Source organism: Acinetobacter sp. Leaf130 (assembly GCF_001423205.1).
GTDB lineage: Bacteria > Pseudomonadota > Gammaproteobacteria > Pseudomonadales > Moraxellaceae > Acinetobacter > Acinetobacter calcoaceticus.
In genome coordinates, this window is sequence record NZ_LMOE01000005.1 from 230,687 (window position 1) to 346,029 (window position 115,343).

The 115,343-nt window shown below is 37.8% G+C and carries 106 protein-coding genes, 7 tRNA genes and 1 pseudogene (2 of these 114 running past the window's edge); 65 read left to right on the plus strand and 49 right to left on the minus strand.

Annotation, left to right across the window (positions count from 1 at the left end; genetic code table 11):
- A protein-coding gene (locus ASF86_RS11630; protein ID WP_056482278.1) for an aldo/keto reductase crosses the window boundary here: on the minus strand, window positions 1-850 show its 5' portion. The gene continues 152 nt to the left of window position 1, outside the view; the window shows 850 of its 1,002 coding nt (coding positions 1-850); its start codon is at window positions 848-850; the stop codon falls past the left edge of the window.
- A gap of 112 nt (window positions 851-962) precedes the next feature.
- Window positions 963-1,865, minus strand: coding sequence for a helix-turn-helix domain-containing protein (locus ASF86_RS11635; protein WP_004639845.1), 903 nt, complete (start codon window positions 1,863-1,865; stop codon window positions 963-965).
- A gap of 1,046 nt (window positions 1,866-2,911) precedes the next feature.
- Here ASF86_RS11635 and ASF86_RS11640 point away from each other — a divergent pair.
- The gene (locus tag ASF86_RS11640; protein WP_056482281.1) at window positions 2,912-3,460 is read left to right on the plus strand and encodes a TetR/AcrR family transcriptional regulator; all 549 of its coding nucleotides are present in this window, start codon (window positions 2,912-2,914) and stop codon (window positions 3,458-3,460) included.
- 46 nt (window positions 3,461-3,506) lie between these two features.
- Here ASF86_RS11640 and ASF86_RS11645 read toward each other — a convergent pair whose 3' ends face one another.
- Complete coding sequence (locus ASF86_RS11645; RefSeq protein WP_056482283.1) at window positions 3,507-4,256, minus strand: SH3 domain-containing protein; 750 nt, start codon at window positions 4,254-4,256, stop codon at window positions 3,507-3,509.
- A 372-nt stretch (window positions 4,257-4,628) separates the two neighbouring features.
- On the opposite strand from ASF86_RS11645, the gene ASF86_RS11650 reads away from it, so the two are divergent.
- Complete coding sequence (locus ASF86_RS11650) at window positions 4,629-5,510, plus strand: hypothetical protein (RefSeq protein WP_056482286.1); 882 nt, start codon at window positions 4,629-4,631, stop codon at window positions 5,508-5,510.
- A 68-nt stretch (window positions 5,511-5,578) separates the two neighbouring features.
- Here ASF86_RS11650 and ASF86_RS11655 read toward each other — a convergent pair whose 3' ends face one another.
- Window positions 5,579-5,797: a DUF6500 family protein gene (locus tag ASF86_RS11655; protein ID WP_056482289.1), complete on the minus strand. Its 219-nt coding sequence runs from the start codon at window positions 5,795-5,797 to the stop codon at window positions 5,579-5,581.
- A 27-nt stretch (window positions 5,798-5,824) separates the two neighbouring features.
- Complete coding sequence (locus ASF86_RS11660) at window positions 5,825-6,160, minus strand: winged helix-turn-helix transcriptional regulator (protein ID WP_056482292.1); 336 nt, start codon at window positions 6,158-6,160, stop codon at window positions 5,825-5,827.
- Between the two features lie 116 nt (window positions 6,161-6,276).
- On the opposite strand from ASF86_RS11660, the gene ASF86_RS11665 reads away from it, so the two are divergent.
- The gene (locus tag ASF86_RS11665) at window positions 6,277-6,834 is read left to right on the plus strand and encodes an NAD(P)H-dependent oxidoreductase (RefSeq protein WP_056482295.1); all 558 of its coding nucleotides are present in this window, start codon (window positions 6,277-6,279) and stop codon (window positions 6,832-6,834) included.
- Window positions 6,835-6,985: 151 nt separating this feature from the next.
- On the plus strand, window positions 6,986-7,327 hold the full coding sequence (locus ASF86_RS11670) for a DHCW motif cupin fold protein (protein ID WP_001017478.1): 342 nt from the start codon (window positions 6,986-6,988) through the stop codon (window positions 7,325-7,327).
- Window positions 7,328-7,718: 391 nt separating this feature from the next.
- Here ASF86_RS11670 and ASF86_RS11675 read toward each other — a convergent pair whose 3' ends face one another.
- From ASF86_RS11675 to ASF86_RS11700, 6 genes are all read right to left on the minus strand, one after another.
- Window positions 7,719-11,984, minus strand: coding sequence for an AMP-binding protein (locus tag ASF86_RS11675; protein WP_056482299.1), 4,266 nt, complete (start codon window positions 11,982-11,984; stop codon window positions 7,719-7,721).
- An 86-nt stretch (window positions 11,985-12,070) separates the two neighbouring features.
- Complete coding sequence (locus tag ASF86_RS11680; RefSeq protein WP_056482302.1) at window positions 12,071-12,607, minus strand: YbhB/YbcL family Raf kinase inhibitor-like protein; 537 nt, start codon at window positions 12,605-12,607, stop codon at window positions 12,071-12,073.
- A gap of 106 nt (window positions 12,608-12,713) precedes the next feature.
- Window positions 12,714-13,451, minus strand: a complete 738-nt coding sequence (locus ASF86_RS11685) for a 4'-phosphopantetheinyl transferase family protein (protein ID WP_227508796.1) — start codon at window positions 13,449-13,451, stop codon at window positions 12,714-12,716.
- Window positions 13,452-13,506: 55 nt separating this feature from the next.
- Window positions 13,507-14,169: an isoprenoid biosynthesis glyoxalase ElbB gene (gene elbB / locus ASF86_RS11690; RefSeq protein WP_056482305.1), complete on the minus strand. Its 663-nt coding sequence runs from the start codon at window positions 14,167-14,169 to the stop codon at window positions 13,507-13,509.
- A gap of 90 nt (window positions 14,170-14,259) precedes the next feature.
- Window positions 14,260-15,072 carry a helix-turn-helix transcriptional regulator gene (locus ASF86_RS11695; RefSeq protein ID WP_056482309.1) on the minus strand — a complete coding sequence of 271 codons (813 nt, stop codon included), beginning with the start codon at window positions 15,070-15,072 and terminating at the stop codon, window positions 14,260-14,262.
- Window positions 15,073-15,251: 179 nt separating this feature from the next.
- Window positions 15,252-15,341: transfer RNA gene (locus ASF86_RS11700), tRNA-Ser, on the minus strand.
- Between the two features lie 118 nt (window positions 15,342-15,459).
- On the opposite strand from ASF86_RS11700, the gene ASF86_RS11705 reads away from it, so the two are divergent.
- Window positions 15,460-17,337 carry a potassium transporter Kup gene (locus tag ASF86_RS11705; RefSeq protein ID WP_056482314.1) on the plus strand — a complete coding sequence of 626 codons (1,878 nt, stop codon included), beginning with the start codon at window positions 15,460-15,462 and terminating at the stop codon, window positions 17,335-17,337.
- A 55-nt stretch (window positions 17,338-17,392) separates the two neighbouring features.
- Here ASF86_RS11705 and ASF86_RS11710 read toward each other — a convergent pair whose 3' ends face one another.
- Complete coding sequence (locus ASF86_RS11710) at window positions 17,393-17,806, minus strand: hypothetical protein (RefSeq protein WP_056482316.1); 414 nt, start codon at window positions 17,804-17,806, stop codon at window positions 17,393-17,395.
- 255 nt (window positions 17,807-18,061) lie between these two features.
- On the opposite strand from ASF86_RS11710, the gene ASF86_RS11715 reads away from it, so the two are divergent.
- From ASF86_RS11715 to ASF86_RS11725, 3 genes are all read left to right on the plus strand, one after another.
- Entirely contained in the window at window positions 18,062-19,141 is a 1,080-nt protein-coding gene (locus ASF86_RS11715) for a DNA/RNA non-specific endonuclease (RefSeq protein WP_056482319.1), read from the plus strand.
- A gap of 97 nt (window positions 19,142-19,238) precedes the next feature.
- A complete protein-coding gene (locus tag ASF86_RS11720; protein ID WP_045433533.1) occupies window positions 19,239-19,838 on the plus strand; it encodes a LysE family translocator in 600 nt (199 codons plus the stop codon).
- 45 nt (window positions 19,839-19,883) lie between these two features.
- Window positions 19,884-20,126 carry a hypothetical protein gene (locus tag ASF86_RS11725; RefSeq protein ID WP_003653912.1) on the plus strand — a complete coding sequence of 81 codons (243 nt, stop codon included), beginning with the start codon at window positions 19,884-19,886 and terminating at the stop codon, window positions 20,124-20,126.
- Between the two features lies 1 nt (window position 20,127).
- Here the strand turns inward: ASF86_RS11725 and ASF86_RS11730 are convergent, their stop codons facing one another.
- The 3 genes from ASF86_RS11730 to ASF86_RS11740 form a co-directional block, all read right to left on the minus strand.
- Complete coding sequence (locus tag ASF86_RS11730; protein ID WP_081407696.1) at window positions 20,128-20,304, minus strand: hypothetical protein; 177 nt, start codon at window positions 20,302-20,304, stop codon at window positions 20,128-20,130.
- A gap of 47 nt (window positions 20,305-20,351) precedes the next feature.
- Window positions 20,352-21,041: an aquaporin Z gene (gene aqpZ, locus ASF86_RS11735; protein ID WP_056482324.1), complete on the minus strand. Its 690-nt coding sequence runs from the start codon at window positions 21,039-21,041 to the stop codon at window positions 20,352-20,354.
- A gap of 132 nt (window positions 21,042-21,173) precedes the next feature.
- A complete protein-coding gene (locus tag ASF86_RS11740; protein ID WP_056482332.1) occupies window positions 21,174-22,178 on the minus strand; it encodes an AraC family transcriptional regulator in 1,005 nt (334 codons plus the stop codon).
- Between the two features lie 109 nt (window positions 22,179-22,287).
- Between ASF86_RS11740 and ASF86_RS11745 the strand changes: the two genes are divergently transcribed.
- On the plus strand, window positions 22,288-22,926 hold the full coding sequence (locus ASF86_RS11745) for a hypothetical protein (RefSeq protein ID WP_056482335.1): 639 nt from the start codon (window positions 22,288-22,290) through the stop codon (window positions 22,924-22,926).
- Window positions 22,927-22,967: 41 nt separating this feature from the next.
- On the opposite strand, the gene hisF is transcribed toward ASF86_RS11745, so the two are convergent.
- Window positions 22,968-23,726 carry an imidazole glycerol phosphate synthase subunit HisF gene (gene hisF / locus ASF86_RS11750; RefSeq protein ID WP_056482336.1) on the minus strand — a complete coding sequence of 253 codons (759 nt, stop codon included), beginning with the start codon at window positions 23,724-23,726 and terminating at the stop codon, window positions 22,968-22,970.
- 112 nt (window positions 23,727-23,838) lie between these two features.
- Here hisF and ASF86_RS11755 point away from each other — a divergent pair, with 112 nt between their 5' ends.
- Genes ASF86_RS11755 through ASF86_RS11770 form a run of 4 tightly spaced genes read left to right on the plus strand, consistent with a single transcriptional unit; the run spans window position 23,839 to window position 26,166 of the window.
- A complete protein-coding gene (locus ASF86_RS11755) occupies window positions 23,839-24,789 on the plus strand; it encodes a homoserine kinase (protein ID WP_056482338.1) in 951 nt (316 codons plus the stop codon).
- 9 nt (window positions 24,790-24,798) lie between these two features.
- Entirely contained in the window at window positions 24,799-25,428 is a 630-nt protein-coding gene (locus tag ASF86_RS11760) for a DUF1294 domain-containing protein (RefSeq protein WP_017388602.1), read from the plus strand.
- Between the two features lie 36 nt (window positions 25,429-25,464).
- Complete coding sequence (locus ASF86_RS11765; protein WP_005038196.1) at window positions 25,465-25,857, plus strand: DUF4870 family protein; 393 nt, start codon at window positions 25,465-25,467, stop codon at window positions 25,855-25,857.
- A 3-nt stretch (window positions 25,858-25,860) separates the two neighbouring features.
- Window positions 25,861-26,166 (plus strand): antibiotic biosynthesis monooxygenase family protein, encoded by a 306-nt coding sequence (locus ASF86_RS11770; RefSeq protein WP_005038198.1) that lies wholly within the window; start codon window positions 25,861-25,863, stop codon window positions 26,164-26,166.
- Window positions 26,167-26,198: 32 nt separating this feature from the next.
- On the opposite strand, the gene ASF86_RS11775 is transcribed toward ASF86_RS11770, so the two are convergent.
- Window positions 26,199-27,101 (minus strand): DMT family transporter, encoded by a 903-nt coding sequence (locus ASF86_RS11775; protein WP_056482341.1) that lies wholly within the window; start codon window positions 27,099-27,101, stop codon window positions 26,199-26,201.
- 96 nt (window positions 27,102-27,197) lie between these two features.
- Here ASF86_RS11775 and ASF86_RS11780 point away from each other — a divergent pair, with 96 nt between their 5' ends.
- Together ASF86_RS11780 and ASF86_RS11785 are read left to right on the plus strand one after the other, a co-directional pair.
- Complete coding sequence (locus tag ASF86_RS11780) at window positions 27,198-27,749, plus strand: helix-turn-helix domain-containing protein (protein WP_056482695.1); 552 nt, start codon at window positions 27,198-27,200, stop codon at window positions 27,747-27,749.
- A 207-nt stretch (window positions 27,750-27,956) separates the two neighbouring features.
- Window positions 27,957-29,648 carry an ATP-binding cassette domain-containing protein gene (locus ASF86_RS11785; protein ID WP_056482344.1) on the plus strand — a complete coding sequence of 564 codons (1,692 nt, stop codon included), beginning with the start codon at window positions 27,957-27,959 and terminating at the stop codon, window positions 29,646-29,648.
- 56 nt (window positions 29,649-29,704) lie between these two features.
- Here ASF86_RS11785 and hisA read toward each other — a convergent pair whose 3' ends face one another.
- The 5 genes from hisA to hisB all read right to left on the minus strand — a co-directional run bounded on the left by hisA (window position 29,705) and on the right by hisB (window position 33,170).
- Window positions 29,705-30,436, minus strand: a complete 732-nt coding sequence (gene hisA, locus ASF86_RS11790) for a 1-(5-phosphoribosyl)-5-[(5-phosphoribosylamino)methylideneamino]imidazole-4-carboxamide isomerase (RefSeq protein WP_004639792.1) — start codon at window positions 30,434-30,436, stop codon at window positions 29,705-29,707.
- A 94-nt stretch (window positions 30,437-30,530) separates the two neighbouring features.
- The gene (locus ASF86_RS11795; RefSeq protein ID WP_056482348.1) at window positions 30,531-31,172 is read right to left on the minus strand and encodes a 3'-5' exonuclease; all 642 of its coding nucleotides are present in this window, start codon (window positions 31,170-31,172) and stop codon (window positions 30,531-30,533) included.
- Between the two features lie 86 nt (window positions 31,173-31,258).
- The gene (locus ASF86_RS11800) at window positions 31,259-31,807 is read right to left on the minus strand and encodes a DUF805 domain-containing protein (RefSeq protein ID WP_056482351.1); all 549 of its coding nucleotides are present in this window, start codon (window positions 31,805-31,807) and stop codon (window positions 31,259-31,261) included.
- Window positions 31,808-31,959: 152 nt separating this feature from the next.
- Window positions 31,960-32,577, minus strand: a complete 618-nt coding sequence (gene hisH / locus ASF86_RS11805; protein ID WP_056482353.1) for an imidazole glycerol phosphate synthase subunit HisH — start codon at window positions 32,575-32,577, stop codon at window positions 31,960-31,962.
- Window positions 32,577-33,170, minus strand: coding sequence for an imidazoleglycerol-phosphate dehydratase HisB (gene hisB, locus ASF86_RS11810; RefSeq protein ID WP_002116767.1), 594 nt, complete (start codon window positions 33,168-33,170; stop codon window positions 32,577-32,579). Before hisB ends, hisH begins: the two co-directional genes overlap by 1 nt.
- Window positions 33,171-33,272: 102 nt before the next feature.
- Between hisB and ASF86_RS11815 the strand changes: the two genes are divergently transcribed.
- The 3 genes from ASF86_RS11815 (at window position 33,273) to ASF86_RS11825 (ending at window position 34,039) form a co-directional block, all read left to right on the plus strand.
- A complete protein-coding gene (locus ASF86_RS11815; RefSeq protein WP_003653877.1) occupies window positions 33,273-33,656 on the plus strand; it encodes a GNAT family N-acetyltransferase in 384 nt (127 codons plus the stop codon).
- Between the two features lie 105 nt (window positions 33,657-33,761).
- Window positions 33,762-33,837, plus strand: a tRNA-Phe gene (locus ASF86_RS11820).
- 126 nt (window positions 33,838-33,963) lie between these two features.
- A tRNA-Phe gene (locus ASF86_RS11825) sits at window positions 33,964-34,039 on the plus strand.
- A 161-nt stretch (window positions 34,040-34,200) separates the two neighbouring features.
- Here ASF86_RS11825 and ASF86_RS11830 read toward each other — a convergent pair.
- The 5 genes and pseudogenes from ASF86_RS11830 to ompR form a co-directional block, all read right to left on the minus strand.
- Complete coding sequence (locus tag ASF86_RS11830; protein WP_004789884.1) at window positions 34,201-34,632, minus strand: GNAT family acetyltransferase; 432 nt, start codon at window positions 34,630-34,632, stop codon at window positions 34,201-34,203.
- Window positions 34,633-34,762: 130 nt separating this feature from the next.
- Window positions 34,763-36,277, minus strand: a complete 1,515-nt coding sequence (locus tag ASF86_RS11835) for an acetyl-CoA hydrolase/transferase family protein (protein ID WP_003653872.1) — start codon at window positions 36,275-36,277, stop codon at window positions 34,763-34,765.
- Between the two features lie 35 nt (window positions 36,278-36,312).
- Window positions 36,313-36,405, minus strand: a pseudogene (locus ASF86_RS19660) (hypothetical protein); the annotation flags it as partial.
- Window positions 36,406-36,467: 62 nt separating this feature from the next.
- Window positions 36,468-37,925: an ATP-binding protein gene (locus ASF86_RS11840; protein WP_005038215.1), complete on the minus strand. Its 1,458-nt coding sequence runs from the start codon at window positions 37,923-37,925 to the stop codon at window positions 36,468-36,470.
- 17 nt (window positions 37,926-37,942) lie between these two features.
- Complete coding sequence (ompR, locus tag ASF86_RS11845) at window positions 37,943-38,707, minus strand: two-component system response regulator OmpR (protein WP_000060753.1); 765 nt, start codon at window positions 38,705-38,707, stop codon at window positions 37,943-37,945.
- Between the two features lie 668 nt (window positions 38,708-39,375).
- Here ompR and ASF86_RS11850 point away from each other — a divergent pair.
- Entirely contained in the window at window positions 39,376-41,724 is a 2,349-nt protein-coding gene (locus ASF86_RS11850) for a Tex family protein (protein ID WP_056482359.1), read from the plus strand.
- 297 nt (window positions 41,725-42,021) lie between these two features.
- Window positions 42,022-44,208 carry a solute carrier family 23 protein gene (locus ASF86_RS11855; RefSeq protein WP_056482362.1) on the plus strand — a complete coding sequence of 729 codons (2,187 nt, stop codon included), beginning with the start codon at window positions 42,022-42,024 and terminating at the stop codon, window positions 44,206-44,208.
- Between the two features lie 67 nt (window positions 44,209-44,275).
- Here ASF86_RS11855 and ASF86_RS11860 read toward each other — a convergent pair whose 3' ends face one another.
- Together ASF86_RS11860 and ASF86_RS11865 are read right to left on the minus strand one after the other, a co-directional pair.
- Window positions 44,276-45,166 carry an SDR family NAD(P)-dependent oxidoreductase gene (locus ASF86_RS11860; RefSeq protein ID WP_005038221.1) on the minus strand — a complete coding sequence of 297 codons (891 nt, stop codon included), beginning with the start codon at window positions 45,164-45,166 and terminating at the stop codon, window positions 44,276-44,278.
- A 274-nt stretch (window positions 45,167-45,440) separates the two neighbouring features.
- Window positions 45,441-46,718 carry an O-acetylhomoserine aminocarboxypropyltransferase/cysteine synthase family protein gene (locus ASF86_RS11865; protein WP_056482365.1) on the minus strand — a complete coding sequence of 426 codons (1,278 nt, stop codon included), beginning with the start codon at window positions 46,716-46,718 and terminating at the stop codon, window positions 45,441-45,443.
- A gap of 296 nt (window positions 46,719-47,014) precedes the next feature.
- Between ASF86_RS11865 and ettA the strand changes: the two genes are divergently transcribed.
- Window positions 47,015-48,676 (plus strand): energy-dependent translational throttle protein EttA, encoded by a 1,662-nt coding sequence (gene ettA, locus ASF86_RS11870; protein ID WP_003653862.1) that lies wholly within the window; start codon window positions 47,015-47,017, stop codon window positions 48,674-48,676.
- 62 nt (window positions 48,677-48,738) lie between these two features.
- On the opposite strand, the gene ASF86_RS11875 is transcribed toward ettA, so the two are convergent.
- On the minus strand, window positions 48,739-49,431 hold the full coding sequence (locus ASF86_RS11875; RefSeq protein WP_056482367.1) for a hypothetical protein: 693 nt from the start codon (window positions 49,429-49,431) through the stop codon (window positions 48,739-48,741).
- 158 nt (window positions 49,432-49,589) lie between these two features.
- Between ASF86_RS11875 and ASF86_RS11880 the strand changes: the two genes are divergently transcribed.
- The 5 genes from ASF86_RS11880 (at window position 49,590) to ASF86_RS11900 (ending at window position 56,906) form a co-directional block, all read left to right on the plus strand.
- Entirely contained in the window at window positions 49,590-49,988 is a 399-nt protein-coding gene (locus ASF86_RS11880) for a cation efflux protein, CzcI-like (RefSeq protein ID WP_201784118.1), read from the plus strand.
- A 54-nt stretch (window positions 49,989-50,042) separates the two neighbouring features.
- Window positions 50,043-51,458: a TolC family protein gene (locus ASF86_RS11885; RefSeq protein ID WP_056482369.1), complete on the plus strand. Its 1,416-nt coding sequence runs from the start codon at window positions 50,043-50,045 to the stop codon at window positions 51,456-51,458.
- A 2-nt stretch (window positions 51,459-51,460) separates the two neighbouring features.
- Window positions 51,461-52,678, plus strand: a complete 1,218-nt coding sequence (locus tag ASF86_RS11890; protein ID WP_056482370.1) for an efflux RND transporter periplasmic adaptor subunit — start codon at window positions 51,461-51,463, stop codon at window positions 52,676-52,678.
- Complete coding sequence (locus tag ASF86_RS11895; protein WP_056482373.1) at window positions 52,668-55,826, plus strand: efflux RND transporter permease subunit; 3,159 nt, start codon at window positions 52,668-52,670, stop codon at window positions 55,824-55,826. The genes ASF86_RS11890 and ASF86_RS11895 overlap by 11 nt, the downstream gene beginning before the upstream one ends.
- Before the next feature lie 132 nt (window positions 55,827-55,958).
- A complete protein-coding gene (locus ASF86_RS11900) occupies window positions 55,959-56,906 on the plus strand; it encodes a cation diffusion facilitator family transporter (protein WP_005038238.1) in 948 nt (315 codons plus the stop codon).
- 18 nt (window positions 56,907-56,924) lie between these two features.
- On the opposite strand, the gene ASF86_RS11905 is transcribed toward ASF86_RS11900, so the two are convergent.
- Window positions 56,925-57,263 (minus strand): hypothetical protein, encoded by a 339-nt coding sequence (locus ASF86_RS11905; RefSeq protein ID WP_056482376.1) that lies wholly within the window; start codon window positions 57,261-57,263, stop codon window positions 56,925-56,927.
- Window positions 57,264-57,537: 274 nt separating this feature from the next.
- Here ASF86_RS11905 and ASF86_RS11910 point away from each other — a divergent pair, with 274 nt between their 5' ends.
- The 4 genes from ASF86_RS11910 to ASF86_RS11925 all read left to right on the plus strand — a co-directional run bounded on the left by ASF86_RS11910 (window position 57,538) and on the right by ASF86_RS11925 (window position 61,682).
- A complete protein-coding gene (locus tag ASF86_RS11910) occupies window positions 57,538-58,476 on the plus strand; it encodes a hypothetical protein (RefSeq protein ID WP_056482379.1) in 939 nt (312 codons plus the stop codon).
- A gap of 323 nt (window positions 58,477-58,799) precedes the next feature.
- Complete coding sequence (locus tag ASF86_RS19870) at window positions 58,800-59,837, plus strand: hypothetical protein (RefSeq protein ID WP_081407685.1); 1,038 nt, start codon at window positions 58,800-58,802, stop codon at window positions 59,835-59,837.
- 124 nt (window positions 59,838-59,961) lie between these two features.
- On the plus strand, window positions 59,962-60,186 hold the full coding sequence (locus ASF86_RS11920; RefSeq protein WP_056482380.1) for a helix-turn-helix transcriptional regulator: 225 nt from the start codon (window positions 59,962-59,964) through the stop codon (window positions 60,184-60,186).
- 2 nt (window positions 60,187-60,188) lie between these two features.
- On the plus strand, window positions 60,189-61,682 hold the full coding sequence (locus tag ASF86_RS11925; RefSeq protein ID WP_227508797.1) for a hypothetical protein: 1,494 nt from the start codon (window positions 60,189-60,191) through the stop codon (window positions 61,680-61,682).
- 59 nt (window positions 61,683-61,741) lie between these two features.
- On the opposite strand, the gene ASF86_RS11930 is transcribed toward ASF86_RS11925, so the two are convergent.
- Window positions 61,742-62,080 carry a hypothetical protein gene (locus ASF86_RS11930; protein WP_155860174.1) on the minus strand — a complete coding sequence of 113 codons (339 nt, stop codon included), beginning with the start codon at window positions 62,078-62,080 and terminating at the stop codon, window positions 61,742-61,744.
- Window positions 62,081-62,602: 522 nt separating this feature from the next.
- On the opposite strand from ASF86_RS11930, the gene ASF86_RS11935 reads away from it, so the two are divergent.
- From ASF86_RS11935 to ASF86_RS11945, 3 genes are read left to right on the plus strand one after another with little or no spacing between them, the layout of a single operon-like run.
- Window positions 62,603-64,003 (plus strand): hypothetical protein, encoded by a 1,401-nt coding sequence (locus tag ASF86_RS11935; protein WP_056482385.1) that lies wholly within the window; start codon window positions 62,603-62,605, stop codon window positions 64,001-64,003.
- Window positions 64,004-64,055: 52 nt separating this feature from the next.
- Entirely contained in the window at window positions 64,056-64,847 is a 792-nt protein-coding gene (locus ASF86_RS11940) for a hypothetical protein (protein ID WP_056482388.1), read from the plus strand.
- A gap of 33 nt (window positions 64,848-64,880) precedes the next feature.
- Window positions 64,881-65,657 carry a hypothetical protein gene (locus ASF86_RS11945; RefSeq protein WP_056482391.1) on the plus strand — a complete coding sequence of 259 codons (777 nt, stop codon included), beginning with the start codon at window positions 64,881-64,883 and terminating at the stop codon, window positions 65,655-65,657.
- A gap of 129 nt (window positions 65,658-65,786) precedes the next feature.
- Here the strand turns inward: ASF86_RS11945 and ASF86_RS11950 are convergent, their stop codons facing one another.
- Window positions 65,787-66,797, minus strand: coding sequence for a hypothetical protein (locus ASF86_RS11950; RefSeq protein WP_056482396.1), 1,011 nt, complete (start codon window positions 66,795-66,797; stop codon window positions 65,787-65,789).
- 28 nt (window positions 66,798-66,825) lie between these two features.
- Window positions 66,826-67,203, minus strand: coding sequence for a hypothetical protein (locus tag ASF86_RS11955; protein WP_056482398.1), 378 nt, complete (start codon window positions 67,201-67,203; stop codon window positions 66,826-66,828).
- Between the two features lie 875 nt (window positions 67,204-68,078).
- Here ASF86_RS11955 and ASF86_RS11960 point away from each other — a divergent pair.
- From ASF86_RS11960 to ASF86_RS11970, 3 genes are all read left to right on the plus strand, one after another.
- Window positions 68,079-68,714 carry an EcsC family protein gene (locus tag ASF86_RS11960; protein WP_413772532.1) on the plus strand — a complete coding sequence of 212 codons (636 nt, stop codon included), beginning with the start codon at window positions 68,079-68,081 and terminating at the stop codon, window positions 68,712-68,714.
- A 151-nt stretch (window positions 68,715-68,865) separates the two neighbouring features.
- Complete coding sequence (locus ASF86_RS11965; protein WP_081407686.1) at window positions 68,866-69,450, plus strand: lecithin retinol acyltransferase family protein; 585 nt, start codon at window positions 68,866-68,868, stop codon at window positions 69,448-69,450.
- 455 nt (window positions 69,451-69,905) lie between these two features.
- Window positions 69,906-70,523, plus strand: a complete 618-nt coding sequence (locus ASF86_RS11970; RefSeq protein WP_056482404.1) for a hypothetical protein — start codon at window positions 69,906-69,908, stop codon at window positions 70,521-70,523.
- Window positions 70,524-70,741: 218 nt separating this feature from the next.
- Here the strand turns inward: ASF86_RS11970 and ASF86_RS11975 are convergent, their stop codons facing one another.
- On the minus strand, window positions 70,742-71,152 hold the full coding sequence (locus ASF86_RS11975) for a hypothetical protein (RefSeq protein ID WP_056482407.1): 411 nt from the start codon (window positions 71,150-71,152) through the stop codon (window positions 70,742-70,744).
- Between the two features lie 781 nt (window positions 71,153-71,933).
- Here ASF86_RS11975 and ASF86_RS11980 point away from each other — a divergent pair.
- The gene (locus ASF86_RS11980) at window positions 71,934-72,170 is read left to right on the plus strand and encodes a hypothetical protein (RefSeq protein WP_056482410.1); all 237 of its coding nucleotides are present in this window, start codon (window positions 71,934-71,936) and stop codon (window positions 72,168-72,170) included.
- A gap of 76 nt (window positions 72,171-72,246) precedes the next feature.
- Here ASF86_RS11980 and ASF86_RS11985 read toward each other — a convergent pair whose 3' ends face one another.
- The 9 genes from ASF86_RS11985 to ASF86_RS12025 form a co-directional block, all read right to left on the minus strand.
- Window positions 72,247-73,479: a tyrosine-type recombinase/integrase gene (locus tag ASF86_RS11985; protein ID WP_056482413.1), complete on the minus strand. Its 1,233-nt coding sequence runs from the start codon at window positions 73,477-73,479 to the stop codon at window positions 72,247-72,249.
- A 173-nt stretch (window positions 73,480-73,652) separates the two neighbouring features.
- Window positions 73,653-73,728, minus strand: a tRNA-Glu gene (locus ASF86_RS11990).
- 30 nt (window positions 73,729-73,758) lie between these two features.
- Window positions 73,759-73,834 (minus strand) — tRNA-Glu (locus ASF86_RS11995).
- 121 nt (window positions 73,835-73,955) lie between these two features.
- Window positions 73,956-74,855 carry a hypothetical protein gene (locus tag ASF86_RS12000; protein ID WP_005038243.1) on the minus strand — a complete coding sequence of 300 codons (900 nt, stop codon included), beginning with the start codon at window positions 74,853-74,855 and terminating at the stop codon, window positions 73,956-73,958.
- A 119-nt stretch (window positions 74,856-74,974) separates the two neighbouring features.
- Complete coding sequence (locus tag ASF86_RS12005) at window positions 74,975-76,396, minus strand: amino acid permease (protein ID WP_004789844.1); 1,422 nt, start codon at window positions 76,394-76,396, stop codon at window positions 74,975-74,977.
- A gap of 128 nt (window positions 76,397-76,524) precedes the next feature.
- Window positions 76,525-76,600: transfer RNA gene (locus ASF86_RS12010), tRNA-Glu, on the minus strand.
- Window positions 76,601-76,625: 25 nt separating this feature from the next.
- Window positions 76,626-76,701 (minus strand) — tRNA-Ala (locus tag ASF86_RS12015).
- Between the two features lie 57 nt (window positions 76,702-76,758).
- Window positions 76,759-78,267: a glutamate--tRNA ligase gene (gene gltX / locus ASF86_RS12020; protein WP_056482415.1), complete on the minus strand. Its 1,509-nt coding sequence runs from the start codon at window positions 78,265-78,267 to the stop codon at window positions 76,759-76,761.
- A gap of 116 nt (window positions 78,268-78,383) precedes the next feature.
- A complete protein-coding gene (locus ASF86_RS12025; protein ID WP_005038248.1) occupies window positions 78,384-78,683 on the minus strand; it encodes a hypothetical protein in 300 nt (99 codons plus the stop codon).
- A 399-nt stretch (window positions 78,684-79,082) separates the two neighbouring features.
- Between ASF86_RS12025 and ASF86_RS12030 the strand changes: the two genes are divergently transcribed.
- The 9 genes from ASF86_RS12030 (at window position 79,083) to ASF86_RS12070 (ending at window position 88,666) form a co-directional block, all read left to right on the plus strand.
- Window positions 79,083-80,084 (plus strand): sulfate ABC transporter substrate-binding protein, encoded by a 1,002-nt coding sequence (locus ASF86_RS12030; RefSeq protein ID WP_056482418.1) that lies wholly within the window; start codon window positions 79,083-79,085, stop codon window positions 80,082-80,084.
- 232 nt (window positions 80,085-80,316) lie between these two features.
- Complete coding sequence (gene rsmH / locus ASF86_RS12035; RefSeq protein ID WP_056482421.1) at window positions 80,317-81,240, plus strand: 16S rRNA (cytosine(1402)-N(4))-methyltransferase RsmH; 924 nt, start codon at window positions 80,317-80,319, stop codon at window positions 81,238-81,240.
- Window positions 81,240-81,572, plus strand: coding sequence for a cell division protein FtsL (ftsL, locus tag ASF86_RS12040; RefSeq protein ID WP_004789835.1), 333 nt, complete (start codon window positions 81,240-81,242; stop codon window positions 81,570-81,572). Before rsmH ends, ftsL begins: the two co-directional genes overlap by 1 nt.
- 11 nt (window positions 81,573-81,583) lie before the next feature.
- On the plus strand, window positions 81,584-83,416 hold the full coding sequence (gene ftsI / locus ASF86_RS12045) for a penicillin-binding protein PBP3 (protein ID WP_056482424.1): 1,833 nt from the start codon (window positions 81,584-81,586) through the stop codon (window positions 83,414-83,416).
- A gap of 3 nt (window positions 83,417-83,419) precedes the next feature.
- A complete protein-coding gene (locus ASF86_RS12050; protein WP_056482427.1) occupies window positions 83,420-84,919 on the plus strand; it encodes a UDP-N-acetylmuramoyl-L-alanyl-D-glutamate--2,6-diaminopimelate ligase in 1,500 nt (499 codons plus the stop codon).
- An 8-nt stretch (window positions 84,920-84,927) separates the two neighbouring features.
- A complete protein-coding gene (locus ASF86_RS12055) occupies window positions 84,928-86,328 on the plus strand; it encodes a UDP-N-acetylmuramoyl-tripeptide--D-alanyl-D-alanine ligase (RefSeq protein WP_056482430.1) in 1,401 nt (466 codons plus the stop codon).
- Window positions 86,329-87,447: a phospho-N-acetylmuramoyl-pentapeptide-transferase gene (gene mraY / locus ASF86_RS12060; RefSeq protein WP_003653822.1), complete on the plus strand. Its 1,119-nt coding sequence runs from the start codon at window positions 86,329-86,331 to the stop codon at window positions 87,445-87,447.
- Between the two features lie 59 nt (window positions 87,448-87,506).
- Entirely contained in the window at window positions 87,507-87,839 is a 333-nt protein-coding gene (locus tag ASF86_RS12065) for a hypothetical protein (RefSeq protein WP_003653820.1), read from the plus strand.
- Between the two features lie 2 nt (window positions 87,840-87,841).
- On the plus strand, window positions 87,842-88,666 hold the full coding sequence (locus ASF86_RS12070; RefSeq protein WP_081407687.1) for a putative RNA methyltransferase: 825 nt from the start codon (window positions 87,842-87,844) through the stop codon (window positions 88,664-88,666).
- A gap of 54 nt (window positions 88,667-88,720) precedes the next feature.
- On the opposite strand, the gene ponA is transcribed toward ASF86_RS12070, so the two are convergent.
- Window positions 88,721-91,282: a penicillin-binding protein PBP1a gene (gene ponA, locus ASF86_RS12075; RefSeq protein ID WP_056482433.1), complete on the minus strand. Its 2,562-nt coding sequence runs from the start codon at window positions 91,280-91,282 to the stop codon at window positions 88,721-88,723.
- A 161-nt stretch (window positions 91,283-91,443) separates the two neighbouring features.
- Between ponA and ASF86_RS12080 the strand changes: the two genes are divergently transcribed.
- The 19 genes from ASF86_RS12080 to ASF86_RS12170 all read left to right on the plus strand — a co-directional run bounded on the left by ASF86_RS12080 (window position 91,444) and on the right by ASF86_RS12170 (window position 113,522).
- A complete protein-coding gene (locus ASF86_RS12080; RefSeq protein WP_056482436.1) occupies window positions 91,444-92,502 on the plus strand; it encodes a pilus assembly protein PilM in 1,059 nt (352 codons plus the stop codon).
- Window positions 92,502-93,143 (plus strand): PilN domain-containing protein, encoded by a 642-nt coding sequence (locus ASF86_RS12085; protein WP_017390950.1) that lies wholly within the window; start codon window positions 92,502-92,504, stop codon window positions 93,141-93,143. The genes ASF86_RS12080 and ASF86_RS12085 overlap by 1 nt, the downstream gene beginning before the upstream one ends.
- Window positions 93,140-93,889 (plus strand): type 4a pilus biogenesis protein PilO, encoded by a 750-nt coding sequence (locus tag ASF86_RS12090; protein ID WP_005038271.1) that lies wholly within the window; start codon window positions 93,140-93,142, stop codon window positions 93,887-93,889. Before ASF86_RS12085 ends, ASF86_RS12090 begins: the two co-directional genes overlap by 4 nt.
- Window positions 93,890-93,899: 10 nt before the next feature.
- Complete coding sequence (locus tag ASF86_RS12095; protein WP_003653811.1) at window positions 93,900-94,427, plus strand: pilus assembly protein PilP; 528 nt, start codon at window positions 93,900-93,902, stop codon at window positions 94,425-94,427.
- A 62-nt stretch (window positions 94,428-94,489) separates the two neighbouring features.
- Complete coding sequence (gene pilQ, locus ASF86_RS12100; RefSeq protein WP_056482439.1) at window positions 94,490-96,616, plus strand: type IV pilus secretin PilQ family protein; 2,127 nt, start codon at window positions 94,490-94,492, stop codon at window positions 96,614-96,616.
- Between the two features lie 11 nt (window positions 96,617-96,627).
- A complete protein-coding gene (aroK, locus tag ASF86_RS12105; RefSeq protein WP_003653807.1) occupies window positions 96,628-97,197 on the plus strand; it encodes a shikimate kinase AroK in 570 nt (189 codons plus the stop codon).
- A gap of 28 nt (window positions 97,198-97,225) precedes the next feature.
- Entirely contained in the window at window positions 97,226-98,308 is a 1,083-nt protein-coding gene (gene aroB, locus ASF86_RS12110; protein WP_056482442.1) for a 3-dehydroquinate synthase, read from the plus strand.
- Window positions 98,309-98,324: 16 nt separating this feature from the next.
- Complete coding sequence (locus tag ASF86_RS12115) at window positions 98,325-99,206, plus strand: hypothetical protein (protein WP_056482445.1); 882 nt, start codon at window positions 98,325-98,327, stop codon at window positions 99,204-99,206.
- A gap of 461 nt (window positions 99,207-99,667) precedes the next feature.
- Window positions 99,668-104,143, plus strand: a complete 4,476-nt coding sequence (gene gltB, locus ASF86_RS12120; protein WP_171252341.1) for a glutamate synthase large subunit — start codon at window positions 99,668-99,670, stop codon at window positions 104,141-104,143.
- A 69-nt stretch (window positions 104,144-104,212) separates the two neighbouring features.
- The gene (locus ASF86_RS12125) at window positions 104,213-105,634 is read left to right on the plus strand and encodes an FAD-dependent oxidoreductase (RefSeq protein ID WP_056482450.1); all 1,422 of its coding nucleotides are present in this window, start codon (window positions 104,213-104,215) and stop codon (window positions 105,632-105,634) included.
- Between the two features lie 172 nt (window positions 105,635-105,806).
- Entirely contained in the window at window positions 105,807-106,694 is an 888-nt protein-coding gene (locus tag ASF86_RS12130) for a metal-dependent hydrolase (protein ID WP_056482453.1), read from the plus strand.
- A gap of 128 nt (window positions 106,695-106,822) precedes the next feature.
- Window positions 106,823-107,413 (plus strand): LemA family protein, encoded by a 591-nt coding sequence (locus ASF86_RS12135; protein ID WP_003653797.1) that lies wholly within the window; start codon window positions 106,823-106,825, stop codon window positions 107,411-107,413.
- A gap of 24 nt (window positions 107,414-107,437) precedes the next feature.
- A complete protein-coding gene (locus ASF86_RS12140; RefSeq protein WP_056482456.1) occupies window positions 107,438-108,517 on the plus strand; it encodes a TPM domain-containing protein in 1,080 nt (359 codons plus the stop codon).
- Window positions 108,511-109,071: a TPM domain-containing protein gene (locus ASF86_RS12145; protein ID WP_017390957.1), complete on the plus strand. Its 561-nt coding sequence runs from the start codon at window positions 108,511-108,513 to the stop codon at window positions 109,069-109,071. Before ASF86_RS12140 ends, ASF86_RS12145 begins: the two co-directional genes overlap by 7 nt.
- 340 nt (window positions 109,072-109,411) lie before the next feature.
- Window positions 109,412-109,891: a pilin gene (locus tag ASF86_RS12150; RefSeq protein ID WP_056482459.1), complete on the plus strand. Its 480-nt coding sequence runs from the start codon at window positions 109,412-109,414 to the stop codon at window positions 109,889-109,891.
- Between the two features lie 88 nt (window positions 109,892-109,979).
- A complete protein-coding gene (tfpZ, locus tag ASF86_RS12155; protein WP_056482463.1) occupies window positions 109,980-110,699 on the plus strand; it encodes a TfpX/TfpZ family type IV pilin accessory protein in 720 nt (239 codons plus the stop codon).
- A gap of 317 nt (window positions 110,700-111,016) precedes the next feature.
- Window positions 111,017-111,196: a hypothetical protein gene (locus ASF86_RS20270; RefSeq protein ID WP_056482466.1), complete on the plus strand. Its 180-nt coding sequence runs from the start codon at window positions 111,017-111,019 to the stop codon at window positions 111,194-111,196.
- A 144-nt stretch (window positions 111,197-111,340) separates the two neighbouring features.
- A complete protein-coding gene (locus tag ASF86_RS12165) occupies window positions 111,341-111,610 on the plus strand; it encodes a pilin (protein WP_413772531.1) in 270 nt (89 codons plus the stop codon).
- Between the two features lie 283 nt (window positions 111,611-111,893).
- Window positions 111,894-113,522 carry a PglL family O-oligosaccharyltransferase gene (locus tag ASF86_RS12170; protein WP_056482469.1) on the plus strand — a complete coding sequence of 543 codons (1,629 nt, stop codon included), beginning with the start codon at window positions 111,894-111,896 and terminating at the stop codon, window positions 113,520-113,522.
- 43 nt (window positions 113,523-113,565) lie between these two features.
- On the opposite strand, the gene bfr is transcribed toward ASF86_RS12170, so the two are convergent.
- From bfr to ASF86_RS12190, 4 genes are all read right to left on the minus strand, one after another.
- Window positions 113,566-114,030 carry a heteropolymeric bacterioferritin subunit Bfr gene (gene bfr / locus ASF86_RS12175; protein ID WP_045433376.1) on the minus strand — a complete coding sequence of 155 codons (465 nt, stop codon included), beginning with the start codon at window positions 114,028-114,030 and terminating at the stop codon, window positions 113,566-113,568.
- Between the two features lie 245 nt (window positions 114,031-114,275).
- Window positions 114,276-114,470: a bacterioferritin-associated ferredoxin gene (locus tag ASF86_RS12180; protein ID WP_004639703.1), complete on the minus strand. Its 195-nt coding sequence runs from the start codon at window positions 114,468-114,470 to the stop codon at window positions 114,276-114,278.
- Window positions 114,471-114,689: 219 nt separating this feature from the next.
- A complete protein-coding gene (locus ASF86_RS12185; protein ID WP_002116996.1) occupies window positions 114,690-115,073 on the minus strand; it encodes a RidA family protein in 384 nt (127 codons plus the stop codon).
- 143 nt (window positions 115,074-115,216) lie between these two features.
- Window positions 115,217-115,343, minus strand: partial view of a RelA/SpoT family protein gene (locus ASF86_RS12190; RefSeq protein WP_004639700.1) — the 3' end only. It continues 1,979 nt past the right edge of the window; only the last 127 of its 2,106 coding nucleotides appear in the window; the start codon falls outside the window, past its right edge; the stop codon is at window positions 115,217-115,219.

Genomic DNA, 115,343 nt, shown 5'->3' on the forward strand with positions numbered 1-115,343 from the left:
TGCCCGGAATTGGAATAATGTCTTCACCTTGCGCCAAAATCCAAGCCAAAGCCAGTTGAGCCGCTGTCGCGTTTTTGCTTTGAGCAAATTCGCTAAATGCTTGCGCTAAGCTTTGGTTATTTTTCCAGTTATCACCTTGATAACGTGGTAACTGGCGACGGAAATCGTTTTCTTCTAGGTTGCCGACATCGAGCGTGTTGGTAATTAAACCACGCGATAGCGGTGAATACGGCACAAGGCTAATGCCTAACTCACGAATAGTTTGCAAATGAGTTTGCTCAAATTCACGGGTAAGTAGCGAATATTCATGTTGAACCGCTGCAATCGGGTGAATCGCATGTGCTTTACGAATGGTTTCAGCCGACGCTTCACTGAGTCCTAAATAGCGAACTTTACCTTGTTGGACCAAGTCAGCCATGGCGCCAATCGTGTCTTCAACTGGAATATTCGGGTCAATGCGGTGTGCATAATACAGATCAATCACGTCTGTATTTAAGCGTTTTAAACTGTTTTCGACCGCAACTTTAATCCACTCTGGAGAACCGTCGATATAAGACTCTAAAGAGTTTTGTGGGTTGAGGTTATCTTCTTTGTAGCGGAAGCCAAATTTGGTCGCCAAGAATACTTTGTCGCGGTGTTTCTCTAAAACTTTTGAGAGCAAAACTTCGTTTGCGCCGTTGCCGTACATGTCGGCGGTGTCCCAAAAGTTAATGCCGAGGTCTAAGGCTTTTTCTAGGGTTGCAATGCTTTGTGTGTCGTCTGAGGCACCATAGGCAAAGCTCATTCCCATGCAACCTAAACCAAGTGCTGATACTTTTTCGCCTGTTTGTCCTAAAGTTCTATATTTCATTTTTCATACTCTTTTTTGCAAAATCACTTGAGTAGAAAAACTATAAAATGCTTTGGCTCAAACTGACGTATAACATTCAAACCAATAATTATAAAATTCAAACAATCTGTTTTTAGGCTACACAGTCTTCGCGGAACTTTTTAGGTGAAAAGCCTGTATTTTTCTTAAAGAAGTTGGTGAAATACGCTGAATATTCAAAGCCTAAGCTATAGGCAATTTCGGAAATATTCCAACTGGTGTGTTGTAGCAGCGCTTTGGCTTCTTGTGTAATGCGCGAGCTAATATGTTCAGAGGTGGTTTTACCTGTGGCTTCTTTTACGGCTCGGTTTAAATGATTGACATGCACCGACAGACCATAGGCATAGTCGTTTGCAGTTTTGAGTTTAAGCTGAAAATGTGGCGAGTCGATGGGGAACTGGCGCTCTAATAATTCAAAGAATAAATGGCAAATTCGAACCGCAGCATTGCTATGTTTTTCAAACTGTTGGGTTGGCTGCATTTTCATGGCTTCATGCACAATCAGGTGCAAATAGTTTCTTAAAACGTTGTATTTATGAATGTAGTCTGAATTTATTTCAGTCATCATCTTTTTGAAAATAAATGAAATTTCATCAACCTGTTGGTCGTTTAAAAAATATAGTGGGTCGCCGTCGACTTTAAAAAGCGGCGAGTCTTTTAAAAAACTTTGTCTTGATTCTTGGTTTACAAACTCTTCGGTAAATAGACAAAACCAGCCTGCCTGTTCAGGCGAATTAATTTCCCAAGCGTAGGGAACCATTGGGTTTGAAAACAGTAAAGCAGGGCGGTCTACCCGAATCCAGCGGTTGGCGTAGTGGAGGTCGCCTGTGCCTAAAACCAGTGAAATTTTATAATAATCGCGGCGGCTATAAGGCGTGAGAAACGAGCAGGCATCGCGTTGGAACACGTTAAAATGTCCAAACGAAGTCGATGGAACCGAGTAATCGCTATCTCTGGTTAAAGAAAAGCGGCGATAAAAATCATGTATGGTTTCCATGTCTTTGCCTGCATGCGTTATCAATTTATTTAAAGTTATAAAATTCAAACTTTATTTACTGTAGCTTTTATTTATGGCGGGATCAATCAGTTCATTTAAACAGGTTTGAAAATGAATGATAAATTAACAATAAAATAAAGGGGTAAAGAAAATAAAAATATTTTATAAATTAATGATATATGTACATTGACACTTAAAACCTTGATGATTATTCTTTGCCTGCAAACCACTTTAGGGTAGAGCGATAAGGGAACGCCTTTAGGTGTGCTGGGTTCCTTTTGTACCAGTCTGCTAATCCCTTTTCGTTTTGCCACCATTCTATGGTAGAGCGGTAAGAGGACACTTTAGGGTGTGCTGATTTTTGGGTAAATCAGTCTGCTAACCTCTTTTCGTTCTGCCACCATTTCTATTATTACCATGATATCTTTAAATTTAAGTTGAATGACTGTTTAGCTTAAATATCTAATTGAATGAAAACAAAAATTATTTAACTAATTTATATTCAACCTTACATTGACACGTAAAAACGAGCGGATTATCCTTTGCCTGCTGGCCACAATGCCAGTGGGTTTTAGCAGACCCTCCACGCAAGAGTACTAAAAGTTCGCTTTTCAGTACTGGATCTTTTCGTCCCCCTTTTTTCTATGGTAGGACGGAGGGGGACGCGCTTGCGCGTGCTGGATCCTTGTGTGCCAGTCTGCTAACCCCTTTCGTTCTGCCACCATTATTTAGCAGTAATCGTGGTAGTTCTTCTTTAATACACAAGGAGTTCGCCATTATGCGTACTATTTCATCTCTCTTATTGGCAACCTTCGCCAAAATCTTTGACTCTATACCCAACTGGTCTTTAAAAAGGTTTAACCGACTCTAGGTTTTAAGCCATAGGTCATTACGACTAAAAAATCATAGCAACAATAAAACCCGAGATAGGCGAGCACACCATTTTTGTGCTGCTTTCGCATGCCTGTTTTTAGCGCTCAATTTAAGAGTGACGGCATTTCTATCTCTTTCACATACAACAAAAAATTATTTTAAACGGTATAAAAATGCCAAATTTAGAAGCTTCATTTAGAGCATTAAGCGTGCTCCACGCAGCAAAAGATTTATTTAATCAAAACGGGTTTTACATCGGGATAGATCGAATTATTGAGGAAGCCAAAATCCCCAAAGCTACTTTTTATAACTATTTTCACTCCAAAGAAAGGCTCATTCAGATGAGCTTAACTTTTCAAATAGATGCATTGAAGCATGAGGTGTTTTCAATTATTCATTCGTACCGTGAACTCATGGCATTCGATAAGCTCAAGAAAATTTACCTTTTACATGCGAACTTAGATGGCTTTTATCGTTTGCCATTTAAAGCAATTTTTGAAATTGAAAAGATCTATCCTACGGCCTATAAACTCGTTATTAACTACCGAAACTGGTTCATTAAAGAAATTCATAAACTGCTTTTAACTGTAAAAGTGACTGCTACAGTTGAAGATGCGCACATGTTTTTATTTGTTATTGATGGCGCGATGGTTCAGCTTTTGGGGACCAATAACACTGATGAAAGGGATTTATTACTTGAATACTTTTTAAGTCGGGTTTGATGGGGGGAAGGCCCGACGGGAGTTGGGCTTTTTTGTTTTTCATAGGTCAATCATCTTTTAAGTTGAAAATAGCGTTAAAATCATATTCACTTTTAATTTTCTTTATATAGGCTTTTGATACATAACCTTCTATATCTAAGTTATTTTGATTTACTGAGACTTTCATCCATCCATTATTAGTTTCCTGATAAATTTTCAAAACAGTATTTCTCGGCAGTACTAAAATTGGTTCACTTTCAAAAGATGGCTCTTCTCTTAGATTTATTCTGGAAATAGTTACTCCTTTTGAGTCGATATTATTAATATAAAATATGTAACTTTCCTTGAAATCTGTGAATTTGTCTAAATTGCTAATATGAAACATAAAAACTAAAAATATAAAATGTAGAAAAAAGTTAAAAAACTTATTTTTTTCTTCTTCAGATGGAAAAGAAGAAAGCTGTTCTGAAAAGTTGATTTCTTCTCTTATATTTTTTTCAAATACCGTGAAATCATTAGTAGATTCTGCATATTTATTATTAAGATATTCTTTTTGAAAGCTATGGCTATCTACAAGAGAAACTATATTTCTTTGAAGCTGTACAATATTTTTTTGAACATTAGGGTCATTCAAATATTGATGGAATTGAGCAGCAATGTTGTGAATGGCTTTTAAAGCTTCTTGTACATCAGGTCTTTGCAAAAATGAAATTAGACCATTTTGAAAATTAATTAGGACTTGTGCGATAGTTTGGAGACTTTTTTGTAGTTCAGGATTAAGGGTAAAACCTTTACTTTCATTTAATGGAGTAGACAAATTTTTCCCCTCAAAATGTAATATATGAAATATGATAAGACTCAATTATTTTAAAATTAAATTCTTGTGCCCCTATAGTCAAATATCATATTTAATAAAGAAATTAAAGAAGGCCAGATTGCTGAAAGTTCATATTTTTTCTAGCATTTACTTAAACCTTAACCACCTTCTCGAAGTGATCTAATTATTATCTCCTTTTTTGTACTACTTCAATTCACACAGCATTTCTAATAAAGTAGATTAAAGTTGTAACTAGTAAATACCACCGATTAATGCAAAGTGATAAAGGGAGAGATTTTTTAGAAAAAGAATTAGGAGTTATTGCAGGATGGGGGGATAGCAACGCAGAGTTTAAAATAGGGAAAGATAGTAATGATGGCAAAATTTAAACAATATTTCTTAATTTTGATTTTTGGATTATTACTTTCCGCTTGTCAGCCAACATCAGAACATAATGATAATTTGACTTCGAATCAGCCGTCCTACACTTTGCATATGGGTGAACAAGGTATTCAAGATTTTTCAAAGTATAGTGATGGCGATGTCGATAATCACCCAGCTGGCGTTAGCTTTAGAGAACTTCAATTTTCACCTCCTCATTTAGGAAAATTAAAAATAGAGAATGGTGCTAATAGTTTATTAATTGAGCATGTTTTTTCTGTATTAGGTACTCAATATGATAAAAATGAAGGGATTCAAGTTTTAGATATTGATGCCGGACTAACAAAAGAAGAATTTGCTACCCCAGAGCAGATATATCAAAGCTATGTAGCTTTAATGAAACGTATTAATCAGGCTGGCTGGAAAAACTATTTCTTCACCGATGCTCCGCGTATAGCTAAAGAAGATAATATTAAACATCTATTGAAAAGTCGTGATGTCATTGACCCAAGTTATATTTTTAGTTTTGAAGAGTGGAAAAATATAATAAACAATAGCCCTACAAAATCATTGGGTTATAGGTTGTACGCTAATGGGGTTATTTTAGATATTAGTTTAAAAAGAACAGCTAAGAATGAGCGTAATGAAGAGCAATATATGCTTAGATTTAGCTTTCAGAGTGTTCGCTACAACGAAAGAGATTCAATTACTGACTCTGATAAAATGACACCTAGTGAATTCGAGCAAGCGTTTAAAAAGAGATTAATTGAAAATAAAAAATATAGGGAAAAGGAAGAGATAAAAGCTAAGGCTGAAGGCTATCATATTGATGAGGAATATACAGATCCTGATGTTTGGCCATATGTTAAGTAGATGTTTTTTTAAATAGTAAAAAGGCTTAAATTATTTAAATTTAAGCCTTTTTCAACTAGCTCTAATTTTTAACTTTCACTCAAAACCAACAGTTTAATCTTAACTGCCTTCTCGAAGTGATCTAGCTTATGCTCCATAATCCACCAATGAGCTGCTTCCATCAGTAGCTCAGGGTTATCGTTCTTATTTTTAAAAAAAGCATAAAAAGATAGACCGACATTGTCTCCTTTCTTTTCAATCTTATCGTCGCATCCCTTAATAAAAATTTCTCTTAATTCATTTCTCATATTTAGTATCACTTCAAGTCTATAAAACTAAGACGATTTATTGCGCTCGCCCCAATCGCACATCATATCTAACAAAGGAATCAAAGACTGTCCTCTTTCTGAAAGGCGATATTCAACCTTTGGCGGAATTTGAGGATATTCCTTGCGATGAATTAGTCCATCTCTTTCTAATTCTTTGAGTGTATTGCTAAGCGTTCTAAAAGAAATATTGCCAATGCAGCGTTGCAGTTCATTAAAACGCATGACGGTTTTTCCATAAAGCCAATACATAATAATCATTTTATATTTGCCGTTAATCAAAGAAAGGGTGTAGCCAAAACCCGTATCTTCTAATGGCGTATACGTTGGAATGCAGTCATCCATTTTTAAAATCCATACTATCTTTTGGTATAGTATATAACATAAATTACCGTACTTATATTTAGGAAAGCACACTTCTATAATCGATTTATCTACTTTTCGATAAGAGTGTTTTCATAATGAAAAAGACATTAGTCATTGTTACGCATCCTCACATAGACCAGTCTATTGTAAATAAAAGATGGATTGAGGAACTAGAAAAACATCCCGATCAATTTACGATTCACCAAATTTATCAAGCCTACCCAGACGGGGTGATTGATGTTGCCAAAGAGCAAGCACTTGTCGAAGAACATGAAAATTTAGTCTTTCAATTTCCTGTGTATTGGTTTAACTGTCCACCGTTATTAAAGCAATGGCTTGATGAAGTTTTGGCATATGGTTGGGCTTACGGTTCAGAAGGCGACAAGCTCAAAAATAAAAATTTTATGTTGGCTTTATCTGCTGGTGGGCAAGAACAAGTTTATTCAGAAACTGGTGACTATCAAATTTCTTTGGAGAAGATTTTTACTCCATTTGAGCTAACAGCTTTATATGTTGGGGCAGTCTATCAACCACTTCATGCATTTTATGGTTTAGACACCAATCCTTCTGAAGACGACGTTGTTCCGACTCACCAAGACATAGACAATAATGCAATGCAGTATGTTCAGAAACTATTAGAGTTGTCTAAGTAAGTTTAGAGATGGGAAGGCCTAAGCTGATTAGTTTAGGTCTTTTAAAAGTGAAAAATAGTTTTGTTATCTTTCTGATTTTTGATAAATCATTTGCAAAAGTTAAATTTGTCTATAAGTTGAAAAATACAATAATACGTCTTTGGAAAAAATTATGAATATCGCGCCTTTTCCATTTCAAATTACAAACTGGGAAGAAATAGAAGTCACTGAATATAGCGGTGAAACTGGAAAAGCTTATTGGAAAACCCAATTTTTTGGTGAAGAAGGAAATAAAATTAGAGTAAGACTTGTAGAGTACTCGGCAAATTACTTAGCGGACCATTGGTGTGAAAAAGGGCACATATTATTTTGCCTTGAAGGTGAGCTAGAAAGTAGATTGAAGGATGGTCGAACATTTACTTTAACTTCGGGCATGAGTTATCAGGTAGGGGATAATTCAGAACCACATCAGTCTTTTAGCTTGAATGGTGCGAAGTTACTTATCGTTGATTAGATTTGTTGTTTTAAATTAGATGCTTATATTTAAAAATTAGTTAAGGCTGGCTGAGCTAGATAGAAGATTAAAAATCTTCTGTATTAATACTATTAAGATATCTCGAGGATTGAATATTTTGAACATCATTCATTTAACAGAATTATACTTTAATTCAAAAAAAATTTACCTGAATTGATAGATTTAGCTCAGACAGAATTTATTAGAATCATTGATCCAGAAACTAGCTATCTACTTATAACAGAAGATATCGCTACAAAAGGTCAAGTTTAAAGATAGGAAACCTAAACGAGGGTGGTAATAAGATTATTTAATATTTATGCCTAATAAAAGGAGATCTGAAAACTTTAGATCTCCTTTTGTCATAGAAACAACTTTTCAGAAAATTAATCTAAATTGTATTTTGTTTATAAGCAATTTCTATCAATTCAGATTCCTCTTCTTCATTGAGCTTTCTTTGAATTAATTCAATAATTTCATTCAAATCTTGAGCTGCTATAACTTCTGAAACTGAAAGAGACAAGTTGTAATTAAATGAAGAAAATTCAGTTTCAAGCGCACTAATAAATCTAACCGTACCAAGCGAGGCCAAGCCATTATCATTTAAACCAAGATCTCTGCTAACTTCCAAACCAGCTATGTTAGTAGCAGTTTTTAATACGATATTAGCAATATCTAAGGTAGGTTGTTCCTTTAGTTTTTGTTTTCTGGCTATTCCCAAAAGTTTCGAATAAATGTTATGAAGTAAGCTATCAAATGGTTGAACTAACTTTGCAAAGAGAACAACTAAACCTACAAGATAGAAATACTCATACCATTCTACAGGAACAGGTTCTGGGCTAAACCAATAGAAACTCTTACGATGTTCCCACCAGTTCCACCAATGTCCATGACGTGTAATCGCATAGTACCATTGCCCAACCATTTGATGAAATAGAAAACAAGCATAAGCTGTAGGTGCAAGAAAGTGAGATAAAGGACGTGCTCTTAAAATTCTAGCTGTTAGACCTTTTCCTGTACTAATTGCAAAAATCCATAGGAGAGTTAGAGGAGCAAATGAACGACTATAAATTTCATCCCAAATTCGATTCGTAATTCCTGGATCAGCATAACTATTTGCCTCTTCAGGTCTCATGAAATAAAAATCCACAGGAACTTTTGTAATTTCAGGGGTTAAATGAAAATAACCCTGTGAAACATGAGCAGCCGCAACACAAAGAATAATTATAGTAATACTATCTGCAATATAACCCCAAATTTGAGAACGTTTTTGTTCAGTTGGTCTAATTGCATCATATAAAAAAGCGGCTCCGATCCCTAATAAGAAATATATCATCCAGAAAGGCGCGAACAAGTAAAACCCTAGTCCAACAGCATTATCATTACCAGCTTCTAGTATTTGAGATGCTGAAGGAGTTGTCTTAATTCCCGTAATAGGGTCAAAAGGTCCATATCCCACAAAATCAATAGCATACCCATACCAAAAACCCCATAGGATAATCATATTGATAACTAGTCCAACACCTATGTAAAGTGATATTTTCTTTATATTCCCTCTATTCTTGTAGAGTGCATTATAGGCCAATGGAAAAACAACTAGGCATTGGAAATACATGGAGATAAACCATAAATAGAATCCTATAAACCAGCTTGCTCCCCAGAGTGGTGTTGCTTGAAGTCCAGTTAAATAAATTATTAATGATGAAATTACATTACCAGTCCATGAACTTTCTATTAATGGTGTACCTTGACAATATGAAGCCGTGCTATGTAAAGATGCCCAAGAAAAATTAGAAATGAAAGTTGAAGGTTCACAACTAACGAAGAGATTCGCCATTGCAAATATAATTGCCAATACATATAAAGGATACATTACAGCAATTTTTGATTTCACAAACGCGAATTTCTTTTGGATTAAACTAGGCATTAATATAGCTAAGGAAAAACCAGCTAATATAAAGAAACTGTTAACATGCCATTGGAATTGACGTAAATTATTAAAAGCATCCCATGAATTATTAGAGCCAAAATGCATGAACATAACATAACATGCGAGAATGAATCTAAATCCTGCTATTGAGTCCCAATCTACCTTAGGTTTATCCGGTGAAATATTTTTAGTTAATGTTTCTTTATTTGTATTTAAGTTAGCATTGGCTGGGGATTGGGTTGTAGTAATCTGAAGTGCCTGTGCCATGGAGTTGCGTTTGTATTTCTTGCTATTGGTCATTGGCAAATCTGTTTTGTTTGCAGTAGTCCATATAGAAGGAATTTTATGAATAGCAACTCCCTGTTCAATTAAAAATTTTCTTAATTGACCTGCCCATGTTTTTAAATTTTCCTTATCAAATTTGGGGTCGGAAGAAACAATTACGCAGCCAACTTCTTCTCCATAAATCTCAGAGGGAACGGGGAAGCAGATTGCAAGATCAATACCCGCGTAACCAATTAATTTATCTTCTATTTCACTAGGAGAGATTTGTTCTCCACCACGTTTAATTAATTCTTTGGAACGACCCTTTAATGTCAAGTTACCGAGATTATCTATTTGTCCCAAATCTCCCGTTAAAAACCAAACCTGCTCTTTAATTGCATCTGGTAACTTCATTAAAAATCTAGAATTTTGATTAGCTTCTAAATTATCCTTGTATCCTGAAAAAACTGTATCTCCTGAAATAGCAATTTCACCAGTAACTCCGTATGGTTGTGGGAGTAGAGTTTCTGGATTAACAATTATTAAAGAAGCGATTAGTGGTACACCAACAGAACCTTCTTGAATATCCCAACTCATTTCTGTTTGGATAGGCTGCGAAATTGGCATTAATTCTGACATGCTATATGTAGGTAGAACAGGACAGTCATAAGTGCGCATTAGTGCAATTCGATCTTCTTCCCTAAGAGCTGCAGCGCCTGAACGTATTAGCCTTAAATTATGTTCAGTCCATATTCCATCTTCATTCAAATACTTTTCATTATTTTGCTTAAGATATTGTAAGGTAGCAACATGAATGGTGGGTACGCTAGAATACCATGTAGGTTGAGGGCTTGATTCTGTTAAAGCTTCAACCATTAATTGTGGATTGTATAGACCGTCACACGTAATTGCAGCACCAACTGATAAACTAGCTAGAATTGAAGCTGATATTCCTCCGATATGATCTAATGGCATCACGCTATAAGTAATATCAAACTCATTAATTCCAATACTATTCGCTAAGATCGTGCTATTTAGAACTAAATCCTTTTGTTTTAGAGGAACAATTTTTGGAGTAGAGGTAGTTCCAGAAGTTCGTAATAATAAACAGTCATTTTCCGCAGATGACAATAAAGGAGGTAAAGATTCAAAATCTTTTAATGAGTTTTTAAATCTAAATAGGCCAGGAGCCTCATTACCTAGTATTTGAACATAGTGGAGTTGTTTACTAAGTTCAGCACAATATTTCTCACAAGCAGTAATCACACTTTTGGCATTTACATTTTCAAAAATTACAATGTGATCTACTTGGAGTTGTTTTAAGGCTTCTAGTGTCTCGTTTTCTGTCATCGTTACAGAAAGAGGGACTGCACATGCCTGAGCTGCTATTGTAAGAAAAGTAACAGCACTTTCAGCACTACCACCTGGAGGAGCTACATAAGCTATAATTTCGTTGTCTTTAACCCCTATTCTTCGAAGATCACCTTCACCCTTTGGGCTAAGAAATGCTAGCATCTGACCATATGTAGTACATAAACTTTGATCATTATTACGTGCATGCCTAAATAATGGCGCAGTAGATGTCCTTTTAGATAGTAAATCTACAATAGTATGTGGCTGATCTTTAGTACTAATATATACTTGAGTTGCTTGGTACTCATCGAAAACTTCTAAAGAGCTAAAGGTGCAAGATGTTCTCAGCGTACTGTTCGAACTATTTTTTGGTACTTTATTTTCAAGCGAATCTTTTATACTTTTTTTTATATGATCCGGTACATTACTATTAATTTCATGTCCACCATCTAAATATATTACTTGACTTATAATACTGCTATTTTCTAGAACAAAATTTTCAGAATAACTTTTTTGAACATCATGTTTTCCGATTAAATAAATAATACTTTGTGTTTTAAAATCATCTTTTCTTTTCGATAGACCTGCTAATCTACGAAGCTCTGAGATTGAGAGAGTAGAACCAACACATGCATAAATTAAATTTTTAAAAGGAAGTTGTGTAGAAATATCAAAAGACAACTCTCTTCCTAAATGACTTTTTACTGCTTCAAGCAAAATGGGATCATTCGGTAGATTGTTGATTAAATCAATAATATAACCGCCTTGACTAAAACCATAACCTATATCAAATGGGCCATATTTTTCAATAACTACTAAAACTTTTATAATAGCTTCACAAATATTTTTTAAAAGAATTTCGCTATTAACTTCATGCCATTGAGCTTTAGGTAGTAACCAAGAATACCATTCTTCATTAGTAATATTTGTTAATTCGGATAAACTAACTTCTGGTGTATCCACAGGAATAACACCATTAATATAGGTTATACTATAATTTTCATTAACAATTCCTAAATTTTGAAGTTGAAGCTCCGTAACTAATTTATTACTCCCCATTCCATGAAGAGCTAAAACTTTTTGTTGCACCGGTATTTCTTTATCAAACATTGTAGTTTCCGTTTTTAAAGAGATTTTTATAAAAACAAAAAATTTATAGTTTCATGGGGAAGAAAATCCCCATAAAACTATTATTCTTACTTTTGATAAAGAGCAACGATAGTGCTAGATGCCAAAGAGTGAGCTTTTACCATATAGCCTGTTAATGCTGCTGAAGCATTAGGTGGTAAATCTAGTTTTTCCGAAAGTGCATAAACAGTAAATTGATAGTGATGGATACCATGACCTTTAGGTGGGCAAGCACCACCAAAACCTGTCTGGCCATAATCATTTTTAATTTCAATTACATCTTTATTATTAAAATGTCCTGTACCAGAAGAAATAGAAGTGACTTCTAAAGGGATATTTACTGCCTGCCAGTGCCACCAGCCACTACCTGAAGGAGCATCTGGATCATAAGCCATAATTGCGTAGGCCTTAGTACCACTTGGTGCTCCACTCCACGATAATTGAGGAGATTTATTGCCTCCTTCACAACCAAAACCTTGAAATTCTTGGTCCTTTTTCATAAATTTATTAGCTGTAATATCACTACTTTTGAGTTGAAATTCTGCAGCCGATAAATGTGTGCATGTAATTAAAGGTAAAAGAAAAGCTAGGACAATTTTATTCATGAGAATCTTGACTCAAAAAAAGGTAAAAAATTCTAATATTTATTGTTATTTAATTTTATCTACAATAAATCACTTTTTAGCTTAAATTAATCAAAATCGCTATTTGTTAGTTAATTAGACAAGTTATAACATGTTTTTTATAAATTTTTGCTTTAACAAGGACTTCTCTTCTAAATGTACTATAATCTTTTTCTAAGCGGAATTTCATTATGATTGTATTGCCTCTAGTGTATGCCTTGTATAACTTAAAATTATTAAAATCGATCTTATTCTGTAAATAGTAAAAGAATGCCTTGAATATAGTTTCTTTTGCAGAAAATATACATGTTGCTGCTAAAAGATAATCAATCCCTGAATTTTTAATTATTTTTAACTCTTGATAAGTATAAATTTTATCGTGTAATGCTAAAAAATCTAATTTACTAATGATAGGTTCTATATCAATCCCTAGGAAATTTACATTTTTTGATTGAGTAGCTATACATATTGCAATATTTTCACTATGTGTTATTGAACCTATTATATTTAATGGGAAAATTGGTTCTTTGAATTTTCCCATTTCGACTTTTTGATAGAAGTAATCTTTCCTGATGGCAGATAATACTAACTGTGAAGCATAACGTCCTGCTAAAAATTCACTTTTTCTTTTTGCTGTACATGGACTTAAACTATCAGGAAAAAAAATTGACATTTGATTAAACATTTGAATGTCAAATTCTTTAAATTCAAACTCGCAATAGCCCATATATAAATTTAAATTCTGATTATAAAAAACTTTGTGTTTTTTTATAAAATAATTGGGAAGCGAACGATTACTATAGAAATTTAAGAAATTATTTAACACTATAAAATCATATCTTTATATTAAGTTTAGGGATAGCTGACCTATCCCTAAAATATTAATGTGCTAGGTCCTTCATTTCTTTAACTAACTTTGTAATACCTTGATATATATCTTTTAAGCTAGCTTTATCATCCATATAGGCAGGAGTAGTAACAAATAAATTTTGTTTATCTACTACACAGTCTGAGGTTTGACAGACATGGTGAATCGAGCCTGTTTTTTCAATTTCTTTAGCAATATTATCGTCAGAACCTAACGTAATATTTGGGTGTAAGTCTCCAAATGTAAGCGCCAAGAGCGCAGGAGAAATACATACTGCTCCGATAGGTTTCTTACTTTGGTGGAACGCTTTTAAAATTGAATTAATTTCAGAGTGTACACTTGCCTCTGCCCCTTTAAAGGCAAAAGTTGATAAATTTTTTGCGACTCCAAACCCACCCGGAAGTAGAAGACCGTCAAATTCACTTTTATCAAGTTTATCGAGTGATGAAATTTCACCACGGGCAATTCTTGCCGCTTCTTGTAAAATATTTCTGCTTTCAGCAGTATTTACTTCACCCTTTACATGATTCACAACATGAAACAAAGGTTCATCGGGTGCAAAAATTTGATATTCAATATTTGCTGCATCTAAAGCTAAGAGGGTTAAAACAGATTCTCTAATTTCAGAACCATCTAAATAACCACAACCCGATAAAATTACTGCTACTTTTTTCATCTACTTTCTTAAGAACCTTTTTTAAGTGTGCAAAAGATCTTAAGTTTTCTTCCTGAAAAATTTTATACGCAGAATTGCCATAAATTCGCCTTAAGTGAGCATTTTGGTTTTACGTAGCTCACGAGGGGTAAGACCAAACAAATTTTTAAATTGTTCTGTAAATCTAGATTGAGATTGATAGCCACATTGAAATGCAATGTCTCCAATACTTGTATTAGAGGTTTGAATTAGATGTAGGCCATATCCTAACCTCACTCTATTTCGGATGTCTTGAATACTATTTCCTTCGTTTTTAAGTTTTCTTCTTAGAGTGGAAGAACTCATAAAAAGCTGAGAGGCAATGAATTCAACTGTTAATTCTGTAGATAAATGATCAGAAATTAATGACTGAACCTTCTCAGTTAAACTTATATTTTTATTCATATTGGAAATATCTGTATAACCTGAATAATAAATAAGTTCTAAAAGCTCTCTTTTTCTAAACTTAAATGCAGAAGATGGGGCAATTGATGAGAAGTCTATAAATTGATGTAAAGCACTTTCTAAAAGAGGATTAAGTTGACCTTGAACATAATTTTTAGGATTTCCTGAAGTCTTAGGAAGTTCATTAAAGTCTTCAAATTCAAAATCGATGAGAAGAGCATAATATTCCTCTTGATTTGGAATATTACGCATATCAATGCTTGAGCTATTAGAAAGAAATATAAAAGAACCTGAAAAACATTCTATATCACCTCTACTACCAAGTTCTTTTACACCCTTTAAAATCACTATAAGTAAAGGTTTTGCAATAGGAACATTTTTAATTCTTTGTTCTTGATAAGCAGAATAAATGGAAAAAGGTAATTTTACATAAGAATGATAGTTAATAGCTTTCTTAGTTGATGAAATCAGGTTATCCATAATAAATTATATACGCATTAAACATAATTTGTAGACAGATAAGCAGGGGGATAGAAAATGTTCTTATAATTATAATATATTTTATTTTAATATGAAACTAATAGATGAGGTAAAATAAAATTATTGTATATAAAAAAAGCTTAAACCCATTAGGTTTAAGCCTCTTTAAATTTCAATTCTGGCGGTGAGAGAGGGATTCGAACCCTCGATACGCGCAAACGTATACACACTTTCCAGGCGTGCTCCTTAAGCCACTCGGACACCTCACCAAGGCGTGCGATAGTAACTAAAAAAACGAGTTCTGCCAAGATTTAAGATGAGCTTTACAGAAAAAAAATAATAGAGGTGATAAGATTGCGCTAAAAATCATATTGGTTTAATTACACAATGCAAAATACGGCCAAAAAAGCAACCTTGCCTGCCACGGCTTTGGCAGCTCTTGGGGTGGTCTTTGGAGATATTGGAACAAGTCCACTCTACGCCTTAAAAGAGTCCTTCCATGCAGCGCATGGGTTGGGAATTAAGCCTGAAAACGTATTAGGAATTTTATCTATTATTTTTTGGTGCTTAATGCTGATCATCAGTATTAAGTATGTCGCCATCGTCATGCGTGCAGACAACAATGGCGAGGGCGGGATCATGGCCTTACTCGCACTGAACTTACGTAAAGCCAAAATTGCCGATAACAAAAAAATCTACATGATTGCCATTGGTTTTATTGGTGCATCGCTGTTTTTTGGTGACGGTATTATTACCCCAGCCATTTCGGTACTCTCGGCAGTCGAAGGCTTGTCGATTGCAACCGATGTGTTTGACCCGTTCATCATGCCAATTGCGATTACCATTATCATCGCGTTGTTTTTGGTACAAAAACACGGTACTGCCTTTGTCGGTAAGTTTTTTGGCCCGATTACGATGGTGTGGTTTTTATCTTTAGGATTATTAGGTCTTCACAGCGTCATTCAAACCCCTGTGGTGTTAGGCATGTTTAGTCCACATTGGGCGATTCAGTTTATCTATCACAATCCAGTTATGACCTTTTTCGTGATGGGTGCTGTGGTATTAACAGTCACGGGTGGTGAAGCACTTTATGCTGATATGGGACATTTCGGACCAATTCCGATTCGTCTTGCATGGTTCATTGTGGTGTTGCCATGTCTGGTTTTAAACTACGCAGGACAGGGTGCATTACTTTTAAGAGACCCAGCGGCCATTCAAAACCCGTTCTATTTATTGGTGCCACAGTGGGCACTTTACCCAATGATTATTATGGCGACTATGGCAACCGTAATTGCCTCTCAAGCCGTAATTTCTGGGGTGTTTTCTCTTGCACGTCAAGCGATTCAATTGGGCTATTTACCACGTTTAAGCATTAAACATACCTCTGAGTCTGAAGAAGGCCAGATTTATGTTCCTTTCTTAAACTGGTTACTTTTAATCGCAATTATTATCTTAATTTTGATTTTCAAAAGCAGCTCAAACTTGGCAAGTGCTTATGGTCTCGCTGTAACCTTGACGATGCTATGTGATACGATTTTGGTTGCTGTGTTTATCTATTCGGCTTGGAAGTGGAGCATGCCAAAAGTGCTACTCCTCATTATTCCATTCTTTGTTTTAGAGTCGGTATTGGTGGGTGCAACTTCACTTAAAATCTTGTCGGGCGGTTGGGTGCCATTATTAATTGGTGCGATTGCAGTGACCATCTTAATGACATGGAAACGTGGTCGTGAGCTCACTTTTGCCAAGCTCGAACACGATACGTTATCACTCGATTTGTTTGTGAAAAGTATTGGTAATAGCGTGCACTGGGTTCCGGGTGATGCCGTCTTTATGACAGGTACACCGAACGTTGTACCACATGCTATGTTGCATAACATTAAGCACAATAAAGTGCTGCATCAGCGCAATATCTTGGTTACTGTAGTGATTGAAGATGTACCTTTTGTCGAACCAGAAGACCGTATTTCAACAGAAACCTTAGCTGAACATTTCTTCCGTATTAAGATTTTCTACGGCTTTAAAGATGAAATGAATGTACCAAAAGCACTCATGCAAGCCTATGAACAATTAGGTCTTGAATATGACTTAATGCATATTAGCTTCTTTATTTCCCGTGATCGTATTGTTCATTCGGTGGGTGATGGTATGTCTCCATGGAGAGAGAAACTGTTTATCTCTATGCAGCGTAATACCAGTCCGGTGAGTGACTTCTACCAAATTCCAACCAACCGTGTGGTTGAGTTAGGTAGTCAAATCGAAATATAAAAATTTGATGTATAAAAAAACCAAGACAAATGTCTTGGTTTTTTTATGGCCCAAATTATTGAGCTTGAACAGGTGCATCTGCTGGCAAAGCACCATCTTTTGCCATCGGGTCTGCCGACTGAGTTGAATCTGCCGCAGATGGTGCAGCATTCGGATCTTGTGGCGCTGGAGACGCCTGATCTTGTGCAGGTGGCACTGCATCAATTGGTGCTGGAGGTGCTGGTGGAACATCTGCCGGAATAGGAGCACCTGTAGGCGCTGCATTTGTCGGTGCAGCAGAAACTTGTTGTACTTGTCCGCTATTGACTAAATCGCTAATAGAACCAGGTTGGCCATTTACCGTTGTCGTAACTTTCACTTTAGACAAACTTTCTAAAGTATCTCCTGGTTGGACTGCTGGTTCAGCCAAAGCTGCCATACTACATAATCCCGTGATTACGCCAATACCAATAATCTTTGAATGGATCATTAAGTGGACTCCGATTATATTTTTATCCAAATTTGTGGAGCTAACCATGTCATAAGCAATCAGTGCTTTTCAACGAAAGATACGCAATTGGCGTAATTGAATAGCCAAAGCCTCTCATAATTCCAACAGATTGTTACGTAATGGGGAATGGAGTTACAAAAAAGATGACCATGTTTTAACCATTTGAAAGATAAGAGATATACTTAAAAAAGCAGGGTTGTTAAGCTGCGTGTGGACAGTGGTATTGATAGAAACATGGCAAGTAAAAAACGTAGTAAAGGTACAAACTCTTTTTCTCTAAGTGAGCATTTTGGCAAGATTATTCTTGCTTGTATTGCTGCGGGAAGTTTTGCAATTGCTTTTGGTAGTGAAAAGATTTCGCAGTGGTTTTCGCCTTTAAGTACTAACTCGACTTGTTTAAATCAGTTCTATCGTGAAGTTCCTCCTGCTTTAAATAAAGAAAGCTTAAAAAAAGACAGTTATCCGCTGTGCTTTAATGGCTTTAACGTTTTGTATTCAGGCATCTCTAAAACGCCGTTATGGTCGGCTGAGCATTTAAATGCAGAACGTTTGAGTGTCAAAATTAAGCGTGAAGATAACTTTCATGAAGAAACTCGTGTTGATCAAAAGCATCGGGCACTGTTAAGTGACTATCGTGGTTCAGGTTATGACCGTGGTCATATGGCACCGAATGGCGATATGCCAAATAAAAGCTCACAGTCTGATAGCTTCTCGTTAAGCAACATGGTGCCGCAAGCGCCTAAAAATAATCAGGAAGTTTGGCGTAAACTCGAAGAAGCCACACGCGCCATTGCGACCAAGCAAAAACAAGATGTATATGTTGTTACTGGCCCTGTTTTTGAGGGCAAACGCCTTAAAACTATTGGGAAAGGTGTAATCGTTCCAACCGCAATTTATAAAGCGGTGTATATGCCAAAAACTGGCGCTATTGGGGCTTACTACGCACCTAACAATAACTCTCTGCAAGTGAAAGTGGTGAGTGTTTGTTACCTTGAAGAACGCTTAGGTGTTAACTTGTTTCCACAGTTAACTGAGCAGCAAAAGCGTAATGTCTATCGTCTACCTTTAACGGCAGCATCGGTTAAGCCAAATCAGAAGCTAGACTATTTACATTGGGATGGGGAAAGCCAATGTGAGCAGGACTTAAATGCTGATCAAATTAATGTGTTACAAGATCAGTTTAAAAAGCAAAAAAGTGGTTCTTCAGAACCGATGGAAGCAAAAGTTCCAAGCATTGATGAAGAAACACGCCAAGCCATTGTGAAGCAACTGGTTGAAGCATTGGTGAACTATTTCTTACAAATAATGAAATAAGCAGTTTTTTTGATTGTTATTGCAACACCGTAATTATTTAAAATAGAATCCATAGACAGATCTGTCTATGGATTCTATTTTAATAAGGACAATAACAATGTTTGCCTCGATGTTTCTTTTTTCATTTGCAATGTCTATTACCCCCGGTCCCGTAAATACCGTGATTTTATCGACCAGTTTAAATCATGGTTTAAAAAGGTCGCTTCCTTACATTTCAGGCGCGACCATTGGTTTTACCTTACTTTTGATTTTTATGGCATTTGGGCTGCAAAGTTTATTAACTCAGTTTCCTGTTGTATTAAAAATTCTTGCGATTTGTGGAACGTTATTTGTTTGTTATATCGGTATAAAAATTATTCTCTCGGCTACCAACATTTCTATTTCAAGTACTCCTGTAGAACAGATGATTATTCCCAATTTTAAAGATGGTTTCTTGTTACAGTGGCTCAATCCGAAAGCATGGTTGGCTTGTGTATCGGGTATTACCATGTTTACAAGCATTGAAAATCCGCAGTCTTTACCCATCTTTATCATTATTTATTTTTTCACTTGCTATGCGTGTTTATTCTTTTGGGGACTATGTGGTGATAAATTTTCGGTGGTGCTTAACCATGGCAACCGTTTGAAATATTTTAATATCCTGATGGGAGCATTTCTAATTTTATCGGCACTTTTAATTTTGATTGATTTTTTTTAAATTGGTCGTATTACACTGTGAACATATAACAACGAGACAACACTTATGTTTAAGCCATTTGAAAAGGGTACAGAGTCTTCTTCAATTGAAGATTTAACATTAGAAAATGATGTCGATTGCGTCAGCATTTATGGCAACTTGCAAATTACCAAAGACAAAGTCGGGTTAGAACAAGCGAAGGCTTTACAGAGCTTTTTAAACGATGTAGTTGCGGCTTTGGAAAAAGAAGAATTGCCTGAGAAAATTGAACGTCCAGCTGAAAAAGAAATTAATAATCCGTTTTTATAATTTATGCATTCTTTGTGTGATGTTTAGCATAGTCATGCTGCCATACAGTCTTTAATAATGCCAAGTTAGGTCTTATTGAGTGTGTATAGACATTTCTTACTTTTGAAAGCCCAAAAGTAAACAAAAGGCTTTGTTGATCAGAGGGTAAATCCATGTACCCCTGCTCAACAGGTGACATCCATGTCACCCACTGCGATAGCATATTGAGGCTATTGATATAAAGAATTAATCCTTATCCCCAGCAACCACCTTATAAATAAGCGCACCAATCACAGCACCCAAAATCGGCGCCACCCAGAACAACCACAACTGACTTAAAGCAGCAGTTTCAGCAAAGAACGCGACACCTGTACTACGTGCAGGGTTCACAGAAGTATTCGTGACTGGAATACTGATTAAGTGAATAAGCGTTAAGCCCAAACCAATAGCAATAGGGGCGAAGCCAGCAGGTACACGCCCATGTGTTGATCCTAAAATAATGATTAAGAAGAAAGCAGTAAGTACCACTTCAATAATAAAAGCAGAACCTAAGCCAAACTTGTTTGGTGATAAATCACCGAAACCATTTGAAGCAAAACCACCAACACCGCTAAAGCCAGCTTGACCTTGAGCAATAATGTAAAGAACAAATGCAGCAGCAGTCGCACCAACCACTTGAGCAACAATATAAGGAATCAAATCTTTAACATCGAAGCGGCCGCCGACCCAAAGGCCAACACTTACCGCGGGATTAAAATGTCCACCTGAGATATGCCCTAGAGCATAGGCACCTGTGAGTACGGTTAAACCAAAGGCAAGGGCTACACCTGCAAAGCCAATACCAAGTTCAGGGAAAGCTGCGGCTAATACTGCGCTACCACAACCACCAAAGACTAGCCAAAACGTACCTAGAAATTCAGCAAAATATTTATTCATTCTGATTACTCATTTATTTAATCTATTTTAATTAATGTGAATTACGTCACATAAATTTGAAGCATGTGACTATATGAAATTTTTGTTTTCAGTGTTGTTTTATTCAAGAAAAGATTTGTAAGTTTTGGTTGGTTATTCTTTGTCTAAAAATTGATCTCGCCATTGTTGTGGTGTTTGATTGGTCCAATGTTTAAATGCTCTTTGAAAAGCACTTTGTTCTGAATAACAAAGCAAAAGAGCAATCTCTTGTAAGCTTAAATGCGGATCTTTTAAATACTCGGTTGCGAGCATAAACCGTACTTGCTGAACACGTTCCTGAAAGGTGGTGTTTTGTTGTTGCAAATGACGTTGGAGTTGTCGAACAGAAAGGCCTAGCTGAGTTGAAATATATTCAATTTGATATTGATCCTTTTGTAGCCCAGTCAAAATTGAGTGCTGTAAGCGTTGATCAAGTTGTGTCGAATTTGGTAATTGTTCTAAAAGCGCTTGAGCTTGTTGAACCAGTAATTGTTGTAGCGTGTGGTCAGCACTGCTCAGAGGCTTATTAATTTCAGTAATTGGAATGAGTAATTGGGTACGGGGCTGGCTAAAACGAACTGGACATTGAAAGTATTGTTCATAAACCCTGATGTTTTTAGGTGGGGCATTTAAAAAATGTACTTCATGCAAATGCACATCTTGGTGAGACATAAAAAGGCGTAAAAATTGAATAACCAGAGCAATAGCGATTTCATCGGTAAGTTGGGTAGGGTGCAACTCTGTAGCTTCCCAGCGAATAGATGCATATTGCCCATAGAGCTCAACCACTAACGGACTTCCGTCATAAATTAGGCGGTGAAAATCATGATAACGAATTAACGCTTCACCTAAGTTGTCGCAAGAGAGTGCAAGGTAGGCAATAATTCCTAAGTGTTTGGGTTGTACATATTTGGCAATTTCTAGACCTAAACCCGGCTTGGGGTTTAATTTATAGATGACTTCTAATAAATCACGCCAAACCACATAGTCAAAGCGTTCCAGATTTTGAATTTGTTCTAATTGCTCTGGTACTGCTAACTGATTGGCTTCGCAGTAAGCTTTTAATAGGTGTCCGAGTCCTCCATAGACTGAACCCGTATAATTTTTTAGTTGTGGCATCCCTGACCACCTTTTTCTTGTCGTGATTTGTCAATGAAACCATAAATTCTGGTCAATACATAGCATATCGAATTTTATATTCTGAATAAAAAGAAAAAGGAGTAAAGCGATGTTAAAAGGGTTTATTGCCGGAATTGCGGTTGCCAACGCATTTGAATGGGTAGCTCATAAATATATTTTGCATGGGGTACATCGTGCTGGACAACCGAGATATAGCCCTGTGCCAAAAAGCATGGAGTCACATTGGGCACATCATCGTGAAGTACGCAAACAGCAATTTCATGATGATTGTTATGTGGAGGGTGTTGGAAACTGGCGGACTAAAAATGAGTTAATTTCACTAGCCGTGGTGGCAACCGTTTCAAGTGCAATTTTCTATCCATTTTCAAAAGGCATGGCACTTGCAGCTTGGTACAGTGCTGGAAATTATTATTATATTCATCGTCGTGCACATCTGGAGCCTGAATGGGCGAAGCGTAAAATTCCGTGGCATTATGATCACCACATGAACTCTAATCAAGATGCCAATTGGTGTGTGACCAAGCCTTGGTTTGATTATGTGATGGGAACACGTGTGGTGTCTTCGGCAGATTTAAAAGAACAAAATCCTTTGGGCGTACGGTTACCGACAGTGATTGCTAAACCTTTATCTCAAGCTGTAGAAAAAATCTTTCCTGCAAAATGGGTCGAGAAAAAAGAAAAGCCTAAACTCATCGGTGATCTGAATGTTGTAGACGGTGCTGCATAAAAAAATAAAGGGGCATATCGCCCCTTTAAATATCAATAGACTTACAAGCGCATTTCGATGCCTTGTTCAGCTAAATATTGTTTAGCTTCTGGAATTGTATATTGCCCAAAGTGGAAAATACTTGCTGCCAATACTGCATCGGCACCACCTTGTAAAATACCGTCTGCAAGATGTTGTAAGTTACCTACACCGCCTGAAGCAATCGTTGGAACGGTAACGCGGTCATTAATAGCACGCATTAAAGCAATATCGTAACCTGCTTTAGTACCGTCGGCATCCATACTGGTAATGAGTAACTCACCCGCGCCATAATCAGCCATTTTTACGGCCCATTCAATCGCATCGATACCGGTTGGTTTACGACCACCGTGGGTAAAGATTTCCCATTTGTTGTCGCCAGTCTTTTTGGCATCAATCGCAACCACAATACATTGCGCGCCAAAGTGCTGTGAAGCTTCTTGAACAAATTCAGGATTAAATACGGCTGCTGAGTTAATACTCACTTTATCCGCACCTGCATTTAATAACGAACGGATATCTTCAACTTTACGTACACCACCACCGACAGTCAATGGCACAAATACAGTCTCGGCCATACGCTCAACAGTACGGTAAGTGGTATCGCGTCCATGATGTGTAGCGGTAATATCTAAGAAAGTAATTTCATCTGCACCTTGTTCGTTATAGCGACGTGCCACTTCAACAGGGTCGCCAGCATCACGAATATCGAGGAATTGAACGCCTTTAACTACGCGTCCGTTATCAACGTCTAGGCAAGGAATAATACGTTTAGCAAGCATAGCTTTTTCCAAAAATAATCGCCGTTGGTGAAAGTTCCTACACAGGCGCTACACCTTCATGGAGGGAAGAGGTATTCTATCAAACTTCACAGATGTTTTTTGCAGGTTTTCCATGTCGGTTTATACCCCGTTGAGTTTAGATGAAGTTCGCGCCTTTGCTGCACCTTATGGATTAGAGGTGTTGGAGCTGAACCCAATTCAGGGAGGTATTCAAAACACCAATTATTTTCTGGTTGATGTAAACCGTAAACAATATGTACTCACCGTATTTGAAGAGTTAGATGCACAAGGAGCAGGCGAGCTGATTCCTGTTCTTGAACAATTGGGGACTCATGATGTACCCGTTGCTGTGCCGTTAAAACATAGCGGACAAGCGGTTCATGTTATTGCAGAAAAACCTGCACAGATTGCACCACGTTTAATGGGCCACCATCCCATGCAAACCACAGTCGCACAAGTTGCCGCAATTGCAGACGCACAGGCAAAACTGCATGTCGCTTTGCAAGATTTTCCGCTTGAGCGTGAATATAGACGTGATCATCAATACTGGACAGGCGTTGCAGAGCAGCTTAAACCAAACATGACGCAAGATGACCAAAATTTACTTGAACAGGTCTATCAAGCTTTTAATGCTAAAACAGCGCAGTATTCAAATCGACCAACAGGTTTTATTCATTCAGATTTGTTCCGCGACAATACCTTGTTTGAAGGCGAGCAATTACAAGGTATTTTAGATTTTTACGAGCTCAATCAAGACGAGTTACTGTTTGATATTGCGATTACCATCAATGATTTTTGTACCGAATATCCAGAAGCACATTTAAACTCAGACAAAGTAGCAGCTTACTTAGAGGCATATCAAAAAATTCGTGCGCTTACTTCAGATGAACTTGAATGTTTAGATGTATTCTTAGCAATGGCGGCGTGCCGTTTCTGGTCGATGCGTTTGCAAGTTGCTCAAAAAAATAAAGAAGAAGGACGTACAGGCGACGACATTTTGCAAAAAGATCCGCAAGAAATGCGAGCAATGATGCAAGATCGTTTAAGCCATGTAAAAGGATAAGGAATAAAGATGCGAGATCAGGGGCGATTAGTCGAATGGTTCGACGAAAAAGGTTATGGCTTTATTCAGCCAGATGATGCTGAAAAAGAGCGAGTCTTTTTGCATATCAAAGATTTTGCACGCCCCGGTCCTCGGCCAATTATTGGCTGTGCACTGGAATATCTGATTATCCTTGATGAACGTGGTCGCTTTCGTGCCCAGCAGGTAACCTATTTAAAGGCATCTCAAACTCGTAAAGCTCCAAAGCCAACAAAAACAGAATCTTCATTTCAGGCAAAACCATGGTCTGCCATGCAAATGGGGATCGTATTTTATTTTGTTTTAATGGGCATTATGAGCTTTATGCATACTTTGCCAGCTTACACCTTGTTGTTTGTTTTAATGATGAATGTGCTGAGTTATTGGCTCTATTCACAAGACAAGGAAGCTGCACAATTGGGTAATCGCCGTGTGCCTGAACAAACATTGCATATTGTCAGCTTTTTAGGGGGCTGGCCTGCTGCATGGTGGGCACAACAAAAACTGAGACATAAAACACAAAAACAACCCTTTCGTAAGATTTATTTTTGTACCATATTCCTTCATTTACTTTTGATTTTGTGGCTAATTTCTCCCTTAAACGTATTGCGGGGCTCATAAAAGTAAATCGTTTTATTAAACTCGAGAGGTATAAAAATGAATAGTTCTATCGACCAAGATTCAAATCGTACTTTAACGCTTATTTTATATGTACTTTATATTGTTGCCATTTTTACAGGCGGCTTACTTGCGGTTATTGCTCTAATTATTAACTACGTGAAACGTTCTGATGTACAAGGTTCAATTTTTGAGAGCCACTTTACATGGCAAATCAGAACATTTTGGTGGTATCTGGCTTGGAATATTATCGCCTTTTTGCCGTTTATTTTCTTGTTCTTTACTGGTGAAAATCCTGATCTGTTTGCAGGGGTTGCAGTCTCATCGACCGTATTCTGCGTAGGCGTAATTGCTGCTGCGTGGATTTGGATTGTATATCGTGCAATTCGCGGTTTGATTGCGTTAAATGATAATAGACCGATGTATCAATAAACCATGATTATTGAACATGTGCATTTGAGCATAAAGGCTGGGCAAAGTGAGGCGTTTCTTGAGGCATTCGAGCAAGCTAAACATATTGTCTATCCAATGGAAGGCTTTAATGCTGTCCAACTCATTAGGCATGCAACTGATCCTCATCATTATATTTTAATGATTTTTTGGGATGAGATTGAAAATCATACCGAAGGGTTTAGAAAGTCTGAAGCTTATCAGGAGTGGAAGGCATTGCTCCATCCATTTTATGATCCAATGCCGACAGTTGAGTACTATCAACCCTGTATTTTATTGAAGAAAAAATAATTGATAAAAAAGAGAGCATTTCGCTCTCTTTTTTATTCTTGAATTCTTTTGACTTTTTGGGTCGGTAACTTAATTTTTAACTCACTCACTAAAACACCTAATACCACTAAAGCACCACCAAATAGGGCAATAACTGGTAAACGCTCACCTGCAATTCGACCAATAATGCCCGCCCAAACGGGTTCTCCTGCATAAATAATTGCAGCCCGTGAAGGGTCAACCACACGTTGAGCCCAGTTCATCACAAATTGAATGAGTGCGCTGGCTAAGCCTAATGCAACCGCAATCAGTACAAGAGGCCATGAAAATGCCGGAATCGTATGTTCACCAATCACAGGCATAATGGCAAAAGAAATTAGAGATGCGACAGCGAGTTGAATGATGGTGACACGGCGTAAATTTACTTTTCCAGCAAAGTAGCTAATAAAAATAATCTCTAAAGCAATCGCAAATGCGCCCAGTACTGTTAAAAGCTGCCCAAAACTTAAGGAGATTTTCTCAAAGCCATTTCCTGTCAACAAAACAAGACCAGCAAAAGCCAGAGCTGCTCCAACCCAAGTCATAATGTGTGGAACTTTTCTAAAGATAAGCCACATTAAAAGAGGGACAAGCGGCACATAAAGTGATGTTAAAAACGCGGATTCACTACTTGGAATAGTTTGAAGACCAATCGTCTGTGTGCCATAGCCCGCCGCAATTACAAGGCCAATCGCACTCCCTGCACCTAAATCTTTTAACGTTATGCCTTTCATACTTTTTAATGAAATAACTAATAACGTTAAGGCAGCTACAGCAAAGCGACAGCCCACAAAAAACATAGGTGACGAAAAATTCAGTGCATACTGCACAGTAAGGAATGTTCCACCCCAAATAATGGTAATTAGGATAAGAGCTAGCTGTGGGGCTTTGCTTGAGCTCAGAGAAATTGGTGACATATCTGATCAGGAGAAATTGTGCAATATACTGCACATATTGCAGTATTCCTATGTTTTGTGCAATATATTGCTCATGTTTTCTTTGCTACTTATTTTATGACCCAGTCCAGCACCGTTTTACAGCATGTCGGTACAAACATCCGTTCATTAAGAGATGAGCGAGGTTTAAGCCAGCAGGATTTAGCCGATCAGGCTGGTGTGAGTAGACGGACAATCGCTGCTTTAGAAACGGGGCAAGTCAATATTAGCTTGGCTAAACTCGATGCGATTGCGGTAGTGTTGGGCGTAGATTTTAGAATGATTGTGAGTGCGCCAGAGCTCAAAGAACAAGCCTTAGTGAATGTACTAGCTTGGCAGGGAGACAAAGAAGAAAGCAAAGCAACTTTACTGGCTTCAGTTCCGTCTCGGTCTCAAGTTGAGCTGTGGACATGGTCATTGGCAGTGGGGGAATCTTATATTGCCGAAGCAGATGCAGAAGGGTGGCAAGAATTGATTTATGTATTAGAAGGTGAGTTGACCATACAATTTACCGATAGAATAAAAATAATACCTGCTGGTTCATCTTTTAGTTTTGAAAGTTCAGTGACTTATACCTATATCAATAGTGGTAACCAAGTACTTAAATTTATTCGTAATGTAGTTTATTGATTAACCGATTTTTTAAATCTTTATAAAAAATTTTCTTTTGAAATTGAGCAAGCTATTAAGTCTTTACAGTGAAATATCACCTATTTGAAAAACAGTGAACTTAATTTTAAACAAAAAAATATGAATAAGAATAAATAAGGCAAGCTATGATATTTCTTGTGTAATGAAATTATTTTTAACTCGTTTTAATAGAAAAAAGATACAGAAATGAAGTTTTTATTAAGTTCGCAAGATATTCAAAACTATAAATTTTTATGGCAGGTTTCTAAGGAAAATTATAAGAAACAGAAGGGTAGTATGTTTCTCATGTTTTTATTAGTGATGTTTACAGCATTTTTTACGACATTATTGCCATTCTTGTTAAAAATTATTATTGATTACTCTGCACAGGAATATAACTTTTCACTAGATATTCGACTCCCATTTAATTTCTTATATCTAATCGTACTCGCGTATGCTGCAGCATGGTTAGCGAATGAGTTATGTCATTGGACGCAAAATATTTTTAGTGCTTATTTGATGGTTGATTTCAAAGGTGCATTAATCTTTGCGGGCCTAAAAAATTATTTAAATCTCAAAAAAGATGAGCAAGATCAAATTGAGGCTGGAACAGTGATCAGTGATCTTGCAAGAGGAAGTTCTGCTTTTGGTGAGATTAATCTAACGTTACTGCTTCATTTGGGCCCAATTATTTTTCAATTGGTCATGATCTTTGCAGTTTTATTTACAACCATTAGCTTACTTTTTAGTATCAGTTTTTTATTGGTAGCTATCGTTATTTTTTTAGTTTCCTTTCATATAAATAAAACAAGCAGTTCATTATTCGATTCGATGTATCAAAAAGATAATCAGGTGAATAGTCATTTGATACATCAGATTTCAAATTCATATGAAATTAAAGTAAAAAATGCGGTACCGTTTCAATTGTTAAAATTTAATGCCACATTAGATTCATACATCACAACAGCTAAAGATAGGAACAAGAAAATAGGGCTATTGATGATTTCTCAATTGTTCCTGATCTTTCTATTTTTACTCATTTTTATGTTATTTACCGTATTTCTTTCAACTGAAAAGCAGCTTACACCGGGTGCTTTTGTATTGATAAGTACCTATATTATTCAACTCACCAATCCATTTCTGGCGGTTTCCCAAAGCTTGATGCGTTTAAATGGCAACTTTGTCGCCTTAGCAAAATATCGAAAATACTTTGATCTCAATAAAGAAAATTATACGCATTCTATCGTTCAAGACTCCAACGTTCTCTTTCAATTTATAAATGCTAAATTTTTACTTGGGAAAAGAGCCGTAGATCATTTTAATTTAACAATATTAGCCAATAAAACATATGTCGTGATTGGCCAAACAGGTCTAGGTAAGACTTCTCTGATGAATTATTTAATGGGGGTATATCAGATTCAATCAGGACAGCTTTTGTATAAAAATATTGATATCAGTCAAAATTTTTCTAACCATATTTTTGATGAGGTTGTTTACGTTGCACAGCAACCAGTTATTTTCCCTTATTCTCTTAGAGATAATTTAGTTTATAACTCTTCGCATATATATGAGGATTCTTACTTACTTCAGATGCTTGAGCAGTTTAATTTATTACATATTTTGAAAAAGCATCAACTGACACTTGATGATGATTTAACTGAAATTTATAAGAATTTTTCAGGAGGAGAAAAGCAGAGAATTTGCATTCTTCGAGGCCTTTTAGCTCGCCCGCAGCTCATCATCCTAGACGAACCGACTGCCGCCTTGGATGTAGATACTGCAAAAAATATACTTGAATATATTCAGCAAGTCGTTCCATCCGTAATTATGATTACACATTCACCCTACGCAATGGAGCTTGCAGATGAGGTTATCGATTTAGAAAAGTTATTAAACTAAAGATAATCAAAAAATAAAAAAAGAGCCTAAACAGGCTCTTTTTTAGATCTTAAAAATTAAAGACGATTTTCATCTAACAAAAGCTGAGCTTCACGAAGGCTCAGTGTGCCTTCATAAATTGCGCGACCTGTAATCGCACCTAAAATACCTGGTTGGCCTATTAAGTTACGAACGTCATCAAGGTTAGTTACACCACCTGAAGCAATTACTGGTAAGCCTGAGTATTGAGCCAAGTTTACAGTTTGCTCAACGTTTACACCTTGCATCATGCCATCACGAGCAATGTCTGTGTAAACAATGCTAGATACACCTGCATCAGCAAAACGTTTTGCTAAATCAGTTGCTTTAACGTCAGTTACATTAGCCCAACCGTCAGTTGCAACCATACCATTCATGGCATCAATACCAACAATGATGTGGCCTGCAAAGCGTTTACAAGCTTCTTCTACAAATTCAGGCTCTTGAACAGCTTTAGTGCCGATAATGACAAAAGTCACGCCAGCTTCTAAATAGTGCTCAATTGTTTCTAAAGAGCGAATACCACCACCAATTTGAATTGGTAATTCTGGCTGAGCTTTAGCAATTGCTTCAACAATAGGTTTATGAATTGGAGTGCCTGCGAAAGCGCCATTCAAATCGACCAAATGCAAACGACGTGCGCCTTCATTTACCCAATGCTGGGCAGTTGCAACTGGATCGTCAGAGAAAACTGTATCGTCTTCCATACGCCCTTGTTTTAAACGCACACATTTACCATCTTTCAGGTCAATTGCAGGAATGATTAGCATGCTTCCGCTCCTTGCTTCATCATGATTATGAAATTGTGCACATCTTAGCAAAGTATTGATCAATCGCTAAGCCTTAGAAAAGACTTTTATAACTTTACGCTTGAAGTGCGGTTTGAATAGTTTGAGAAATGTGAGCGGGTAATAGTTTTTGTTTTCTGAGCTCTTGAAATACCAATAAAGCAGCATATGCATCGGCAGCAGCGTAACTGATTTGCTGAGAGCTAAGTGGCTTTCGTGCCCAGTTTGACGTTCCGATTTTTTTCGACTTTGCAAGATATTGCTCAAATAACAGCGCCACTGCTTTTTGTACCCCCAGTTGTTGTTTAAAACCAAAATGGCTAAAGCCTTTTGCGAGGTCGACACAACCTTCGAGTTCAATCCCTTTTTTATGAAAAATATGCTTATCGTTTTTGAGGCCAAAACCGACTTTAATTTGTTTGGGGTTAGATAAAATAGGCTGTAAAAATTTTAAAGTCGATGAATTTACATGAAACAGATATGCTTTTTGTTCAGTGGCAAGCTGAATCAGATGTGGACCAGTTGAGACTTCGCCCACCCGAAACGTGGGTTTTGATTCGGAATCAAATCCTAGAAAATGGGCTGCTTTTAATTCATTTTCAATATTTTTACATTGCTCGATATTTTCAATCACCACAATATTTTGGTGGGTAAGATTTTCGAAAGGAGGAAGCTGCTGAATAGAGGCTTTATCAAGAAGGGGGGAAGCTTCAGACATATTTATAGTGTAGAAAAGAATTGAGCTATTAGCTTTATATATGAATAAAGCCTAGAGAACTAGGCTTTATAAAGGACCACAAGAAATTATTGAGACTGAGAAGGTGTACCAATTTCAATACTTTCACTTTTTTCAATATAACTTTGATAACTCGGAACCATAATTCCAGCAATAACACCGAAAACAAATACGAGCGGAATAATGACAATATAGATCCAGCCTAAAACTCTTTCCCAACCAAGGGTAGGGCGCTGTGGACCATAATCATTAGTACCTTCTGTACCTTTTGCAGCAAATAGATAAATCATAAAAATAAAGTTTACAGCAGGGATGAGCATCAGTAATGATAGCCATCCTGTATTATTACGATCATGTAAACGGCGGATAGTAAATATAAAGCTGACATAGATACAGGCAATATAGACAATACCTAAAATAATCATTCCTGCGGTAGAAAGACCGCTTAAATCTTCACTAGTTGTTAGTCCAAAAGTGAAAGCGACAATAAGAACGGCGACCACAATTACGAGTGAAAATAAGAGGGTCCATGCCGCATAAGAGAGTCGTCCAAAACGACCACTTGCTTTAAAGGGGGAATCTTGTTGAATCGGTTGATTTTCAAAAGGTGAATTCATTTTGTTTTCCTGATCATTTGGTTTTATTTAAAAGTATACATATTCAATATTTTGTTGAATAAAATATCATTCTATAAATGATTGGTTGTTATTATAGATAAAAAAATAGATCAGGCCATCTCGACCTGATCTATTTTATTTTTTAAAGGAAATTAAATATTCCATTCCACAAAGTTTTTCAGTAACTGCAAACCGGCAGTATGACTTTTCTCTGGATGGAATTGAGTCGCAAATAAATTCTCTTTGTGAATTGCTGTGCAGAAGTTCACGCCATAGTCACAGGTCGCAGCCACAACACTTTCATCTTTTGGCTCTACATAATAACTATGTACAAAGTAGAAACGGGCATCTTGTTCGATATTGTTCCACATCGGGTGGCTTGGGTCCAATTGATGAACCTGATTCCAGCCCATATGAGGCACTTTTAACCCTTCCATTTGAGGGAAGTGTTTTACTACACCATCAAAAATACCTAGGGCTTCTACACCGCCATTTTCTTCTGAGCTTTGTAGTAATGCTTGCATGCCCACACAAATCGCAAGAACTGGTTTGTTAAAAGCAGCTTTACGTACGACTTCATCAATACCTGCTTCACGCATACCTTGCATACAGTCGCGCATTGCACCAACGCCCGGAAAAACAATTTTGTCGGCTTGTGCAATTAATTTTGGATCATTGGTCACATCGACTGTAGCGCCCACATACTCAAGTGCTTTAGCTGCTGAGTGTAGATTGCCCATGCCATAATCAAGTAACGCGATACGTGTCATTAGAGGCTACCTTTTGTCGATGCAATCGTGTTTTCTGCACGTGGATCAACTTCACATGCCATACGTAAAGCACGAGCTAGCGCTTTGAACACACTTTCAATTTGATGGTGGCTATTTTTACCTTTCAAATTATCGATGTGTAAGGTCATAAGCGCATGGTTTACGAAACCTTGGAAAAACTCAGAAAATAAATCGACATCAAACGTACCGATACGTGCGCGGGTAAATGGAATGTCCATAAATAAACCCGGACGACCAGATAAATCTACAACAACACGAGACAAGGCTTCGTCTAATGGTGCATAAAAATGACCATAGCGTTTTAAACCTTTTTTATCGCCTAAAGCTTGTGCAAAAGCTTGTCCAAGCGTGATTCCACAGTCTTCTACGGTGTGGTGATCGTCAATCTCGAGGTCTCCGTCACAATGAATATCGATATCAAATAAGCCATGTCGCTTGATTTGATCAATCATATGGTCTAAAAATGGAACTCCAGTGTTTAGTGTGCCTTGACCAGTACCGTCGAGATTTAATCGAACTCGAATTTTGGTTTCATTGGTATTTCTAACCACTTCACTGATACGTTGCGTCATGGACACGTTCCTCAAAAAAACGTCAAAAATGATTGGATGTAACGATAATTTCGCTGTGACGAATTCGTGACAGCATCATAGTTTGCTCAGGAGGGTTAATCAATGCCTATTACCGTACATGCTTATAGTTCTCTAGATAATTCAGAGATTCGCGATCAGCTTGAGCGACTGTATGATACAAGTCCGGAGTTTGGTGACGGGCACGATGCGATTGAACAACTTGAACAAGATTTACAACAGTATACCACGCTATACACTGCCGAATTTAACACCAAAATTATAGGGGCAATGTGGTCTTCAGGACAAGGCGAAAGCAAGGTTCTTGAATATATTGTTGTGCACCCTGCCAACCGTGGTCGTGGGGTAGCAGAGCGTTTAGTTGAAGAAGCTTGTCGTATAGAAGAGTCAAAAGGTGTGAAAATTTTTGAGCCGGGTTGTGGCGCTATTCATCGTTGTTTGGCTCATATTGGTAAATTACATCATTAAAAGTCCAGTTCGTATGTAATGATGATTTAAAAATAATCACTTGTTACAAAAAACGCGGAAGTTGCTTGACGTGATCATATAAACATTGTTTAATACGCCCACTTCGGCGTGATAGCTCAGTAGGTAGAGCAACGGATTGAAAATCCGTGTGTCCCCAGTTCGATCCTGGGTCTCGCCACCATTATATGTGTTTTCAATCCCTGATCCCATCAGGGATTTTTTTTGAGTATAAAAAATACTCATTTAAATCAAAAACTCAGGATAATAGTTGACTATTGTTCTGAGATACGGCTTAATACAGGCCATCGGCGTGATAGCTCAGTAGGTAGAGCAACGGATTGAAAATCCGTGTGTCCCCAGTTCGATCCTGGGTCTCGCCACCATATTCGAAAAAGCCTCATACATAACGTATGAGGCTTTTTTCATGCCTATTGTTTTATCTGAACAAATCATTTTCTTACTTGTGGGTAAAATGAGATTTATCCACAAGCATTGTCACTTATCCCCAAGTTCTTATTATGTCAAAGCTATAACAAGTAAGGGCTTAATCATGTGAACTATCGTTAATTAGACGTTTTCCTAAACATACCGCTTCTACTTCGTCATAGCCGAGCTGTTCATAAAAATTCAGTACATTTAGGTTATCTTTACGCACCAATAATTGTAGTTTTGGGCAGCCCCGAGCAATCAGTCGCTTTTCAAGCTGCTGAACGAGCGCTGTAGCTATTCCTAAGCGTTGTTGGTGGGGGTGAACAGCCAAATAATTAATCCAGCCTCTATGACCGTCATAGCCGCCCATAAGTGTGCCAATGAGTTGCTCATCTTTAATAGCAACCAAAAATAAATCATCTTGTTGTGAGACTTTTCTGAAAATATCGGTTTCAGGATTATTCCAAGGACGAGTCAGGCCGCAGCTTTCCCATAAAATAACGACATCTTCCAGATCCGCATTTGTAAATTGACGAATAATAAACATATGGATTTCTACTTTTTGTTTTGATGTGCTGAAAAGATAAAATAAAAATTGGGGCTTGAGCAGTATTTTATGAATAATTTAAACAAATAAAAAAGCACCCCCTTAGGAGTGCTTGAATTAAACCAGTTATTTAAGCTGATTTTGCAACTGGTGCTGCTTGAAGCATTTGACCTGTTTCTTCGAAGTTTGCATGCCAAGACAATGCTTCACGAAGTAAATGAGGCGTATGTCCACCTTTAGCACATGCACGATCAAAGTAATCATTTAATGCATCACGATAAAGTGGGTGTACACAGTTGTCGATAACAACGCGAGCACGTTCACGAGGTGCTAAACCGCGTAAGTCTGCTAAACCTTGCTCTGTCACTAAAATATCAACATCGTGTTCACTGTGATCAACGTGACTCACCATTGGCACGATAGAAGAGATATCGCCGCCTTTAGCAATTGATTTAGTCACAAAGATCGCCAAGTGAGCGTTACGAGCGAAGTCACCTGAACCACCAATACCGTTCATCATTTTAGTACCACACACATGAGTCGAGTTCACGTTACCGTAAATATCAAACTCAAGCGCAGTGTTAATGCCGATAATACCTAAACGGCGAACCAGTTCTGGGTGGTTAGAAATTTCTTGTGGACGAAGTACTAATTTGTCTTTGTAAGCTTCGATATTGCCAAAAACTTTTTCGCCACATTTTGCAGAAAGTGTAATTGAGCTACCAGAAGCAAATTTCATTTTGCCTGCATCAATTAATTCAAAAGTACAGTCTTGTAATACTTCTGAGTACATGATGAGGTCTTCAAAGTCAGAATCTTTTAAGCCTGTTAATACAGCATTGGCAATAGAACCGATACCTGCTTGTAATGGGCCAAGGCTTTTTGGTAAGCGACCTTCAGCAACTTCTTTGTTAAAGAAAGCGATCAGGTGGTTTGCAATGCCTTGAGTTTCATCATCTGGCGGAGTTACTGTTGATGGTGAGTCATGCGTATCGTTAAATACAATACCGACAATCTTTGCAGGATCGATTTGGATTGCTGATGTACCAATACGCTCATCCACTTTTGTTAATGGAATTGGAGTACGTGTTGGACGATAAGTTGGAATGTAGATGTCGTGCAAACCTTCAAAGCTTTCGCTTAATGAGGTATTAATTTCAACAATTACTTTCTCGGCAAAAATAGCAAAACTTGCAGAGTTGCCTACAGAGGTCGTTGGAATAATGCCGCCATCTTCAGTAATTGCAATTGCTTCAATCACTGCAACATCTGGACGTTTAAGCTGTTGGTTACGCATTTGCTCAACAGTTTCAGACAAATGTTGGTCAATAAACATAACTTCGCCATTGTTAATGGCACGACGTAAGGTATTGTCCACTTGGAATGGCATACGACGAGATAAAACACCTGCTTCCGTGAGTTGTTTGTCTAAGTCGTTACCTAAACTGGCACCCGTAATTAACGTGATTTTTAACGGATTTTTCTTTGCAAGTTCTACAAGTGCTTGTGGAACAGCTTTAGCTTCACCAGCACGAGTAAAACCACTCATACCTACGGTCATTCCATCTTCGATGAATTGTGCAGCTTGTTCAGCACTGATGACCTTGTCATGAAGAGAAGCTAGGCGAATACGACTTAAAGACATTGGACATCCTCAGAATTGTCAAAACATAGGGGATTTTAGCTATGAAAAATTGAAAAGTGCATAGGTGTTAGGCTAAGGTCTAATTTTGTAAATAAATGGTGGTATAAAATATATTTATGGTTTTTATTTTATTGATTTTAATTGTTTTATTTGTCTTTAAAATGAGGCTTCTAATAACTAACTGGTTAAATTAAAAGCGCTCACTCAAAGTTTGTTTTATTTTTTCTAATGGATTGATCGAGCTGTTTTCTTCAGTGCTTGGTTTCGGGATAGGTAAAGAAATAATAACTTCTAAACCGCCTTGTTCACGGTTATGAATTTGAATTTCACCATGGTGAATATCAACAATACGTTTGACAATCGCAAGGCCAAGACCGCTTCCTTGAACTGTTCTTGCCGAGTTTCCTCTAACAAAAGGTTGCATTAACTCTTCTATTTGATCTGCTGGAATACCTTCACCATGATCGGCAACAGTAATTAAAATATGTTCATTTTCAACTTTTGCACTGAGTTCTATCGGTTCGGCACCATAGCGTTTTGCATTGTTAATCAGGTTGGCAATAAGTCGCTTTAAAGAAAGACTACGTGCTGGAATAATTGGCACATCCTGCATCTCGAAGTGAATATCAAGTGGCTTAAACTGGATAACAAGTTCTTGCAAAAGCATATTGATATTGGTGTCTTTCAATTCTTCATCTGAGCCATCACGCATATAAGAAATGAACTGATTAAGAATTGCATCCATATCATCTACGTCATAGACCAGACCTTCACGTAAAAACTCATCAGGTAACATTTCCGCCGTTAAGCGAATACGTGTAAGAGGAGTTCTTAGATCATGTGAAATGCCGGCCAGCATAATACGTCGTTCACGTTCAGTTTGGTCAAGCGTATAAACCATGCGGTTAAAGGCTTGGTTCACCTGACGAATTTCTAAGGGACCGTGATTGGTATCTAAGTAAGGTGCCGTTCCAGCTTTACTATATTCATTGGCAGCATTTTGCAAACGACGTAAAGGGCGGTTCATCTGCCTAACTAAAATCAGAATAATAATAGCTGAAAGTAATGGAACACCAACGATCCAACCAACTAATAGCTCAGGGCTATAATTGGCATAGGTTTTTAAAGGTTCACGGACCCAGTTCCCGTGCATTTCAGGTGTTTGAATCCAGATGCGTGGGCTAGGCTTAAACTGGAAGTAAACCGTAACATCCTTCGTCCCAATCTCATTTGCCAGTTTTTGTTCGATCTGATTGGTAAAAAACTCAGCAATAACTTTATCGCGGACGCTTGGATATTCTTTTGGGTTGGTAACGTATTCAATACCAACGCGATTACGTAACCACGTATCAACATCAACTTCGTTGTCGCGATGAAAAATTCGTATATCCGGATTGTTAACGAGTTCAAGTTCAACTGCTAAATAACGGGCGTGTTGTTGAATTTCAGGTAAATAGAGAGTGCGCCAAAAGAACCATAACGACATAAATAAGCTAAAAAATACCACCAGCAGTACCAGAATGGTGGTACGCATGGCAGCAGAGCGTGGCTTAATTTTGTCGAGAAAACGTTCCCACCGAGTTCGTTTCCGTTCAGAGTAGGTAGCGTAATCAGTAAAGTTTTGTGGCGCGATTGGTTCTAAACTCACTCTATTTTATCTCAAGCTTATTCCGCACCATCTGGAACAAATACATAACCCACGCCCCATACAGTTTGGATATAACGTGCACGTGCAGGATTATCTTCAATTAAACGACGTAGACGAGAGACTTGAACGTCAATTGAACGTTCCATTGCACCCCATTCACGACCACGAGCCAAGTTCATGAGTTTGTCGCGTGTTAATGGTTCACGTGGGTGTTGTACCAAGGCTTTTAATACTGCAAATTCGCCAGTCGTTAAGGTAACGATTTGTCCTTCGCGTGTCAGCGTGCGGGTAGACAAGTCTAAAGACCATGGTCCAAAGCTTACAACTTCAACTTGTTGGCTTGGAGCACCGGGAACTTCACGAACTTGGCGACGCAATACAGCACGGATACGGGCTAAAAGCTCATTTGGATTAAATGGTTTTGGTAAGTAATCGTCTGCACCAGCTTCCAGACCTGCAATACGGTCTGAATCGCTACCACGCGCTGTTAACATGATAATAGGTGTATCAATATTTGATTGGCGTAAACGACGGCAAATACTCAAACCATCTTCAACTGGCAACATAAAGTCGAGTACGATAAGTGAAAATAACTCACGTTGTAATAAACGGTCCATTTGCGAAGCATCGTGGGCAGTTTTTACAACAAAGCCTTTATCTTCCAAAAAACGTTGCAAGAGGGTACGTAAACGCACATCGTCATCGACCACTAAAATACGTTCGACACGATCCGTTTCGTTGTGTACGGTTTCAGGATGTTCAGCAGGTACAACTAAACTCATGATGTACTCCCTTTTAAAGTCATAATTTATATATTATTGGGTCGGTCAGGCTTATTGCCAGCAAGCCCTCAGTATAATGCTGATGTTCTCGTTAAGACTATGTATCAATTTGCTCAAAATTACAATTTCCAAGGTGGTTTGAAACCAAAAAACAACATCTTAAGCCCATAATTTAGCAAAGACTGATCTAAAAAAACAAATACTTAAATATTTGATAAATTTTTAATAATTAAATAGTAATAACTAATTGTTTCAAATAAGTTATTTTAGGTAAACCAACTTGGTTATTATAAAGGTTTTACTTGTTGAAGTAAGCAGATGGTTGGGTTGGTTAAAAGATTGGACGAATAAAACGTTGTTGAATCGCTATGTTTTTAGCTTTTGAGGAATGTATCAATATGATCATTTTCTCATAATTTATAATAAAATTTTGTCACTTTCATGACACAAGGCTTACGTTTATATTTTATAAAGATTAAAAAACAGAGCTCCGCCTCAACTTTTTCATACTTGAACTCCTGTTTTTATGTGCTCTAGTAGTCGTAAAAACTATAAATATTCAGAGTCAATACAAAAAAACGTTTTGAATACGCAAACAAGTGTGGATTTTATGGGCTTGGTCTTTATAATCAGTGCTTTTAAACTTTATCCTTGTGGGATCAAACACGATGACTGACTTAGTTCAGCAGTTGGCAAGTGAGCTTGCCGTACGTCCAAACCAAGTAGAAGCTGCCATCCGCTTAATTGATGAAGGTGCCAGTGTTCCATTTATTGCCCGTTACCGTAAAGAAGTAACACAAGGTTTAGATGATACGCAGTTACGCCAATTAGATACTCGTTTAGCGTATTTACGTGATTTATATGAGCGCCGTGAAAAGGTTATTCAGTCATTGCAAGAACAGAATAAATTGAGTGATGACTTGTTGGCGCGGGTGAATGCAGCCGAAACAAAAAATGCTTTAGAAGAAATTTATGCACCGTATCGCCCTAAGCGTACAAGTAAATCTTTTAAAGCAAAAGAAGCAGGTTTAGGACCAATTGCTGAAAAAATTATTGCAGAACAAGTTGACCCGACAGAAGCATTAGCTGGTTTTAGTCACGAAGACTACCCAGATGTTGAAAGTCAGTTAGATGCGATTCAGCATATTCTGATTGATGACTGGGCACAAAATATTTCGCTTACTACAGAATTAAAAACAACTTTTGCAAAAACTGCGGTTTTAAAAAGTGCAGTTGCATCTGAAGAAAAGAAAGAAGTTGGTAAAAAATTCCGTGATTACTTTGAATTCTCTGAAGGTCTAAACAAATTACCTTCTCATCGTTTATTGGCGATGTTACGTGGTCGTCAAGAAAACGTATTGGGTTTGAAAGTAGATGGTGAAGATGATGCACCATTGGCGCGTATTGAAACTGAATACAACCTTGAGCAAATTCAACCTCAAGCACGTCAGGATTTCTTAAAGCAAACTGCAAAATTATTCTGGTTAGGTAAGATTCGTCCTCAAATCGAACATTCATTGCTGACAGAAAAACGTCTTACTGCCGAAGCAGAAGCAATGCAGGTATTTGCTGAAAATCTTCGTCATTTATTATTGTCAGCGCCAGCTGGTAGCCGTACGACTTTGGGTGTTGACCCTGGTATTCGTACAGGTGTGAAACTGGCGGTGATCAGCGATGCTGGTGATGTACTTGCTCACAGCACGATTTATCCATTTGCTCCAAAAGAAGATAAAGAAGGCTCAATCGCTGAACTTGCACGCCTATGCCGTGAATATAATGTAGAGCTCATTGCAATTGGTAATGGTACAGCTAGCCGTGAAACAGAAGCTGTTGTTGCTGAAATGATGGCTGTGAATACTGATCTGAATTTAACACGAATCACTGTAAGTGAAGCGGGTGCATCTGTTTACTCTGCAAGTGAACTTGCGTCGGCAGAACTTCCAGAACTTGACGTTTCAATTCGTGGTGCAGTTTCTATTGCTCGCCGTTTACAAGATCCACTTGCTGAGCTTGTTAAGATTGATCCGAAATCAATCGGTGTGGGCCAATATCAACACGATGTAAACCAGACTGGTTTGGCAAAAACACTTGATGCAGTGGTAGAAGACTGTGTGAATGCTGTCGGTGTTGATGTAAATACTGCTTCACCAGCAATCTTGGCTTATATTGCAGGTTTAAACAAAGCAATTGCTCAACAAATTGTTGAATACCGCAAAGAGCATGGTCGTTTTGACAACCGTCAATCGTTGAAAAGCGTACCTCGTTTAGGTGAGCGTACTTTTGAACAGGCGGCTGGTTTCTTACGCATTCAAAATGGTTCTGAACCTTTAGATGCTTCTTCAGTTCACCCTGAAAGTTATGGTCTTGTTGAGAAAATTGTTGCAGCAAAAGCAACAACTGTTAAAGACATCATCGGTAATACCGAAATCATTCGCCAAGTAAAAGCTGATGAATTTGTTGATGACAAATTTGGTTTACCAACAATTCAAGACGTTTTAGCCGAACTTGAAAAACCGGGTCGTGACCCACGTCCAGAGTTCCGTACTGCTAAATTCCGTGAAGATATTACTGAAGTTGGTCAATTGACAGAAGGTATGCAACTTGAAGGTGTGATCACTAATGTTACAAACTTTGGTGCCTTTGTTGATATCGGTGTGCATCAGGATGGCTTAGTTCATATTTCTGAATTAGCAAATGAATTTGTATCTGATCCGCATAAAGTTGTAAAACCGGGCCAGATTGTACAAGTGCGTGTTATGCAGGTTGATGTTGAACGTAACCGCGTGAACTTAAGTATGCGTGCTGAAGGTTCTGCACCTGTTAAAGCGGCGCGTCCACCACGTCGTGAGCAAAATACAGAACAGCGTTTTGAGCGTAAACCTCAAGCTAAGCGTCCTCAACCGCGTAAAGATCAAGCTGAACGTCCTCAGCGTAGCAAGCAAGATAAACCACAAGAACAAAAGATTGGCGGTTTAGGTGCATTGTTACTACAAGCAGGGATTAAAGGCTCTAAATAAGAGTTTTTAATTGATAAAAAGGCCTCCAATCGGAGGCTTTTTTTATTGGTTAAAATATATTTTTTAAAAGTTTTTTATGGGGAATTAATAAAAAATCGCAGACATGAATATGAGGTGAATCTTAAGATGAACAAAACGCTGTTAAATACTCAAACAAATATACAACGTTATAGCATAACTCAACTTTAATCATATTCAGTTGTCCGACAACATCAACATTGCCTTGAAGCACTTAATCACTTTCAGGCTGTAATAGTACAACTTTGCTTATTTCTTTTTATTATAAATGGTTGTTTTATGTCGGTTTTAAACCTGAAAAATAGATTTCATTTAAAAGACCTCCTATCCGGAGTTGTCGTATTCCTCGTGGCATTGCCCCTATGCTTGGGTATCGCTTTAGCCTCAGGTGCTCCCATCATCTCTGGTATTATTGCAGGTATTGTTGGCGGCATTATTGTGGGTCTACTGAGTGGTTCTCACATTAGCGTTGCAGGCCCAGCGGCGGGGCTGACTGCCGTAATTCTTGTACAGTTAGAACAACTAGGCGGCAATTATGCCGCCTTTTTATTATGTATTATTTTTGCTGGTGTCCTTCAAATTCTATTTGGATTATTCAAGTTAGGTTTTTTTGCCAACTTTATTCCAAATAATGTCATTTTAGGACTATTAGCCGCTATTGGCGTCATCCTGATTGCCACACAATTACCTTATCTGTTCGGACTTTCTGATTTTTCATGGAAACAGGTTTGGACTTCAACACCAGACGCATTCCTTCAACGTTTTGATGGAGGAGCTGCACTCATTGGTTTGCTCAGTTTATTCTTAATTTTAGCGTGGGATAGCAGCCCACTCAAAAAACTGGCTTTACCTTCTGCTCTGATTGCGGTTGTACTGGCAGCAGTTTTAAATTTTATTTTGGTGAGTATTGGTTCCCCTTGGGCAGTGCAAGTTGATAACCTCATTCAATTGCCGAATATATTGCAAGCGCCCGAAGAAGTATTAATTTTCCCTGATTTTAGCTATTTAGCTGAGCCTATGATTTACACAGGAGCAATTACGCTTGCTGTCGTGGCATCTTTAGAAACATTATTGAATCTGGAAGCGGCCGATAAAATCGACCCTCAAAAACGATCTTCTCCTCCTAATCGTGAACTTTGGGCACAAGGTACGGGTAACATTATTTCGGGCTTAATTGGTGGAATGCCTGTGACCTCGGTTATTGTGCGTAGTTCGGTGAATGCAAATACAGGGGCGCGTAGTAAATGCTCTACCATTATTCATGGCGTCTTATTGTTACTGGCAGTTTTGTTCTTCGTACCATTAATGAACATGATTCCTTTGTCTGCGTTGGCTGCAATCTTAATCGTGACAGGCTTTAAGCTTACTCACCCAAGATTATTTAAACAGCTTTATCAAAAAGGCTGGAAACAGTTTTTACCTTTTATTATTACCTTAGTTGCAATTTTGCTGACTGATCTTTTAATGGGAATTTTAATTGGTCTATTTACCAGCAGTGCTTTTATTCTCTATGGCAATTTTAATAAGGGTATTCGCGTTTATAGAGAGAAGCGTTTACATGGTGTAGTTACTCGTATTGAACTTCCGTCACAAGTAACCTTTCTAAATCGTTCTGCGCTTATTTCTGCATTGGAACATGTACATAAACATCAACAACTCATTATTGATGCAACGCAATGTGATTCGATTGATCCTGATATTTATCAGGTTATTCAAGATTATCAAAGTGAAACTGCTATTAAACGTCAGGTAAATCTTAAACTAGTTGGGTTCAAACAACACTATCAAGATGTTGATGATGCGGTACTTGATATTGATATTAGTACACATGATTTGCAACAAAAGTTGAGTCCACAGCAAGTCGTGAATTTGCTTAAAGAAGGTAATGAACGTTTTGTAAGAAACGAACGCCTACAACGCGATATTTATCGTCAAATCCGAGTTACCGCAGATGAGGGACAACATCCGATAGCAGCAGTGCTTGGTTGTATGGACTCACGTGCACCTACCGAAATGATTTTTGACGTGGGTATTGGTGATCTATTTAGCTTACGAATCGCAGGTAATATTGCTGGGCAAAAGGTATTAGGCTCTCTTGAGTTTGCTTGTCAGGCTAAAGGCTCTAAAGTGATTGTAGTCTTAGGGCATACCGATTGCGGTGCGGTGACGAGCGCATGTCAATTACGCTTAGAGCATAAGCAAGTGGCTGACGTGAAGGAAATGCCACATATTCAATATGTACTTGGGCCGTTAATGCATTCGGTTGATAGTGTATATGACATTATGCAGCCACGTGATCTAAGTAAAGCCTTTATCAATCAGGTGACCGCCATGAATGTTCACTACAACATTCAATACATCATTAACCAGAGTAACGTCTTAAAAGATATGGTTGAGCGAGGTGAGATTGCAGTTGTGGGTGCAATTTATGATGTAAAAACAGGGCATGTTCAGTTTCTTGACTGATAAATTCTTTAATAAAAAAGCGCCTTAAATAAGGCGCTTTTTTATTCATTATGCTATTAACTCAAAATTACCAGTGTTCGCCTGGGAAAATTCGTGCATATGCTTTTTGTGCCCAGTTCAGTTTTTCAGTTTTTTCACCTTTTGCAGCATCAGAGCTTGGGAATAAACGGAAGCCAATCGACATAAACATATTGTTGATGCCTGGTGCAACAGAATAAGTCATTGAAGCTAAACGGCCCAAGTTGGTTGCCATACGCTTTGGACGTTTCACAATGGCATAAGCAATTAAGTCAGCAGCCTGCTCAGGTGAAAGTGTTGGTACATATTTATAAATTTTGGTTGGCGCAATCATTGGGGTGCGAACTAACGGCATATAAATTGAAGTGATTGCAATTTTATGTGCATGAACTTCGGCTGATAGGCAGCGACTAAATGCATCAAGAGCAGCTTTAGATGCTACATAGGCAGAGAAGCGAGTTGCGTTTGCTAACACACCAATCGAGCTAATATTAATAATTTGCCCATCTTTACGCTGAATCATATGAGGTAAGATATTAAGGACTAAACGTACTGCACCAAAATAATTTAACTGCATTGTGCGTTCAAAGTCATGGAAACGATCGTAAGACTCATGTACGGCACGGCGAATAGAACGACCAGCGTTATTAATTAAAATATCAATATGATCAACAGTCGCTAAAATTTCTTTAGATACTTGATCAATCGTATCCATATCATTGAGATCACATGGGAAAATTGATGCCTTACCACCACGACTTTCGATATCTGCTTTTACTTCTTCCAAAGTTTCTTCAGTACGTGCAACTAGTAAGACATGAGCACCCGCATCAGCAAGTTTGTTTGAAATCGTTAATCCGATTCCACTCGAGGCGCCTGTCACTAAAATGACTTTATCTTGTACCTTTTCCTGGAACAGAGCTTCTAATTTTTTATTCACAGCATTTTACCTAAGTAGGGGCAGGGACTATTTATTCCGGTATGTAATTTTTATTTTTTACAACCGTAGGTTCATCCAGATGAACTCATAAATATTGTCACTTATCTTAATAGATGTTTAAAAATTGTCTAGTCAGTAAATATATGAAATTTAACAATTTATTTAGAGTAAAAACTCTAAATTAGTATCTTAATCCAGTAATTGTTTTTAGTCCTATCATGAGCAGAAAATAAAAAAGCCTATGTTTCCAGAGGCTTGTTAGGTAGTTTAAAAGTTATACAGCTGAAAGGGCTTGATCTAAATCGGCGATTAAGTCATCGATATGCTCAATACCAATCGAAAGACGGACCATATCTTCACTTACGCCCGCAGCTTTAAGTTCTTGTTCGTTGAGCTGGCGATGAGTTGTCGTTGCAGGATGGCAAGCTAAACTTTTTGCATCGCCAATATTTACGAGACGAGTAAACAGTTGTAGTGCATCGATGAAGCGAGTACCTCCTTCGAGACCATCTTGCACGCCAAAAGACAGAATTGCAGAAGGCTTGCCTTTTACATATTTTTGAGCCAGTTGGTGCTGTGGGTGATCTTTGAGGCCTGCATAATTCACCCATTTTACTTTTGGATGGTTTTGCAAATATTCCGCAATTTTTTGAGCATTTTCAGTATGGCGTTCCATCCTTAAATTTAGAGTCTCTAGACCCTGTAAAATTAAGAACACACTTAAAGGGCTAATTGCTGCACCTGTATTGCGTAATGGAACTACACGTGCACGGGCAATATAAGCTGCTTCACCTAATGCTTCGACATAATTAACCCCATGATAACTCGGGTCTGGTGTGTTCAAAACTTTAAAGCGTTCCGGATATTTATCCCAAGGGAATTTTCCGCTATCTACAATCGCACCGCCAATGCTATTGCCATGACCACCGATATATTTGGTGAGAGAATGGATGACGATATCGGCACCATATTCAAATGGTTTCAATAAAGCAGGTGTAGCAACGGTATTGTCTACAACGACTGGAACACCATATTCATGAGCAATTTTAGCAATGGCCTCTAGATCAATAATATTTCCGAGTGGGTTGCCAATAGACTCAACAAAAACAAGCTTGGTTTTATCATCAATTAAGTTACGTAAGCTTTCAGGCTTTTGGTAATCAAAAAATCGGACTTCAATTCCTTGTTTCGGTAAGGTGTGGGCAAATAAGTTATATGTTCCACCATACAATGTTGAGACCGAGGCGATATTGTCTCCCGCTTCGGTAATCGTTTGAATAGCATAGGTAATTGCGGCCATACCCGATGCTAATGCTAAAGCCCCAATACCACCTTCAAGAGCAGCAAGGCGCTGTTCAAGCACAGAGGTCGTAGGGTTCATAATACGGGTATAAATATTACCTTGAACCTTTAAATCGAAAAGATCGGCACCGTGTTGTGTATTATCAAATGCATAAGAAGTAGTTTGATAAATAGGGACTGCAACAGCTTTTGTGGTCGCCTCTGGTGAATAGCCTGCATGAATGGCTAAGGTTTCATCTTTATAAGTCATTATTACTTCATCTTCGTGAGTTAAATATTGAGCGAGTCTAGCCTAAAACGAATAGAGAAAATTGCAGAAATTCTGGTTTGTTTTCTAATTTTAGGAATAAAGATAGAAAAATATACGCTGAAACCTTGTATAAATCTTATACATAAACATTTTGCAACTTATTGAAAAAGAAAATTGTTTGATAAATCCGTACGATGGAAATCATAACTTCAAGTCAAAGAGGTTTTCAGCGTATAATACGCGCGATTATTTATCGCTTATTGCGATGTACTGGTTTTTCAATTGAGGAGTCCTGCGTGGCCCAATATATTTATACGATGAACCGAGTGTCTAAGATGGTTCCGCCAAAGCGTGAAATCTTAAAAGACATCTCTTTATCATTTTTCCCGGGTGCCAAAATTGGTGTGCTCGGTTTGAACGGTGCAGGTAAATCTACCTTGCTTCGTATTATGGCTGGCGTAGATAAAGATTTCTCTGGTGAAGCTCGTGCACAACCTGGAATTAAAATCGGCTATTTAGAGCAAGAACCACCGCTAGATCCAACTAAAGACGTTCGTGGTAACGTTGAAGATGGCGTGCGTGAAGCTTTAGATGCATTAGAACGTCTTGATCAGGTTTTTGCAGAATATGCAGATCCAGACGCAGATTTTGATGCGCTTGCAAAAGAGCAGGAAAAATTAGAATCAATTATCCATGCTTGGGATGCACATAACCTAAACAACCAGCTTGAAATTGCTGCGGATGCTTTGAATCTTCCAGCTTGGGATGCAGACGTATCATTACTTTCTGGTGGTGAGCGCCGTCGTGTTGCACTTTGCCGTTTATTGCTCTCGAAACCAGATATGTTACTTCTGGACGAACCGACGAACCATTTGGATGCAGAATCTGTAACTTGGTTAGAACGTTTCTTGAAAGATTTCCCTGGCACTATCGTTGCGATTACGCATGACCGTTATTTCTTGGATAACGTGGCTGAGTGGATTCTTGAACTTGACCGTGGTATGGGTATTCCTTATCAAGGTAACTATTCTTCTTGGTTAGAACAAAAGAATGCTCGTTTAGAGCAGGAAAATAAACAAGAAGAATCTTTTGCTAAAGCATTGAAAAAAGAACTTGAATGGGTTCGTTCAAATGCTAAAGGTCAGCAAAAGAAAAACAAAGCGCGTATGGAACGTTTTGAAGAGCTTAACTCTAAAGAATTCCAACAACGTAATGAAACATCTGAAATCTATATTCCACCTGGTCCACGTTTGGGTAACAAAGTTGTGGAAGTGGAAGGTATCAGTAAATCATTTGATGGTCGCTTGTTGTACGAAAACTTAACGTTTACCGTACCTCCAACAGCGATTGTTGGTATCGTTGGTCCAAACGGTGCAGGTAAAACGACTTTATTCCGTATGATGACTGGCGAACAGCAACCTGATACAGGTACTGTGACTTTAGGTGAGTCGGTTAAAGTTGCTTATGTTGGTCAGATCCGTGACACTCTAGATAATAATAAAACTGTTTGGGAAGAAGTTTCTGGCGGTTTAGATATCTTAAAAATCGGTGATTACGAAATCGCGTCACGTGCTTATATCGGCCGTTTTAACTTTAAAGGTCAAGATCAGCAAAAACGTGTGGGTGAATTGTCTGGTGGTGAGCGTAACCGTTTACAACTTGCGAAGATCTTACAGTTAGGTGCAAACGTTATCTTACTGGATGAACCATCAAACGACTTGGATATTGAAACTTTACGTGCACTTGAGGATGCAATTCTTGTATTCCCTGGTACGGTAATGGTGGTATCGCATGACCGTTGGTTCCTTGACCGTATCGCGACACATATCTTGTCATTTGAAAATGAACAGCCAGAATTCTACGCTGGTAACTATGCTGAATATGAAGCATATCGCCAGTCACGTTTAGGTGATGATGCTGCTCAAAAACGTACCAAATACAAAAAAATTAGCGGTTAATCTCTGTTAATTTAAAAAACCAGCCTGAGGGCTGGTTTTTTTGTTTTAGGAATCTCAGTGCTTTATTTATTAAAATCACCATGTAAATCTGCCCATATTAAAGAGGGTGCAAAGACAATTACATCAAAGGTCATTGCTAAAGGGTACAAAACCTTGCGGGTAGCACGCTTGAATGGATGTTTTGTAGTTGTTTCAATTTTTTCCTGTAATTCCACCACGTATGGAGTTGCTAGCTTTTGTTGAATATCTTTTAGGTCTTTAGCTTCATAAAGTTGGCCTTTGAAAAAAATATTAATATAGGGATATGGGGTATTCTCTTGAGCTTGAAGCATGGCAAAATTCTGTTTAAAACCCAAATCCTTTAACATATCTTTTTGTTTTTCATTTAGATTTCCCATACGTGTATTATAGCGAACCTGTATTACTCCGTGAAAATGATTTGGATCATCCATAGTGAGCACAAGTGGAGAGGGGATATTAAGCGTTCTTTCGGTAGCCGGAATGGTTTTAATAATTTTTAGAAACTCTGCGCTACCATCAGTCATTAAATAATTATAGTCTTGACTTATAAATACTAATCCTTGTTCCTGCTGATTTTTAACTGCCTGCCCTAGGGCAATAATTTGATCTGTTTTTAAGGTATTCGTCTGAACTTGGGTTGTTTCATCGGGTAAGGCTGATGATAGCATTGACGTTGCACAGCCAGTTAAGCCAAGGCAAATTGTTAATATAGATGCAGAAAAAAGCTTGTACATAATGATTACTCAATAATAAGTTATTTTTGTCTCGCCTAACGTGAGATAAGTTCTAAATTAAAAGGTGGGGATTCGTGATTCGAGGTTTTGTAATTTTATTACATGCCTACTGCCTGTTATAGTGGCTTTGTTCAACTTTTTAGCTTAATGGTACGCTTTTGCCACGTTCCGCAATTTTTATGTCCGTCTTGTTTAGTTTGCTCATATTCCAGAGCTTATGGAATGTGGCAGCGGCATTTTGCGCGCATGAAAATCAGGAAAAAGCATTGCATCATTTCGGGCATCATGCAGTTTTGAATGCTTATCAATCTTCACATCAAGCTCATACTGAACAGAACGATGCTGGAAACACCTCTCATAAAGCTCCTTTAAATTTGCAAGATCACCATGATCATTTGCCTTCATGTTTTCATGTTGTGATGATTGACGTTGCAAAACAAGCTGAAGTACCTGTAGTCCATGTGCAGGAACTCTCACAAATTTATCACTGGTCTAATTCTTACCAGTCACCCCATCTTACTGCTTTAAAACCTCCTCCTGTTTTGACCCCGCTATAGGTGGGGTAGCCAAAATAAGCCCACCGCATCTTTTATTTATTGCGGGGCAAAAACATGTCTTCTATTTTTTCAACTCGAGTGAGTTCTACTTATCACTTAGAGAGTAACGTTAAGATAACGTTAAAAAAAGTTTTAACGATTTCAAGCCTGTCTATTGCCATGCTATTGGTTGGGCAAGCAGTGATAGCTCAGTCTGATATTCAACAAGAACGCTATATTCAAAAAGCAGCGTTTACTTTTGAGCAAGCGTTAGAACAGGTACAAAACTATCAAAGTCAGCAAGGTGTTTGGCAAGCACAGCAGCAAATGGCTGAGGCAAATTTAAAGCAAAGTCGTTTATGGGCAAATCCAAGTCTTTCCATTGAGCAAACAGGTTTCCAGAGTGATCAAGAAAAAGAACTCGCAATTGGTATCTCTCAGCCCTTGGATATTTTTGGGCAACGTAAGGCTGCACAAAATTTGGCAAAAGTAGAAATATCAAAAATTGATTTGGCTGAGCAGCGTTATACCGCTGAGCTTGGATTAGTCGTTAAATATTTTTGGTCGCAAGTGGCTTTGCTTGAGCTTGAAAAGTCTCTCATTGGAGAGCAGTTAGAAGTGAGCCAAGAAAATTTATTAGCATCGGAAAAACGTTATCAGGCAGGCAGTATTGCTCAAGTTGATGTAGACCGAGTGCGTATGTCTCACTTGGAAAATCAGCGTTTATATCAACAAGTCGATTTAAAACTCCAAGTTGCGAAACAGCAATTGGTGAATTTATGGGGTGGTGGTTCAAGTCAGTTTCAGCTATTCCAAAGTCCAAACCAATTATGGGCGCTGGCAGCGAATATAGAACCAAGCCAAGATTCACAAAATAATTTATTGGAGCGTTCTTTCCAGCTAGATGCTCTTGCACAGCAAGCCAATATTCAACAGCTTAAAGCAAAAGCAAGACCACAACCTACCGTAACTTTGGGTGTTAATAACACTCGCTCTCCAGAGCAGAGTACAGATAACCAAATTCGTTTAGGTGTAGAAATTCCTTTAAATCTTTTTAATCGCCAGCAATATGGAGTCAAGATTGCTCAAGCCAAGCAAGAGCTGTCTCAACGCCAACAAAGCTTTTATCGACAGCAGAATCAGGTTGATATTGAAACCCTAATGTCAGAGTTAAAAGGTTTACGTATCCAGTTTAAACAACTGAATGATCAGCAAGTTCCTCTTGCAACTCAAGTTCAGCAAAAAACATTGCAAGGTTTTCGTTTGGGTAAGTTCGCCGTTACCGATGTTCAGCAAGCGACCATGCAATTGCAAGACGTGCGCTTACGTAAAGTCGAGCTATTAAAACAGGCTTGGCAAAACTCAATTGAAATTCAAAGTTTGCGTCTCGGGTTAGAACCAGAACAGATCATGGCGAAAGATGCCTTAATGCAACTCAATCAACGTGCTTGGCAACAAAGTCAAACATTCCCAACTCAGGCAGGAGAATAATAATGTCGACAAATTTAAAGAAAAATTCTCAATGGCTTTGGGTCGGGGTGATTGCTGCAATCACTGCAATATTAATTGGTTTACTGGTTTTAAATTCAAAAAATAAATCTAATTCTTCCGAAGCATCGGAAGGTCACGGGCATGCTGAAGAAGAGGGTGAAGAACACCATGAAGAAGATGAAAAACCATTGATGCTCACTGCTCAACAAATGCAGGAACAAAATTTAAAAATTGAACAGGCTGAATTAGGTGAAGTTGCTCAGCTTCAAACTTATCCAGCCAAACTGGTTGTAAATACTGACCGTCAAGCCCATGTCTCACCAAGTTTTAGTGGTCGTGTCGAAGCAGTCTATGTTGAATTGGGACAACAAGTTAAAAAGGGTCAGGCTCTCGCAAGCTTATTGGTTCCAGATCTAGTCGATCAACAAGCTAATTTGCAAATTGCACAGTCTAATCTTGATTTAACGCGTCAGGACTATGAACGTGAACGTAGCTTATGGTCTCAGGGAATTTCTGCTAAACAAGACTATCAAAGAGCTTATAACGCTTACCAGCAAGCACAGATACAAGTTAAAGCAGCTCGCTCACGCTTAAGTGCATTCGGCGCAGGTTCCGGTTCAGGAGGGCGCTACACCTTAACAGCACCAATTGCTGGCATGGTGAGTAATAAAGATATTGTGGTAGGTGAAAATGTACAGTTAGCAGATCAGCTTTTTATTATTAATCAGCTTGATCAGTTATGGCTGGAATTTATTTTACCAAGTACCGCAAATATGAATGTGCAGCCAAATCAGCAAATTGAATTTAAATCGTTGCAAACTGGGAATGTATTTACTGCACAGGTTCAAAGCCTAACAACAGAGGCTGATGCTCAGACAGGTCGTTTACAAGTCCGTGCAAAGGTCTTAGCAAATAATAGTGAATTACGTCCAAATCTAATGGTTAACGTTGAGCTAAATTCAGGTTCAACGCAAAAAGTAACACGTGTAAAAGCACAAGCGATCCAACAAGTGGAAGATAAAGACGTTATCTTTACTCCAAAAATGGTCAAAACAGGCTTTGAGTTTGAACCTGTCACGGTACAGTTGGGGCAACGTTCTAAAGATGGTCAGTGGGTCGAAGTTGTAAAAGGTATTAATCCAAGCCAGCGCTATGTTGCAGAAGGCAGCTTCTTGCTGAAATCCGAACTGGAAAAAGGAGAGGCGGAGCATGGACATTAATAAACCCGAACTGCCCAAACCCGAAGGACTATTTGACAGAGTTATTCAGTTTGCTATTCAAAATGCCATTTGGGTCATGCTATTTGTGCTGACGTGGATTGGAGTCGGAATCTGGAGTTATCAAAAGCTTCCTATTGATGCGGTTCCAGACATTACCAATGCTCAGGTGCAGATTAATACCCAAGCAAATGGATATACCGCTTTAGAGGTCGAACAGCGGATTACCTATCCTATTGAAAATGCGATGGCCGGAATTCCTAATCTGGAACAGACTCGCTCTATTTCCCGTTATGGACTTTCCCAAGTCACCATTATTTTTAAAGATGGAACAGATATTTATTGGGCAAGACAACTGATTAACCAGCGTTTACAAGAGGCGGACGGACAACTACCTGAATCAGTTGATCCAGTTATGTCTCCTGTTTCAACGGGATTAGGTGAAATTTACCAATGGGTCGTAAAAGCAAAATCTGGTGCTAAAAAAGCTGATGGTACAGCCTATACAGCTATGGATTTACGCGAAATTCAGGATTGGATTGTACGTCCTCAATTACAGCGGGTGAAAGGCGTAGCCGAAATTAACAGTATTGGTGGCTACAATAAAACCTATATTGTTTCTCCTGATTTAAAACGTCTGCAACAGCTTCAGATTTCAATTAATGAATTCCAGACTGCTCTGCAAGAAAATAATGAAAATCGCGGTGCAGGTTTTATTGAAGAGAATGGCGAGCAACTCACGGTTCGTGTTCCGGGCATGTTAAGTAATGTTGAGGATATTCAAAATATTACTGTAAGCACTAAAAATGGTTTACCAATTCGTGTGGCAGATGTGGCGAATGTTTCTATTGGGCATGATTTAAGAACGGGTGCTGCAACTTACAATGGTGAAGAAACTGTTCTTGGCATTGCCATGATGATGATGGGAGAAAACAGCCGTACCGTTGCTCAGGCGGTTGATGCCAAAATTAAGGAAATCCAATCTACCCTACCTAAAGGTGTAGAAATCGAAACGGTTTATGACCGGACGAGTTTGGTAAACAAAGCAATTGCAACAGTACAGAAGAACCTTGTAGAAGGGGCGATTCTGGTTATTGTGATTCTGTTTATTTTCCTTGGAAATTTCCGAGCAGCTTTAATTACTGCCTGTGTTATCCCGCTTTCGATGTTATTTACCCTTACGGGGATGGCTGAGCAAAACATTAGTGCCAACCTGATGAGCCTAGGAGCGCTTGATTTCGGGATTATTGTAGATGGGGCGGTTGTTATTGTAGAGAACTGTATTCGACGTCTAGCAGAAGCACAGCATGCTTTACATCGACCATTTACACGCACTGAGCGATTCAAAGAAGTTTTTCTCGCTGCGAAACAGGCCCGTCGACCGCTTATTTTTGGGCAAATGATTATTTTAGTGGTCTATTTACCTATTTTCGCTTTATCTGGTGTTGAAGCCAAAATGTTCCATCCAATGGCAATGACCGTGGTTATGGCGTTATTGGGTGCCATGATTCTTTCTGTGACATTTGTACCTGCGGCAGTTGCTCTTTTTGTTACGGGTGAAGTCAAAGAAAAAGAAACACGTTGGATGCAAGCTTTAAAGCAGAAATATCGAGATATTCTCGATCAAGCTTATCAGCTTAAGATTGTTGTTCTTAGTTTTGCATTAAGTATTTTAGTGCTCACAGGCGTGTTAGCGACCCAAATGGGCAGTGAATTTGCTCCCCAGTTAAGTGAAGGTGACTTCGCCTTACAGCAAATGCGTTCACCTAGTACAGGGCTCGAGCAATCATTGCGAATGCAAGAAAATACTGAAAAGCTCATTTTGAAAAACTTTCCAGAGGTAAAAGCTGTTTTTGCTCGAACAGGAACAGCTGAGGTTGCAACTGACGTGATGCCACCTAATATCTCTGATGCAGTCATTTTACTTAAACCTCATGATCAATGGCCAAACTATAAAGAAACGCTAGATGAACTACGTTCGCGTATGCAGGCTTTCTTGGCGACATTACCGGGCAATAACAGCGAGTTCTCTCAACCGATTGAGCTGCGTTTTAATGAGCTGATTTCAGGCATTCGTAGCGATATTGGCGTCAAGATTTTTGGCGATGATATGCAAGTGCTTAATGAGCAGGCTCAGACATTGGCCCAAAAGATACAGACGATTTCTGGTGCTACAGCGGTTAAGGTGGAACAAACGAGCGGTTTGCCTGTGCTAAGTATCGAAATTAATCGTCCTTTGGCTGCGCAATATGGATTATCTGCCAAAGCCATTCAAGATATTGTGGCAGCAAGTGTCGGTGGACAAAATGTAGGGCAGATTTTACAAGGTGATAGACGATTCGATTTTGAAATTCGCTTAGAAGATCAGCAACGTACTATTCAAAACTTAGCCCAACTTCCGATTCAATTACCGAATGGTGGTCTAATCCAGCTTCAAGATATCGCTAAAGTTGAACGTACCTCAGGCTTAAATCAGGTAGGACGTGAAAATGGTAAGCGCCGTGTCATTATTACCGCTAACGTAGAAGGCCGTGATTTAGGATCATTTGTTCAAGAGCTAAGAACAACGCTCGCAAAAGAACAACTACCAGCAGGGTATTGGTTGGAATATGGTGGTCAGTTTGAAAATCTAGCTTCAGCTGCTGCACGAATGAAAATTGTTGTTCCATTAGCGCTTGCTATGATTTTCATTCTACTCATGGCTGTATTCCATAACATTAAAGAAAGTCTGTTGGTGTTTAGCGGCGTTCCGTTTGCTTTGTCGGGTGGCATTATCGCACTTTGGTTGAGGGATATTCCGCTTTCGATGTCGGCGGGTGTCGGATTTATTGCTTTGTCGGGCGTTGCTGTTTTGAATGGTCTGGTGATGCTGAGTTTTATTAAAGAGCTTAGAGAAAAATTTGATATTCAAACTGCAACTTGGAATGGAGCGATCTTACGCTTAAGACCCGTTCTAATGACGGCTTGTGTTGCCTCGCTTGGTTTTATTCCCATGGCTTTGGCAACAGGAACCGGTGCAGAAGTGCAACGACCTTTGGCAACAGTTGTTATTGGTGGCATTATTTCATCTACGATATTAACTCTGGTTTTATTACCTGTTATTTATCGATGGATGAATGAAAGCAAGGCGAAAAGCGCTGAGCATTCATAATGTCATCGATTTGAGATATCTTTTTTGATTACAGAACTTGAGTCAAAAAAGTGTTTGAAAGAGGTAATAGTAATTATGAGTTCATTGTTACTTTTACCTCACCATAAAGATAAATAATAAGGAGTCCGCAAAATGGGTGGACATGGTCATGATCATAGTCATGCTGTAGTGACTGAAGGTAATGCTAAAAAATTAACAATTGCCTTAGCTCTTACTACAACGTTTTTAATTGTTGAGGTCATTGCTGGTTTAATCACGCAAAGTTTGGCATTGCTCTCTGACGCTGCGCATATGTTTACAGATGCAGCTGCTTTGGCAATTGCTTTGGTTGCCATTCAAATTTCAAAACGTCCCGCTGATAATAAGCGTACTTTTGGCTATCAGCGCTTTGAAATTTTGGCAGCTTTATTTAATGCGCTCATGCTTTTTGTGGTGGCAGTTTATATTTTATATGAGGCCTATATCCGGTTCTCTAAGCCACCTGAAATCCAAAGCGTAGGGATGCTCATTGTGGCAACGGTTGGCTTAGTAATTAACCTTATTTCAATGAAAATTTTAATGTCGGGCGCTAACTCTAGTCTAAATGTTAAAGGTGCTTATCTAGAGGTCTTAAGCGATGCATTGGGTTCGGTAGGAGTGATCATCGCGGCAATAACGATTTATTTTACCAACTGGTACTGGATTGACACGCTTATTGCCGTACTCATCGGCTTTTGGGTATTACCAAGAACATGGATTTTGCTTAAACAGAGCATTAATATTTTGCTCGAAGGTGTGCCAGAAGAAGTGGATATTGAGAAATTACGTACAGATCTGCTTTCTTTAAATGGCGTTGAAAGTATTCATCAACTTAAAGTATGGGCCATTACGTCTAAAAATATTCATTTAACGGTGCATTTATTTGCGCCAGAAGCAGAGCGTACAAGGCTTTATAATGAAGCAGTTGAAATGCTATCTCATGAACATGGGATTGCAGAGGTTACTTTGCAAATTGAAGATGACGAGGATATTAACTGTCAACACACTGCCCAGCATGCTCCACACGAACATGCTGACGAAGCACATTCACATCAGCATTAAGCTGATGTGAACACTTTTTTAAATTTCCCATTCGTGATTGCAGTCACGGCATTTCCAATGTTTTTGTGACTGCATAAATGCTTGCATAGACAGTTTAAAGTCCGGCAAATCACGCCAAAACATAAAACCTGCTCCTACAGTCACAACAAAAACAACTACTGTTGCAATTTGAAGAGAGTTGCTTGCACCATTGCCAAAAATCCACATAAAAATGCTAATAATAACCAAGAGTAAAAGCATAAAAATTGCAGGAATTAAGATAGCAAGGCTTTTAGGAACTGCTGGTTTTGCGCTGTTAATGCCTTGGCTTACAGGCATAATTTTAACACTTTGACATTGAGGGCAACGGTATTGCATAGGAACTCCACATTCAGTTTGAATCTATTCTAACGGAAATGTCGAAAAAGAAAAAAATTTGTAAGATATAGATGAAGTGCTTTGAGCTAGCAAAAAATTAATTTTGAATAAACAAAGAAATACAAAAAGCAGATGATTTATGCGTACACATAAAAAATAAAATAATATTGTAGAGCATGCTAATCTACAGAAAAATGAAGTGTGATTAGCACTATAAATGAGCTTAAATACTCATAAATAGGATGTGAAATAAATATAAAAAGGAGAGAGGGACTTGGGTCAACAAGATGACAATGAGTCGAAGCCTACAACAACAGCATCGGCTGTAGATACCGCAAAACCGTCATTATCTCGTCGATTATTGCATAAGACATTGCAACATGCCCAAGATGCGGTCGGGTTCGCTAGTGATACGACACGTAATATTGCAGGGGTCGCGGATGCTGCATTAGATGCGCTCGACCAAGTGACCACTCACACCAGACGTGGAGTTGTCGGAATGACAAATCTGGCGGCAGGCACTGTGAGAGATATGGTGTCTGAAACCAGTGAAACTGCACGTCAAGTCGCGTTGATCATGGCACGTACATTTTTGGGGAAGAGCACCTTAACGCTGTATTTACCGGAAATGCTATTAAATAACCAAATTCGTAAGCGCATCGACCGTTCTGAAATTGATGATATTAAAATCAAGTGTGGCAATGATAGTTTCCAAGTCGAGATCGATGGGCATTACCATCGTTTCATGTATCGTTTAAGTTTAGATTTTAAAGTATTGGAATGCCGTATTGGGCAGGAAAAATTTTTGCGCCTACGTCAAATGGATGAGAGCCTCGATGTCCAGATTCGCCATGGGGGAACTCTGTCAAACTGGGCTGTGCGCCGTATTGGTCGAGTTGGTTTTGAAGTCGTAAATATGTTACCGATTCCATCACTTATTAATCACTTGATTGGTGATATTCCTGGTATCCAGCGTGATGGTCACCGTATGTGGTTTATTGACCTAGAGCAAGCAGGATTTATTGACTTTATTAATAACCGTTCATGGATGGTTGAAAAGCTTCTGAGTTTGACTGATTTCAGTATTTTACCGGGTTTGAATATTTTGAGAGAAAGCCGAGAGCTGGTCCAGCAATTGGTAGATCAATTTGAAATTAGAGGACTACGGGTACAGTCGGGTCGCCTTGAAGTACAAGTGGGCATTGCGAGCTAATGGAGCATATGAAAAGCTAATCATTGATTGGTTTTTCATTTTTAAGGCAAGAAAAAAGCCACTGACATTATGCAGTGGCTTTTTAGAATTTGGCGTCCCTACGGGGATCCTTATTAGTGTGTTAATATATTGATTTTAATAAAAATAAATTATTTTTAATCTATTTAATACCGTTATATATACCGTCAAAAAATCGAGCTATAATTTCTAGTAGGATAGGGATTAACTTTAAAAATTATCCATTTTTTTAGAATTTTGATTGTAACAGGAATGTTATATTTTGTAATCTTGATAATGTTTTTTAAGTCTTGAGCAAGAAAAGAATGACTGATCACAAGGAACAATTAGAGCAGCAGGACACAAATGAATCGCTTGATGAATTTTTATCAAATTTTTATTCAAGATTGTTGATATATAGTGACAATGAGGAACGGAAAGAATACCTAAGTTTTGATCAAAGCATTAAATTACTAGACATTCCCCTATACAAGTTTAATGATTTGATTGTTAGTGGTTCTTTAAAACCATGTTTTCCATGGAGTGGATTTCTTGAAGTAAAAAGAAAGATAAGTGTATACGAATATAGGAAATTATTTTATTCAGACCCTAGTGGTGATGATTTTGCTAACAATTTTATTGAAGAGCCTGATGTTTTAGTTAGAGCTTATGTAAACTTTAATGGTTATGTAAGACCCGTAGAAGCAGCCCACTATCTGAATGCTATCGTAGTTGGAGAGTCTAAACAAATTGCAATCGAAAATGTATATTTAATTGAAAATTTAACAGGGAACTCTGTGGTTCATATCATAGGGAATCATGGTCAAGCTCCTAAACAAGTAAAAGGTAAAACAGAGCTTTTTAGCAAAGATCAAGCGTATAAGATTTATCAAGGTGTGGACAATAATTACGTTGATATAAAAAGTTATGTTTTTCTAAAAGATGATATTGAGCAAATTGTTAAAAAAAATAAAGTGATAAATGCTGTTAGTAACGATGACGAGGAAAAGTCTGATACGCAAGTAAGTCAGAAGCCTGAATTTGATGATATTAATGAAAAAATTATAAAAAAAGTACTTGAACTGAGAAAAGATAAAACAGATGAAAAAGGAAAATCTATACAGGTACGGTCAGGAACTGATGAGGAAAAATTTTATATTGCCGCTCTGTCAATTATTGTGCAGTTAGGTCATCGACTTGATCAGCTACCAAATGATCGTAATACAGGTCAGCGAGGATTAAGATTTAAAGTAAGGGAGGAGATAGCCAAGGAGTATTCTGATTTGGACATAGCTGAAGAAACTATTAAAAAATATTGGGGAGGATTAAAAAGAAATATAAAAAAAGCTTCAAATAACATTTAGTTAGAAAATTACACTGGTGTAAAAATTCTTCTCCTTCTTGATTACTCTACTCGTCAATAAGCATATTTGTTGTGTGGGGTAAGACCCACACATTCTTTAAATAATTTAAGAGGCAAAGACAAATATGTCGAGCACCAATATTGGCAGTGGTGACAGTTCACTATTGCCTAAAACAGGCTATATCAGCCTAAACGATATGCTTCCACATCTACCTATCAAACGTTCAACCGTTTGGAAATGGGCTAAAGATGGTCGTTTTCCTGTACCAGTAAAAATTCATACGTTGACTCGTTGGCGCTGTGAGGTCATTCATAGTTGGTTGAACCAGTATGGAGGTATGGGAGTATGACGATGGAGGAGTTCAATAATGAAAAAGGCTATCAAGAGATAGCCCATTCACCTGATGAGCAGAATTCCAGTTCTGTTCATTCAGAACCTGATCAAATTGAGAGTCAATCAGCAATTCATCTTAGCATTATAGATGTAGGAGGTGAGAAAGAAGATTGTAAAACAGATGATCTAGTTATTAAGAGTGGGGAAAATCAAGTTGATATTCTTACTTGTATTAGCGGATCAACTGGAATTGTTAAAAATATTGTACAAGATATTCCTCAATCAGAGATTATCCAAAATGAATTGCGAGGACTTCACCATCTATTTAAGGTTCGAGGGGGGGAATTCTTGTTTTTGACAGAACAAACTTTTTCAGTGCTCTTTTGTTGGTCTGTCTTAACTCGATTTTTATCCCTTTACGATGAAATTAACGCTAAAGATTTGTATTTTGCTCCTATCTTGATGATCAATGCTTCAGGGCCAGGATATGGTAAGAGTACACTTCAAATGTTTCTAGCTTGGGTGAACGGTGTCAATGCTAATGAGCGTGTTGCTAATGCTACTCCTGCTGGACTAGTACGGATGACTGCATCATCAGAAGGTCATCCTGTATTTGCTGATGAAGTAGATGTACTGAAAAATGTCAAAGACTTTACAGAATACTTTAATAGCGGTTTTGAACGAGATGGACCAGTTACTGCTCGTGCTAAAGCAACTAAAAGTGTTTTTGGTTTTAAGTGTGTTTCAGGAATCAAGATTACTGAAAAGTTAGAGTTAGCAACAGTCTCACGTTGTATTGTCATTGAAATGCAGAAAGTGCCTAATGGGGTAAATCTCAAGAAGTACAAATATGTCGAAACGGCGGATTTAGTCAGTCTTTCACATGCAATTGATGAAGTTATCAAGGAATATTACGGTGAAATTTTAGAGTTCATTCAAATATTGAGTGTACCGTTAATTGAATATATTGATAATCGCTTAGGTGATGTGTGGGAGGACTTACTAAAAATTTCTATCTTGCTAGGAGAAGATATCTATAACGATGTTACAAACTTTATGCTTCAGTCTGGTTTGGTGAAAGATAAAATTTTGGAAGTTGCAAATATTGATTTCACTAAGATTAGATATCCTGTCCCACGTGAAAAACATATTCCTCAAAAGCTTGTAGCATTTGATGTGACAGATAAAACTACATGGGGGAACGTACCTACTAAAGTGTTTGTAAAAGCCTGTGGAGATTATCTAGCAGCATCTGATGATCTGCGAAGAGGTATTCGTTCTATCGAGTTGGAACGGTTTCAGGAAAAGCTTAAGCTTGCTGGAGTACCAATTACATCACGACTTATTACACGGGCATTTAATGCTGAAACTGGTGTGCCAGTGGTCGATAAAAATGTTGATGGTAGTAGTGGTTATCTATTTACAACATTGGATACGATTAATCTAACACCAACTGAGAATCAAATTTATGATGGAATAATCCATTTACTCAAAGAGAAGCAGCCTTTATAGGCTGCTTTTTTTATTTTGATTGAGTCTTATCGCTTATATAAACATTTTAATAAACTTATTTATCTACAATCCCGCTTTAAATCAAAACTATCATTATTAAATGCTGAAGTATTAGATAACATCTTAAGTGTATATTTAGCATAGGTTATATTTATTTTAGCATTTACATATTCTCTATTTCTTTCACTGGTCTTAAGAATTTCTTTATTTATTAGATATAGTTTACAGACTTGTTGCGTAATCGCTTCAATATCTTTATTTTCATTTGCAACTTCTAGATCTTTGCGAATTGATTTTGAAATTTCTAATGTGTCATAAGAGTATTGATTAAATTTCATTTCAGACATAGTAGCTGCATTTGCTGCTTGTAAGTCAGCCAGCAGAAAAAATAAAGTCACGATTAAGATCTGCTTCATATAGATTATTGTAAAATTTAAGTTAGCTCAATATATCATTTATCTAAATATTTTGAAGAAATATTTAATTTTAAGTTGCTGTATCTAAATAAATAAAAATAGAATTTTTCTGTCTTTTTAATTTAACTAATGAATTTAGTGATAAAGGTGCTTTTATTAGAGTTGTTATCAGTTGTAAGCCGTTACACGGAAAATATTGATAATTTATCATACTGTAAATATGAGGAGTAAGTTGTATAGAAAAGAATTTATGTGACAAATTTAGATTATTAAAAAAGTATTGACGATTACAAATAGCAACAATTATCATATGTTCGATTAACATACTGCTAACGGGTTTTAGCAAATCTTTTTAGACCGCATTAGAACTATGTCTTGTGAGAAATAGTTTTATAGGCCTCTCGTTTTTGCGCATAGCTGTGGGATAAGTGGGTACTGGATTCTAACTAATCTATTAACCTTTACTCGTTCAGCCATCATAACCAACAAAGGGACTTTATAATAATGAAATTTAATAAGATAACTTTAGGTGTTATTGGTTGTACTTTAGGTGCATCCATATATTCCTATCATTTATTTGCTGGTAAGAGTTCTCAACTTGCTACTGATACAGTAGTTCAGCAAAAAACAGTACCTTCAGAAAAGAAAGATGGCAGAGTAGTGGTCAAAGATCTAAATAACGCTCAAGAATTATTTAGTACGTTATACATATCAGTTAGTGAAAATAATCTAAAAAATAACGAAGACTTAGCTAAATTTAATGAAGCAAAGAATAGTGAGTATAAGTCCATCTCATATCTGAAAGATGTCTTGACTGCATATAAATACAAAGGTGTTAAGTCATATAAAAATAATGGTGAAGATCGTTACTTAGTTGCTTTTACACATAAAGATGCAGAGTACGCTAATATGTTATCGGAAGGAACTGCTCTAGATCTATTCTTATTCAAAAAGTCAGGTGATGCCTATGAACTGATTGCAAGAACTTCAAGTGATGGCTTAGTCAATGGAAGTTCAGGAGCAGCAGGTATAGATGATATGACTTATGATCATATTATGAATAGTGAGCCGATAGATGTAGGTAGTCAGTTCAAAGGATTTTTGGTCAGTTTAATGTTTGGTGGTGGTCAAACTAATAATTCTGCTTATATTGTTGTTTTAGATGAGAATAATAAGAAAATATATGATATTGCAAATAATATGCGTTTTGCATCAAAAGGTTGGGGAGCAGAGGATAATTCAGAGTATGAATATGACTCTTTTTACTTCTTAGATAAAAGCAAAGAAAGCAATGGTGTTTATGATTTAGCAGTTCTCTATGAGGGAAATAATGATATACGGAAATCCTATAACGATGCTCCTAAGATAGCTCCTTATAATATCTATAAAACTTATAAATTTGATGGTAAAAGCTATAAATTAGAATCTGAGCAGCCTAATCCATATTCAGAAACTATAAATTTTGATGGTTACCAAAAGTATTTTTCAAAAATGAATTATGGTGGATACGCACCTGTTCCTTATGAATCTTTATTAGCATTTGTGGATAGACGTTATGGAGATTATTGGCTAAGTAAAGGAATTCGGGCTTATAAACCAGCTCAAAAAACAGAAGAGTTTTTTACATGGAAAGTAAAAGGGATAAAGGTTTATGGCTTGGATGTAATTGGTGTAGAGCGTGGGGTTTGTGATATTAGTGGAGAAGATCGATGTGGTTATGCTGGTGATACGATAGTTATTTTTGATGCTAGTGTTGATCAAGCAAGAAGAATACTAAAAGAAAAGACCTATGTAGATTACGCCTACTTAACCGCTGACCAAAAGGAAACCCGTCCTTATTTAGAACCAATTGTCTTTAATGGTGAAAAGAAAGCAGCATTATATTATCTTAATGAAAACCCATAAGGTGAATAAATTTTCATAATTTTGTGTATTCATTAGTGGGGATAATAAATTAATGAGCTGGATTCTTGGTGTTATAGGTTTTTTTATTGGTGGACCTTTAGGTTTCTTGATAGGGTTTGCACTTGGCTATCTTGCAAATCTGTTTTTTAGTGATGAAGAGAATAGAACTACTAATTCAAATTTTAATAAAGATAAGGCTGAACCATCATTAAAATTGGGAAAAAGCTTAATTGAGCAAATTTACCCATATATTGATATTGTTTGTCACTATGCCTTACTTCATGAGTCTACTTGGAGCCCAGACAAGGTAAACTTTGTTAAGAATATATTTATTGAAGCTTGTGAAAATGATAATGAAATAGTACTCCTGCGAGAGCGAATTAAATTAACTAATCGCCCCACTATCTCACTATCAATTAGAGACTTTCTTGCTCTTCAACCAAATGAACCTAGGAAGGCTGAAATCTATATCAATGTGATGATTTTGATATTTAATACTTGTAGAAATACAGAAGTTTTTAAAACAGAAGTTCTTCAATTTGGTTCAAATATAGATCTTGCACGTAACTATTGTATAGAAGAGCTTGAGAATTTTCTTAAGCATGCATCAGAACAAGAAAAAGAAACCCCTGTAGTAGAAGAATTTAATGAACGTGAACTAGCTGCAAAGGTTTTAGGTGTATCAATTCATGCTTCTAATGATGAAATTAAGAAAGCTCATCGTATAAAAATAAGAGATTTTCATTCTGATCGTAATGTTGGTGTCACTGATGCAGTAAGAGAAATTCTTGAGCAAAAGGCAGCAGAAATTAACCATGCCAGAGATGTCTTATTAAAACTTTAATAATTCTACGATTGGTCAAAAAGGAATAATAAGATGGCGCTTATAGAATGCTTTAAATGTGGGAATGAGATTTCAAGTGAAGTACTCAAGTGCCCATATTGTGGATTGCCACAGTATGGTAATTTTTCCAAAAATAAAATAAGCGAAGTTAAGCTACCAAGTTCAATAAATAATACTGATCAAAAGTATTCAGGTATAAAGGATAAAGAAGAGAATTTAAAGACAACGCCAAAGAAAAGTAATTTCTTTAATGATAATAAATATATGATAACTATCTGTATTGCAGTATTTATCGTTTTATTGGTTACAGTGCCTAAAATTTTGAATCATACTCCAGAAGAAGCACCAATAGCGGAATCATCTTACGATTCAAGTGAAGATACTACTACAGATACACTGGAAACAATAAGTCAAACAGAAGAGAGTAGTGAGCAAGTAAGCAATGAGACAAATGAAGGTACAACTAATGTCTTTGACAATAATAATATAGTTGTAGATGACAGGATTGCTAACTATGCTAGCCCTCAAGAAGCGTTACGTGATTGTCTAAAGCATCCAAGTAATTTTGAAGACAAAAGTAAAGTACAGAATCCATGTGAAGAGGGAACAGATTGCTCTTACGCATGGGAATATGAGCAAAGATGTGGATTCATATTAGATACTTATTACCCAAACTGCTTCTTTGATGTTAGTACCTCGGTGCAAGTAAGTTGCTTAGCAAGTGGTGAACGTGTTTCCCGTGATATTGACTATTGGGACCCAAATTTAAAATTTAAAGAAAAAACAACTTTGATGGATTTAAACAACTAAATTAAGCATGGACTTGGACTACCAATGTTGTATCTATAGGCAAGAATACTACTACTGGATACATCGTGAACTTTCACGGAAGGATGTGTTGGTAAGAAGTTATAAAAGTATCCTCAGCAAGGAAACTAATTATATTGAAGAGTCTTGGACATTGTGTGAATAAATAGTTTTCGTAGTTGAAAGTTCACCATTTATAAAATTTATTCTAAAAATTAAGTTTAAGTCCTCATTGGAAATAACCTTTTCTAGCACTTCCTTAAATATTTTTTTACTGACAATCATTTCTTGTTGATCATTATCAGCTAAAGAACCTACAATAAAATCTGGTATACGAATTAAAGAGTCATACCACATTCTACCTACTGGTTCTGGATACCCGAAACTGAGTATTACTTCAGAGTTCTTCTTGAAGGGAACTGTGAGCATACTAAATAGCATTTTAGAACGATAATTTATTAGGTTGAAGATCATTGGAGATATCCGTTCTTTTCCTTCTTGACCAAAAGTTGTAAGTATTTTATCTCTATCAGATAACCAACAAATATTTTCTATATCTGGAACATGTTTGAAAATTTGTAATTCTATTAATGAAACTATGCAAGATATCAAATCAATATCCACATGTAGAGGGAATTTAGATTTACCATTCAATTTACTTATGAAATAACGACATTGGGATTTAACTTTAGGATCATTGTAGTTTTGTTCGAGACATTCATATAAACAAGTGAAGTACTTTTTTGCTGATCCTATCATTTCTTCTCTATTTGATGGTAACTCTATGCTTATATTGAAAAATATAGATGAGCGTAGAAATTGAATAAAGTCAGGATGAATTATTTTAGTTTTTTTAATATCTTTACTTTGCAAGCTTCTGGTAGTCTTCATTAAGTGGTCGATAGCAAAATAGTTGGGAACTATTGTAAATGTTATAAAGTTTCCATTTTTATTTTGATCATCTAATGCATAATCACTAATAATTAACCACTTTTTTATATGGCTATGAGAGTTTAAGAATGATTTTAAGTTGTCATAAGACTCAAGAGCCTCTTTTAACATTTCGAAGTAAGGAGGGAAAATAACCTTATTTTTATAGTCAAAATCTTTTAGATTATCAGTTTCTAAAAATTGAAATTGCATATCTTTATATCCCTTGTTTTATTGTAAGTTATATAGATTCTTTTTCTTCAAGTCTTTTCTTAAATACATTTATACAAGATAAATAGTTTGTTTCAGTAAATTGAGTAATAGCTTTATCTTTTAAAGCCTTGGTTGAGTACAATTGAATTGAGTACGCATTTTCAACTACATCGAAAACTAAACGACTAACAATATCCTTGTATTGAGGATCTTCTATCTTATTTGCTGTTTCCATCAATTTATCTAGGGTCTCAGAAGGTTTGTAACCCATTTGACGATAAGTTTGAGCAGCAAAGGCTACACTTTCCATCAAGCCACAACTATCCTGAGCTAATTTGTAATCAACTTCGGAGTGAACTGAAATACCAGTACAAATTAAAACTAAAAATAAAGTTAATTTTTTCATAGTTAGTTATAACTCAGGTTACAGATAAAAAAAGCTCTTCACTTGGGGAAATGAAGAGCTATAAACTTTAAATACGTGTATAGTATATAAAGTAATCTATTTATTTTCAATATGATAGTATCAAAACTCACTCAAACTAAAAATAAGTTATATGTAAATAATAATATGGGTGTTAGAGAAGTATTGTTTTATTCTCTTCGATGAGAAGGGGGATATATTTTAAGGTACTATAAATGGTATATATTTTTTGAGTGTTATTGAACTTTCGTATAAATTTGAAACTTTCATTAACATGTTGAAAATAATGTTATTTTTTGCATAAGTTGATGTCTCTAATATGGTGTATTGGTAGTAATTTAGTGAATAATTTCACATCTTTGATAGATCTACATTTAGTAAGGTAATTGTAGGAAAAAAACTAATCAATAAAACTCTAGTAGCATTTGTAATTTATATGATTGTAAGTATCACTACTTGTGGAATTGCTTACTTATGGGGGAAATTACCAGTTTCTTATGAGATTGACTATTGGGATCTAAACTTAAAATTTTAAAATAAAACTACTCTTATAGATTTGAACAACTAGATTAAGCATGGATTTGGATTACCAGTGTGTATCTATAGGCAAGAATACTACTACTGGATACATCGTGAACTTTCATAGAAGGGTATGTTGGTAAAAGGAAGAATGAGATTGGCTTATCTAAATCAAGAGTTTTATTTTATTGTTGTTCTATTACCTATCATTCGATAAATATAAAAAATCATCTTTTAAATTTATCGGTTTTTCTATAGTACAAAATTTGAGAATATTTTTTAAATAGATTTAAATCATTATAAATCCAAGTATAATTATCTTATTACTTTAGAAGAAAATAGATCATATGGTAAATAATTTAACTGAAAGTAAGATCATGGAAGTTTTAAATTGGTCTTATGATAAAGCTGTGAATGGAGTTGTTGGTTTGGATTCAGCCTATGATTTGGCTAAAGATTATAAAAAAACAGATGATAGTTTATATAATCAAGTTAACTCCTTAATTCGTTGGCAGAATACTAAAGCAGGTACATCTGGGTTTATAACTGGACTTGGGGGTATCATTACTTTGCCAGTTGCTATTCCTGCAAATGTGGCTAGTGTAATGTATGTTCAGATTCGTATGATTGCAGCTATTGCTCATATGGGTGGGCATAATTTAAATGATGATAGAGTAAGATCTTTAGTATTTGTTTGCCTTACTGGTAATGCTGCAAAAGATATTTTAAAAGATGTTGGCATTGTAGTAGGAAAGAAGTTAGCCGAAAATGCTATCAAAAATATTAGTGGAAAAACTATTACAGCAATAAACAAAAAAGTAGGGTTTCGCTTATTAACTAAATTTGGTGAAAAAGGTGCTATCAATCTTGGTAAGACAATTCCTTTATTTGGGGGGATCGTAGGGGCAACGTTTGACTCTATAACAACTAATACTATTGGAAATATTGCTAGAGATACCTTTATCACTATTTAAAATTCTTAACGCTTCTCAATGATAGGAGGGTAGACTTCTACAAATCTACCCTTCATTTTAAGTTAGCTGTCGTATTTGATTATGTAGGTTAAGCACATTATTCAGTTTATTTAGCCAAAAATTTAATTGTTTATGGATAAGCGTTGCATTTATGTGGGATATACTGAAAAAAGTTGTTATATGGACATTTGAAAATTCAATTGAAAATACTCCAAGATCAACATTTCCTAAAAAGTCAGACAAAATAAAAGAAAGAAAATTACCTCGTTTATCTAATATACCTTTTGTATCAGGAGTAGCTCACAATATATTTTTAGATTATGTAACTCCTGAAATAGGAAGTGTAATTCATTGTGGATTAGCATTTAATATAGTTGATCATTCAGGAATTTATGTAGGAAGAAACAGAATAGTTCACTTAGATGGAAGTGGGCGAATAGAAAAAGTAAGTCCTAAGCAGTTTGTTGAACGTTTAGATGGGTTAAATTTAGCAGTATCAATTTACGTATCATGTAAAGACGGTAAACCTGTAGGGTCTAAATTAGCAGCTAAGCGAGCTAGAGAAAAAGTAGGTACAAGATTAAATTACAGTTTAAGTTCAAATAATTGTCACATTTTTACATCAGGATGTTTAACAGGTAACTTTGAAAACAAGGATAATTTCTTCAATCTTCTTACCGATACGACAGAAGATGAATTAGGATCAAATGGTTGGCGTGTATGGGATATAAAATAAAAAAAGCTCTTCACTTGGGGAAATGAAGAGCTATAAACTTTAAATACGTGTATAGTATATAAAGTAATCTATTGATTTTCAATACAGAACCATTTGTATCTTAAATGGGGGCTATTTAAAAAAATAGGGCTTGTCATTATGTTTCCTGATCTAATTTTCAATAATATCAAAACTCACTCAAACTAAAAAATAAGTTATATGTAAAGAATAATATTAGTGTTAAAAGAATATTATTTTATTCTCTTCAGTGAGAAGGGGAATATATTTTAAAATGCTATTAGTATTATGTTGTGTATGAGCATTACTGAACTTTCGTATAAATTTAAGATTTCCATTAAGGTATTGAAAATAATGTTAATTTAAAAATAAATTGCTATGTTTGATATGGTATGTCAGCAGTAATTCAGTGCATAATTGAACATCTTCGATATATCTACTTTTAGTAAATTAATTGTATGAAAAAAGAGCTAATTAATAAAATTTTAGTAGCATTTGTAGTTTGTATGATTGTAAGTATCACTACTTGTGGAATTGCTTACTTATGGGATAGAAGTAGTGTAAATGTTTCTTTTGTAAAAGATGTATTTTCAATAGTGATGAGTGTACTAGCTCCTTATGCAGCAGTTATACTATTTACTGATTGGAAAGAACAACATAATAAAACTACATATTCATTACAAGCAAAAGATGTAATTGTTAATCTAAATGAAGATATAAGGCTTTTAGCATTTGTGTGCGCATTAATGAGAAGGAGGGATGGTACTGAAAAATTAAGAGATGAGCTAATTCCTAAAATAAATCAACGTATGAAAGATTTTACAGATCACAATTCTCTCACTATCTCTAGCAGTCATCTATTGTTTGTAATAACTAGAGATAATGACTATCAAAAAGTTAAGGTAAAATATGATTTATTTATAATGAGAATAGTAGTAGGTATGCAAAATATAATTGAAAATCAGAATTCAACTGTAGGGGATCTTCTTGGTTATATCGATCAACATAGATCATATATTTTTAAATTAAATGAAGAATTAAGCGAAGCATCAAGAAGTTATCTTATCTATAAATAAATTGGCTTAATTCTTTATTCATTTAAATTATAGTTTATTTTATGTTTGTAGTAGCTACTTTAATAACTCCAAAACCCTTATGTCTTATGCCTTCTTTATCATCAACTTTGGCTAAATAACTGTATCTGTACATTGCATCTATGAATTGTTCTTCTGTTCTTAAGTAATGTACAGGGAAGTTCTTACCTTCTTGATAGGCAATTGTCCATCTAATTTCATTAGCTTGTCCGTTCTATTATTACTTCTTCTTTTCTCACTCCATCCAACATAGCACACTCATATATCATCTTATAAACAGTATAGTAGCTACGATGTACTTCAGCATTGTAAATGAACATACAATGTAAGTGATGGTTATCATTTTCTGATAGTTCAAAGCTATAGAGATGTACTAAACCTTCATCTTTAAACTTAGCTTTTAGACGGCGATTAAACTTCTCAATGCTAAAAGTATCTTTATCTGTAAGTCCTATAGCGATGTGCATTGCTCTAGGCTTTGATATGTTCTTTAAAGACCAAAGCATTGAAGAGTGTATGGTTTCTAATGAACTCTTTCTTAGTGAATAATGTGGATTTACTTCATAACCTTTGAATGTTGTGGTTTTTAATAGATATTTTGGATTAATCATTATAATTTCTCTTAATTATTAGTTTATTTTTGAGGTGGTGGTGTGTAGGGGGGGAGATGTAAGAGGTATATATATCTATATAATACACGTTATAGATGAACCACTATAGAAATCATATATAGCGGGGTTTTTATAGTGTTGAATGAGTTTTTACACTAACTGAGATATGGGTTATTTTCAGATAAAGATGTTGGAATGATAGAAGATGTGAAATCATAGGGAATTATTTTTATTAATAGTTAATATATATTAATGGTGTGGAGATGTCAAATTGATAGAATTTTTATGATCAAGTAAGAGTGGAAACGAATATACATATTGTAAGCACTATAAGCTTCATATAGCCATTTAGTAGTGTTTGATATATCATTAATGCCATTATTTTAAAGTTGCTCTAAAGTGAAATGAGCGCAATATAGAATATGTTATATTTTTAGATCAAAGCCCTAGTGTGATATAGCCTAAGTGTATGAGCATATAAACCACGGGCGATACCTGATATTTGCCCCCGTACCCCATATACTCCGTTTTGAGGGGGAGTTATTTGTGGTCGTGTATCCGCTTAAAGATTAAATCGTATTCAGGGGGAACTATTCTCCACGCCCTCTGTATCTTTCATTGTGTAACCAATGTTTACAGTCGGTTGGATACTATCATTCAGCGTTACTCTGTTTTTAAGTCACGCTAATTATATTTCTGTTGTTCGTAACGATAAATGATAGTTAAATAAGAAATACCGTAACTTTCATTCGTATAATTAGAATCAATTTAAGAGGTATTTATGACAAAGAAAATTCATGACACAGCTCTTTCTCTTCTTAATGGCAGTGTAAGGCATATTAGAACTATGATTGATCGGGGGAGTGATAGTAAATATATTCTAGATGATTTAAGAGAGCTTCAAGTCAAAGCTGATTTTGCTAGAGATTTAGCAATAATTTCTGATGATGAGCATCAAGAGTTTAAAGAACAGTGGTATCACTACCGAGAATTGTTGGAAATTATTAATGAGGGTTAAATAAAACCTCCTAATGAGAATAAAGCTATTAGGAGGTTAAGTCTTTAAGATGAAATAATATTTTTTATTAAATTTATTATTCTTTCTGTAGTAATTGATTAGTCAGATAATCAGCCCATATTTGTAGCATGGCTTTTCTGTTTTTTACATGCTTAGTACGATTATAGGATTCTCCATTAGCATCTCTAACTTTGTGTGCAAGCTGTCTTTCAATCCATACTGGTTCAATATCAAGTTCTTCTTCAAGTATCGTTCTAGCAGTAGCTCGAAAGCCGTGAGCAGTTTGCTCTCCTTTAAATCCAATACGCTTGAGTGCTTCATTAACAGTACTTTCACTAATATAGGGTTCTTCACCTCGATTACTTGCAAATATGTATTCTCGGTGTCCTGTAAGCGGATAGAGTTGTTCTAGTAGTTCAATGGCTTGCGTAGGTAAGGGGATAACTATCTTAGGTTTATCTGTATCTTGCTTTGTTGCCTTTTGCTTTAAGGGGTATATGTTTAATACTCCTTCCTTCTTATTATAATCTGACCATTTTATAGTTCTAATTTCTGTTGGACGTGAAAAGATAAATAAAGAGATTTTTACAGCGCATCGAGTCACAAATGTCATGCGAGTATCTGTGTCATCCCATACAGCCTTGATGAGATCTGAAAGAGCAGAAGGGTCTGTAATTGCTGCAAAGTTTCCACTTATCGGTTTAGGTAGTATCACGTCATGCGCTGGATTAATCAATATGAGCTTTTTCCGTCTAGCATATTCAAGTATCTGCTTAACTGAAATAAGAACCTTACGAGCCAGTTCAAGCGCACCACGCTCTACAATACGGTTAGTCACTTCATTTTCAATAATCTCATGTGAAATTTGAGATATGGGGAAATCTCCAATAAAGGGTAGAACATCTTTGTTTAAACGGCGTATGACCTCACTATCTTTTTTGCCTTCTTTTTCTCGTAATTCAAGCCAATCTTGAGTAATAATTTTAAAAGCATTGCTCATGCTTAATTTAGCTTGTTCTCTTTTAATATCACGTTCGTTAGCTGGGTCTTTGCCTTCAGCAAGTTGTAACTTTACTTCATCACGGCGTTTCCTTGCTTGTTCTAGAGCAATCGTTGGATAAACTCCTAGAGCAAGTGTATTACGCTTTTTAGTTATTGGATTGGTGTAGTCCATACGCCAGTACTTACTACCGTTTTTATTGATCTGTAAATACAAACCATCCCCATCGGTGTACTTGTTACTAATAGCCTCATCAAATTTTAAATTTTTTACTTTTAAGGCTGTTAGTCTATTTATTGCTCTGGACATAACTGTTTTCCCCTTAACGGTATCATAGCGGTATCAAGATATACCGTTAAATATACCGTTTAGAATGGTAGATTTGGGGGAAATATTGTGAACAGCTATAGACAACAAAAAACCCTTGAACTTAATGAATTCAAGGGTTTGTGTACTACTGTAGACTACAGTAGATTTGAATTTGGCGTCCCTACGGGGATTCGAACCCCGGTTACCGCCGTGAAAGGGCGATGTCCTAGGCCTCTAGACGATAGGGACTTATATGAGGCATACATCTGAAAAAATTACTGGCGTCCCTACGGGGATTCGAACCCCGGTTACCGCCGTGAAAGGGCGATGTCCTAGGCCTCTAGACGATAGGGACGTTTCAGAGGTGGGCGTATATTAGGTCGATTTAATAAAAGTGTCAAATAGTTTTCTGAATAAATATTAAAAAAAGCTATCAAGCGCTTAAAAATAACTCAAATTGTAGAAAATATATACATTTAGCCCTCTTTTTTCTGAAAAGGTTCAATAATTGCCTTTATCACGGAGGGATGTTGTAAATATCCTAAAATCTCATGTGGCTGGTTGGCGAAGGTAAAAATTTTCTGATTAATAATAGGCGGATCAAAGTTAAAAGGAGCCTCAGATAATGGAAATGCAGTCAGAAAGTCATCTTGAGAATAAAAATTAAACCATTCACCGTGAATACAGGGTGGTCTAGCAATTGGGCTCGGGAGCTTACTTTGAATGACGCGAAAAGATAAAGGGGACGCTAAAGTTATAAATCGTTTAACTGAAAATTGATAAGAAGGGTCTGAAAATAGCCGATAGGCAATAACTGAGCCGAGAGAGTGCGCAACGACAATATAATCATCATCTTCTCGCATTTTCTTTAAAATTCGCTCATTCACTTCTTGCATAAATTCAGGATTAGATAAGTACATATAAGTTTCAATCAGAAACTGCTGTATCAAACTCTCATGCAATTTTGGAAAGTTGTTTAAAAGAACAACCAATTCTTTGAGTACTCGATCCTTTACGAGTTGAGAGGTCAGATAGAGTCGTTCTGAAAAGCTCTTTTCAGCTTGATCCGTTGATGGCGACAATAAAGGAATAAATGGGGTGTGTTCTTTCGTTGGGGGATTATTCTCATGTAAATGAATAGGTAAATAATTATTTAAAAATGTTTTAGGTAACAAGGTTGTAAGATCTAATTGATTACTTAATTGATATTTATTCATCAAATCGCCATAAAATGGCATATGAATATGAAGATCGCGTACGTTAACTTTGCAAGGCATTTGCTTTAGACCGAGCTTAAATACTTTTAACCAATGCTCTTTTAAGCGGTGTGATGTGTAATTCTGTTGATTCATCCCGTGGATAAATATAATTTTCATTCTATACAAGGAATTGTTTTTAATATAAATTTTAATCTACAACGGTATGTTATATAAAACCAGTGTGTAGACAAAAAAAAGTGTAGCTTTTTGCTACACTTTCATTGAATAAGAGTGGTTTAGACTTTATTGCGGTAAAAAATAAAATAGCTGACATAACATAAAGCTGTAAAAATGAGGCAGCCCACAAAACCAGCACGCATTTCAGGGTCTGCTGCCATACTTAAACAAGTAATAAAGCAGAAAATAAAACCTAAAATTGGAACGATAGGGAATAATGGAGCGGCGTATTGTAAGTCTTTAACAGTATGGCCAGATTTGTACCATTGGCGGCGGAAATTGAATTGACTTAAACAAATGCTCATCCAGACAATAACCATAGTAAATGCTGCAACGCCAAGCAGATTTTTAAAAATAGTCTCTGGGGCAAATTGCTCTGATAACAAGCCTGGAATTGCTCCAAACATTGTGACAACTAGGGCAACAATAGGTGTTCCACTTTTTGAGAGTGTAGCAAATACGCTAGGTAATAATTTTTGTTCCGACAGTGACCACATCATACGTGAAGCGGCATAAAGGCCTGAGTTTGCTGCCGAAAGTAGGGCGGTAATAATTACAAACCTAATAATGTCATCCGCATATGGAATGCCAATATAATTAAATACAGTAACGAAAGGACTACTACTTACGCTTTCACCGCCTAAACCTGCAAGTTGGAAGGGAAGCAAAGCGCTAATAACAATAATTGTCCCTACAAAGAAAATAAGAAGACGCCAAATCGCCGCATTAATTGCTTTGGGTACATTTTGAGCCGGATCTTTGGTTTCACCTGCTGCTACGCCAATTAATTCGGTTCCTGAGAAAGCAAAGTTAACAATTAGCATGGTGGTAAAAATAGGAATTAAGCCATGCGGGAACCAGCCTTGAGCTGTAAGATTGCTAAATAGCGGTGCAGTTTGGCTACCATGAAAAGGAATTAAACCAAAAATTGCTAATAGGCCGAGCACAATAAAAGCAATCACGGTAATCACTTTAACAAGAGCTAGCCAAAACTCAGACTCAGCAAAAATGCGAGTTGAACTAATATTTAAACCAAAAATAGTGATTGCAAAAACAATTGTCCAGATCCACATTGAAATATGTGGGAACCATTCCTGCATGAGTAATGCCGCAGCTGTGAATTCAGTTCCAAGCGTTGCAGTCCAGGTCAACCAGTACATCCAAGAAATCATATAGCCTGTACTCGGGCTGATATATTTTTTGGCATAGGCACCAAAAGAGCCTGAAACAGGCATATGTACAGCAAGTTCTCCTAGGCAGAGCATGACCATATAAGCGATCGCGCCACCAAGAATATAGGCAATAATTGCGCCAATAGCTCCAGTTTGTGAAATGACTTCCCCTGAACCTAAAAATAAACCAGTTCCGATTGCCCCGCCTAGTGATAGCATAACAAGATGGCGAGTACTCATGGCTCTTTTTAAAGGTGCAGTACTGTTCTGATGCTGATGAGCATCTAGTTGATTGTCAGATGGCTGCATATTACACATTGAGAGAATTAAGAAAGACGCTATTTTAGATAAAATAGACAAATGTGCAATCTAGAAAGAGATAAAGAATAAACAGTAAGGTGACGATAGAGTCTTTTAATAATTTTTAAAGCAGAATATGGCGTCCCTACGGGGATTCGAACCCCGGTTACCGCCGTGAAAGGGCGATGTCCTAGGCCTCTAGACGATAGGGACTTGATGAGGCAAACACAAAGGAGCGTGGTGGAGTCAAGCGGGATCGAACCGCTGACCTCTACAATGCCATTGTAGCGCTCTACCAACTGAGCTATGACCCCAGTTTGTGTGAGCGCAATATTAGGTTGAATGCGCTCACACGTCAACTAAAAAATGAATTAAACTTCGCTAGTTGCTTCATTTTTCGGCAATTTTAAGCTCTCATTGAGTTTTTCCCAATTTTTAACTTCTTTCTTGCTTGGTCCACCCACAATTTCTAAAGCGCGACGTAAACGAGCGAAAGTTAAATCAGGTCCAAGAGTGACCATTGACTGCATTACAGGTGTTGAGCTGGTTGAACCCGCAATTGCGATAAAGAACGCTGGCATGAAATCGCGTAATTTAATGTCCATCTGGTTCGCAAGATCCATTAGGGTTTGGCTAACAGTGTCATTGTTCCATGTAAATTGGCCTTCAAGACGCCATATTGCAAATTGAAGACTTTGACGAACCTGTTCTTGAGTCAATTTTTTACTTTCAAACATTTCAGCGGTAATTTGTGGCATATGGTTAAAATAGAAACCAGCCCAATTTACAGCTTCTGAAAGCAAATTAATACGCGGTTGAATGGCAGCAGCGATATCTTCTAAAGTGCTACGATCACTCTTCCAAGTTAATAAACGGTCCAACAGTTGGCCAGGGGTTAAACCTTTGATCCATTGACCGTTAAGCCAGTTCAATTTTTCAACATCAAAAATTGGTCCGCCGAGTGATACACGTTGAATATCAAAGTTATCCATCATGTCTTGTAGCGTGAACACTTCTTTTTCGTCCGGCATTGACCAACCCATACGGCCTAAATAGTTTAACAAGGCTTCTGGTAATACACCGATATCGCGGTAGTAGTTAATTGATGTCGGGTTTTTACGTTTAGATAATTTTGATTTATCTGGATTGCGTAACAATGGCATGTGGCAAAGTGTTGGCATTTCCCAACCAAAATATTGGTAAAGCAACTGATGCTTCGGTGCAGATGGAAGCCATTCTTCACCACGCAATACATGAGTGATTTCCATTAAATGGTCATCAACGACATTGGCCAAATGATAAGTTGGTAATCCATCATTTTTAAGAAGAACTTGCATATCGACTTGCGCCCAAGGAATTTCAACTTCCCCGCGTAATAAGTCATTAAATTTACAAATACCTTCTTCAGGTACTTTCATACGGATGACATGTGGTTCGCCCGCTTCCAAGCGACGAGTCACTTCTTCTTGAGAAAGTTTTAACCCACGACCGTCATATTTTGGTGTTTCACCACGTGCTTGTTGTTCTGCACGCATCTGGTCTAGTTCTTCAGCTGTAGCAAAACAATAAAAAGCATGACCTTTTTCAACAAGTTCTAATGCGTATTGCTTATAAATTCCCATACGTTCAGATTGACGATACGGTGCATGAGGGCCCCCCACATCTGGACCTTCCGACCAATTTAGACCTAACCAACGCAATGAATCCAAAATCATTTTTTCAGATTCTGGTGTAGAGCGAAGTTGGTCTGTATCTTCAATCCTTAAAATAAATTCTCCGCCATGTTGTTTCGCAAAACACATGTTAAATAAGGCGATGTAGGCGGTGCCGACATGAGGAAAACCAGTAGGGGAAGGTGCAATACGAGTACGAACTTTCATAGGTAATGGGTCAAAATAAAAATTGAAACTATTATAACGAAAAAGCCCAGTATTCTGACGTTTTATTTAACATCAGACTGGGCTAAAACTGAAACGAAGAGGGGATGTTTCAGATTTTAAGAAGCATGCGGCTGAAAGATTGCCTGAACAAAACGTGAAAAACGTTCATGCTGAGCAGCGAGAAAATTTTGAGTCGGTGTAACGCGAATAGTATTGAGTACTTTAAGCTCATCATCTGTAGAAGGTAATACAATAGGATTGCGTTTCTGTTGATCTAAAGCTTTTTCAATAAGCGAAGTCTGCTTATCTGACCCAGTTTTGTTTGGAGTATCTTTAAGTACTGCTGCTGCAGAAAACTGTGATGCCAAACCCAGCACCAAACTTAAGCTTAACGCTTTTCCATAATGAATTTTCATTATTAATCATCCCCTCTGTTCATTACATTTCATCTATTTTTTGAGTTTAACGAAATGTAAAATTACGGTAATGCTACGATTTAAACATAAATCTTAATAAAAAAGTGGAACTGTGTCACACTTTTTACAAAAATTATCTATATTTTAATCTGGTCGACCTAAATGTAGGCCATATGTATCCTTTGCGCTTCATTATTTAACAAATTAATGTGTAGATAAAGTGAAGGCCCTCATTAAGTTGTAAGAATAATTACAAAAATTTTCAAAAATGAAATAACTTAGACATCTTAATCTATATATTTTAAAGAGATTAATAAAAAATATATTAATATAAGTAATTGATTGTAAATTATAAAATTAAAAATATAGTAAAACTAAAACCAATGATGGATTTTGTAAATGAAAAAAATATCAATAATGGCTGTAGCTGTGTATTTGGGAATGGCGGTAACAGCAGCTCAAGCCGCTACCTCTTTTTTAAACGTTTCTTATGATCCGACCCGAGAGTTTTATCAAGAATATAATCAGGCTTTTGGTAAGTTCTGGAAACAACGCACAGGGCAGGATGTTGAATTTAAACAGTCACATGGTGGATCTGGTAAACAAGCTCGGGCGGTGGCTACGGGTTTAGAAGCTGATGTTGTAACGTTAGCGTTAGCTAATGATATTGATGAGATTGTGAAAGCAGGCTTTATCCAGCCGAATTGGCAAAAAGAATTTCCGAATAATTCTGCGCCTTATACTTCTACTGTTGTATTTCTAGTACGAAAAGGCAATCCTAAAAATATACGTGACTGGAATGATCTAACAAAACCAGGTGTTGAAATTATCACCCCTAACCCTAAAACAGGTGGCGCACCTCGTTGGATTTATTTGTCTGCGTGGGGTTATGCCTTAAAACAACCGGGTGGTAATGATGCTAAAGCTCGTGAGTTAGTTAAAAAGCTTTATCACAATGTAAAAGTACTTGATTCAGGAGCACGCGGTTCGCTAACAACATTTGCCGAACGTGGCATTGGTGATGTTTTATTATCTTGGGAAAACGAAGCTTTATTGGCAACGAAAGGACCTGATAAAGATAAATATGAAATCGTTTACCCATCAATTTCAATTTTGGCAGAGCCATCAGTCGCAATTGTAGATAAAACCGTTGATAAAGATGGGAACCGCACTTTAGCAAAAGGTTATTTGAACTTTTTATATTCACCGTTAGGGCAAGAGCTGGCTGCTAAACATTATTTCCGACCACGTAATGCTCAAGTGGCAGCAAAATATGCAGCACAATTCCCAAAAATTAAATTATTTACCATTAACGATGTGTTCGGTGGTTGGGCTAAAGCTCAGAAAACTCACTTTGCTAATGGAGCTGTCTTTGATCAAATTTATGATGGGAAGCAGTAAATAAAATTACCTAAAAAACAGTAGTTCAAAAAGAAAATTTAAAAGATAAATATTCATAAAGAAAGCAAGCAAACTTAAAAAGGTTAGCTTGCTTTCTTTTTTTGCTTAAAAAATGCTAACAAAACGGTTTTATCTATGAAAAATTAATATTTTCCTACAAAAAGCAGTTTGGTGTTGGTCATAAACAAGGTGATAATGTGCAGTTACATTTTTACGCAATGATTTAACACCTATGTCGCATATTTCTGTCTTACTTTTTGAGACCGTTGAGAGCTTATTGGCAGATCGCACAACAGGGGTGTATATCGATGCAACCTTCGGAAGAGGCGGGCATACACGTTTATTGCTCTCCAAACTTGATGAAAATGCACGAGTGTATGCATTTGATAAAGATCCTCAAGCTTTGGAAGTTGCTGCTGCTTTGGCACAAGAAGATCCAAGATTTACCATCATTCATGCCAGTTTTGCTGATATCAAAGAGAAGATGCAGGAAATTGGTGTGATGAGTGTTGATGGAATTATGGCTGACTTAGGGGTTTCATCTCCTCAACTTGATCAGGCTGAGCGTGGTTTTAGCTTTATGCAAGATGGTCCGTTGGACATGCGAATGGATAATTCTAAGGGTTTAACTGCTGCTGAGTGGTTACTTAAAATTGAAGAAGAACAATTAGCAAATATTATTTATCAATATGGTGAAGAGCGTTATAGTCGACGTATTGCTAAAGCCATTAAACTAGCTGGAAAACTAGAAACGACCGCTCAATTGGCGGAAGTTGTTAAAACCGCTCATCCAAAATGGGAAAAACATAAACATCCAGCGACACGTGCATTTCAGGCTATTCGAATTGCTATTAATAAAGAGCTTGAAGATATTGAACTGTTTTTGCCGCAAGCTGTAGACTTACTAAAACCGGAAGGACGTTTATCTGTTATTAGTTTCCATTCTCTTGAAGACCGACTGATTAAGCAGTTTATTCAAAAAGAATCTACGTTAGCAGAAGATTTCGGTTGGGGAATGCCTGAGCAGCGGATAGATACAAGAAGATTAAAGAAAATTTCACGGGTTCGTGCGAGTGAAGAAGAAGTAAAAGCGAACCCTCGTTCACGTAGTGCATGGCTTCGGGTTGCTGAACGCTTGGAAGAAAAAGGCGCGTAATGAAAAGCAGTGATGAAATCGCAACCACAGAAAACAAAGTGGTGAAAAAAGTTGTTGTGTATACAGTATTGGTGGCGCTTGTTTTTATAAGTGCCATGATGGTGGTATTTCAAGTATTTGAATATCGTCATGATTATAGAGAGCTTAGCTCTTATATGCGTGAACGTGATGATCTCAATGCTGAATGGGGGCGTTTGCTCATTGAGCAACAAACCTTTGGTGCAACAGCACAGATTGGTACGCGTGCTGTAACTCAGCTACGGATGTTTTCTCCACCGGCTGCAGAAACGGTGGTAATTTCTTTACCAATGACCTCAGAGCAAAATAAGTAAGGCCTTGCTGTATGGTAGATAAGCGAACAAAACAAACACGGAAAAAACAGCAGTCTATTTCGGAAAAACCAACTCTTGCATTTGATATGTGGCGGTTTTATCTGCTCTGGGCAGTGGTGCTGCTCTGTTTTGTTGTTTTAATTGCACGTGCATTTTATGTACAAGTAATTAATAAAGATTTTTTACAAAACAAGGCCAATGCCAATATTTTGCGTACTGAGCGTGTAGAAGCTATGCGTGGCGTGATTAGTGACCGCCACGGGGTACCTTTGGCAATTAGTACACCGATCATGAAAATCGTAATGGATCCACGTGATTATTTCGATACCAAACACTTATATGACCAAATTACAGAAGAATTAAAGAAAGATCCGAATAATCGTAAATTAAAAAGACAATTACCCGATAAAAATTTGAATCTTGATGAGTTGGCGGATGTAGTCGGTTTAGACCGTGCCGATCTTAAAAAACAGATGAATGCACGACCACGTTCTCGTTATCTGGTTTTGAAGAAAGAAATACCACCGCAGCAGGCAGACCTCATTACGAAGGGTAACTTTCAAGGGGTATATGCCGAGAAAACGTATAAGCGTTATTATCCTCAACCACAGCCAAATGCCCAGATTATTGGTTTAACCAACAGTGAAGGCCAAGGGATTGAAGGCTTGGAAATGCAGCTCAATAAACAGCTGTCGGGTGTGGATGGTGAGCAAAAAATTATTCGTGATAAGCGCGGAAACCGTTTAAAAGTTTCAGAGGTTATTCGTGAGGGTGAACCGGGCGAAAACATCACTTTAAGTATTGACTCCCGTTTGCAGTACATTATGTACCGTGAATTAACAGCTGCTGGTGTTGCAAATAACGCTCGTTCGGCAACAGCTATTGCTGTAGATGTTAAAACTGGCGAAATTTTGGCAATGACCAGTTGGCCGTCATATAACCCAAATGACAAAAACGGTTTATCTAATAAAGATGCCATGCGTAACCGCGGTGCGATTGATATGTTCGAACCGGGTTCAACCATGAAGCCATTTACTGTCTCTGCGGCACTGGAAACTGGACAATATACGCCAAATACCATTGTAAACACTTCTCCAGGTTCAATGCGTTTAGGTTGGCATACAATTCGCGATACCCATAATTATGGTGCATTAACTGTAAGTGGCGTAATTATCAAGTCTTCAAACGTGGGTTCTGCAAAAATTGCATTGTCACTTCCAAAGCAAACATTGCCGAGCTTCTTTAATCGTGCTGGTTTTGGTAAACGCTCGGCTGTGAAATTTCCAGGTGAAAGCTCAGGTTTAGTGCTACCGGCAAGTAAATTAAATTCTTCCCAAATTGGTACCATGGCTTATGGTTATGGTCTAAATGCGACTATTCTCCAGTTGGCGCAAGGCTATGCAATGCTTGCAAATCATGGCGAGAAAATGCCTTTAAGCCTGCATAAGTTAGATCAGGCACCTAAAGGTGAGCAAGTTCTTGCTCCAAAAATTGCCGATCAGGTTTTGCTTATGCTAGAGCAGGTGACTATGCCTGGTGGTACTGCAAAACAAGCTAATATTCCGGGTTATCGCGTGGGTGGTAAAACTGGTACGGCGCATAAACTTCGTGCAGACCGTAAAGGTTATTCAAATAATGAATACCGTGCTTTATTTGCTGGTATTGCCCCAATTAGTGACCCGCGTTTAGCAGTTATTGTTGTGGTTGAAAACCCGCAAGGCCGTTATTACGGTGGTTTGGTTGCTGCCCCTGTTTTTGCACGCATTATGCAAGAATCATTGCGCTTAATGAACGTACCGCTTGATAAACCCCTTGATACTCCAGAAAACCCTATTCGCAGGTAAGCTATGTCTGTTTCTTTTCAAGAAATTAATCCAGTCGAGATTGATGCACAGTGGTCTAAGCAGCCTTTTCATGGCTTTAGTTTAGACAGCCGTAAGGTTGAGTCAGGCCAAATCTTTATTGCCTTGACCAGTTATAGCCAACCTGAAAAAACGCGTATATTTGCTGAGTCAGCTTTAGCCAATGGTGCACTTGCTATCATTAGTGAGACTGAGTTGGGTTTGGAAAATGAGTGGGTATGTCCTGATGTACGTCAGCGTATGGGTGAATGGCAACAGCGTTATTTGCAGCAGATAGATCCAGTTGCACCAGCACGTATTGTTGCAGTGACAGGCACAAACGGTAAAACGACAATTTCACGTCTAATTGCTGAGTTAATTAGTTCGCAACAACAGCAATGTGCAGTGATGGGAACTACGGGTAATGGTATTTTGCCAGACTTAACACCATCAACGCATACCACACTTGATGCTTTACAATTACAAAATGCGTTATATGACTATGCTAAACAAGGTGCAACTTTTGCGTCTTTGGAAGCAAGCTCACATGGTTTAGAGCAGGGCCGTTTAAATGGTTGTGCTATTGAAATTGCCGTTTATAGCAATTTGAGCCGTGATCATCTGGATTATCATGGCACTTTAGAGGCTTATGCTGAAGCTAAGGCTCTTTTATTCCGCTTCAGCTCTTTAAAAGTGGCTGTTATTAATCTGGATGATGAGTATGCTGCTCTAATAATAAATGCAGCAAAACAAAATCCTGCTCAGCCAAAGATTCTGACGTATTCGCTTACTCAAAATACAGCAGATTATTATATTAGTGACCTAAGTTACAGTTTGGCAGGGGCGACTTTTAATTTAGTCAGCCAGCAAGGTTCTTTTGCTGTTCAAAGTCCATTATTGGGGCATTTCAATGTCGAAAACTTGATTGCAGCACTTATTGCTGCTGAGCAAGCAGGTTTTGATTTAGAAGCATTAGTCGCTTTTGTCCCTCAATTGATTGGTGCGCCGGGACGAATGCAGGTCATTCGTGATGGTCAACGTTTATTTGTTGTGGATTATGCGCACACACCTGATGCTTTGATTCAGGTGCTTAAAACTCTAAAACGTCATGTATCTAATCAACTTTGGGCGGTATTCGGATGTGGTGGAGATCGGGATCGAGGCAAACGTCCACTGATGACTCAAGCCGCTTTAGACGGCGCAAATCCGATTATTTTGACTTCAGATAACCCAAGAACTGAAGACCCTGAACAAATTTTTGCTGATATGAAGCAAGGAATCGATTTTTCAGGGCATCGTATGCATGAAATTCATGACCGCCGTGAAGCAATTAAATTTGTTGCACAGCAGGCTCAGGCTGGTGATATTGTTGTTATTGCTGGTAAAGGTCATGAAAACTATCAAGAAATTAATGGTGTGCGTCACTGGTTTGATGATGTTGTTGAAGTTCAATCAGCGATTGCTGCGCAACACCATACTGTAGACGCTGCTTACCCTGCACAATAGGACAAATTATGCATACTTCAACCACCAGTACCGTGCCTTTGGAACCGTGGACAGCTCAGCAATTACAACAGGCAACACAGGGCTACTGGCATAAAGACCAGATCCCTCAAACTGAAATTAAACGTATTTTGACGGACTCACGTCATGCGGAAACTGGGGATGTTTTTTTAGCACTTAAGGGTGAACGTTTTGATGCGCACGACTTTGTAGCTCAGGTTGCAGCGAATGGTTGTCAAATCGCAATTGTTGAACGCCCTTTGGATGTAGATATTGCACAGTTGGTTGTTGCCGACACTCGCTTGGCTCTCGGGCAACTTGGCGCTTATCGTCGTGAGCAAAATACTCAATTAAAAGTGATTGCTTTAACAGGTAGTAGCGGTAAAACCACAACTAAAGAAATGTTGGGAAGTATATTATCGCGTTTAGCTCTGACATTAATCACCCGTGGTAATTTAAATAATGACCTCGGTGTACCCATGATGTTGCTTGAACTGAGAAAAGAACATCAGTTTGCTGTAATGGAACTAGGTGCAAGTCATCAGGGTGAAATTGATTATACTTCTAAGTTAGTTCAGCCTCATGTTGCGGGCATTTTAAATATTGGGACAGCCCATTTGGGTGAATTTGGTGGACGTGAAGGTATTTGCCGCGCTAAATCAGAAATTTATCGCCATATTTTACCAAATGGCGTTGCAATCGTTCCACAACAAGATGATTTTACTGCTGAAATTCATAAAGCTGCGCAAGCACATCGCATTTCTACATTTGGTGTAGGGGGCGATATTTATGCAACAGATATTGAATTATTGCCTCAATCAACAAATTTTACCCTACATACGCCGCAAGGGATGAGTGCCGTTAAACTTCCTTTTGCAGGTGAGCATAATGTGCAAAATGCCACTGCGGCTGTAGCCTTTGCTTTGGCGCTTGGTATTGGACTTGAAGATATTGTCCAAGGCTTAGAGCAAGCTCAGGGTGCTAAAGGTCGTCTAAACTTTATTCAAAAATCTCCTTACTTATTTATTGATGATACTTACAACGCCAATCCAAATTCTATGCGTGCTGCTGCGCAAGTATTGTTGCAGCAACAAGGCATAAAAGTGATGGTAATGGGTGATATTGGTGAGTTGGGAGATAGTAGTTGGCAAGAGCATCATGATTTAGGTCATGATCTCGCCGAACTTCCTTTAGATCATATTATTGCAGTTGGGCAGTTTGCTTCAGCCGCTCTCGAGGGTGCAGACTCTCATTCCAATAAAGTGAAAGCATTTCAGACACAAGCTGAGGCGCTTCCATTTCTAATCAATCTAATCCAAACACATCAACCCCAGTCCATGAGTTTCCTGTTTAAAGGTTCTCGCTTTACTCATATGGAAACGTTGATGGCTGATTTGATGGAGAAACTTTAAATGCTGTTATGGTTGTTTGAACAACTTGCGGGCTATCACAGTTCGTTTCAGGTCGTTCGTTATTTAACATTACGTTCTTTACTCAGTGTATTAACGTCCCTGACCATTGGTTTGGTCCTTGGACCGATCATGATTCGTAAATTACAAGCGTTAAAATACGGTCAGGCAGTAAGTTCATTTGCTCCTGAAAATCATGCTAAAAAGATGGGTACACCAACGATGGGCGGGATTTTAATTCTGCTTTCAATTGGGATTAGTACTTTACTCTGGGCTGATTTATCTAACCCTTATGTCTGGATTGTGCTTGGTGTAATGGTTGTGTTCGGTGCTGTAGGTTGGGCAGACGACTGGATTAAAATTCGCTATAAAGACAATGCAGGTTTACCTGCACGTAAGAAGTTTTTCTGGACTTCTGTTGCATCCCTTGGTGCTGGTATTGCGTTATATTTAATCGCAACTCAACAGTCCAATGCAGAACATACTGCAAATATGCTGGATTTATTGATTCCTTTCTTTAAGAATCTTTCAATCCCACTCTCAATTGTTCCTTTAGGCTTGGCATTTATTGTATTTACCTATCTGGTGATTAATGGTGCCTCTAACGCGGTTAACTTAACCGATGGTTTAGATGGCTTGGCGATCATGCCTGTTGTAATGGTAGCTACCGGCTTAGGTGTATTTGCTTACTTGTCTGGTGACATCCGCTTTGCTAACTATTTACATATTCCATATGTGAAATATACCTCTGAGCTTGTTGTGATCTGCTCTGCCATGATTGGCGCAGGTTTGGCATTTCTTTGGTATAACGCGCACCCTGCCCAAATCTTTATGGGTGATGTTGGCGCTTTAGCTTTAGGTGCGATGCTTGGAACAATTGCTGTCATGGTGCGCCAAGAAATCGTATTTGCGATTATGGGTGGTGTGTTTGTAATGGAGGCAGTATCTGTCTTCTTGCAAATTGGATCGTTGCGAATGCGTAATAAACGCGTATTCTTAATGGCGCCGTTGCATCATCACTATGAAAAGCAGGGCTGGAAAGAAACCCAAGTTGTGATTCGTTTTTGGATTATTACAATTATATTAGTAGTTTTAGGTCTAATGACTTTAAAATTGCGATAGATCTTATTTTAGTGTCAATATAAAGCCAGTTCTACTGGCTTTTTTTATTGGAGAGATGAATGACAAAAGTTGCTGGTCTAGACCAATTATCTGTAATTAATCAAAAAGTGGTTGGTGAGGGTGAGGTGTTACCTCAGGTCGTACTTAAAGATGGAAGTCAGGTACAAACAGGAACTGTCGCTACAATGTTGCATAATATTGAATTATATAATGCAGGGCAAAGAGGACAGATTGAAGAGGAGTTAAAGATCGCAATTCCAACTTTAGTCAAGGTTGGTCTATTTGATTTATTTCAGGTGGATGAATGGATTAACGGAACAAATGCGGGGCGTACATTTGTGGGAATGCAGGCAAAGACTTATTTACAGCAAAAAGAACAAGAGAATAATTAAAAGTGACTAAGCAAATTTTAATGTGTCCTGTGTGTCGTCAATCTCTGGATTTAAATGAAAAAACTTGGCGATGTGGACAAGGGCATAGTTATGATGTCGCTAAACAAGGTTATGTTAATTTACATGTTGTGCAACATAAGCACAGTAAAAACCCTGGAGACACGCCAGAGTCAGTAGATGCGAGACGAGCTTTTTTACAAGGCGGTTATTACCAACCCTTACAACATGCTGTAGTCGCTTTGTTAAAACAACTCGATGTAAAAACTGTACTTGATATTGGGTGTGGGGAAGGCTATTACACAAGTGCTGTGCAGCAAGTGGTTGAGCAATGTGTTGGTGTTGATATTGCAAAAAATGCGGTACAGCGTGCAGCAAAGCTCAATGCTGAAGTGACTTGGGTTGTGGGAACCGGTGCGACTTTACCTGTGCTTGATCAAAGCATGGATGCATGTACCAGTTTGTTTAGCCCAATTCCACAAGCAGAAATTGCGCGTGTTTTAAAAGATGATGGTTATTTAATTGTTGTCACGCCTGCCTCTGAACATTTATATGCAATGCGTGAGGCTTTATTTGAACAAGTTAATCCTCACACGCCAGAAAAGTTTGTGGAGCAGTTGCAAGATTTGTTCGAGCTCAAGCAAGAGCAAATTATTGATGCCCCTTTTGTGCTTGATCAGCAGGCCCTAAAAAATCTGATTGCTATGACGCCTTATGCTTATAAAGCTTCTCCCGAACGTCGTTTGCAGTTAGAGCAGCAGTCGCAATTAGAAGTAACGGCCTCTTTTCAAATTTATGTCTTTCAGAAGCGTAATAAAGAAGCTAGCTAATAGACTATTTTTGAAGCGCAAAAAAAAGCCATCTAACGATGGCTTTTTTATTATTTATTCAATCTGATTAATCAGATTTTCTAGTTCATCTTTTTCTCGCTTAGGCGCGGGTTCCTGTGAAGGTTTCATAGCAGGAGGCGCAGCTTTTGATGGAATAACAATTTCTTCACCCGGTAAATCGGCAAAGTCATTGTTATTGTTGAGCTTCGGTTGCGGTGGTGCTGGGCGATATAGTGGACGAGCCAATGGTGGAGCCGCGCGATAGGTTTTCTTGTCGCTAACTTCTACTACCGCTTGATTTTTGTCACGTGAAATAGGTGCTTGAGCATCTTTGTCGAGGCGAACCCAAGCTGATGGTGTACCTTGCAAAGCTTGACCCATAAAGTTGATCCAGATCGGTAATGCAGCAATACCACCATACTCACGACGACCTAGTGTCGTTGGTTGGTCAAATCCAACCCACGTCACAGTAACTAACTTGCCGTTGAAGCCAGCAAACCATGCGTCTTTTGCATCGTTGGTTGTACCTGTTTTACCACCTAAGTCATTACGACCAATTTTAAGCGCAGCACGGCCTGTACCATGTTCAATAACGTCTCGTAAAATATTAGCCATGTCATAAGCAGAACTTGATTTTAAAATACGCTGTGCCTGACGATATTCACTGTTTGCTTTATCAGTCTGTTTAAGATTAAGTTGCTTAGCTGCCTTTTCTTTCTGCTCTACATCTTTATTAGTAACTTCAATCACTTCATCGTCTGTTGTCGTAGCTTTCTGCTCGTCATCAGTTGTGTCAGGTGCGTTAATACATGGAATACATGCATATTCTGGCTTAGCTTCATAAATCACTTTACCGTATGCATCTTCAATACGTTGAATAAAGTGCGGTTGAATGCGGTAGCCGCCATTGGCAAAAGTCGAATATCCCGTTGCCATTTGAATTGGTAAAACTTGAGGAGTACCTAAGGCAATGGTGTAGTTACGTGGAATTTGATCTTCTTGTAAACCAAAATCCATAAATAACTGTCGAGTACGTTCAATACCGACTGTCTGTAAAAGACGTACAGATACGGTGTTACGAGACAAATACAACGCCCGGCGTAATGGAATCATTCCTAAATAACGACCGTCTGAGTTTCTCGGTGTCCACTTACCAATCGTGATAGGACTATCATTCACCATACTGTACGGCGTCATACCGCGCTCTAGTGCCAATGCATAGACAAAAGGTTTAATTGTTGAACCCGGTTGGCGCCAGCCTTGTAAAGCACGGTTAAATTTCGATTGATAGAAATTATAACCACCTACAATTGCTTCAATTGAGCCGTCGTTAGGATTGATTGCAATGAGTTGACCTTGAACTTTTGGAACCTGAACTAAAGACCATGCTGTTTTTGCTTCATTTGGACGTAAGCGAATAATATCTTTAACTTGAACAATCTGAGATGCACGAGAAGGAGCACCACCTACACTATTCGCATTGCGATAGGGACGGGCCCATGACATACCTGACCACTGTACAGTAACTGTTGTGCCATCTTGCATTAATGCTTCAAAAGAGCTGCTATTTACCTTGGTAACTTGTGCAGGGTAGGTGTTGGCATATGCTCTAAATTCACTTAATGGTTTGTCGTGTGCTTCAGCACCGCGCCAGCCATGACGACGGTCATAAGCTTCAAGACCATCTTGCACAGATTTTTCTGCAATCGCTTGGCGTTTAGCATTGATGGTTGTATAGACTTTATAGCCAGAATCAATTGCTTGTTCGCCAAAATGTTTTACGAGTTCTGAACGAACCATTTCACCTGCATAAGGGTGAATATTATTTAAATCCCGATTGGGCATATTGAGGTTGATCGGTTCAGCCACAGCTTTTTGGTATTCTGCTTGAGAGATATAACCCAGCTGTAACATACGACCTAAAATCCAGTTACGACGTTCAAGTGCACGCTCTGGATTAACCACAGGGTTGTATTTAGAAGGCGCTTTTGGTAAACCTGCGATCATTGCCATTTGGGCAATGCTGAGTTCATTAATACTTTTGTTGTAATAAATTTTGGCTGCTGCTGCGATACCGTAAGCATTTTTTCCTAAGAAGATTTTATTCACATAGAGACTGAGAATTTCTTCTTTGGATAAATTTTGCTCAATTTTTCGAGCCAAAAAGATCTCGGTTATTTTGCGTTTTAATGTTCTTTCTGGACTCAAATAATAGTTCTTTGCAACCTGCATAGTGATGGTTGAACCACCAGTTTGCACATCAGAGCCAGTCACACTTTCACTTAAAGCACGCCCTAAACCCTTAAAACTTATCCCGCTATGTTCAAAGAAAGAAGAGTCTTCTGCTGCTAAAAATGCATGAATAAAAGCAGGAGGAATTTGTTTGTATTCAACCGGAATAGACAGCTTACCACCATACTCGGCAATCAGTTGATTATCTGATGTGTAGACCTGTAGTGGTTTTAAAAGCGGAGCTTTTTTTAGTGAACTCATTTCTGGGAGCGATGGGGCGATATAGAGATACATGCCATAAAAGCCCATCGGAAGTGAGACTAAGATAATAATAATGATCAAAAAAATTGGACGCACGAAGCCCAAACTGGATAGCTTTTTCATGATAAGTAAGCTTTAATAAGATCGAATACAAACTAATTGTGGTCAGTATAGCCTTTAGACATGCGGATTGTTAGATGAGATATTGTATCCGTGTAAAAATAAAGACCTAGATTATTGGTTTGTAATTTTTTTTGGGGATAAAAAAATAATAGGACAATAGTGTGCTCAGGTTATATCGTAAACCGAATAAGGGGTTAATGGGTGTCGATATTAGTTCGACTTCTGTTAAGTTGTTAGAGCTCTCTGTTAAGAACGGTAAATATTTGGTGGAAAGCTATGCTTTGATGCCTTTACCCGAGAACAGTGTAGTTGAAAAAAATATCTTGAATCCAGAGGCAGTTGCAGAAGCTTTGGAACGGGCGATGAATTTAGCAAATCCCCAAACCAGTAACGCTGCAATTGCTGTTCCAACATCGACGGTTATTCATAAAACCATCGAAATGGATGCAGATATGAATGATGATGAACGAGAAGTTCAGATTCGATTAGATGCGGAGCAGTATATACCGTTCCCTTTAGATGAAGTGAGCCTTGATTTTGAGGTTTTACCAGATCGACTGCCTAATCCAAACCGTGTGAATGTACTTTTAGTTGCAACAAGAACAGAAAATGTTGAAACACGAGTAGAAGTACTGGAACTGGTGGACTTAACTCCTAAGCTTGCTGATGTAGAAAGTTATGCTGTCGAGCGTGCTTTTAGTGTATTTGCTGATAGCTTGCCAATGGGTGCAAATACCATTGGGATTTTAGATATCGGTCATACCATGACGACATTATCGGTTATGCAAAATGGCAAAATCATTTATACCCGTGAACAAGTCTTTGGTGGTAAACAGCTTACTTTGGAAATTCAAAGCCGTTATGGTTTGTCTTTAGAAGAAGCGGGACGGGCTAAAAAAGAGCGCTCTTTACCAGATGATTATGATATTGAAGTCTTAGAGCCATTTCTTGATGCTGTCGTGCAGCAAGCAGCTAGATCTCTACAATTTTTCTTCTCTTCATCACAATTCAATGAAATTGACCATATTTTACTCGCTGGTGGAAATGCCAATATTCCTGGGCTTGCTAAATTGTTGCAGCAAAAACTTGGTTACCGTGTGACCATTGCCAATCCGTTTTTACAAATGGGTTTTTCTCCTCAAGTCGATGTTCAAAAAATTGAAAATGATGCCTCATCGTTAATGGTGGCATGTGGCTTGGCTTTAAGGAGTTTTGATTAATGGCAACAATTAATTTACTCCCTTGGCGTGATGGGCTTAGGGAGCAGCGCAAAAAACAATTTATTATTTTCTGTTTTGGCGTAGTTGTGCTGGGGATTACCACTGTATTTTCTGGGTGGTTTTATTTGAATCAAAAATTAAATGATCAAGAACAAGCTAATCAACTCATTACCAGTACAAACCAGAGTCTAGATCAACAACTTAAAACCTTAAATGGTCTGCAAGAACAACGTGACGCTATTATCGAGCGTATGAAACTTATTCAGGGATTGCAAAGTCAGCGCCCTGTTGTCGTGCGTTTGGTAGATGAATTGGTACGTGTTACTCCTGCTGCGATGTATTTGACTAAATTTAGTCGAACTGGAGATAAATTTACCATTGAAGGTAAAGCGGAAAGTCCAAATACGGTTGCGGAGTTATTACGTAACCTCGAAGCATCACCATGGTATCGCAACGCTTTTATGAACTCTTTCTTGGCGACTGAAGAGAAAAAAGATAAGACTGCGAGTTCGCTGCTTCCTCGAGTGGAAGATAGCTATGGCAGTTTTGTTGTGACTGTTGATTTGGGCGAAATGGGGGTGACTACAACAGATGATACCGCCAATACGTCTGTAAGCACGGATAAGGGGGCGGTTAAATGAGTCCGGATGAACTTCATGAGTTGTCGTTAGAGCAAGCTCCATCTAAGAAAAAAAAGATCACCTTAGAAAAATTTCTTCAGCAATTTAACACACTAGATATGAACAGCTATGGTAGTTGGCCATTATCTGTGAAAATTACTTGCTGGATTTTTATTTTCTTTGCTGTGTTGGCTTTGGGATATTTTGTTGTTATTCAGCCAAAGCTACAAGCAATTGATAATGCACAGGCACAAGAAAGTAATTTGTTGAATGAGTTTCGAGAAAAAGATTCAAAATTGCGTAACTTGCAGCAATATCAGCTTCAACTTCAAGAGATGCAAGCAAACTTTAATCAGCAGTTAGAGCAACTGCCAAAAGAAACCGAAATTCCAAGCTTGGTTGAAGATATTAACTTAACTGGGGTGAATTCTGGCCTGAAGTTTAAAAATATCCGTTTAGAAGATGAAGTGAAGCAAGAAATCTTTATTGAACAGCCTATTACGATGGAAGCAACTGGTGATTATCACGCTTTTGGTGCTTTTGTCAGTAGTATTGCGGCATTACCACGTATTGTGACAATGCATGACTTTGTTGTAGAAGCTGCACCTGTTAAAGATAGTAAGTCAGATATTCCTGTGCTTAATTATTCTATTAAAGCAAAAACTTATCGCTATATGGGCGCCGTAGAAAATGCTGAACATCCGGAAAACAACGCTTCGGCTTCAGTAGCACCTGTTTCCTCTACTGCTAATACACAGTCGAAATAGGAGCATTACAATGAAACTTAAGCAAATTTCTTTTTCTATTTTGGCATGTTTAGTTTTAGTCGGATGTGACTCGAGAATCGACGCTGTAAATCAGCAAATGGCAGATATACGTAACCAGCCACCACAGCCGATAGATCCAGCACCTGTTTTCACACCTGTACCACAATTTAATTATGCGGCTCATCAGCTAAAGAGTCCATTTTTACCCAGCTCACTTGCTGCTGAGCTCAAAATTATGGCAGGAAAACGGGTATATCCGAATTTCTCACGTGCACCTCAGCCTCTAGAAAGTTATGCATTAGAATCCTTAAACATGAAAGGAAGCATACGTAATAACCGTGGGCAAGTACTGGCTCTTATCCAATCACCTGATCAGCAAATTGAGCGAGTGCAGGTGGGGAACTATATCGGGATGAATCAAGGGCGTATTACCCATATTGGTCCAACTCAGATTGATCTGGTAGAAATTGTCCCCGATGGGCGTGAAGGCTATGTGGAGAGACCAAGAACCTTAGTGTTAATTGGACCCGCACCCTAAAATTTAGGGAATAACAAAGAAAAAGTATTTTTAAAGATTATTTAATTGGGGATGGTCAGACAATGAATCACGTATTCCGTCAGTTTTCTATGGGGGCTGTAGCCATTGCAGTTATGCAGGTTGCATCTGCACAGGTCAGCATGACCAATATTGTACCGACACAAATTGCAGGTCAGGGTACAGAAATTAGAGTGATGTTTAATGGTTTGCCGCCGCAACCACAGGCATACCAACTTGAAAATCCTTCACGTTTGATTTTGGATTTTAATAAAGCTCAGCAGACTTTAACACAGTCAAAAGTGGCAATTGGTACAAATGAAGCGAGCTCGGTCGATGTAAGTTCTGACGATCAGCGCTCACGTTTAACTGTAAATTTAAAAGGGGCGGGTGCATTTACAACGCGCATAGAAGGCAATACTTTTATTTTAAAGATTAATTCAGCTCAAGCGGCTATTAAACCTTTATCAACAAATACAATGCAACCCCAAGGCGTTTCAAATATTGGCTTTCAGCGTGGTGGTCAAGGTGAAGGGTTAATTGTTATTGATTTATTGGGAAGTAATACTCCTGTTGATGTGCAACAACAAGGCAGCAAAGTTGTAGTGAGGACACTCGGTTCTAAAATTCCCCCTCATTTAGCTAAACGTTTAAATGTGAACGATTTTGCGACCCCTGTTTCTACTATTGAGTCTTATAACGAAAAAGGCAATGGCGTTATTACGATCCAACCTACTGGTAGCTATGAATATATGGCTTATCAGGCAGAAAATAAACTCACCATTAGCTTAAAACGCCCTCAGGACAAAAATGTAAGTTCTTCATCTAAGCCATCTAATTATTCTGGTAATAAGCTTTCTCTTGATTTCCAAGATATTGAAGTTCGTAGAGTTCTACAATTACTTGCTGATTTTACTGGCATTAATATGGTGGCTGCCGATAGTGTGCAGGGCAATATTACTTTGCGATTGAAAGATGTTCCGTGGGATCAGGCACTTGATATTATTTTAAAAACTAAGAATCTAGATAAACGCAGAAATGGTAACGTTATTTGGATTGCTCCAGTCGCTGAGTTAATTAAAGCAGAAGATGATGAGGCAAAAGCTTTAGCACAAACTATTAAGTTAGCGCCGATTCAAACAGATTATATCCGCTTGAGTTATGCGAAAGCGATTGATGTACTTAAGTTAATTGAAGATTCTCGTGATGCAAAAGGGGCGGCAGCGAATCGCACTACCAATTCAGATGCTCTTGCTTTAGAGAGTTTATTGAGTTCCCGTGGTAGTGCTGTTGCGGATACGCGTACTAATACTTTGATTGTAAATGATACGGCACAAAATATTGATAAAGTTCGTAAAATGATTGAGTTGCTTGATGTACAAGTTAAGCAAGTTATGGTAGAAGCACGTATTGTCAGAGCTTCTACTTCTTTTACCAAAGAACTCGGCGTTAAATGGGGAATATTATCGCAAGGTATTACTAATAATAATAATTTGTTAGTTGGAGGTAGTGAAACAACCTTGTGGAATTTACGAGAGCCTAAAAAAGATGAGACTACGGGAGGCTATAAATATACGATTGAGCGCCCCGATAACTTAAACGTCGATTTAGGAGTTTCTAATCCGGCGGGAAGTATCGCCTTTGGTCTTATTAGCATGTCTGACTTTATGTTGGACCTTGAGTTATCTGCTTTACAAGCTGATGGCTATGGCGAAGTTATTTCCACCCCTAAAGTTATGACTGCCGATAAGCAGACGGCGAAAGTTGCAACTGGTCAACAAGTTCCTTATCTAATGACTACCACTTCTGGAGCGGGTAATACGGCAACGACCTCATTTAAAGATGCCCTATTAAGTCTGGATGTTACTCCGAACATTACACCTGATGGCAAGATTCAAATGAAATTAGATATTTCTAAGGATTCGATAGCTGGTGAAGCCCCTAATGGTGAGTTAATTCTGAATAAGAATAATATCAATACCAATGTGTTGGTTGATAATGGAGAAACTGTCATTTTAGGTGGAGTATTTGAACAGACAACAAAGAATTCTCAAACTAAAGTCCCCTTCTTTGGTGATATTCCTGTAGTTGGGCGCTTATTCAGAAAAGATGTGAAGTCTGATGATAAACAAGAGTTGCTGATTTTCGTAACACCACGAATTGTTAATGACACTTTAGCGAGAAATCATTAATATATTTTTCAATGAAAGCAATTGAAATAGGTGGCGCCTTGCCAAGCAAAGCGTTTGAAACCCTGCCAAATATTTATTTGGTAGGGCCCATGGGGGCAGGAAAAACAACCGTTGGACGTCATTTAGCCGAACTATTGGGGCGTGAATTTTTAGATAGTGATCATGAAATTGAGCGCAAAACGGGTGCTACTATTCCTTGGATTTTCGAAAAAGAAGGGGAAATTGGATTTCGTACTCGTGAAACCATCGTTTTGAATGAGTTGACTTCCCGTAATGCCTTGGTATTAGCAACTGGGGGCGGTGCCATCACTCAAGCGCCAAATCGTGAGTTTCTAAAGCAGCGCGGTATTGTTGTTTATCTTTACACTCCTGTGGAACTTCAATTACAACGAACGTATCGCGATAAAAACAGACCTTTATTACAAGTTGAAAACCCTGAACAAAAATTGCGTGATTTGTTGAAAACACGTGATCCTTTATATCGTGAAGTTGCTCATTATACGATTGAAACCAATCAGGGTGCTGCTCGTGATCTTGCTCAAAAGATTTTGCAACTTATTTTGTCTAACACGCTAATATAGCCAAACTTACTCGTGGTTTTATAAATTCATGCAAACTTTACATGTTGAATTAGGCGAACGCCGTTATCCTATTTTTATTGGCAGTCAACTTGATCCTAAACAGTTGCTTGAGCCTTATATTCATGGTCAACAGGTCATGATCGTGAGTAACGAAACGGTCGCTCCTTTATATTTGTCTCATTATCAAGAAGCGTTAAAAAGTTTGGGTAAAACTATAGCTACTTGTATTTTGCCTGATGGTGAAAAATATAAAGATATTCAACATTTAAATTTAATTTTTGATGCATTACTCGAAGCTGGGTTTAACCGAGACTGTACAGTTTTAGCTTTAGGTGGTGGTGTTATTGGTGATATGGCTGGCTTCGCCTCAGCATGTTTCCAGCGTGGTGTATATTTTGTTCAGGTTCCGACCACACTTCTTTCACAGGTAGATTCAAGTGTGGGTGGTAAAACTGGAATTAACCATCCACTGGGTAAGAATATGCTTGGTGCATTTCAGCAACCTCAAGTTGTTTTAGCTGATATGGCTCAACTCAACACTTTACCAGATCGAGAGTTGTCTGCTGGATTGTCAGAAGTCATTAAGTATGCCTTGTTAGGTGATGCCAATTTTCTAGTGTGGTTAGAACAAAATATGGATGGCTTGGTTGGTCGAGATGCCAATCTTTTAGCAGAAGCTGTTTATCGTTCATGTGCCCATAAAGCCCGTATTGTTGCAAATGATGAAAAAGAGCAAGGCGAGAGAGCTTTACTCAACCTAGGTCATACGTTTGGTCATGCTATAGAATCTTACCTTGGTTATGGTACTTGGTTGCATGGTGAGGCAGTTGCTACCGGCATGGTAATGGCAGCTGATTTATCACAGCGTTTAGGATGGATTTCGAGCGATGATGTAGAGCGTACAAAAAAAATTATTAAACGCGCTAATTTGCCGATATCATGTCCAAAAATTCCATTGGATGAATTCCTTGGATATATGGCACATGATAAAAAAGTCCTCAATGGTCAATTACGTTTAGTGTTGTTAAAGCAACTTGGACAAGCGGTAATTACTAAAGACTTTGATGTTGAACTCATGAAACAAGCTATTTTGGCAAATCAACACGGATAATAAATTAAGGTAACACATGACTGTATCACGTACACTTTGGCAGAATGTTCAACAATATATCTGGTTGGTGGGTGGTATCGTCTGCTTGTTTCTGGCTTTTATTTTCTGGGTAATGACTGATAGTAAGAAGCTTGTCGAAGTTGAAAAAGCAGCCGATTCAGACACACCAGTGCAAATTCAGCCAGAAAAAGTGGCAACAACGGCTAACTTGGGGGCTTTAGCTGATGAAGTTAGACCTCTTGATTTAACGACTCGGACGGTTGTATCTGGTCAACATGAGGCAGAATTCCGCGGTACAAAGTTTATCAACGAAAACAAGAAACAATGGACGCTTGAGCTGTTCCGTGCATCTGACGAAGATATTATTAAAAACTTTTTAAAGAATCGTTCAGACCGAAATAAATTTATCTACTTCCGATTAAGTGGAGAAAAGCAATCTGAACAGTATGTTTTGACATATGGCGTATTTAAACGTTCTGAAGATGCAATTCAGCAGTTAACACAACTGAATCTTAATTTGCCTGAATCAATTAAGCCGCAACCTCAACAATTTTCGACTTATGTGCCACTCGTTAATGATTTGGGTGCGGATGAAATGAAAGGTGGGATTAGCCAAACTTATGAAGTGCGGTTACGCCCAGCTGCGTTGCCAACAATTGATGAGTCTTTGCTTATGGGCACAGGTGTAAATAGCGCTATAAATACGCAACCTAAAGTGGCTGCTCCAGCAACGAACTCTACAACTCGGACAACTATTATCCGTCGAGATGCAGATGGAAATGTTGTAGATGTACACCAGTCTAATTCTGCTGTTGATACTGCTAAAAAGGCTCAACAAAATCGTGCAACTGAAGCTCCTTCAAAAAATGCAACAAATGAGGGCACAAGAGGGAACTAACGGTAAGAATAATTTGCACAAATATAGTGCAATAATAAGAAATACATATACTCTTTGACCAAGTGTGGTGCATATTTGGTCATTTATTAAAATGATAGCCTGAATAAAACTGATCTATTTTTAATAAATATAAACACTTAAGTTGTAAAAAACATATTGGCATAGTTTTTGCTTTATTCTTGTGCTTATTAATGTACTGCTAACTATTTTGGCGCTCTAAAGAGTGAAGTCTATGCAGAGTCGTGGGGTCGAACTGCTTTAAAAGAGTGCGAAATAAGTCAAAACATTTTTCTAGCAAAAACCAGTGTACGCATTTATGGAACAGCGTATATTGGCTTATCAGCCCAAAATTTTTTTTTGCGAAACATTGAGCTAACTATCGTCCGTAGGCAATATCGCAGAAATAAGTTGTTTGTTTGACGCTCGAAAGAGCCTTATTGAAAGAAGGGTACGCTATGCACATGCCATCGCCTAATACTGTAGCTCCCGCTCAAGGTTTATATCAGCCTGATGAGTTTAAGGATAACTGTGGTTTTGGACTGATTGCCCATATGAAGGGTGAATCAAGTCATCATCTTGTAGAAACCGCGATTCACAGTTTAAGTTGCATGACGCACCGTGGTGGTATTGCCGCAGATGGCAAGACGGGAGATGGGTGCGGCTTATTATTGGCGATGCCAAAGCAATTTTTTCGTGATGAAGCAAAAAAACTGAGTGATATTACACTGAGCGAAGTTTTTGCTGTGGGTACGGTATTTCTAAATATTGATCCGGCATTAGCGCAACATTCTAAAAATATTTTAAATAAAGAAATTGAAGCAGAAGGCTTACGCGTACTGGCTTGGCGCGTTGTGCCTACAAATAATGATGCATTAGGTGAAATTGCACTTCAATCTTTACCTGCTTTTGAACAGGTCATTGTGAACTGTCCAATGGGTGTAACCGAAGTTGAGTTCAACCGTAAGCTATTTTTGGCGCGTCGCCGTGCGGAACAACAATTACAAACAGATCCGTTATTCTATGTGACTACGCTTTGTTCGACAGTGATCACTTATAAAGGCTTGATGATGCCTGCTGCGATTGCTGAGTTCTATACAGACTTGGCAGACGAACGTTTAAAATCACACATCGTCGTGTTCCATCAACGTTTCTCGACCAACACTTTACCACGTTGGCCGTTGGCTCAGCCTTTCCGTTATCTTGCTCATAATGGTGAAATTAACACCATTACAGCAAACCGTAACTGGTCATTAGCACGTACTCCTAAATTTGAAAATCCATTGTTGCCGGGCTTAACGGAACTTAACCCGATGGTAAATCGTACTGGTTCAGACTCATCAAGCTTAGATAATATGCTTGAGATCTTGGTCGGCGGCGGTATGGATTTATTCCGTGCGTTACGTATGCTCGTACCGCCAGCTTGGCAAAACGTAGAAACTTTAGATGCGGACTTACGCGCATTCTATGAGTTCAACTCTAAGCACATGGAAGCTTGGGATGGTCCTGCGGGCTTGGTAATTCAAGATGGTCGTCATGCAATCTGTATGCTTGACCGTAATGGTTTACGTCCTGCGCGTTGGGTAATTACTAAAAATGATTACATTACCTTAGCATCGGAAATTGGTGTTTGGGGCTATGAACCTGAAGACGTGGTTTCTAAAGGCCGTGTAGGTCCAGGTCAAATTTTGGTAGTTGATACCTTAACAGGCAAAGTGCTTGATACTAAAGATGTAAACACTCATCTTAAAAACATGCGTCCGTACCGTGAATGGTTGCGAGATCATGCAATTCGCTTAAAGGCTAATCCTGAACTTGAAGAACAATTAGTTGATCAAGGTTTAACTGGCGATGCTTTAAAAGCAGCTCAAAAAATGTTTATGGTGACATTTGAAGAGCGTGACCAGTTATTGCGTCCAATTGCTGAAAGTGGTCAGGAAGCAGTAGGTTCTATGGGTGATGATACGCCAATGGCTGTATTGTCTCGTCAAGTACGTCATGTGACTGATTATTTCCGTCAACAATTTGCACAGGTGACTAACCCTCCAATCGATCCATTACGTGAATCGATTGTAATGTCCCTTGAGACATGTTTAGGTCGTGAGCAAAATGTATTTGAGCAAGGTCCAGAGCACGCAGATCGAATCATTATTTCGAGTCCTGTTCTGTCTAACTCAAAAATGCAGCAAATCCGTAGTATTGATCGTGCAGGCTATGAGTCTGTTGACATCAATTTGAACTATGCTGAAGAAGAAGGTTTGCAAGCTGCGATTACACGTATTTGTGAAGAAGCGGCACAAGCAGTTCGTGATGGTAAAACTTTAATTGTTTTAACTGATAAAAATATTCGCCAAGGTTTCTTACCTGCAAATGCAGCACTTGCAACAGGTGCGGTACACCATTACCTCATTAAAACTGGTTTACGTACTGATGCAAACATCATGGTTGAAACTGGTTTTGCACGTGATCCGCACCAATTTGCGGTATTACTTGGTTTCGGTGCAACCGCAGTTTACCCATACCTTGCATATGATGTGATCAATGATTTGATTGCTAAAGGTGAGCTTTTAGGTGATCCAATCCATGCGCAAGCGAACTTCCGTAAAGGGATTGAGAAAGGCCTATTAAAAGTTCTTTCAAAAATGGGTATCTCTACAGTTGCATCGTATCGTGGCGGTCAGCTTTTTGAAGCAGTTGGTTTATCGTCTGAAGTTGTAGATCAGTGTTTCTTAGGTGTTCCAAGTCGTATTCAGGGCGCAACATTTGCTGACCTTGAAAAAGATCAGAAAAAATTAGCTGCTACAGCTTGGTCAAATCGTAAACCGATAGATCAGGGTGGTTTGCTTAAATTCGTGTTTGATAAAGAGTACCACGCGTTCAACCCAGATGTGATTAACTCATTACATACGGCTGTTCGCTCTGGTAAGTATGAAGACTTTAAAGTATATGCTGAGCTGGTGAATAACCGTCCGGTTGCAACCATTCGTGACTTATTCAAGTTAAAAACAACGAATTCGATTCCAGTTGACCAAGTAGAGTCAGTTGCAGATATCTTGCCTCGTTTTGACTCGGCAGGTATGTCTTTAGGTGCTCTTTCTCCAGAAGCACATGAAGCAATTGCAATCGCGATGAATACAATTGGTGGTCGTTCAAACTCTGGTGAGGGTGGTGAAGATCCTGTTCGCTACGGCACAATTCGTAACTCGAAAATCAAACAGATCGCATCTGGTCGTTTTGGTGTAACACCTGCTTACTTAACTTCTGCTGAAGTATTGCAAATTAAAGTTGCTCAAGGTGCAAAACCAGGTGAAGGGGGGCAGTTGCCGGGCGGTAAAGTAAATGGCTTAATTGCACGTTTACGTTATTCTGTACCGGGTGTAACGCTGATTTCACCTCCACCACATCACGATATTTACTCAATTGAAGATTTGTCTCAGTTAATTTTTGACTTGAAACAAGTTAACCCGAAAGCAATGGTGTCAGTAAAACTGGTATCTGAACCGGGTGTGGGAACAATTGCCGCTGGTGTTGCTAAGGCATATGCAGACTTCATTACCATTTCTGGTTATGACGGTGGTACAGCAGCATCTCCACTTTCATCAATTCACCATGCGGGTTCTCCATGGGAATTAGGTCTCAGTGAGGCGCATCAAGCACTTCGCGTTAATGACTTACGTGGCAAAGTACGCGTACAAACTGATGGTGGTTTAAAAACTGGTCTTGATGTCATCAAGGCAGCAATTTTAGGCGCTGAGAGCTTTGGTTTCGGTTCAACACCAATGATTGCTTTAGGTTGTAAATATTTACGTATTTGTCACTTGAACAACTGTGCAACAGGTGTTGCAACTCAACAAGATCACTTACGTCAAGAGCACTATATTGGCGAGCCAGAAATGCTCATCAATTTCTTCCACTTTATTGCGGAAGAGACTCGTGAATGGTTGGCAGTTTTAGGTGTTTCTTCATTGAAAGACTTAATTGGTCGTGTTGATTTACTTGAGGTATTACCGGGTGAAACTGAAAAACATGCTCACCTTGATTTAAGTGCATTGTTAACGTCTCATCCATCTGCTGACGGTAAAGCACAGTACTGTGAAGTACAAGGTAATGCACCATTTGATAAAGGTGTATTGGCTGAGAAAATGGTTGAGGAAATGCTTCCTGCAATTGAATCAAGTGCAGGCGGTCAGTTCAACTTCAAAGTTGTGAACTGTGACCGTTCGATCGGTGCTCGTGTGTCAGGTGAAATTGCTCGTCGCTACGGCAACTTAGGCATGGAAGTGCATCCTGTAGTCATGAACTTAACTGGTACAGCTGGTCAGTCGCTTGGTGTATGGAACGCTGGTGGTTTACACATCCGTCTTGAAGGTGATGCAAACGACTATGTGGGTAAAGGTATGGCTGGTGGTCGTATCTCAATCTTCCCACCACAAGGTTCGCCTTTCCAAACACAAAACACAGCAATTATTGGTAATACCTGTTTGTATGGTGCAACTGGCGGTAAGCTTTTTGCAGCGGGTACAGCGGGTGAGCGTTTTGCGGTTCGCAACTCTGGTGCATTTGCAGTAATTGAAGGCGCTGGTGATCACTGCTGTGAATATATGACAGGTGGTGTTGTGACTGTACTTGGTAAAGTAGGCCATAACTTTGGTGCGGGCATGACTGGTGGTTTTGCTTATGTACTTGACCTTGATAATGATTTTGTAGATTACTACAACCATGAATTGATTGATTTAAATCGTATTTCAACAGAATCTATGGAAGATCATAAAGAGTTCTTGTTGCGTATTATCGATGAGCATATCAAAGAAACAGGTAGTGCCTGGGCTTATAAAATCCGCAATGAGTTCGATTTCTACAGCCGTAAATTCTGGCTTGTGAAACCAAAGGCTGCTAATTTACAAACGCTTTTGAAAACAACACAAGCTGATCCACAATAATTCCACGACTGCAACGACATAGGCAGGTGCGGGCAACAGTGAAATCCGCGCCTACCCACGGAGAGAGACATGGCAGAACGCCTAAATAATGACTTTCAATTTCTGGATGTAGCACGCCAAGATCCAGAGAAAAAAGATATTACTGTCCGCAAAGCAGAATTTGTGGAAATTTATAAACCTTTTACATCGGAAACTGTCGCTAATCAGACTCACCGTTGTTTAGGTTGTGGTAACCCATATTGCGAATGGAAATGTCCTGTACATAACTACATTCCAAACTGGTTAAAACTCATCGCTGAAGGCCAAATTTTCCAAGCTGCTGAGCTTTGCCATCAAACCAACACATTACCTGAAGTATGTGGTCGCGTATGTCCACAAGACCGTTTATGTGAAGGTGCTTGTACCTTAAATGATGGTTTTGGTGCAGTGACTATTGGTAATGCTGAAAAATATATTAACGACACAGCCTTCGCTTTAGGCTGGCGTCCAGATATGTCAGGCGTGAAATGGACTGACAAAAAAGTTGCAATCATTGGTGCCGGTCCGGCAGGCCTAGGTTGCGCAGATATTTTAGCTCGTGGTGGTGTTAAGCCAGTTGTATTCGATAAGCGTCCTGAAATTGGTGGCTTACTTACATTCGGTATTCCAGAATTTAAAATGGAAAAAGATGTAATGAAACGCCGTCGTGAAATTTTCACAGGTATGGGCATCGAATTCCGCTTAAATACTGAAATTGGTACAGATGTCACTATTGATGAATTACTTGCAGAATATGATGCTGTATTCATGGGTATGGGAACTTATACCTACATGAAGGGTGGCTTCCCAGGTGAAGACCTTGCAGGTGTTTATGATGCACTTGATTTCTTGATCTCTAACGTGAACCGTTGCCAAGGTTGGGAAAAAGATCCAAGCGAGTACATTAGCTTAGATGGTAAAAAAGTAATTGTACTTGGTGGTGGTGATACAGCGATGGACTGTAACCGTACTTCATTACGTCAAGGCGCTCATGATGTAACGTGTGCATACCGTCGTGATGAAAGCAACATGCCAGGATCTGCGCGTGAAGTAAAAAATGCCTATGAAGAAGGTGTGAAATTCTTGTTCAATCGTCAACCGATCGAAATCGTAGGCGAAAATGGCAAAGTGACAGGCGTTAAAGTGGTGACGACTCAAATGGGTGAACCAGATAGTCGTGGTCGTCGTAGTCCTGAACCAGTTCCAGGTTCTGAAGAAGTATTACCAGCTGATGCGGTTTTACTTGCATTCGGTTTCCGCCCAAGCCCAGCTGACTGGTTTGGTAACGCGAATATTAATCTTGATGGTTCAGGCCGTGTTGTGGCAGCTGAAAAGCAAGAGTTCAAATTCCAGACATCGAACCCGAAAATCTTTGCTGGTGGCGATATGGTCCGTGGTTCAGACCTTGTCGTGACTGCAATTTGGGAAGGCCGCCAAGCTGCTGAAGGAATTTTAGATTACCTTGGTGTTTAATCTAAAAAACTATTTTTAAAGTTGTTAATAAAGCCTGCTTGATGCAGGCTTTATTTTTACCGCTAGTCACTTTGATATTTTTGGCAAATACAATAAGCTTTTTAGCCCTTTTTAGCCTTTAACCATCACGACATACTCAAAGCTTCCTTCTTCAATACAATAGGTGTTGAACATGAGCATCGCAGGTATGACGGCAGAAAAATCATATTTAAATCGTCGAAAAGCGTTGGGTATTACTGTGCGTCGCCTTGAATTTAATCCTAAGGCGATCAAGCGGCACTATTTTGCCAACTCTCCTCTTATGTCTCACTTTTTAACTGCACTATCTTCAACGTTTCCTGTAGGAGAGCAGTTTTTTGTAAATAGCGTGCGCAATGTACGTGATAAGGTTTCCGATCCACAATTACAGGCTCAAATTGCCGCTTTTATTGGACAAGAGGCAATGCATTCTAAAGCTCATGATGAGTTTAATGAAGCTTGGCGGCGTGATGATTATAATCTAGACAGCTTTCAAAACTGGCTAAATCAGCGTGATAAATATTTAAGAACGATTCCTCCTAAACTGCAATTGGCCCTTACCTGTGCTTTTGAACATTTTACTGCTCTACTTGGGGGATATGTTTTACAGCACCCAGAGTTATTAAAAACGTTAGATCAAGATGCACTAAAACTTTGGGTATGGCATGCGATTGAAGAAATTGAGCACCGTTCAGTGGCGTTCGATGTCTATCAGCATGTGTATGGGGATGATCGTATTCGTCGCTTACTCATGCGTAGTGTTACCACAGGATTTGCCAGTATCGCTTTTTATGGAACAACCCGCTTATTTTGGCAAGATAAATGGAATAGCTTACCTAAAATCGGAGGTAATTTATTTGGTTTATATTTGCTGGTTAAAATGCTTGTTCAGCTCATGCCGGAATATTTCGCATATTACAAAAAAGATTTCCATCCAAGTCAAAAGGATTATGGTCGTATGGTCGATTATTGGAAAAGCTCTTTGGCAGATGAATATCGAATGGCAAGTTTTCAACAAGAAAAAGACCAACTATTAAGTTAATAAATAACCGGATTGAAAAATCCGGTTTTTAAATCAATAAAATAAAAGCAACACAATAATGCCAAAATCATCATACAATCTAGGAAAGAGGTTAAAAATATAAAGAAAAACTTGAGGATAATGTGACGATGAAAACATTGAAACAACTCGCGATCGCGACGACACTTGCCAGTACCTTATTATTTTCAGGTTGTGGCTATAACACTTTACAAGTAAAAGATGAAGCCGTAACGGCAGCTTGGTCTGAAGTTCAAAACCAATATCAACGTCGATCAGATTTAGTACCAAACCTTGTGAATGTTGTAAAAGGTTATGCTAAGCATGAAGAACAAGTATTAACCGAGGTTACACAGGCACGTTCGAATGTTGCTGGTTTGAAGGTTGATAAAGAAGTTCTAGAAGACCCAGCTTTACTTGAAAAATACCAACAGGCTCAAAGTCAATTAACAGGGGCTTTATCTCGTCTGATTGCTGTTTCTGAAAATTATCCAGATTTAAAAGCCAATACCCAATTCCAAGAACTTCAAGTTCAACTTGAAGGAACAGAAAACCGTATTGCTGTAGCTCGTAATCGTTATATTACAACAGTGCAAGACTACAACGGATATGTACGCCAGTTCCCGCAAGCAGTGACTGCAAAAGTAATTGGTATGCATCCAAAAGCCAATTTCTCTGCCGAAGCATCTGCACAGCAGGCACCAAAAGTTTCTTTTGATTAATTTTAAGAATCAAAGGAGTGCTGCATGAGAAATAATATATTGCTTCAGCTTAAGCAAATTAAGGTATTTGTTATTACCTTAATTTTGCTCTGTTGCGGTGTTCTTTTTCAGAATGCAGCATGGAGTGAGACTAATATTGCAACTGCTACCGATGAAACTGACACCATTGTAGCGGGTAAAATTATTCAGAAGCAGCAGGCTCAAGCTTCCGCTTCTAAAGGTGAGCAGTCTGCTTCTGGCGTAGCTCCCCAAGCTCAAGTCGCCAACGATATGGCAGATGGTGAATCGATTCGTGGTTTGCCAACGTTAAACCAGCCTGTTATTGATCAAGCCAATATCTTAAGCGAAGCAGAGAAGCAGCAGCTCGACCAAAAAATTCTAAGTTTATATCAACAAGGCAAAGCACAAATCGGTATTGTTATTGTTCCTACAACAGGGCAAGAAGATATCTTTGATTATGCATTGCGTGTAGGTGAAAAATGGCAACTTGGTTCAGCGAAGCGCGATAATGGATTGCTCATTGCGGTTGCGGTAAATGACCGCCGTATACAAATTTTAACCGGATATGGCTTAGAGGGCGTATTACCAGATATTGTCTCGAGTCGAATTATTCGAAATCAAATCACACCCTATTTTAAACAAGCCCAATATGCGCAAGGTTTAAATGCAGGTCTTGATGAAATCGGAAGAATTCTTAATCTTGATCCCGAAGTCGCTCAGCAAGCTGCTCAAGATTTAAAGGAACGGCAACACCAAGCCGCAGAAGAGCAACAAGCCAAACAAACAACCCTCACAATGGCTCTATTTATTCTTGTTGCCGGAATTGTAGGGTCATTTATTGTAGGGCGACCTCTTAGTGCATCTACTGCGGGTGTTGCTGCGGCAGTGGCAGGCTTTGTAAATGGGGCCGGACTAGTAACTAGCTTACTACTTGGTTTTGGAATCTTCTTTTTACTCATTACCTCAATTGCCCAGCTTATTTTACAGGTTATCCTGAGTGGTGCAGGCGGAGGAGGGCGTGGTGGTGGCTTCGGCGGTGGAGGCGGAGGCTATGGGGGCGGTGGAGGTCGTTTTGGCGGTGGAGGTGCATCAGGCTCATGGTAACAACATCAGAAACAACACAAATTATTACTCAACCTAAAATTGAGGAATCTGTAGAGCCAAGCCTAAAACGTTGGTTTAAACATCTATGCTATTTTCCGGCCAGTAGCCGTTATTTTTCAAAACAAGATAAGCAAACGATTGCTGATGCGGTACAACAAGCAGAACATGGGCATGTTGGAGAAATACAGGTTGTAATTGAAGGCCATATTCCATGCTCACAGGCCTATCGGCAAAATACCCGATTGAGAGCGCAACAGTTGTTTGCAGAGTTAGGGGTCTGGGACACCGCGTTAAATAGTGGAGTACTACTTTATTTGAACCTATGTGAACGTACAGTAGAAATTATATTTGACCGCGGTATTAGAAATGCCACTAATGATCAAGTCTGGCAACAGATTTGTGAGTCTATAGTTCAACAACTTAAACAAAAACAATATCAGCAAGCTGTAGTGATTGGTGTTCATCAAATTGGAGAGGTAATGTCACGCTTTTATGATGAAAACATGCAAGATCAATCCAATGAATTGGGAAATGCTCCAATTATTATAAATTAAGTTATTTTCTAAAAGTTCCATATCTCATAATTTTTTATTTCTCAAGGTGACTGACAAAAAATGTCACCTATTTATTTATTTTTAAAGAGAATTTGTTCACAGAAATAAATATAAAGTTTGATAAGTTTTGTTTATTTTTTTTTATGTGTGATCTGTTATGACCAAAAGTTATGTGACGATTTTTGTCAGTTATTTGCAGTGATTTTATATTTAGTAAATCGAAAAAATAATATAAGTTTTTGTTTTATAAATAAAATAAAAGTTGGCATGAATGCTGCTATATGGTTGATAGCTGAAAAGCTTATATAAAAACATACATACAATCTTTGGGGAAAAGGCTATGAATGCACAAAAAGGTTTTACATTAATTGAACTCATGATCGTGGTTGCGATTATTGGTATTTTGGCGGCAATTGCGATTCCTTCTTATCAAAACTATATTGCACGTTCACAAGTAACACGTGTTATGGGTGAAGCAGGTAACATGAAAACAGCAGTTGATAACTGTTTGTTGAATGGCAAGTTAACACTTGGTCAGGCTGGTAATGAGTGCCAATTAGATGCAACTGGTTCTAACCTTCAGACCGGTGCTAAACAGGATGGTTCTACAGCAGTTGCTGCAGGTACAGGTGTAGCGCAGGTTACTTCACCATTAGTTACTGCAGCAGCTAACACAATTGTTGCTACATTTGGTAACGGTGCAGCGGGTGATTTACAGACAGGAAACCAAAACACTTTAACTTGGACGCGTGCGGTTGATGGTACATGGTCTTGTTCTACGACTGTTTTAGCAAAATACCGTCCAGCATCTTGTCCATAATTTGGAACTAGAAATAAACAAAACCAGCTATTAAGCTGGTTTTGTTTTTATAGCGTCAATTTTAAATTATGAAATATTTAAGGTTTATATGTCTAGTCGATTAAAGTTTTTTTTGGTTCATTTTTCTTGTTCTTTGTTTAGTGCTCTATTATTACTTTTTTGGGTTTTTAAGGTATGGTATCCATATCCATTAGCTCAGGCTTTAGGTGTTACTAATATTGTAATAATGATAGTGATAATAGATTTAATTATTGGGCCAATCTTATGTTTTATTATTTATAAGGTTGAAAAAAAAACATTGAGATTTGATTTGTCAGTGATAATCTTTTTCCAAATTGTCGCATTTTTATTTGGGTTTTATAACTTATCACAAGGTAGACCTGTTTGGCTTGTATATAATCAAGGTAATATTGATTTGGTTCAAAGAGTTGAAATTATTAAGGACGATATGGGGAAGGCTCTACTTAAGTTTCAAAAAATACCTATGTTTGGACCTGAAATTGCTGCGGTCAAAACAATGAATCTTAATGAAATGAATGTAAATAAAGAAAAGGCTAAAGCTATTTCATTTATTCAACAACCTGAAAAATATATTTTACTTAAAGATGAATATGTAAATATTAAAAAAAATATTCATAACATTAATGAATTATATAAAAAAAACCAAAAGAAAAAAATTGATGATTTACTTTTAAAATACCCCAACGTTCAAGGGTGGCTTCCTTTACGGGCTACAACACAGAATATGGTTGTATTAATGAATATTGATAAGGCTCAGATTATGGCGATAGTAGATTTAAAATTTTAGAAATGAATCTAGATAATAATTAAATTTTAGTTAATTATTTTAAATTTTAGATTGGTTAACTATAACCAATCTAAAATTATATTCTTATGTGAAAACTGATTTTTTGTATTTTAAAGTTCTCTGGAAAATTCGGATGGAGAGTATTTAAGTCTTACTGCAATGCGATACTGGGAAGGCTTTCACTTAAAAAGCATAAATTTGATATCTTGCTTCTTTCCTAAATTAATCTTAGTTGAACGTCATTGGAGTATTTAAGAAAGAAAAATTTTTATCTATTTTTATCTATCATAGAGCCAGTTCCTTTTGTCGCTTGAAATATGAAATTCTTTCTCCTGCTTTTAGCGAGCGTACTTATTGCACTAGCATGGCTTTTGCCTATTCATTACCGTCCTTGGGTAACATATACAGGTGAGTTATTTGCCTTTTTATCACTCTTAGCACTGGCTGCGCTCTATTTAAAAGAAAAATTAAACTACCTGTTATCAGTTTACCGTTAGTAATCTTGGCGATTGTACCGATGTTACAATACGTCTGGGGTGAATTATTTTTCTTTGATAAAGCATTGCTCAGTATGCTATTTGTCCTCGGCTTTTGGTTGAGTTTTGTACTAGGTTGTAACTTATCCATACAAAAACTAGAGCTTGAAAGCATATTTACCTGATCAACGTATGAAAGAGGGTTTAGGGATTGTTCAGCCTTCTTTTGATGCAATTACACTTGAACAGAAATCAACAATGAAAGGTACAGGTAATATTGTTATTATTTTTAATACTGGTAACTCAGGTATCAAAGGTAAAAAAGTTCAATTACACCATGCAGAAGATGGTACATGGACTTGCGAAACAACTGTTGATGGAAAATATGCTGGGAAGTCATGTAGTGTTGTTACAGCATTAAGGGCTACGTCATAAGTTGCTTTTCAAGAAAAAATGCACTCAATTGAGTGCATTTTTATTGATTATTAGATATTTTCTTTTGTATCTTTTAGAACATAGGCGCTAATCCAAATTGTATGTATTGAAGTTTTATAAAATAAATACAATAGTAAAAATTAAATCCAATGATAAAAATTATTTAAGTTTATTGTCATATGAACAAGTTTCTAAACGGAACGGAAAGATATACATGGAAGCGAATTCTTCCTACTCTCTTCCATGTATAATTCTTTCAAGTTTTAGCCTCTAACCTTTTACTATGCAAGTATTCTTCCTATTCCTCGCTGCAATCCTGTTAGGTTTTGCATGGTTGTCTCCATTTCACTATAGCCCTTGGGTTATGTTTTCGAGTGAGGTGAGTACTTTTGGGGCTGGATTATGTGTATTAGCCGCCCTAATTCAGCAAAATATTAAAATTCCTAGAGCACAACTATTGTTGCTGCCATTTATTTTTATACCAATAGTACAGTGGGGTTTTGATTTAGTTTTTGATTTGAGCACAGCTTTATTGAGTTCATTTTACTTGCTTGGTTTTTGGTTTATGGTCTTAGCTGGTTACAACCTGTCTTTAGATCAACAAAAGCGAGATCAAATCTTTTCGGGTTTTAGCTTACTCGTAATTATTGTATCCCTTACCACTAGCTTCATTGCAATTTGCCAATGGTTGAATATCGAGTCTCATATTCCGTATGTGCTTAAGTTGCTGGGTAATCGTCCTTACGGTAATTTTGGTCAACCCAATAATATGGCAACCTTTTTAATTATTGGGTTATTAGGGTGTTTGTATTTATATGAAAAGAACAAAGTAACTATCTGGTTGTTATTGCCTTCAGCGCTCATTATTTTATTTACGGTCGCATTGAGTCAGTCACGAACTTCATGGATAGTTCTTCCATTTTTACTCATCTATTGGATGATTAAGCAGTTTAAAAATCAAAAAAGATTTGGACTTGCTCAAGGCTTTTTGTGGTGCTTAACATTTTTTTTAATTGCTGGCTTAATCTTACCTTATATTACTCAATTCATCGAATTCTCTACAAATACAGAGATTACTGAAACGAGTACGTTTGTTGCTCGGGCAGGTTCGGGACATGAGCGAGTAGGTATGTGGATACAGATATTACATGCTATAGCTCAGCAACCATGGGCAGGGTATGGGTGGAGCCAAACTAGTGTTGCTGTAGTCGATAGTATTCAATATGGAACTGTACATGTATGGTTTAATAGCGCCCATAATGTACTGCTTGATTTAATTATCTGGAATGGTATTCCATTGGGTGCTGTAGTCATTGCGTACTTTGCTTGCTGGTTTGTTTGGTTAAATCAGCAGGCTAAAAATACCATCTCGATTGTAGCTATTATGATGGTATGTACAGTGCTTATTCATGCCATGTTAGAGTTTCCACAGCGCTACGCTTATTTCTTACTTACTTGTGGGTTCTTACTTGGTATTGTGCAAGCACAGGTTCCTGTCCTTAAAGGAGTTGTACTTAATAAACACCTTCTTCGCTTAATATGGACTGTAAGTTTACTGCTTATTATTGCGATTTTACGTGATTACAATGTCTATGTTCTGAATAGTGATTTGCTTTTCAGTAATAAGCGTCCAAATGCAGAGTTCATGGGAAGCCGTAACATTCTTGTTTTAACACAGTTTGATAAACGTTTAAAATGGATTGAACTTAATCCAGAAACTAAATTATCTGAAGCTGATTTAGTTGAGTGGGGAAATTCAGTAAAGAATAAAGCGACTCCCTATAATTTACGTAAATATGCAAAATTGTTAGCTTATAATGGAAAAGTAGAGCAGGCAGAGCAGCAAATATTTATTTTACAGCATCTCTATAAGCAAAAAATAACGCTACCAGATTTATTAAAAGAAAAGTAATAAAAAAATCCCCTTGTACTCAAGGGGATTTTTTTATTAGAAATTACATCTGACTCTGGATGTAATTTTCAATGCCAACGTTGCCGATAAGGTCAATCTGAGTATCTAACCAGTCCCAATATTCTTCTTCTTTTTCTAAAATTTCTTGAACGAGATCACGAGTTACATAGTCTTGTTCTGTTTCAGCGAGTGCAACAGTTTGTTGAATCGCCTCTATATTTTCTTTCACTTTACGAATGTCACATTGCAGAACTTCTTCTGTATGTTGACCGATATAAAGTTTGCCTAAATGCTGAAGATTAGGCAGGCCTTCCAAAAACAAAATACGTTCAATAATTTTGTCTGCATGCTTCATTTGACGAATTGATTCTTTATATTCGGCAGAACCGAGCTGCTCAATTCCCCAATCATTAAACATGCGTGAATGTAAAAAGTATTGATTAATTGCAGTTAAATGATGATACAGCACTTGGTTAAGCTGATTAATGACATCACGATTGCCTTTCATTGTAGCTACTCCAAAACAATTTCTGCCTTAATCCAATTAAGGCAATCTATAAAACCATTTTAGTGAACAATCATGGATATGGCGAGTAGTTTATGGAACAGCAAATGAAAATCGCAATCAAAAACAACACAATATTAGTAAAGGAGAATTTCCTGCCAAAAAAAACCGCTTGAATGAGGAACTAGTAACGTTCCGCAAAAAGCGGTGGAGGAGCTAATAAATACGGTTAAATGTTTATAATTCTTTTAAGCAGCTACGGAAATACGAGCAGCGATTTCTGATAATTCTTCACTAATAATAGCACGTGCTTCTGGTGCACAGCGTCCACAGCAAGTACCGAGATCAAGCAAGTCGCGAATTTCGCGATAGCTTTCAGCGCCATTTTCAACAGCGTCTTTAATATCTTGATCGGTAATGCCACGACACAAGCAAACGTACATGGGAGTGATCCCCAAATATAAATGCGATAATTGATATTATTGATAATTATTATCGTTTGTCAATGAAATTCATTTAAAATCTCATTTATTATTATTGGGATTTTGGATAAAAAAATACCACCTGAGCGGAAATCTGAGTGGTGTTCAGATTTTACGCAAGGGTGGTACCTAATTTAGAGCTAAATATTTTTTAATTTCGAGTGTTTAATATTTTGTATCTTATTGATTGATAATAACAATACCATCCATCTCTACTAATGCACCTTTAGGTAGACTAGCCACACCTAATGCTGCACGTGCAGGGTAGGGTTGAGCAAAATATTCACCCATAATTTGGTTTACAAGTTGGAAATTTGATAAATCGGTTAGGAAAATATTAAGTTTGGCAATGTCTGCAAGTGAACCACCAGCAGCTTCACAAACCGCTTTTAAATTATCAAATACACGGCGAATTTGAGCTTCGATACCTTCTACAAGTTCCATACTGTATGGGTCTAAACCAATCTGCCCTGATAGATATAGCGTATTGTCTACTAAAATAGCTTGAGAGTATGTGCCGATAGCAGCAGGGGCATTTTCAGTATGAATCACTTGGCGGGACATTTGGTTCTCCTTGATTAAATCTCTTTCCATCATAATCGATGATAGGTTTGGACAAAAGTATCATCGATTTAATTGATTAAGTGGATTTGGAAAGTTTGATTTTGTTAAAGAAACATAAACCTGACCAATAGCCCTTGTAAAGACTAGCTTACTTTTGAAACTTCCATTTGGGGATTAGGAGCATCCAAACGTTCAATACGTGGGAAACCATAATGCATACGTAAGTCACGGATGACTTTTGCAATATGTTTACGGTTGTTAACTACAATA

Coding starts and splice junctions, on each gene's coding strand:
- ASF86_RS11985 (WP_056482413.1), bottom strand. CDS start 73,479: ATGTCCAGAGCAATAAATAGACTAACAGCCTTAAAAGTAAAAAATTTA.
- ASF86_RS12145 (WP_017390957.1), top strand. CDS start 108,511: ATGGTAACAACATCAGAAACAACACAAATTATTACTCAACCTAAAATT.
- ASF86_RS11900 (WP_005038238.1), top strand. CDS start 55,959: ATGGGTGGACATGGTCATGATCATAGTCATGCTGTAGTGACTGAAGGT.
- hisB (WP_002116767.1), bottom strand. CDS start 33,170: ATGACGCAACGTATCAGTGAAGTGGTTAGAAATACCAATGAAACCAAA.
- ASF86_RS11680 (WP_056482302.1), bottom strand. CDS start 12,607: ATGAATAAAATTGTCCTAGCTTTTCTTTTACCTTTAATTACATGCACA.
- ASF86_RS12030 (WP_056482418.1), top strand. CDS start 79,083: ATGAAAAAAATATCAATAATGGCTGTAGCTGTGTATTTGGGAATGGCG.
- ASF86_RS11660 (WP_056482292.1), bottom strand. CDS start 6,160: ATGGATGACTGCATTCCAACGTATACGCCATTAGAAGATACGGGTTTT.
- ASF86_RS12050 (WP_056482427.1), top strand. CDS start 83,420: ATGTCTGTTTCTTTTCAAGAAATTAATCCAGTCGAGATTGATGCACAG.
- ASF86_RS12125 (WP_056482450.1), top strand. CDS start 104,213: ATGGCAGAACGCCTAAATAATGACTTTCAATTTCTGGATGTAGCACGC.
- gltX (WP_056482415.1), bottom strand. CDS start 78,267: ATGAAAGTTCGTACTCGTATTGCACCTTCCCCTACTGGTTTTCCTCAT.
- ASF86_RS11650 (WP_056482286.1), top strand. CDS start 4,629: ATGATGGCAAAATTTAAACAATATTTCTTAATTTTGATTTTTGGATTA.
- ponA (WP_056482433.1), bottom strand. CDS start 91,282: ATGAAAAAGCTATCCAGTTTGGGCTTCGTGCGTCCAATTTTTTTGATC.
- ASF86_RS19870 (WP_081407685.1), top strand. CDS start 58,800: ATGACTGATCACAAGGAACAATTAGAGCAGCAGGACACAAATGAATCG.
- ASF86_RS11815 (WP_003653877.1), top strand. CDS start 33,273: ATGCCTATTACCGTACATGCTTATAGTTCTCTAGATAATTCAGAGATT.
- ASF86_RS11835 (WP_003653872.1), bottom strand. CDS start 36,277: ATGTCTTTAAGTCGTATTCGCCTAGCTTCTCTTCATGACAAGGTCATC.
- mraY (WP_003653822.1), top strand. CDS start 86,329: ATGCTGTTATGGTTGTTTGAACAACTTGCGGGCTATCACAGTTCGTTT.
- ASF86_RS11740 (WP_056482332.1), bottom strand. CDS start 22,178: ATGCCACAACTAAAAAATTATACGGGTTCAGTCTATGGAGGACTCGGA.
- ASF86_RS11890 (WP_056482370.1), top strand. CDS start 51,461: ATGTCGACAAATTTAAAGAAAAATTCTCAATGGCTTTGGGTCGGGGTG.
- tfpZ (WP_056482463.1), top strand. CDS start 109,980: ATGTCTAGTCGATTAAAGTTTTTTTTGGTTCATTTTTCTTGTTCTTTG.
- ASF86_RS12140 (WP_056482456.1), top strand. CDS start 107,438: ATGAGAAATAATATATTGCTTCAGCTTAAGCAAATTAAGGTATTTGTT.
- ASF86_RS11705 (WP_056482314.1), top strand. CDS start 15,460: ATGCAAAATACGGCCAAAAAAGCAACCTTGCCTGCCACGGCTTTGGCA.
- ASF86_RS12150 (WP_056482459.1), top strand. CDS start 109,412: ATGAATGCACAAAAAGGTTTTACATTAATTGAACTCATGATCGTGGTT.
- ASF86_RS11770 (WP_005038198.1), top strand. CDS start 25,861: ATGATTATTGAACATGTGCATTTGAGCATAAAGGCTGGGCAAAGTGAG.
- ASF86_RS11970 (WP_056482404.1), top strand. CDS start 69,906: ATGAAAAAAGAGCTAATTAATAAAATTTTAGTAGCATTTGTAGTTTGT.
- ASF86_RS11980 (WP_056482410.1), top strand. CDS start 71,934: ATGACAAAGAAAATTCATGACACAGCTCTTTCTCTTCTTAATGGCAGT.
- ASF86_RS12005 (WP_004789844.1), bottom strand. CDS start 76,396: ATGCAGCCATCTGACAATCAACTAGATGCTCATCAGCATCAGAACAGT.
- ftsI (WP_056482424.1), top strand. CDS start 81,584: ATGGTAGATAAGCGAACAAAACAAACACGGAAAAAACAGCAGTCTATT.
- bfr (WP_045433376.1), bottom strand. CDS start 114,030: ATGAAAGGCAATCGTGATGTCATTAATCAGCTTAACCAAGTGCTGTAT.
- ASF86_RS12000 (WP_005038243.1), bottom strand. CDS start 74,855: ATGAAAATTATATTTATCCACGGGATGAATCAACAGAATTACACATCA.
- ASF86_RS11745 (WP_056482335.1), top strand. CDS start 22,288: ATGTTAAAAGGGTTTATTGCCGGAATTGCGGTTGCCAACGCATTTGAA.
- ASF86_RS12025 (WP_005038248.1), bottom strand. CDS start 78,683: ATGAAAATTCATTATGGAAAAGCGTTAAGCTTAAGTTTGGTGCTGGGT.
- ASF86_RS11955 (WP_056482398.1), bottom strand. CDS start 67,203: ATGAAAAAATTAACTTTATTTTTAGTTTTAATTTGTACTGGTATTTCA.
- hisA (WP_004639792.1), bottom strand. CDS start 30,436: ATGCTAATCATTCCTGCAATTGACCTGAAAGATGGTAAATGTGTGCGT.
- ASF86_RS11935 (WP_056482385.1), top strand. CDS start 62,603: ATGAAATTTAATAAGATAACTTTAGGTGTTATTGGTTGTACTTTAGGT.
- ASF86_RS12115 (WP_056482445.1), top strand. CDS start 98,325: ATGACTGTATCACGTACACTTTGGCAGAATGTTCAACAATATATCTGG.
- ASF86_RS11635 (WP_004639845.1), bottom strand. CDS start 1,865: ATGGAAACCATACATGATTTTTATCGCCGCTTTTCTTTAACCAGAGAT.
- ASF86_RS11855 (WP_056482362.1), top strand. CDS start 42,022: ATGTCGGTTTTAAACCTGAAAAATAGATTTCATTTAAAAGACCTCCTA.
- ASF86_RS11920 (WP_056482380.1), top strand. CDS start 59,962: ATGTCGAGCACCAATATTGGCAGTGGTGACAGTTCACTATTGCCTAAA.
- ASF86_RS11640 (WP_056482281.1), top strand. CDS start 2,912: ATGCCAAATTTAGAAGCTTCATTTAGAGCATTAAGCGTGCTCCACGCA.
- hisH (WP_056482353.1), bottom strand. CDS start 32,577: ATGACACGTATCGCGTTACTTGATTATGGCATGGGCAATCTACACTCA.
- ASF86_RS12135 (WP_003653797.1), top strand. CDS start 106,823: ATGAAAACATTGAAACAACTCGCGATCGCGACGACACTTGCCAGTACC.
- ASF86_RS11725 (WP_003653912.1), top strand. CDS start 19,884: ATGTTTAAGCCATTTGAAAAGGGTACAGAGTCTTCTTCAATTGAAGAT.
- ASF86_RS11720 (WP_045433533.1), top strand. CDS start 19,239: ATGTTTGCCTCGATGTTTCTTTTTTCATTTGCAATGTCTATTACCCCC.
- hisF (WP_056482336.1), bottom strand. CDS start 23,726: ATGCTTGCTAAACGTATTATTCCTTGCCTAGACGTTGATAACGGACGC.
- ASF86_RS11755 (WP_056482338.1), top strand. CDS start 23,839: ATGTCGGTTTATACCCCGTTGAGTTTAGATGAAGTTCGCGCCTTTGCT.
- ASF86_RS12090 (WP_005038271.1), top strand. CDS start 93,140: ATGAGTCCGGATGAACTTCATGAGTTGTCGTTAGAGCAAGCTCCATCT.
- ASF86_RS12095 (WP_003653811.1), top strand. CDS start 93,900: ATGAAACTTAAGCAAATTTCTTTTTCTATTTTGGCATGTTTAGTTTTA.
- ASF86_RS12185 (WP_002116996.1), bottom strand. CDS start 115,073: ATGTCCCGCCAAGTGATTCATACTGAAAATGCCCCTGCTGCTATCGGC.
- ASF86_RS11715 (WP_056482319.1), top strand. CDS start 18,062: ATGGCAAGTAAAAAACGTAGTAAAGGTACAAACTCTTTTTCTCTAAGT.
- ASF86_RS11895 (WP_056482373.1), top strand. CDS start 52,668: ATGGACATTAATAAACCCGAACTGCCCAAACCCGAAGGACTATTTGAC.
- ASF86_RS12180 (WP_004639703.1), bottom strand. CDS start 114,470: ATGTACGTTTGCTTGTGTCGTGGCATTACCGATCAAGATATTAAAGAC.
- ASF86_RS11695 (WP_056482309.1), bottom strand. CDS start 15,072: ATGGATAACCTGATTTCATCAACTAAGAAAGCTATTAACTATCATTCT.
- ASF86_RS11675 (WP_056482299.1), bottom strand. CDS start 11,984: ATGTTTGATAAAGAAATACCGGTGCAACAAAAAGTTTTAGCTCTTCAT.
- ASF86_RS11760 (WP_017388602.1), top strand. CDS start 24,799: ATGCGAGATCAGGGGCGATTAGTCGAATGGTTCGACGAAAAAGGTTAT.
- ASF86_RS11850 (WP_056482359.1), top strand. CDS start 39,376: ATGACTGACTTAGTTCAGCAGTTGGCAAGTGAGCTTGCCGTACGTCCA.
- ASF86_RS11865 (WP_056482365.1), bottom strand. CDS start 46,718: ATGACTTATAAAGATGAAACCTTAGCCATTCATGCAGGCTATTCACCA.
- ASF86_RS11765 (WP_005038196.1), top strand. CDS start 25,465: ATGAATAGTTCTATCGACCAAGATTCAAATCGTACTTTAACGCTTATT.
- ASF86_RS11975 (WP_056482407.1), bottom strand. CDS start 71,152: ATGATTAATCCAAAATATCTATTAAAAACCACAACATTCAAAGGTTAT.
- ASF86_RS11710 (WP_056482316.1), bottom strand. CDS start 17,806: ATGATCCATTCAAAGATTATTGGTATTGGCGTAATCACGGGATTATGT.
- ftsL (WP_004789835.1), top strand. CDS start 81,240: ATGAAAAGCAGTGATGAAATCGCAACCACAGAAAACAAAGTGGTGAAA.
- ASF86_RS11875 (WP_056482367.1), bottom strand. CDS start 49,431: ATGTACAAGCTTTTTTCTGCATCTATATTAACAATTTGCCTTGGCTTA.
- ASF86_RS11665 (WP_056482295.1), top strand. CDS start 6,277: ATGAAAAAGACATTAGTCATTGTTACGCATCCTCACATAGACCAGTCT.
- ompR (WP_000060753.1), bottom strand. CDS start 38,707: ATGAGTTTAGTTGTACCTGCTGAACATCCTGAAACCGTACACAACGAA.
- ASF86_RS11830 (WP_004789884.1), bottom strand. CDS start 34,632: ATGTTTATTATTCGTCAATTTACAAATGCGGATCTGGAAGATGTCGTT.
- ASF86_RS12085 (WP_017390950.1), top strand. CDS start 92,502: ATGGCAACAATTAATTTACTCCCTTGGCGTGATGGGCTTAGGGAGCAG.
- ASF86_RS12130 (WP_056482453.1), top strand. CDS start 105,807: ATGAGCATCGCAGGTATGACGGCAGAAAAATCATATTTAAATCGTCGA.
- ASF86_RS12170 (WP_056482469.1), top strand. CDS start 111,894: ATGCAAGTATTCTTCCTATTCCTCGCTGCAATCCTGTTAGGTTTTGCA.
- ASF86_RS11775 (WP_056482341.1), bottom strand. CDS start 27,101: ATGTCACCAATTTCTCTGAGCTCAAGCAAAGCCCCACAGCTAGCTCTT.
- elbB (WP_056482305.1), bottom strand. CDS start 14,169: ATGAAAAAAGTAGCAGTAATTTTATCGGGTTGTGGTTATTTAGATGGT.
- ASF86_RS11780 (WP_056482695.1), top strand. CDS start 27,198: ATGACCCAGTCCAGCACCGTTTTACAGCATGTCGGTACAAACATCCGT.
- ASF86_RS20270 (WP_056482466.1), top strand. CDS start 111,017: ATGAAATTCTTTCTCCTGCTTTTAGCGAGCGTACTTATTGCACTAGCA.
- pilQ (WP_056482439.1), top strand. CDS start 94,490: ATGAATCACGTATTCCGTCAGTTTTCTATGGGGGCTGTAGCCATTGCA.
- ASF86_RS12055 (WP_056482430.1), top strand. CDS start 84,928: ATGCATACTTCAACCACCAGTACCGTGCCTTTGGAACCGTGGACAGCT.
- ASF86_RS11670 (WP_001017478.1), top strand. CDS start 6,986: ATGAATATCGCGCCTTTTCCATTTCAAATTACAAACTGGGAAGAAATA.
- aroK (WP_003653807.1), top strand. CDS start 96,628: ATGAAAGCAATTGAAATAGGTGGCGCCTTGCCAAGCAAAGCGTTTGAA.
- ASF86_RS11905 (WP_056482376.1), bottom strand. CDS start 57,263: ATGCAATACCGTTGCCCTCAATGTCAAAGTGTTAAAATTATGCCTGTA.
- aqpZ (WP_056482324.1), bottom strand. CDS start 21,041: ATGAATAAATATTTTGCTGAATTTCTAGGTACGTTTTGGCTAGTCTTT.
- ASF86_RS11945 (WP_056482391.1), top strand. CDS start 64,881: ATGGCGCTTATAGAATGCTTTAAATGTGGGAATGAGATTTCAAGTGAA.
- aroB (WP_056482442.1), top strand. CDS start 97,226: ATGCAAACTTTACATGTTGAATTAGGCGAACGCCGTTATCCTATTTTT.
- ASF86_RS11950 (WP_056482396.1), bottom strand. CDS start 66,797: ATGCAATTTCAATTTTTAGAAACTGATAATCTAAAAGATTTTGACTAT.
- ASF86_RS11785 (WP_056482344.1), top strand. CDS start 27,957: ATGAAGTTTTTATTAAGTTCGCAAGATATTCAAAACTATAAATTTTTA.
- ASF86_RS11925 (WP_227508797.1), top strand. CDS start 60,189: ATGGAGGAGTTCAATAATGAAAAAGGCTATCAAGAGATAGCCCATTCA.
- ASF86_RS11965 (WP_081407686.1), top strand. CDS start 68,866: ATGTGGGATATACTGAAAAAAGTTGTTATATGGACATTTGAAAATTCA.
- rsmH (WP_056482421.1), top strand. CDS start 80,317: ATGTCGCATATTTCTGTCTTACTTTTTGAGACCGTTGAGAGCTTATTG.
- ASF86_RS11940 (WP_056482388.1), top strand. CDS start 64,056: ATGAGCTGGATTCTTGGTGTTATAGGTTTTTTTATTGGTGGACCTTTA.
- gltB (WP_171252341.1), top strand. CDS start 99,668: ATGCCATCGCCTAATACTGTAGCTCCCGCTCAAGGTTTATATCAGCCT.
- ASF86_RS11795 (WP_056482348.1), bottom strand. CDS start 31,172: ATGTCTGAAGCTTCCCCCCTTCTTGATAAAGCCTCTATTCAGCAGCTT.
- ASF86_RS11885 (WP_056482369.1), top strand. CDS start 50,043: ATGTCTTCTATTTTTTCAACTCGAGTGAGTTCTACTTATCACTTAGAG.
- ASF86_RS11655 (WP_056482289.1), bottom strand. CDS start 5,797: ATGAGAAATGAATTAAGAGAAATTTTTATTAAGGGATGCGACGATAAG.
- ASF86_RS11730 (WP_081407696.1), bottom strand. CDS start 20,304: ATGTCACCTGTTGAGCAGGGGTACATGGATTTACCCTCTGATCAACAA.
- ASF86_RS12065 (WP_003653820.1), top strand. CDS start 87,507: ATGACAAAAGTTGCTGGTCTAGACCAATTATCTGTAATTAATCAAAAA.
- ASF86_RS11800 (WP_056482351.1), bottom strand. CDS start 31,807: ATGAATTCACCTTTTGAAAATCAACCGATTCAACAAGATTCCCCCTTT.